Here is a 111,000-nt window from a genome sequence, read left to right as displayed (position 1 = left end):
TCGCCGGCCGGGAAGTTCGGCTGGACGGCATCCGCCCATTTGGCCGCCAGGTCGCGGATGATCCGTACGTAGTCGCGGGTTTCCTTGTACGGAGGGATACCGCCGTACTTGAGCACGGCCCCGCCGCCCGCGTTGTAGGCCGCCAGCATCAGATCCGTGGAGTCCCCCGGTACGTCCTTGACCTGCTTGGCAACGGTGCAGTCGTACTTGGCCTGCGCCGCGACGGCGTCAGCCGGGTTGCGGGCGTCCTTGACGCCGTCCCCGTCGCCGTCCACACCGTGCTCCCTCCAGGTACCAGGCATGAACTGCGCGATCCCGACGGCGCCGGCCGGAGACACGGCGTCGCGGTCGAACCGCGACTCCTGGTAGAGCTGGGCCGCCAAGAGGGAAGCCGTCACCTGCGGGCACAGCCCCGCGTGCTTGTTGACGAGTTCGCGGACCCAGCCGGGAACGGGTGCGTCCGCCGAGATCCCGCCTCCGGGGCCGGCTTCCTCGCTGGAGCCCCCGCCAGCACCGCCGAAGGTCGTCAGCAGGGCGACGCCCGTGATGAGCATGGCCCCGGTGAGACCTAGGCCGAGCTTGGTGCTCTTGTTCATCGCGGCACCGTCACGCCCAGGGCAAGGCGGTGACCCGCCAGCCCCGGGGGGTGTGCTCAAGCCGCAGAGCGAGCTGTTCGCCGCTCCGACGCGGGGTTCCGGAGGCCGGGGTCGTGGTGAGGGTGTAGCCGACCCGGACCAGGGCGACCGCCCGTGTCGGCGGCGGCGCGCCATCGGGGACCACCGCGGAGGTGATCTCTACCGTCTGCCGGGCCTTCGCCATGCGGAGGGCCGTCCACGCCATGTCCTGGCCGGGCCGCTTCTGGCCGAGGACGGCGACCAGGTCGCCGGACGCGAACTGAGACGCGCGGACTCCGGCGTCGGCGAACGAACCGTCCTTGCCGTCTCCGGCGTCGTGCTCGGCGTAGGCCGTGGTGAACGCCCGCGCGATCCGCTCGACGTCTGGCGGCAGGGCGGTGTCCGGCGCTGCCGCCGGCCTTTCTGCGGTGCGGACCGTGGTCGGTGCCGCGCTGCCCACCGAGACGATGTTCGACTGTGCGGCCGAAGGGCCGGAGGTATCCGGCGAGCTGGAGCAGCCGGTCGAGAGCGCGGCCAGTGCGCCGACGACGCCCATGGCCGCAGGTATGCGTATGAAACGGCTGGATCGAGGCATGCGGAATCCACAATCTCGGTGCAAGGGGATTTCGAGAGATCGGGTGTTGCGGCCCCAGGGGGAGGGGCCGCAACACCCCTTCGCAGAGGAGGGGGTCGCCTCTGCGGGCTTGATCGGCTGTTCGCCGTGGAATTCGCGGACTAGGGGCGGCTGTGCGCCGCGTGTATCCGCCGGGTGTTCACCGGGGCTCGTCGGCAGACTTCCATACAGGTCGGACGCCGACTCCGGTTCCCGTTACCGTGACATAGTTTCAAGGGGACGGTGCGCGAAAGGTAATAGCTCATATCAAGGAAATCAGCCCCTCTCGGAAAGGGGAGCCCGGCAGTGGGCTCCATCAGGCCGAAATCGCCATGTGGCGTCGGCCGTGCCTGAATCCTCACAGAGGTCTGCGGACAAATCGAATCAGCAAGAAGCCGGAACCTAATTCCAGGAATTAGGTTCCGGCTTCTTGGCCGAGATGCTGTTTACACGGCCCGGCGCAAGTGCTCGATCGCCACTCCGAGCCAGGGGGCGGCCGGCCCGGCGATCAGCAGCGGAGCGCACACGCTGTACGAGAGCACGAGTTCCCCGGGCCCTGCCGTGAGGCCGGAGAGGAGGCAGTGGTCGAAGGGCATCCACGCAGGAGAGCCGGTCGGCCTGAGCCGCACTCCGGTGGAGGTGAGGACGAGACGGGCCGGGGTGTGGTCACGCCACTGCGGCTCGGCGGCAGCCTCGGCCTCCCGCCGTCGCCGGGCTTCGTGCGGGTTGGGCACCCACTGCCGGCCGAAGGACGGGTGGTCCTCGAAGTACCCGGTCGACCTCGGCTGCACGACGTCAGTCCCGTAGAAGCGCGCGGCCGAGCACCACACGTCCGCAAGGGCGGTCTCGCCCTCGGCCAAGGGCACGTCCGCCGCCTGGATCGGCTCCAGCCGGCCGCCGTTCTGGAGGTGAACCGCGAGCGCCGACGCCGCGTGCACTCCTTCGGCGCGGGCGGCCTCCTCCGGGTGGTTCTGCTGCCGTCGCCACATGGTCTTTCCTTCCTGGTCGACGGGGCCGGTGGCGGTCGCTGCGGTGGGGACCGCAGCGACCGCGCGGCACTGATGGGATGAGATCACCAAAGGGCGGTGGAGGTGCGGGCGGGGGGCGCCGACCGCTCTTCCACCTCGTCCTTCAAACGGGACAGGAGGATGCCCAAGCGGTCGTTGCTGATCGGCTGTCGTGCGCGGACGGCCTCCTTGATCGCGTCGCGGCTGATCCGTCCGCTTTCCTGGTAGGCGGCCCGCGCGACCGGCAACAGGTCCTCAAGCCAGTCGCCGCCGGGTTCCCGGTCCTGCGGAGGCTCGACGTCGTCCGGGACGGACGGTTCGCAGCCGTCCGAGTGGTCGCGTACCGGCTCCGGAACCAGCTCCTCAGCCGCCGCCGGGGGTGGTGTCGGCACTTCCCCGTCCGGGCCGCCGACGGGCATCCCGTCCGCCAAGGCCCGGCTCTCGTTCCCTCGGTCCGCGACCCCGGACGGGCGCGAACCCGGCCCGTTCGGAGCGTGCTCGCCGACGTTGCCCCTCCCGTGCTTGCGCAGGTCAACGACAGCGGGGACCACGTCGCCCGGCGCGGACGGCGCGGCCGTCGCTTCGGCCGTCGGCTCGGACCCGGCCGGGTGGACCTCTGCGTTCTCCGTACTGCCCGCAGGCGGTCGGACGGCTTCGCGGACCGGTCCGGGACCGTCGTCGGCGCGGTCCGGGACGGACAGTTCGGCGGCCCGCGCCATCAGGATGTACAGGTGGACGGAGCCCGCCAGCGCCAACGGGGCCAGCATCGACAGGACCGCGACGACGCTGTCCGTGAGGTACAGCGCGGACTGCGCGGACTGCGGACTGCGGTTCAGCGTGATGGCGTGCAGGGCGTTCGCGCCCAGGCTCGCCGCGGTGGCCGCGAGGAAGAGGAACCAGGTGTACAGGCGGGACAAGAACGGCCTGTTGCGGAGAAGGACGATCGCCCGCACCCCGTACGCAATGAACCCGTCGATGAACAGCGGGAACAAGTAGGACAGGCTCTCCCGTGCGTGCATCGCCACCGCGATCTGCCGCAGCGCGTCGTACGAGAAGGCGAAGCCGGCCGCGCCGAGCAGCACGATCGCCGTCCGGTCCCAGGCCGTCATTCTGTGCAGGGGGACCGCGGACCGAGAGCTGTTGGTCACCGGGGCTATGTGCGCGAGGGACATCAGAGGTCGCCCCCCTCGCGCGGGTTGATGAACGGCCAGACGGGGGTCTGGGAGAGCAGCAGCCCGAACTGTTCGAGGGACGTCACCTCGTGCACGTGCTGGCTGGGGCAGCTCATGCACGACACCCTCAGCGCGATGGACTCCGTGCCGCCCTGGTCGGAGTAGTACAGCTCCAGGTGCTGGCCGCCGACGGTGTCGAGCGAGGCGAACGCCTGGAGGTGCTCCTCGAAGGACAGGAGACCCAGCGTCTCCCACTCCAGGGTGGCCGCCTCAGCGCCGAGGAGACGGTGCGCGTACAGGGCCGCAGCCTTGACGGACCGGGGGCCCCAGGTGTGGAAGGCGTCCTCCCGAGCGGCGGTCCGCCGCTTCTCGGCGGCCGTGAGCTGTTCAGCCGCAGAGACCATGATCGGATGGGGCATCGGAGGGCCTTCCATGAAGTTGCTGGTGGAGATTGTGTTGCTGTCGCCGTGGCCGTTGGCGAGACGGAGCAGGACGTCCGCGTGGCACGGCAGGTCGAGGGGGCAGGTGCACATGAGGTCGAGGCCGCGGAGTTCGCGGGCGAACCCGTCGGCGTAGTAGCGGCCGACCGGGCCCCGGAGCGTGGCGGCGAACAGGTCCACCGCTTCCATCGGGCCCATCGGTGCCCCCGCCGGTGAAGGGCGGCGGTCCCCGGCCGTGAACGGGTTCGCGTACGGGCTGAGGGGTCCCACGTATGCACAGGCTGTGGACAGGGGTGCGGCGTCCGGCGCGGCTCCGCGCAGGCGAATGGGCATCAGGCTGCCCTCCCGCCACGCCGACGGTCCGCGCCGATCATCGGGACGAGGCTGGTCACCATCTCGGCCAGTCGGCTCGCGACCCGGGCCCCGACGAAGTCGCTCAGGTCCGGCCCGTGCTCGTCCCGGGCGGGAAGGTTGGACGTGATGATCGTCGGGAGGCAGCGGTTGTAGCGGGCGTTGACGAGCCGGTACGTCACTTCCTCGGTCCACTCCGACGTCTTGGCCGTGCCGAGGTCGTCCAGCAGCAGATACTGCACCTCGCTCAGCCGCCGCAACTCACGCTCGGCGGCACCCATGATCTGAGAGGGCCGCAGTCGGCCGTACATGTCGGCGGAGTTCACGGTGATCACCTCGAACCGGTCGGGGCCGCCGGCCGCGACCTTCCGGAGTGCGCCGTAAGCCTCGTGGGTCTTTCCCGTGCCGGTCTGACCGGTCAGGAGCAGGGCACCGGCGGCGGCGTTGTCGGCCAGTGCCCGATCTGCCCAGGCCATGACTTCCGGGAGGGTGGCTTCCGCGTCGCGGTACCGGGGCGGCGTCGCGGCGCTCCAGCGGCTCAGCGCGTAGTCGGCGCGGGCCCGGATGTGCCACTGCCGGTCGCCGGGGTTGGTGTCCGACGGGTCGTCGGTGATGTCTTCCGGCACGACCGGTAGTCCTCTCGCTGCGAGTATCCGTTCCATGGCCCGCAGGGATGCGGCGCTGCCCGCGCGCTGGGGGTGGGCCATGATCAGAATCCGTTCTGGTAGGCGCTGGGCTGGGCCGTGTTCTGGTACGGAACCCAGGTCCCGGGCTGTCGCCGCAGCGGCACGACGTTGGTCTGAGCCGCCGGTTCCGGGGCCTGGTCCGGCAGATCCGCCCAGATGCGGAGCAGGTAGCGGGCGGACAGCGGCGGACGGTCTGCGTTCCAGCGCCGGGCGACCATCTCGACCAGCCGGGCGTGCCCCCACCGGGCGGAGAGAGCTGTTACCCGGCCCCATTCCGCTTCGCTCAGCCGCCAGCCGACGACCATCCCGGCCCCGGTCATCGCGGCCACCAGCTCCCGGGCGCCCTCCGGGACCTCGACCGAATCCTGACCGGCTGGAACTTCACAGCGCTTTGAATCAGGAAAGCTAGCTTGCTTTTTGGTGGTGGTAATACTCCCGTAGGGAGTATTACCACCACGCGCACGCGAGGAAGCAACTTCCGGTTCTCCGCGAAGAGACTTCCACTTTGGGGGAGCCGCTGCGGATTCCCTGGAAGCCCCTTCCTGGAAGATTTTTCCGGGTTGAGGCGCAGTGGGGGCGGAAGTAGGAAATTCCTTCCCCGTTGTTCCGGAGTTATCGGCGGCCTGGCCGACGAGGAGAATTGAGTAGCTGCTGGGATTGGAGGCACCGCCTCCGCGTTCACGGCTGATTTCCCCGAGCGATGCCAGGTCGCCGAGGCACGTCGTGATCGAGCGGACCGTGAGACCGGTCAGTGCCGATATTTCGTCCAGGGTTAGGGTCGCCCGGCCCTGGTCGTCTGCCTCCCGGGCCAGAGCGAGCAGAACGAGCCGTGAACCCCGGCACGCTTTGGATTCCGACCAGACCAAGTCCGTCGCTATTTCGCTCATGCGCCGGCCCCGTCGAGTATCGCTATGCGCCGCGCCGGTGCGAGGCCAAAAGACTGGTCGTCTTCCGGGATGTACCCTTTCTGGGTAGGGTCCGGGGTCAGGTAAAGCTCCCCGGTCGGAAGGTAGAAGTCGTGGGCGAGCCGCCAGTCCGCGACGTTACCGAAGGTCCGGCGGACCAGCCGGGCCACACCTGCTTCTACTTTGCGGTCGAGAAACGTGCGATGGAAGTCCGGTTCAAACAGGTGCGTGGTGCCCCGTCGGGCCGGGAAGATCCTGACAAGAATTGCGGAGGGAGAAATCTCGCCGATCGCTCCGCCGAGGGAATTGCACGCCGAGGCTTTGGGGTCGTTCTGAGGCATGGGAAGGCTCCAAAGGCGCAAGGGATTCCTTGCGAGAAGAATCGTTTACTCGCGCCCGTCAGGCAGCGTCAATACTTTGAACCGGCTGTGCGACCAGGTCAGTCCGGCGCTTTTTCCGGTGGAGCCGAGTGAGCTTCAAAAGGTACTCGCGTGTTATCCCGAGCCCCCTCGCCACGGCGTTTGCGTCCATCGTGGAGTCCGCCGCGAACCGGGCGATAGCCTCCGCCCGCTCAGCCTTGCTCAACGCTGCGGTAGAGCCCCGCAGGGTCCGCCCCACGGCACCTCCGTCCATGCGCTCCTGCCAGCTGGCGCGTAGGGCGGAGCGCTCGGAAGCGATCAGACCCCCGCGAATCCCGAATTCCTCGTCGTCCCGCAAAGACTCCATCAGGCAACGGGCCGCCGTCGTGAGCGGGCAATCCGCGCACATATTCAGCGGCCTGACCAGGGAAAGACCCAGCCGTTCCACCGTCTCCATGGGTTCACTTTGCGGGCCGTCGCCGCAAGGGAAGAACATGTCGGTATCCCGTCCGGAGCATCGAGCGTTCTCGGCCCAGTGCTTTCCTTGGGCCTTGTCGGACTCTTCAAGCAGGGGGCCCCAATCGCCCCGCAAAGCCGCCTCGGAGAGGTCGGATATTATGGTTCTCATTACGCCTCATGGTGCTAGCGGCACACGGAGCCTTATGAGGCCCGGTGCGAGAAAGGGAATCGGGAGCTGTTGCAACTCTCGATGAATTGGGAGGCGTGAATTACGCGGCTTCGCTGTCGACCGAGCCTTCGGTAGCAGGCTTCGCGAAGTTGTAGACGCGAGAGTCGCCGGGGATCGAGAATTCGACGTCGAGGATCTTCCCCAGGGTCTCCCACGTCTCGTGGTCCCAGTCCGGCGAGGCATCGAGTTGCGCGCTCACCCAGGCGTCAATGGCAGCGTCGAGGTCGTCATCAGCCACGACCGCCCTCACGCTTCCAGCCCGCGCAGCGTGGCGGTCCGCAGGTCGAACGTATGGCCCGTCGCGGCCCACTTCGCGTGAGGAAAGGAGCGGATGATCCACCGCGCGAGGGTCAGGGCGCGGGCGCGGGGGACGCGGAGAGTTCGGCCGCACTCGTCTACAGCGGTCAGCCGCAGGTGGGGCCACAGGGTCCGGGGGCCCTGGAGGCGGACGTGGATGGCAACGGCGCCAGGCAGCAGGGCGGCCAGTTGGATGGCCAACCGTTCAGCCGGACCCGAAGCTATGTCCTGCTCCGGGTTGCGCTCCGTAGCGGGGGTCATGCGACACTCCTCTATGTGGTACGCCACTCCGTTGATGCCGTGCTAGGAGCACGGAGTGGCTGTGCGTGACCACGCGCCCTCGCGAAAAGGGAGCGGGTCACGGGCTGTCAGGCGTCCGGGAGCTGCGAACTCTTGGGCGCCGATGGCGTTTTGAGGGGAGGAGGCGCATGCCAGCGGCGCGCGGTTCCTCCCCTCCATCTCGCTGGACCCGGGCAGGGTCGGCAGGATGGACGAAAGGAGGGGGTGCGAATCCCCTCGTTTTTCGCTAAACTGAAGCTATCGCATTTCAGGGAAAAAGTCAACGCGCCGAAGTTTCTTCGGTTCAGGCAAAAAGAGGTCGCATGTCAGCCCGCCGCTTCGATCGACACCGGGTTCGCTCGGTGCGTCGAGCTGCCGAGATCTCGCAGTCCGATGTGGCCGAAGGCGTCGGCGTCGCGGATTCGACGGTGGCGGGATGGGAGCTGGGCAGCTCGGTGCCGGATCAGGAGAGGCTTCCTGCCCTCGCGCAGGCGCTCGGGCAACAGCTCGATGAGCTCTTCCCCCGGAGCGGTCCGCCGGATCTCACGGACCTGCGGTGCGACGCCGGCCTCTACCGCAGGGACACGGCGAAGATCATCGGAATGAAGAGCGACGGCCCGGTGGCCGGAGCCGAGGGCGGTGTCCGGCACCTCAAGGATCGGTACCTTCCGCCCCTGGCGGACGCCTACGGCGTGACCGTCGAGGCGCTGCTGCGAGCCCAGAAGAATTCGTTTGCGAAGCAGTCGGGCGGCGAAGAGGCCAACGAAGAGGCCGGCGCCGAGGAGGCGCCGTGCACGCTGGCCGACAAGATCACGCTGATGCTGGAGCGTTCGTACGAGGCGGGGACCGCTCCGGGAGACACCGAGATCGCGGCGGCGGTGAATACCCACGCCGGGGCTGAGGTCACCTCGGCCGCCGAGATCGAGTCCCTCCGGACCGGCCGGAGTGAAGAGGCGGCCCCGGTCGTCCTGGAGGGGCTGGCCAAGTTCTTCGGCGTCACGCGCATGTACTTCGAGCCGGACGAGGCTGTTGCCCGCCAGGTCTACGAAGGACTCCGGCTGATGGGGGCCGCCAAGCAGGGGAAGGTGGGCCGGGTCCGGGCCCGCGGGATCACCGCCGAGGGCCTATCGGCCGGAGTCCTGTCGATCCTCAACGACCTCGCCACCGAGCTGGAGAAGGCCGACCCGGACACCAAGTAGTGCCTGCCCCCCCGGACCTGCCAAGGCCGGGAACAGGCACTACCGCAGTGTTTCCGTCCTACTCGGCCGTGTCGGGCTGGTAGCGCCGGCCGGCAGCGAACACGGCCCTGATGTTGCCCAGCGCGGTGAGATCGGCGAGCGGATCGCCGTCGACCAGCAGGAGATCCGCACGGAACCCGGGGGCGATCCGCCCGGTCACCGAGCCCAGGCCGAGGGCTGTTGCTGCCTCGCTCGTCGCCATGTCGATGATCGAGCTGTTCGCCAGGCCCAAGTGCGAGTAGAACCCGAGGGCCGGAACCAGCCCGTTGAACCCCGCGCGCTGCACCCCGGCGTCGGTCCCCGCGACCAGGCGCACCCCGGCGTCCGCCATCTGCCGTACGAGATCGAACATCGCGGCGGCGCGCTCCTCACCGAAGATCCGGGGGAGCATCCGCCAGTGGGGGCTCACCGCGGGGCAGACAACAATCCGCCGGTCGATGATCTCCTTGAGCACGTCCTGTCGGAGGTCGAGACCGCTGTCCGTCATCCAGGTGCAGTGCTCAATCGTGTCCACGCCCGCCTCGACGGCGGCGGCGATGCCGTCGGTCCCGTGGGCGTGCGCGGCCACCTGCACGCCGGCCTTGTGTGACTCGTCCACCAGGGCGGCGAGTTCCTCCGCCGTGAACTGGCTCTCGTGGCTCGCGGGCCCGCCCTTCGTCAGCCCGCCGCCGGTGACCATGGCCTTGATGACCCCGGCGCCGGCCGCGACGTTGCGGCGGACCAGGTCACGGACCTGGTCCTCACCGGACACCTCGCCGCCGAGGAAGTGGCAGTGCCCGCCCGGCGTGGTCAGCGGGGTGCCCGCCGACACGATCCGCGGACCCGGGGTGCTGCCCTCGCCGATCGCCGCAGCGAGTCGCAGCGCGAGGCCGTGGCGGTCGCCGAGGTCACGGGCGGTGGTGACGCCGCTGCGTAGAAGCTGCTCGGCACGACGGCGCATGTCCTCGAAGAGGGTCTCGTCCGTCGAGTTCGCAAGGGCCGGCACCGGGTCCGGGCTGCCGTCGAAGATCAGGTGCACATGGGCGTCGACCAGCCCCGGCAGCAGCGTGCCGTCGAAGTCGAAGCGGGGGACGCCTTCGCTGGCCTGTCGCTCGATCTCCGCCCGCGGGCCCACGGCGGTGATCGAGTCGCCCTCGGTCAGCACCGCGCCGTCGTCAAGGTACTGCCCCGAAGCGATCAGTACCCGTGTGCTGGTGAACAGCATTTCGCCTCCGTGATCTTTGTGTGTCACGCCGCATCCCGCAGCGCGTCGGACACCGCAATCAGTTGTCGTACATCCGATTGCCGGTCACTGCCCCGCGCCATGGCCAGGGGCACAGCCGGGCGCGGTGCTGGCACACCCTCCCCGACCCGGGCCGCAGCCCGGTGCAGCCGCGCCGCCAGCTCCTTGGCGTCGACGTCGAGAAGCCGCCCGTCCTCTCCCTCATCGAGCAGGTGAGGGCTGATGTCCACGAGGCCGTCGCGGCACTCCACGATGCGGCGGTGGTACCGCCGGTGCACCCCGCGGGCCCGCCACCGATCCAGCGCCGCAGGCGACGCCGGCCGGAGTACGTTCTCCGGGTACGCCTCAGTCAGCAGTTCCCACAGCGGGGCGAGCCGTCGGTGATCCCGACGGTGCCGGAGCCAGAGCCGCAGAGAAGAGATCCGGGCCCGCGCTCCCGGGTACGTGACCCCCGCCGCGAACAGCAGGATCGAGACCACCAGGAGGATGGCCACGGGCGCCATCACCGCCGTGGGAACCTCGACTCCGGCCCAGCGGACCGCGACGAAGACGGCGCGGACCGCGCAGGCCGCCGCCATCGTGCCGAGTCCCACCGCTGCCATCCACAGGCCGGTGGAGTGCGGGCGCTGGGACATCCGCGCAAAGCGGCGCGTCCACCGGGCCGCCATCGCCAGGGCGTACATCAGGTACAGGCCGGCACCGGCGTAGAAGAGGGCGACCTGCGGAATCGTCATGTCCGCCGTGCTGAACGATCCGACGAAGACCTCAAGGGGCGCCGACAGGGCTGCCACCGAGATCCCGACGATGACGCCTGCGGCAACGACGGCTTCCTTCCGGGCCCGGCTGCGGCCCGCCTCAGCGTCGGTGGCGGAGTAGAGGTAGAAGCACATCAGGAAGTAGACGGACAGGACCAGCAGCATGTTCTGGATGAGCTTCGCAGACCCGTGCCCGGCGACCATGTCGATGCCGGAACTTCCGCCGGGCATGGTCACCGGGTACGACAGTGCGGAGCAGGCCAGGCAGAGCGTCACCGAACGCAGTGGCGCATCGTGAGGAGAACGCTTGAGCTGGTAGACCTTCCACACGAGGGCGGCCAGCAGCACCAGGAGCAACAGTTCCACGCCTACAGCCACCCTCGTCGGTCACCGAGCGCCGCTTCCACACGGCGGAGTTCGGGGTCGTCCGACAGCGGGGTGGTGCCGTCCAGCACGGACGACCACTCCAGAATGATCGTGGCCACCAGTTCGACTGCGCACTCCTCGCCGTCGTCGTACGAGCATCGGCGCGCGACGCGCTTGATCGTCTCGGCGGTGAACACCGGCAGCAGGTTCGCCCAGCCCTCAACGAAGACGGCAGCCTCGTCCGTTACTTCGCCGGCCGTCGTTTCGTCAGCTACCTCGTCGGAGGCTCCGGCGGCGGCCCTCGCTGCGGCTTCCTCGTTCTCTGCGACGAGGATGTGGCCGATCTCGTGGAGCCGGATGTGGTCCTGATGCAAGCGTGTCGTCTCTGCCTGGTAGAGGATCACGTCGTAGTCGTCGTACTCGACCCACATCCCCGACGGACCCGGCTTCGGCAGCGCGGCCTCCCGCAGGTACAGAGGCCGTCCCCGTCGGCGGCTGAGCGCCTCGCAGAGCTTGTCCACGTCGAGCGGAGGCGTGACCCCGAGGTCTTGAAGTTCACGCCGGATCAGCCGATGCAGATCCCGTTCCACCGTCCGTCTTGCCGCCGGCCGCCAGCGGCCTAGCAACCGGCCACGGCCCGCTCTGCCCTTCGCGGGCGCCTTACTGAGGCCTGCGGCTCCCAGGCGACCCTTCCCTGACCACATGTGATGTACCTTCCGACACGCGAGTGATGGCTCCCCCGAGCCGGGCGACCCGCGAAGACGCTGCTCATCCCCGCGCGGTCGTCGGCGGCACTGCCGCCCACCCGTTACGTCCCCTCGACTTCCGGCCAGGCGCAGAGCCCGACCCTCCAGAGCGCATCGCCGCAGGTGGCGAGCCTCAATGGAACTGCTGGGGAACTGCCAGCGACATTACGTGACGTCTTTGCCAAGTCATGACCAAGTCTGGGACGAAAGGTCATGATCAACTTGAATGACCCATAGAAATCGCTGATGTGGCAAAACGCACCAAACCGCCCATGTGGGATTTGATCAAGGCTGTGAGCTGCGGCTTTGGTGGGGAGCGTGGACGCGTCAATTTGCGCGATCATGAGGCCGCCTTGTTACCGATCCGTAACTTCCTGGGTGAGGGTGACCTTGCCTGCGACTCCAGGTCGTGGAACCGCAGTTCAGGCGGGCTGTGGTCATGCTCACTTCCGGAGGTGTCGGGCAAAACTCGCTATACGCTCAAGTCATGCTGAATGTGATATCTGGCCAACCTGACGGCTACGTCGAGTTCTGGTCCGAGTACCACCTGTGCACCTTGACCACGCTTCGCCCGGACGGTCGACCCCATGTTGTACCCGTCGGCGTGACCCTCGATGTAGCCGCCGGAGTCGCCAGGGTCATCACCCGCAGGTCCAGCAGGAAGGTGGCGAACATCCTCGCGGCCGACGAGCCGGCCCGGGTCGCGGTGTGCCAGGTCGACGGGGGCCGGTGGGCCACTCTCGAAGGCGTGGCGGAGGTCTGCACGGACGCCTCGGCTGTCGAGGATGCCGTCACGCGCTACGGCCAGCGGTACGGCCGAACGCCAGCTCCCGACCCGGAGCGGGTAGTCATCCGGATTTCGATTGAGCGGGCGATGGGCCACGCGACGCCAGCCGCACCGCGGCCTGCCGCTGCCTGAGCGGCTGAACCCACGGCTCGAAGCCTGGATCGGCGTGGCCCGCCGGGGGCTGGGCGGAGTGATCGAGAGCCGCGGCGGCGGGCTGAGTGGGGTGCCTGCGGACAGGCAGCACCCGTTGGGGAAGGACTTCGGCGGCCCTTGTGGGAGGGCCGCCGTTTCCGGCCGGGTGCCTGCCGCGCCGGGCCGGGGTGCGGTCAGGCGTGGTAGATCGCGTACATGCGGCCGTCGTGGACGGTCAGGCCGGGAGCGGCCAGCACCGTCGGGGTCCATACGCTGTGCTGGGAGCCGCCGCTGACAATGTGCGGAGGGTTGCTCCACCCCCAGGCGCCCTGGTGGCTCTCCCTCGTCCAGGCAAGGACGGCGGGGCCGTCGGTGCCGGCGTGGGCCAACCATCCGTAGCCGCCGTGGCTGTGCGCGGTGGGCCCGTGGGCGGAGCGCCACCCGCGGTTGGGCTCGGCGATCCACGAGTCCTGCGAGTTCCTCACCAGGGAGATGAGGGAGCTGTCGTCGGTGCGGTGGTCGACCATCAGGGTGCCCTTGGTACTGGTGAGCGCGGGTGTGCCGTGCGCCGGGTAGAAGTTCCTGATCGTCTCGGGGGTGTTCCAGTCGGTGCCGCCCCTGTAGTCGGCGACGTGAACGCGGCCGTCGCTGCCGGCGTGGGCGCAGTACAGGCGCCCGTTGTGCACGGCCATGGACGGCGCGTAGGGGGTGACCCAGTCGCGGATCCTGTTGGTCCGGCTCCATGAAGTGCCGTCGTACCAGTTGTGGTGGATACCGTGTGTCCCGCTGGTGCTGATGTGGAGGCAGTGGAGCTTGTCGTCGTGGACGGCGAGGGCGACGGACGCGGCGCTGGAGGTCTGGTTGATGCGGACCGGGGTGGTCCACGCGCGGCCGTCGTACCGGCTCCACATCGTCGCGTTGTCGCCCACCCGGGTGAACACCGCGTGCAGCACACCCCGGTAGGAGGCGATCCGCGGGGCGTTCGTCGTCTTCCAGTCCAGCGGGACCGGTGCGCTCCACGGACCCGCCTGGTCGGGGGTGGACCCGTGGGTGCGGGTGACCAGTTCGATCGCGCCGGTGGGGTAGACGGGGTGCTCACCGGTGTAGCGGCAGGTCAGCGCGTGGTCGCCGCCCCCGGTGAACCGCCAGGTGATCTCCCCGCGGACGGCGGCCATGGCCATGTCGTCGCGGGTGAGGACGATCGTGCGATGGCAGTCCAGGTCGTCGTCGTTGCGCAGGACGTCCATGAGCGCGACGAACAGCTTCCCAATCTCCCAGGCCACCGTCGCCGGCAGCGGGATCGGGTCGGGGAGCGCCCCGATCGGATTGTTCAGGGCCCGCTCGATCGTCTCGATCGCGGTGTACAGGGCCTCCTGGAGCGCCTTGTACCAGGCCGCGTTGCTCTGGTCGGCCTCCCACACCTGGATGCTCGTGATCAGGGTCCCGGCGTCGGAGGCCTGCTCGTCGACGAACACCCGGTTGTTCGCGTCGAAGTGGCGGGTCTGGCCCTTCTTGACCGCCCCGAACTCCTCCGAGATGAACGTCCGGCCCCCGCCGCCGGCACTGGCGGAGGAGGTGAAGTAGACCTCGGGCTTCCCGCCCCCCTGGTCGCCCATCGCCTTGTGGACGTAGAACCGGTCCATCTCCATCCGCACCCGCCACCCCGCCGTGCCCGCTGCCTCGGCTGTGGCAGCGGCGGCGGGGTCGCGGTAACGGGCCACCCCCGACACCCCGAACCCCGACTTGCCCATCGCCTCCAGGAACGCCGGCTCCTCCTCCGCGCCGCGCGCGAAGTCCTCCGCACTGGGCAGCGACACATTCGGCGCCGCCGCCGCCTCCGCCGCCAACTGCGGAAACACCGCCGCCAGGTCGGCCATGGCGAACCCCGACGACACCGGCCGCGAGGCGATCAACTGCGGCACCACCAGCGAACCCGGGTCCGTCGACTGCACCGTGCCCCGGTACGCCCCGCCCCACTGCGTCACCTCCGCCATGGGGACCGCCTTGTCCAGCACTCTCATCAGCAGCATCTCCAGATCCGTCGGCGGCTGCTTCACCCGCAGCCGGTCCGCGCCGTGCAGCGCCACCCCGAGGAGGAGGTTCGCCAGCCCCGGCGCCCCCGAGGTGCCCGGCGCTGCCGGTGAGCGCAGCGCCGCCAGCGTGCGCGTGCTCCTCGGCCGCCCCGCGAGCAGCGCCTGCAACCGCTCGATCCGCTCCTGCGGCGTCCTCTCCCCCAGCGGCCCCGCCTCAACGGCCGCACCCTCCCGGACTTCCGCCTCCGTCATACCGGACTCCTCTCACCCGCAACCCGGGGGTACGACACCCCGCCTCACCACACCAACGATCCGGACCATCGGACCAGAGACGGGACAACCCGAACGGGTGACCCCGAGCCGGGCCGAGCGCCCCGGTTCGGCGCGATACCGGCGCAGCGGATCTCGACCGGCCCCTGGCCCGCGTCGCCGGTCCCGGGCCCGCCGTACGGACTGCCCAAGCGCCGCCACGGCGCGGACGGCCGGGCAATGCGCGGCGCCCAGGAAACCGACGTGGTCGTACCGGAGCGGGGAGAGGCGGGCGAGCGGGGCAGAGCGAGGTGAGGTCGACCACGTCACGCAGTGCAGCCGCCAGGGCCTCCCCAGTGGTTCGCCCCGGAGCCCAGCTCGTTCAGACCTGTGGCTGCTACTTCCAGACGGGGATGAGTCTCTTGGGGTTCGGTGTCTTGTTTCCCTTTTGTCCAGGCAGGACCTGGACGGCGGCGAAGATTTCGAACAGCACCTGGCGCTTCTGTGCAAGGTCGTACTCGCCAGCGAGCCACTTCTTGGCCACGTCGTTAGGCGCCTCGTTTTGCGTCGCTGCTGCCAATTCGAACTTGGCTCGCTCGCTGCGCAACTTCTTGATTTGCCTCTCCAGAGGCGGTGCCAGTCGGTAAAACATTGCGTCAGGGACTTCGTCGGCCTGCCACTGCTTCTCCAATCCGGCGAGCTTGTCCGCCTTCTGTTGGAGTTTCTCCTCGTCAGGCCACGCGACTTTGACCGCAATGAAAGTGGCCTGGGCCTTCTTCAGTTTCGCCAGCACCAGACGCTGGAGCTGCTGGTCGACCATGGGGCCGGAGATCGCGTTGCGTGAGCACGTCGAGCAGGTGTAGACGTAAGGGCTTCGTTTGCTCGCGGCCTTCGTCCCGCCCATGGGCTCGTTGCAGACGCGCGTCGTGACCGCCCCGTCCTTCTCCTCCTCGATGCGGTACTGGCAGCGGAGGAGCGTCGACCCCAGGTACTTGACGGTTTTCGGGATTCCAGTGATCCTCGGTGTTCCCGAGCCACGGGCAAGGTAGGTGCTCCCCGCCCCGAAGGTGGCGCACACCGCACGCCACTTTTCCGGTGTCGTCACGGTTTCCCAGATGCCCACGATGGGCTCGTTGTCGTCATCCAGAACGAGTTCGCCGCGGTTTGCGCGATATCCGCACACGCGAGGAGCGGTCATCATCTGCGTGAGCGTCTGCGGAACGAGATCATTTCTGCGGGTGCCCGTCAATTCTCGCCGCTTCGATTCGTCGCAGAGGGTCTGTACCGCTTTCCCCTTGATGCGCTCGTCAATGGCCCATGCCAGAAAGTCTGACTCGGCCCGCCGAAGCGTTGTCCTGTCTTCGTTCCAGCCGAACGGCCTCGGGCCACTGTGGGGCAGTCCGTCGAGTATTCGGTCCTGGTGCCAGTCGCGGATTCGACGCTTCTTCTTCATGGACTCGGCCTTGTTGACCACTGCCATGATGCCGGTCTTGATGATCTCGCTTTCCTCGGTGAGATCCATTGGCCCCGACGGTGTGTAGAAGCGCCGGCTCGGGTCGAGCGTGATCGCCTCTACGAAATCTTCCCAATCCCGGTCAGTGCGCTGCACGCGGTCCTGGTCGACGCAGATGATCCCGTGGACCGGGTAGCCCTCCGGCGTCTGCCCCCTGCGAAGGTCCCGGAGCATCGCCTGGAAGTCCGGACGGACCACGTTGCGCTTCGAGGCCGTCAGGTCGTTGTCGGTGTACCGGTGAACGATCACTGCACCGTGGCGGGCGGCGTTCCTGCCGTTGCGGCGGTGCTGGTTGGCCACGCCCTTACCGGCCGACCACGCGGACGTGGCTGCCTTCTTCTTGTTGTGCTTGCGCCAGTCGTCCGAGATGCGGGAGTACGCGATCAAGAAGGGCGTGTCGGGGTGCAGCCGGACGAGTTCGTCCGGCGGAGCGAGCCCGGCGGGCCTGCCGCGCAGCTCAAGATCGTCCGGCCCGGCTTCCTCCGGAGCGGTGTTGGCTATGGCGTATTGGTCACGGGATGTGCTCAAGGTCTTACTCCTGGCCAGGCCGCGCGAAAGCAGTGCCGGGCGGTCTGGATCATGCGACGATGCCGGTATGAACCGACTGGCTAACGAGCAGTCGCCCTACCTACTCCAGCACGCCTCCAATCCGGTGGATTGGTGGCCATGGGGAGAGGAGGCGATGAATGAAGCTAAGCGGCGGGACGTGCCCATCTTCTTGAGTGTGGGCTATGCGTCCTGTCACTTATGCTTCTACTAATTTACTGGTGCCACGTCATGGCCCACGAGTCCTTCGAGGACGAACCCACGGCCGCGTACATGAACGAGCACTTCGTGAACGTCAAGGTCGACCGGGAGGAGCGGCCGGACGTCGACGCCGTCTACATGGAGGCGGTGCAGGCGGCGACGGGGCAGGGTGGGTGGCCGATGTCGGTCTTTATGACGGCGGAGGGGGAGCCCTTTTACTTCGGGACGTATTTCCCGCCGGAGCCGAGGCATGGGATGGCCTCGTTCAGGCAGGTGCTCGAAGGGGTGCGGGCGGCCTGGGGGGATCGGCGGGAGGAGGTGGCGGAGGTCGCGCGGAGGATTACGGGGGATTTGGCCGGGCGGGAGCTGGGGGCGGGGGATTCGGGGCGGCCGACGGCGGAGTCGCAGGGGAATGCGCTGTTGCGGCTGAGCAGGGATTACGACCCGGTGAGCGGTTGGTTCGGGGCGGGGGACACGAGGTTCCCGCCGAGCATGGTGGTGGAGTTCCTGCTTCGGCACCACGCGAGGACCGGTTCGGACGGTGCGCTGGAGATGGCGGAGGGCGCCTGCGAGGCCATGGTGCGGTCCAGCCTGTACGACCAGGTGGGGGGCGGGTTCCACCGCTATGTGCTGCGTGCTGTGCCGGAGGGGGCGCTGGTGCCGCACTTCGAGAAGATGCTGTACGACAACGCTCTGCTGTGCCGGGCGTACGCGCACCTGTGGCGCACCACGGGATCCGAACTGGCTCGGCGTGTCGCGCTGGAGACCGCGGACTTCATGGTGCGGGAGCTGCGGACGGCCGAGGGCGGTTTCGCGTCGGCGCTCGACGCGGACAGTGTGGACGCGACGGGCGGGAAGAGTGAGGGCGCGTTCTACGTCTGGACGCCGGAGCAGCTGAGCGAGGTGCTGGGGGACGAGGACGGCCGCCGGGCGGCAGGGCTGTACGGGGTGACGGAGGAGGGCACCTTCGAGCACGGGGCTTCCGTGCTCCAGCTCCCGGGCGAGGAGGCGGAGGCGTCGATCCGTGAGCGGCTGCTCGCCGCGCGGGAGCTGCGGCACCGGCCCGAGCGGGACGACAAGGTGGTGGCGGGGTGGAACGGGCTGGTGGTCGCGGCGCTCGCGGAGACGGGGGCGTTCTTCGACCGGCCGGATCTGGTCGAGCGGGCCACCGAGGCGGCGGATCTTCTCGTACGGCTGCATCTGGACGACTCGGCGAGGCTCTCCCGTACCTCGAAGGACGGCCGGGTGGGCCCCAACGCGGGGGTGCTGGAGGACTACGCGGATGTCGCGGAGGGGCTTCTCGCGCTCGCGGCGGTCACCGGGGAGGGCGTCTGGCTGGAGTTCGCCGGGCTGCTGCTGGACATCGTCATCGACCGGTTCACCGGTGAGAACGGGACGCTCTACGACACCGCCGACGACGCCGAGAAGCTGATCCGCCGCCCGCAGGACCCGACCGACAACGCCACTCCGTCCGGCTGGACCGCCGCCGCGGGGGCGCTGCTCTCGTACGCGGCGCACACCGGGTCCGAGGCGCATCTGACGGCGGCCGAGCGGGCGCTCGGGGTGGTGAAGAACCTCGGGCCGAAGGCGCCGAGGTTCATCGGGTGGGGGCTCGCCGTGGCGGAGGCGCTGCTGGACGGTCCCCGGGAGGTCGCGGTGGTCGGGGCCGCCGACGATCCGGCGACGGCCGCGCTGCACCGTACGGCGCTGCTGTCGGCCGCGCCCGGCGCGGTGGTGGCGGTGGGCGTCCCCGGCGGGGACGAGTTCCCGCTGCTGAGGGACCGGGAGCTGGTGGGCGGTGAGGCGGCGGCCTATGTCTGCCGGGCGTTCGTGTGCCGGCGGCCGGTGACGGACAGCGCCGAGCTGGCGGGGGAGCTGACGCCCGGCGGCTGAGCGGGTGCGGGCCCGGGCCCGGGTGTCAGAGCCGTACGCCGTCCCTGAGGGTCCGCAGCGCGCGGTCCACCAGTTCGGCCAGGTCGTCCTGGTGGTCGCGGGCGGCCCAGTACAGCATCACCTCGCGCAGCGCGCCCAGCACGGCGGCGGTGAACACGCGTACGTCGAGATCGCCGTGGGGGCGGCCGGTGCGGTCCGTGAGGGCGCGGACCAGCAGGTCGGAGGTGAGGGCGATGGACTCGGTCATCCGGGCGCGGATCGCCGGGACCTCGACCATCAGCCGGGTGCGCAGGACGGCCTCCGCGCGCTCCTCCTCGGTGAAGGCGGCCAGACCGGTGGTGATCACGAGCCGGAGCGAGTCGAGGGGGTCCTCGGCCGGCGGCCGGGCCCGCAGCTCGGCCTCCAGGAAGGGGTGGAGTCCGCCGCTGAGGACGATGTCCTCCTTGGTGGGGAAGTAGCGGAAGACCGTGGACGGGGAGACCTCGGCGGCCTCCGCGATCTGCTCGACGGTGGTCGCCTCGTACCCCTGCTCCGCGACCAGCCGGTGGGTGGCGCGGCGGATCGCGATCCGGGTCTTGAGCTTCTTGCGCTCCCGCAGCCCCATCGGCGGCGGGCCGGAGGTCTCGGCGGGGGCGGGCGTGATGGCGGCCATGCGCTCATTGTCCCGCACCGGTCTTCGGGCGGGCCGTGTCCACGCGCCTGTCCGTCCCGGATTCCCCGCCCCCGGCCGTACGGGGTGCGGACGCCGCGCGGGGGCGACAGGAAGGCCGTGGCGGGCGGGCCGCCACGGCCGGGGGAGCGGGACGAGCGGGGGAGCGGGGACGAGCGGGGCGGGCCGGGTCAGCTCTGGTAGGCCACCAGGGAGATGCCGACGTAGTGCACGACGAACGCCGCCAGCGTGAAGGAGTGGAAGACCTCGTGGAAGCCGAAGAAACGCGGTGAGGGGTTGGGGCGCTTGATCCCGTAGACCACGCCGCCCACGCTGTAGAGCAGCCCGCCGACGATCACGCAGACGAGCACCGCGATGCCGCCCGTACGGAGGAAGTCCGGCAGGAAGAAGACGGCGGCCCAGCCCATCGCGATGTAGCAGGGCGTGTAGAGCCAGCGCGGCGCGCCCACCCAGAAGACCCGGAAGACTATGCCGGCCGCCGCGGCCGCCCAGACCGCCCAGAGAAGGGGGCGGGCGGTGGAGTCGGGGAGCAGCAGCATCGTCAGCGGGGTGTAGGTGCCCGCGATGATCAGGAAGATATTGGCGTGGTCGAGCCGGCGCAGCACCGCCTCGCCGCGCGGGCCCCAGTCGCCCCGGTGGTAGAGGGCGCTGATCCCGAAGAGCAGGCACGCGGTGAGCACGTAGATCGCGCACGCCACCCGGGCCTTGGTGGAGCCGGCGAACGCGGTGAGCACCAGTCCGGCGACCAGGACGGCGGGGAACATCCCGGCATGCAGCCAGCCGCGCATCTTCGGTTTCACCGGGGGGGATTCTGTCTCGGTCACTTCGGGCGCGGCAGAGGTCATATCTGGATGGTACCTACGCAACCGTAGGTAACAGACCGGTGTGCCGGACCCGTCGCCGGGAGCCGCCGGGAGCCGTCGGGGAGCTCCCGCGCGCCCCCGTTCGCCGCCGAACGGGGGCGTACCGGGACACGAATGGCGGTACCCAGCACCCGGCGCGAGTGGCGATGCTCACGTGAGACACCCCCTGGACATATGGGCGCGAGCCCCGGATGATCAGATGAGTGCAGTCGGCACCGGATGAGCGCCTGCGAAGCATCCGGGTCGCGGCCCCCACGGGGCAGCAAGGAAAAACAGCACAGGGCAACCGCACAGGGCACCCCTCACCACCCTCACTTAGGAGCGATCGTGGCGCGCGACATCGCGGCTTCCACCACCTTCCCCAGCACCGCCCCCACCGATCACAAGGCGCTGATCTCGTGGGTCGACGAGATCGCGGCGATCACCCAGCCCGACCGCGTCGTCTGGTGCGACGGGTCGGAGGCCGAGTACGACCGGCTGTGCGAGGAGCTGGTCGCCAAGGGGACGTTCACGAAGCTGGACCCGGTCACCCGGCCGAACTCCTACTACGCCGCGTCCGACCCCACCGATGTCGCACGCGTCGAGGACCGCACCTTCATCTGCTCCGAGAAGGAGGAGGACGCCGGGCCCACCAACCACTGGAAGGCCCCGGCGGAGATGAAGGCCCTCTTCACCGGCGGTGAGGACGGCACGGCCGGCGAAGGCATCTTCCGCGGCTCGATGCGCGGTCGCACGATGTACGTCGTCCCCTTCTGCATGGGCCCGCTCGGCTCCCCGCTCTCCGCCATCGGCGTCGAGATCACCGACTCCGCCTACGTCGCCGTCTCCATGCGCACCATGACCCGGATGGGACAGCCCGTCCTGGACGAGCTGGGCGAGGACGGCTTCTTCGTCAAGGCCGTCCACACCCTCGGCGCGCCCCTGGCGGAGGGCGAGCAGGACGTCCCGTGGCCGTGCAGCTCCACCAAGTACATCTCGCACTTCCCCGAGACCCGCGAGATCTGGTCGTACGGCTCGGGCTACGGCGGCAACGCCCTGCTCGGCAAGAAGTGCTACGCGCTGCGCATCGCCTCCGTCATGGCCCGTGACGAGGGCTGGCTGGCCGAGCACATGCTGATCCTCAAGCTCACCCCGCCCGCCGGCGAGTCGGAGTCCCCGAAGTACATCGCCGCCGCCTTCCCCTCCGCCTGCGGCAAGACCAACCTCGCCATGCTGGAGCCCACGATCCCCGGCTGGACCGTGGAGACCATCGGCGACGACATCGCCTGGATGCGGTTCGGCGAGGACGGCCGGCTGTACGCGATCAACCCCGAGGCCGGTTTCTTCGGCGTCGCGCCCGGCACCGGCGAGCACACCAACGCCAACGCCATGAAGACCCTCTGGGGCAACGCCGTCTTCACCAATGTCGCGCTCACCGACGACAACGACGTCTGGTGGGAGGGCATGACCGAGGAGACCCCGGCGCACCTCACGGACTGGAAGGGCAACGACTGGACCCCCGAGTCGGGGACCCCGGCCGCCCACCCCAACGCCCGCTTCACCGTGCCCGCCGCCCAGTGCCCGACCGTCGCCCCGGAGTGGGAGGACCCGAAGGGCGTGCCGATCTCGGCGATCCTCTTCGGCGGCCGTCGCGCCAGCGCCGTTCCGCTGGTCACCGAGTCCTTCGACTGGCAGCACGGTGTCTTCCTCGGCGCGAACGTGGCCTCCGAGAAGACCGCCGCCGCCGAGGGCAAGGTCGGCGAGCTGCGCCGCGACCCGTTCGCGATGCTGCCGTTCTGCGGCTACAACATGGGCGACTACATGGCCCACTGGATCAAGGTCGGCCAGCGGGCGGACGCGGCCAGGCTGCCGAAGATCTACTACGTCAACTGGTTCCGCAAGAACGACGCGGGCAAGTTCGTCTGGCCGGGCTTCGGTGAGAACAGCCGGGTGCTCAAGTGGATCGTGGAGCGGCTGGAGGGCCGGGCCGAGGGCGTCGAGACCCCGATCGGCATCCTGCCGGCGGCGGGCTCGCTCGACACGGACGGCCTTGAGCTTGCCGCCGACGACCTCGACTTCCTGCTCAAGGTCGACCGGGAGGTCTGGCGCGAGGAGGCGGCGCTGATCCCCGAGCACCTCAACACCTTCGGCGACCACACCCCCAAGGAGCTGTGGGACGAGTACCGCTCGCTGGTCGCCCGTCTCGGCTGACCGGCTCCCCGCCCGTCCCGGCAGCCGCCGGGCGGGCGGGCTCGTGTGAACCTCGCGGCGGACCGGCCCGACCAGTCCCGCCCTGACCTGTGGGGGTCACCCTCAGGTCCGCCGCGTTCCGGCCCCCGGAGTCCCCTCAGACTCCGGGGGCCGACTTCTTTCTCCCGGCCGGTGCGCACGGCCGGTGCGCACGGCCTCCCGGCCGGCGTGTGCGGCGGGAGCGTCCCCGGACGGGACCCGGGGGGATGTGAATCCCGTCCGGAGACGCGTGGGTGGCACCCGGTCCACGCGCCTCACCGGCCCGTGAACCGGGGCCGTCAGTGGGCCCCGACCAGACCGGGGGTGTCGAGGGCGGCGGCGTGGGCGTCCATCCGCTCGGCGGCGAGGATCGCGGCGGCCGTGTCCGCGCGGGAGGCCGCGACCACCAGCGCCCGCCCGGCCAGGGCGTGCGCCCGGCGGTGCAGGGCCTCGGGGCGGGCCCCGCTCAGACCAGCGTGGCGGACCGGCGGCGCGCCGCGCAATCTGGCGATCTGGGCCGCGACGCGCTCGGCGGCGTCGTCCAGCGACAGTTCGTCGGTGACGGCCAGCAGCGCGGAGAGATGACCGGCGAGCTGGATGTCCAGCTCCTCCTCACGAGAGCGGTGGGGGTAGTCGGCGCTGTCGGCCATGGTGTGGACGGACCGGGTGCGTATTGGCTCGTACATGGGGGATGGCCTCCTGCTCACTTTCAGGAGACCATCCTAGCTTGGATTCTGTCTAAAGTTGAGTGCAGTCGGATCTGGTGGCTCGATAGCGATGGGTCTGACGGTTCCCGCAGCTCAGGCGGGTCGGGATCCGGTCAGGGCTGTCCGTAGCCATCCAGGAAGGTCCCGATCCGGGTCACCGCGTCCGCGAGCTCCTTGGCGGCGGGCAGGGTCACGATCCGGAAGTGATCGGGTTCCGGCCAGTTGAACCCCGTACCGTGCACGACCATGATTTTCTCGGCCCGCAGCAGATCGAGGACCATCTGCCGGTCGTCCTTGATCTTGTAGACCTTGGGGTCGAGCCGGGGGAAGAGGTACAGCGCGCCCTTGGGCTTGACACAGCTGACCCCGGGGATCTGGGTGAGCAGCTCGTACGCCACGTCCCGCTGCTCCAGGATCCGCCCGCCCGGCAGCACGAGGTCCTCGATCGACTGCCGGCCGCCGAGCGCGGTGGCCACGGCGTGCTGGGAGGGCATGTTCGCGCAGAGCCGCATATTGGCGAGGATGGTCAGACCCTCGATGTAGGAGGAGGCGTGGGCCTTGGGCCCGCAGACCGCCATCCAGCCGGAGCGGTACCCCGCGACCCGGTAGTTCTTGGAGAGCCCGTTGAAGGTGAGGACCATCAGATCGGGGGCGATCGCGGCGGTCGGGGTGTGGGTCGCGCCGTCGTAAAGGATCTTGTCGTAGATCTCGTCGGAGCAGACGATCAGATTGTGGCGGCGGGCGATTTCGGTGAGCCCGCGCAGCATCTCGTCGTCATAGACCGCGCCGGTGGGATTGTTCGGATTGATGATCACGATCGCCTTGGTGCGGTCGGTGATCTTCCGTTCGATGTCGGCGAGGTCCGGCATCCAGTCGGACTGTTCGTCGCACCGGTAATGCACGGCGGTGCCCCCGGCGAGCGATACGGAGGCGGTCCACAGCGGATAGTCGGGAGCGGGTACGAGCACCTCGTCGCCGTCGTCGAGCAGTGCCTGCATCGACATCTGGATCAGTTCGGAGACGCCGTTGCCGAGATAGACGTCCTCGACGTCCAGCTCGATCCCCTTGGTCTGGTAGTGCTGCATCACCGCGCGCCGGGCGGAGAGCAGCCCCTTGGCGTCGCCGTAGCCGTGCGCCGTTCCCAGATTGCGGAGGATGTCCTCCAGAATCTCCGGCGGGCACTCGAACCCGAAGGCCGCCGGGTTGCCGGTATTGAGCTTGAGGATGCGATGACCCGCCGCTTCCAGCCGCATCGCCTCCTCAAGGACGGGACCCCGGATCTCGTAACAGACATTTGCGAGCTTCGTCGACTGGATCACCTGCATGCCGGTGAGCTTACGGCCGTGTAACCGGGGTCGCCGGATGTTTTCACCCCTCGCGACCTTGTACGGGAATGGCGGCCCGGCTGCTCGGTGCGGTGGCCGGGGCATCCATCCTTGGAATGCGATAGCGGAGCGGGCCGCACGCCTGCGGTTTATGCGGTGCGGCGACGGGAGCGGCGATTTGGTGTTGCACTCGTCACTCGGCCGGGCCCGGCGGGGCGAAACACCGGGTGGGGTCCGGTCCTGGCGACCGCGGCGGCAGGGCCCCGGGTGTGCCCGCCCCGGGCCGGTCACGGTGTCACGGGGCGGGGCGGGGCGGCCGGGACCGGGCTCCGCGTCCGGGCCGCGTCTCCGGGCTCCGCCGAGGGAAATGAGAATTTCTTCATCTCCGGCGGGATACGGCCGATCGAGTCGAATCGGCCGGGCTTATTCATGCGGCGGGGATCCGCCGGCCGGAAAGGATAATTCCGGGTGGGGTGCGAATTCTGGGCCCTGTTTATTTATGGGTAATTTTGTGGTTCGGTGAAAAAAAGAGAACCCCGGGGCGCATGAATACATGCGTCCCGGGGTTCTCTTCCTGCCGGCTTGGCGTCAGGAGTTGACGCAGGTGTTGCCGAAGGCCGGGTTCAGGAGGCCGATGACATTGATCGAGTTGCCACAGAGGTTGATGGGCACGTGTACGGGGACCTGAACCACGTTGCCGGACAGCACGCCGGGCGAACCGACGGCCGCACCGTTGGCGCCGGCGTCGGCCATGGCCGGAGCGGCGGATCCCAGCGTCATGAGGACGCCCGCGACAACGGCAGCAGCCTTTGTGTGCTTCATTTCATTGATCCTTTCAGCGGTGGTGCTGTACGCAGCCGCGGCCTTCGCGCTGCGTCGACAGTTCCCTGTGCATGGGCACCCCCGCAGAGTTAGTAACGAGGAGGTTCCCGCGAGGAAACCTTTATATGGCCGCCGGTTCGAAAACTCACTCGGATGCAGCACGGTGAATTATTGAACCGGGTGGAAACATAGCCTATGGGGAACGCGGCCACATCTTTTTTGAAATTCAGGAAGAAAAGCGCCGAATGAGTGTGCCCCCGAACGCACGGCGCTCAGGGGCACACTCACGACCTCGGCGTCCGCGCTCAGCTGTTGCCGGCGCCGTTGCCCGACAGGACCGGGATGTTGCTGAGGATGTGCGACAGCGGCTCGTCGCCCTTGGCCTGGGTCGAGTTCTCGGTGCACTGCTGGTTCTGCGGCGACGAGAGGATCGGGATGTCCTGGACGGTGACCGGGATGAGCCCGATGAGCGAGCCGACGTTCGCCTTGGCGGGCAGGCCGATGCAGGGCTTGTTGAGCGAGCCCTGGACCAGAGCGATCTGCGGGCTCATGTCGCCGTGGGTGGCGGAGTTGCCGTAGGCCTGCGTCGAGCCGTTGCCGCTGAAGGACGTGGTGCCGTTGTCGTTGCCGATGGCCATGGCCTGGGGAGCCATCGCGGCGCCTGCGCCCACCATCGAAGCGGTGACCGCGGCGGTTGCCAGAATCTTCTTGATCACTTGTGTTCCTTTTCGCTGTGAACGATCGACCGTGGAGCAGCCTGGTCAACCGTTCCGGGACCCGTTTGGTTCTGCCCGTTCACCCGAATGCCGCAATGGCGGGCGGCGAGCCGCCCGTACCCGTACGGAAGATCGATGGAGGGCCATGCGAGTGACCCGCCGGCCGCCGGTCCGTGGGCCGGACGGAGCACGCGTACCCCGGCACCGAGGGGGTGCCGGGGTACGCGTGGGGGATCGGTGTGCCGGGTCCGCCCGGGGGCGGATTCGGCGGTTCAGCTGTTGCCGGCGCCGTTGCCCGACAGGACCGGGATGTTGCTGAGGATGTGCGACAGCGGCTCGTCGCCCTTGGCCTGGGTCGAGTTCTCGGTGCACTGCTGGTTCTGCGGCGAGGAGAGCACCGAGACGTCCTGGACGGTGACCGGGATGAGCCCGATGAGCGAGCCGACGTTCGCCTTGAGCGGCAGGCCGACGCAGGGCTTGTTGAGCGAGCCCTGGACCAGGCCCAGCTGCGGGCTCTGGTCGCCGTGGGTGGCGGAGTTGCCGTACGCCTGGATCGAGTCGTTGCCGCTGACCGAGGTGGTGCCCTGGTGGTCGCCGATGGCCATAGCCTGCGGTGCCATCGCCGCGCCCGCGCCCGCCACGGAGAGGGTGACCGCGGCGGTCGCCATAACCTTCTTGAGCATGTTCCGTCCTTCTGTCTCGTGGATGCCCGCAAGTGGAGCGCCCTGAGCAACTCCGCCGGGGTTGTTTGGTTCCGCCGGTTCACTCCAATGGACCCCATGCGGCGGACTCATCGGCTCATATGCCGAATCGGGGAGCATCGTGGCCGCCGCCCGTGCTCGTCTCCTGGTCTCTCCGCGCGGCGTCCGTTCCGCTCTGTACCCGGCCCGGCCGCCCGATCCGGAAGCCGGGCGGGGATGCCACCCTTACGGGCGTACGGGAAGGGGACGCGGCCCACCGGCTGCCGCGCCCCCCTCCGTCGTGTCCGCCCCCGGCGGCGGCGGTCAGCCGCCCAGCTCGATGCCGCCGAGGAGGGGCGTCGCCGCACCGGCGGTCTTCAGCGCGTTCTGGGGGGCGTCGCCCTTGACCTGATTCAGCTCCATCGCGGTGTCGGCGACGTCCTTCACCACGTTTCCGCTGCCGCCGTTCAGCAGCGGGCTCTGGGCGACCAGCTGGTTGACGCCGCCGTTGAGGCTCATGGGGGGCATGCCGGACGTGGTCGCCGCCATCGCGGGCGAGGCCGCGCCGAGCGCCGCGACCGAACCGGCGACGATCGCGGCAACCCTGGTGTACTTCATGTCTTCGCATCCCTTTCTCCGGCGACGGTCGTCGCCGACGACGACATGCGTAACGAGCCCTCGCGGCCGGAGAAACCCCTGCGGCGATTCTCGTATCGGCTGATGAACGCCGATGAACGCCGAGGGCCCCGAGGAACACCGAGGAGCCCCGGCGGCGGGCCCGGCGGCCGTCCGCTCGCGCGCCGGGCCGTTCTGTGGCAGCCCTCCCGCGGCGGGCCCGCCGCCGGAGGGTGACGGCGCGTCACCCCGTACGGCCCTCGCGGTCCCGCTCAACGAGCCCTGCCGGAAAGGGATGTGCCCGATCACTCGAAGGGATATTTCCGGCGGGAATCCACAATGCCCGGGAAAGGGCGACCCGGCCGGTCGGGCATCTCGCCCGTGAACATCACCGGCCTTTGGGGTGATGAGCGGCCAATTGGCCCAACAAGCGCGTCCTACCTGTTTTCCGACTAGTTTCTGACAAACTGCACTCCTGTTTTTGTCATGTAGATCGAACAGGGAGAGCCAGTCATGCCGAGACCGACCGGCCTCACCGCCCGAGGTGTTCTGGGAGCGGTTCTCCTGCTCGCGCTGCCGGCCGTGACACTGTCGGCCCAGCCCCATTCCGCAGCCGCTTCGCAGACCTCTCCCGTATCGGCCCCCATGGCCGTCGACGTGTCCGGCCAGCCGGAATCGGAACGCATTCCCTTCGCCCAGCGCTATCAGGCCGTGCACCACGGCGGCATCGTCCGTGCCGCGAATTCCTCGATCACCTGCACCTCGCCGACGAGCACGTCAGGGCCCTCCTGCACCTCGGCGAGATCCGGCGACGGGGTCAACAGCGACTTCGAGATGTACTACATCGACCAGGACGACGACCCCAACACCTACAACTCCAGCCGCGCCCGGCTCGCGATCCCGGGCAACTCCACGGTGACCTATGCCCGGCTGTACTGGGGCGGAAATCTGCTGGCCGGCGAACAGAAGCCGCCCGAGGACAACGGGCGCGTTCTCATCGCGGAACAGGGCGGCCAATACCAGCAGGTACTCGCCGACACCCGAATCGCCCACCGGGACGCCGACGGGGCCGACGCCTTTCAGGCCTCGGCCGACATCACCCCACTGGTGCGCCGCGCCGGATCGGGCCTCTACACCGTGGCCCAGATCAATGTGGCGATGGGAAATTCGACGGTCGGCACCTGGGGCGGCTGGACCCTGGTCGTCGCCTATGAGAACAGCACCGAACCCCTGCGCCATCTCTCCCTCTGGGACGGATTCGAGGCGCTCGGCACGGACCGGGAGAGCCAGGAGATCAGCCTCTCCGGACTCCGTGTCCCCGCCGGGGCGAAGGGCCGCGCCGGATTCGTCTCCTACGACGGGGACCGGGGCGAGAAGGGCGACGCGGTGAGCGTACGGGCGGACGGCGCGACGGCGTTCGGACTCACCGACACGGCCAATCCGGCCACCGATGTCATGAATTCCACCATCACCGGACCCGAGGGCGCGATCAGCCGGCAGCCCGCCCACGCGAACACCCTCGGCTACGACTCCGACGTGTTCGACATCGGGCCCGCGCTGACCGCCGGCGGCACCCGTCTCACCTTCCGCTTCGACGCCGGGACGGGCGGATACGGCCTCGGCGTCCTCTTCGCGCAGACGGACACCCGCCGCTGAACCCCGCCCCGCCGCAGCCCCGCCGCCGCACCGCTCGTCCGAGCCGAGCCGAGCCCGAGCCACCCAAGAGAGCCGCACGTGCCGCAAGAAAGCCGGACCGAGCCGAGCCGACCGACGATTCTCCATCTGGTGCAGCCGGTGGAGGGCGGAGTCGCACGCGTCGTCACCGATCTGGTCCGGGCGCAGACCGCCGAAGGAGTACGGGCGATCGTGGCCTGCCCGCCCGGCGGCGAACTCGCCGACCGGGCCGAGGCCGCGGGCGCCCGGGTGCACCTGTGGAACGCGGTGCGCGAACCCGGCCCAGGGCTCCCCCTCGAAGTCCTCGCCGCCGGCCGGCTGATCCGCCGGGGCCGGCCCCATCTGGTGCACGCCCACAGCGCCAAGGCGGGCCTCGCCGCCCGGCTCGCCGTCAGGGGGCGCGTCCCCACCGTCTTCCAGCCGCACGCCTGGTCCTTCGAGGCCGTCGCGGGCCGCGCCGCCCGGGCCGCGCTGACCTGGGAGCGGTACGCCACCCGCTGGAGCACCCGCACCCTGTGCGTCAGCGAGAGCGAGCGCCGGGCGGGCGAACGCGCCGGCATCGCCGCCCGCTGGGCCGTCATCCGCAACGGCGTCGACCTCGGCCACTTCGCCCCCGCCGACGGACTCGCCCCCGAGGACGACCGCCGCCAGGCACGGGCCTCCCTCGCCGCCCTCCGCGACGTACCCGCCGACGCGCCCCTCGTGGTCTGCGTCGGCCGACTCTGCCGGCAGAAAGGACAGGACACCCTCCTCACCGCCTGGCCCCGGGTGCTCGCCCGTGTCCCCGCCGCCCGGCTGCTGCTCGTCGGCGACGGACCCGACCGCGAACACCTCGTGCGCGACGCGCCCCCCGGCGTCCTGTTCGCGGGCGCGGTCCCCGACACCGGCCCCTGGCTGCGCGCCGCCGACCTGCTCGTGCTCCCCTCCCGCTGGGAGGGCATGGCGCTCGCCCCGCTGGAGGCCATGGCCTGCGGACGGCCCGTCGTGGTGACCGACGTCGGCGGGGCCGGCGAGAGCCTCCCGCCCGGCCACCGGCGGCACAGCCTCGTACCGCCGGGCGACCCGGGAGCCCTCGCGGCGGCCGTCGCCGCGCTGCTCACCGACGCCGGGCTGCGCGCCGCGCTCGGCGGCGAGGCCCGGGCCCACGTCCGGGCCACCGGCGATGTGCGCACCACCGCAGCCGCCGTACTCGACCTCTACCGGGACCTACTGCTGCCGCACCACCCCCCGACCAGGAAGAGCGCCAAGCGATGACGACGGAGAGCGTTCCAGCGCCCCACACCGCCCGGCCCCTGGCCGGGGCCGGACCCGTGACCACCGCCCTGCACCCGCCGCGCGGCCCGGCCCGCCCCCGGGCCAGGGCGCTCTCCCCGGCCCGGCCCGCCGCGGGCGGGCGCGGACCGGTGGCCGCGCTGCTCGCCGCCGACGCGCTCGCCCCGGCGCTCACCGCCGCACTGCTGCCGGCCCCCGGCCACCTCCCGCCGGCCGTACTCGCCCTGCTCGTACTCCTCCAGCCCGCCCTGCACGCCTGCCGGGGCCTGTACCGCCCCAGCCTCTCCCCGTCCGCGCTCGCCGAAGCGCCCACCGTCGCCGGGCTCGCCCTGCTCCAGTGGCTCGTCCTCACCGAGGCGCTGACCGCCCACGACAGCCGGTACGCGATCGGCTGGCGGGAACTCGTCCTCGCCGTGCTCACCCAGACCGCGTTCTGCTGCGCCGCCCGGGGCCTCGTCCACCTGGGCCGCCGCAGGGCCGCCGCGCGCCGGCCGCAGTCCGTGCTCGTCGTCGGCCGGGGCACGCTCGCCCAACAGGTCACCCGGGCCCTGACCGCCCGCCCCGAGTACGGCATGCGCCCGGTCGGCCAGATCGCCGCCGCCCCCGACGACGGCGGACCGCTGCCCCTCCTCACCACCCGGCAGGCCGTCGCCCGGACCGTGGGCGGACACGCCGTACGGCACGCGCTCTTCACCGAACCGCCGGGCCCCGACACCGAGACCGCCGCGCTGCTGCGGCTCTTCGCCCGGCACGGCTGCCGGCTCTGGCTGGTCGAGGGGGGAGCGGCCGCGGGCAACGCCTGGAGCCGGGCCGTCGGCCACGACCATCTGTGGGGACTCTCCGTACGCCCGCTCCGCGCGGCCCTGCACCGGCCCGTCGCCCGCGCCGTCAAACGCGTCATCGACACCGTCGTCGCCGCCGCCGCGCTGATCCTCGCCGCGCCCGTGATGGCGGCCTGCGCGCTCGCCGTGCGCGTCGCGGACGGTCCCGGCGGCGTCATCTTCCGCCAGGAGCGCGTCGGCCTCGACGGAAAACCGTTCACTCTGCTGAAGTTCCGCACCCTGAGCCCCGCCGACGAACACGAGTCCGCCACCCTGTGGAACGTCGCCTTCGACCGCCGGATGTCCACCACCGGCAGCCTGCTCCGCCGCACCTCGCTCGATGAGCTGCCCCAGCTGTGGAATGTGCTGCGCGGCGACATGAGCCTGGTGGGGCCCCGGCCCGAACGGCCCTACTTCGTCGCCAAGTTCAGCCATGTCCACCCCGGCTACCAGGCCCGCCACCGGATGCCCGCCGGAATCACCGGCCTCGCCCAGATCCACGGGCTGCGCGGCGACACCTCCATCGAGGAACGGGCCCGCTTCGACAACCACTACATCGAGACCTGGTCGCCCTGGCGGGACGTGTGCATCCTGGCCCGCACGGCGGCCTCGCTCCTGCGGCTCGGAGGCAGCTGAGCGATGGCCCTGCTCCAGTCCGCACCCGCCGCCGTGAGGGCCACCGGCCTCCCGCCCGGGCGGCGGCCCGGCCCGGCCCACTGGCTGCCGCTGCTGCCGCTGCTCGCGACCGTGCTGCTGCTCGCCGCGCCGCTCCCGGCCGGCGACGGGCTCGGCTCGCGCGGCCCGGCCCCCGCAGACCTCGCCTCCGCCGCCCTCGTGCTGTTCGTCGCCTTCCGGCTGCTCCGGACGCGCGCCCGCCCGCTGACCCCGGCCGCCGCGCTCGTCCTCGCGCTGCCGGTCGCCGCCCTCGCCCTCGCCACCGTCACCGCGGCCGACCCGGCCGCCGCGCTGCCCGGACTCGTCCGCCATCTCCAGGTCTTCGTCCTGGTCCCGGCCGCCGTGCTGCTCTCGCTCCGGGACGCCCGGGACGTCCGGCTGCTCGCCGCCGCGCTCGTCGCCCTCGCCGTCGTCCAGGGCGCGCTCGGACTCCACCAGTACGCCACCGCCACCGGCGCGTCCTACATGGGCGAGAACATCCGCGCCGTCGGCACCTTCGGCCCCACCGACGTCATGGGCATGGCCACCGTCGTCGCCTACGGGCTGCTGGCCGCCGCCGCGATCGCCCTGCTCCCGCCCCCGAACGCGCCCCACTGGCTGCGCCCCGCCGCGCTCGCCCTCGCCGCCGCCCTCGCCGTACCGCTCGCGCTGTCCTTCAGCCGGGGCGCGTGGATCGCCACCGCCGCCGCCGGTACGGTCGTGCTCGCGCTCACCGGTCTGCGGCGGGCGGTGAAGACGCTGGCCGTGCTGGCGGCGGCCGTGGTCGTCCTGGTCGGCGGCCTCGGAGCGGGCTCCCAGCTGATCTCCGAGCGGGTCGGCAGCATCACCCGGGTCACGGAGGCCCCCGACCGCTCGGTGACCGACCGCTACGCGATGTGGGCCGCCGCCGGGAGCATGTGGCGGCAGAGCCCGGCCACCGGCGTCGGCCTCAAGGGCTTCCCCGCCCACCGCGACGGCCACGCCTCGATCGGCCTCTCCTCGGCGGCCGACACGGCGGGCGCGGGCTTCGCCTTCCGGCACCAGCCGCTGCTCTCGCCGCACAACATGTATCTGCTGATCCTCAGCGAGCAGGGGCTGATCGGTCTCACCGCCTTCGCCGGCGGCTGGGCGGCGATCCTGACCGCCGGGGTGGTGCGGCTGGCACGGCTGGTACGCGAAAGGCGCGCGCCCGGGCGGCACGGGCGGCGGCCCGCGACGGCGGGCGACTGCGGGCTGATCGCCGTGGCGCTGATGCTCTGGCAGACCGTGGACTTCCTCTACGCCGACATCGGCGGCCCCTCGACCGTGCTGACCGGCGTCGTCCTGGGCCTGGCGGCCTGGTGGGCGCTGGCCCCCGCCGCCGGGGCCACCGGGGTCGCCGGGGCCGCCGTCACCGGCCGGGAAGCGACGACCGCCGCGTGACCGGCCCGACGCCCCCGGCCCCGGAGTCCGTGCCCCCGCGTCCCGTTCTCGAACCCGGACCCGGACCGGCCGCCACCGCCACCGCGAAGGAACCCGGACCCCCGCCGCTCGGGAGGTTCCTCGCGCGGGCGGCGGCGGTCACCGCCGGACTCACCGTCGCCGGGGCGGTGCTGGGGCTCGTACGCGACCAGACCATCGCCCGGATCTACGGCGCGAGCACCGAGAGCGACGCCTTCCTCATCGCCTGGACCGTCCCCGAGATGGCCGCGACCCTCCTCATCGAGGACGCGATGGCCCTCCTCCTCGTCCCCGCCTTCAGCCACGCCATCACCCGCCGCGCCGCCGCCGCCCGCACGAGCGGCCAGGACCCCGTGCGCGAACTGGTCGCCGCCACCCTCCCCCGGCTGTTCGGCGCGCTCGCCGCCCTCACCGGGCTGCTGATCCTCTTCGCCCCCCAGTTCGTCCGGGCCCTCGCCCCCGGCTTCGCCGATCCCGCGCTCGCCGTCGACTGCACCCGTCTCACCGCGCTCACCGTCCTCTCGTACGGCACCGCGGGCTACTTCAGCGCCGTCCTGCGCGCCCACGGGAGCTTCCTGCCGCCCGCCGGGGTCTACATCGCCTCCAACATCGGCATCATCGGCACCACCCTGCTGCTCAACTCCCTCTGGGGCGTACGCGCCGCCGCCGCCGGAGTCGCCGTCGGCGGTGTGCTGATGGTCCTCGTCCAGCTCCCCGCCTTCCTCCGCCGGACCGCCTGGCGCGCCCGCCGCCCCCGGCGCGCGGGACGACCCCGCCCCGCGCCCCCGCTCGTCGGCCTCGCCGTCGTCGCCCCGATCATGCTCTTCGCGGCCGGCCGCCAGTCGCAGGTCCTGGTCGAGCGCTTCCTCGCCTCCTCGCTCCCCGGCGGGGCGATCTCCCATCTCAACTACGCGCAGAAGGTCGCGCAGCTGCCGATGGTGCTGTCGCTGATGTTCTGCACCGTCACCTTCCCCGTGATCGCCAAGGCCGTCGCCGCCGGCGACCGCGAAGGGGCCCGCCGCCGGGTCGAGAACGACCTCGCCCTCGCGGGCCTGGTGGTCCTCCTCGGCACGGCGCTCATCCTGGGGTACGCGCCCCAGCTGGTCGAAGTCCTCTTCCAGCGCGGGGCCTTCACCGCCGAGGACACCGGAACCACCGCCGCCGTCATGCGGGTGTACGCAGCGGGCCTCCTCGGCCACACCCTCGTCGGCGCGCTCGGCCGGCCCTTCTTCTCCGCCGGGCGGCCCACCTGGTACCCGTTCGCCGCGATGGCCGCCGGACTGATCGTCACCGTCGCCGCCGGAACGGCCGCCGCCGGACCGTGGGGGGTGTACGGAATCGCCGCCGCCAACGCCGCCGGAATCTGCGCCACCGCGCTGCTGCTGCTCTTCGGGCTCGGCTCCCGGGTGGTCGCCATCGAGGTCGGGGCGATCGGCCGCACTCTCGCCCGGCTCGGCGCGGCGGCCGGCGCGGCGGCCCTGGCCGGGCGGCTGGCCGCCCCGCTCACCGCCGACCCGCTGCTGAGCCTGGCGCTCGGCGCCCTGCTCGTACCCGCCGTCTTCGCCGCCGCCGGACTCGCCCTGCGCGCCCCGGAGATCGTCCACCTGCTGGCCCTCACCCGACAGAGGATCCGTCATGTCCGCTGACACGGCGACGACCCGACCCGCCCGCCCCCCGGCCACCTCCTGGCCCTGGATCCTGATGTACCACTCGGTGGCCGACCCCGCCGAGGACCCGTACGGCATCACCGTCGCCCCCGCCAGGCTCGACCTCCAGCTCGCCCGGCTGCGCGCGCTCGGGCTGACCGGCGTCGGCGTCGACACCCTGCTCAGGGCGCACGCCCGGGGCCGGTCCCACGGACTGGTCGGGCTCACCTTCGACGACGGCTACGCCGACTTCACCGAGGCCGCCCTGCCGGTGCTGCGCCGGCACGGCTGCACCGCCACCCTGTTCGTCCTGCCGGGACGGCTCGGCGGCGACAACGTCTGGGACCCGCGGGGCCCCCGCAAGCCATTGCTGGACGAGCGGGGCATCCGCGCCGCCGCGACCGCCGGGACCGAGATCGCCTCCCACGGGCTCTACCACGTCGATCTGACGGCCGTGGAGGACGCCGTGCTGAGCGAGGAGACCACCCGCAGCCGGGAGTGGCTGCGCGAACTGACCGGCGAGGAACCCGCCGGCTTCTGCTACCCGTACGGCACGGTCGACGCCCGGGTCGCGGACGCCGTACGCGCCGCCGGATACGCGTACGCCTGCGCGATCCGGCCGCCCGCCGCGCTGACCGGCGCGTACGCCCTGCCCCGCACCCATGTCAGCCACGCCGACCGGGCCGCACGGCTCGGGCTGAAGCGGCTGCGGCACCGGCTGGGGCTGTGAGCCGGCCGGTGCGGGCACTCCATGTGATCACCGGGCTGGGGATCGGCGGCGCGGAACAGCAACTGCGGCTGCTGCTGGGCCGGCTGCCCCTCCACTGCGACGTCGTGACCCTCACCAACCCGGGCCCGGTCGCGGACGGCCTGCGCGCCGACGGGTTCCGGGTGACCCATCTGAGGATGGGCGGCAACCGCGACCTCGGCGCGCTGCCCCGGCTCGTCCGGGTGATCCGCGAGGGCCGCTACGACCTGGTTCACACCCATCTCTACCGGGCCTGTGTGTACGGACGGATCGCGGCCCACCTCGCGGGCGTGCGCACCCTCGTGGCCACCGAGCACTCGCTCGGCGCGGCGGAGATCGAGGGCCGCCCGCTGACCCGCGCCACCCGCGCGCTCTATCTGGCCACCGAACGGCTGGGATCGGCGACCGTCGCGGTCTCCGAGACGGTCGCGGCCCGGCTGCGGGCCTGGGGGGTGCCCGCGCACCGCGTCCACGTTGTCCCCAACGGAGTCGATGCGGACCGGTTCCGCTTCGATCCGGCCGCGCGCTCCGCGCTCCGCGCCGAACTGGGCGTGCAACCAGATGACTTCGTGGTCGGCGGGGTGGGGCGGCTCGTCCCCGGCAAACGCTTCGACCTGCTGATCCGCGCGGTCGCCGACCTCCCCGGCGCGCGTCTCCTCCTCGCGGGCGACGGCCCCGAGCGCCCCGCCCTGAGCGCGCTCGCGGCCGGTCTCCGCGCCGGAGACCGGGTCCACTTCCTCGGCGCGCGCGCGGACGTCCCCGAAGTCCTCTCGGCGCTCGACGTCTTCGTGTCCCCGTCCCGCGAGGAGGCCTTCGGGCTGGCCGTCGTCGAGGCGCTCGCCGCCGGGCTGCCCGTGCTGTACCGCGTCTGCCCGGCGCTGGAGGACCTGCCGCCCGGCCGGGCCCCCGGCAGCCTGCGGATCGGCGACTCGGCCGGGGAGCTGACCGAGGAGCTGCGAAAGCGGCGGAGGGCCGCCCCGGGGCTGCGGGAGCCGCCCGCCGCGGCGGCGCACTACTCCATCGCCGCCGCCGGCGAACGCCTCACGGCGCTCTACGAGCGCCTGCTCGCCGATCCGCCCCACCACCCCACCCATCACCACCACCCGACGGAGAGAGCACGCTCATGACCGACTCGTCCGAGACCCCGGAGCCCGCCCCCCGAGGGCGGATCAGACGCCTCGTCGGCCGGATCTTCTCGCTGCCCCGCTGGTGGCCGCTGCCCGTACTGGCGCTCGCCGGAGCGGCCGGCGGAGCCGCGTACGGGGTGTTCGTCACCCCCCAGTACGCCGCCACCAGCTATGTCGTCGCCGTCCCCGCCAAGGACACCCAGCCCGCCGCCGCCCTCGGCTTCGCCCAGGCGTACGGCCGCATCGCCACCAGCGACTCCACCATCGCCTACGCCCGGGTCGCCGTCGGCATCCCGGCCAAGGCGCTCCGCGCCCAGGTGCGGACCGAGACCTCCCCCGACTCACCGATGATCGCGATCACCGGCACCTCGGAGCGGCGCGCCGAGGCCGCCGACATCGCCAACGCCGTCGCCGACGCGATCTTCGTGAGCAGCAATCAGATCGCCAAGAGCACCGGCGTCCAGCTGGTCAGCTTCTCCCAGGCGATCCCGCCCGCCCACCCCTCGTCCGCCTCGCCCCGGATCGCCACGGCGGTCGGCGGCTCGGCCGGCGCGCTGATCGGCGCGCTCGTCCTGCTGGTGCGCCCCCGGCGGCTGCCCCGCAACGCCGTGGCCGCCGTCCCCGCGCCGGCCGGGGCGGGCGACGCCGTCGAGCGGGAGCGGGTCTGATGGGGCGGGCGGGGGCCGGGCCGACCGTCGCGCTCTGCCGCGACGGGCACGCGTTCGCCCGGCTGCGGCCCGAGTGGGACGCCCTCCAGCGCCGCTGCGCCGACGCCACCCCGTTCCAGAACCACGCCTGGCTGGAATCCTGGTGGCTCTCGTACGCGGCGGGCGGCCGGCTGCGGACCGTGCTCGTACGGCTGGACGGACGGCTGATCGCCGCCGCGCCGCTCATGCTCGTCCACCGCCCGATGCCCCTGCTCGTCCTCCTCGGCGGCGCGATCTCCGACTACGGCGACATCCTCGTCGACGACGAGCACCGGGACGTGGCGATCGGGGCGCTGGCGGACGGTGTGCGGCGCGCCGCCCCGGGCGCGGTGACCGATTTGCGCGAGGTACGGCCCGGAGCCGCCGCCGAGCGGCTCTACGAGAGCTGGCGCGGCGGCCGGCGCAGGCTGGCCGACTCGGTCTGTCTGGAGCTGCCCGCCGCCCCCATGGCGGAGCTGCTCCAGCGGCTCCCGGCCCACCGCGCCCAGCGGGTGCGGGCCAAACTCCGCAGAATCGACTCGCTGAAGATCGAGGACCGCACGGTGACCGAGGACGAGGTGCCCGCCGCCATGGCGCATCTGCTGCGCCTCCACGAACTCCAGTGGCGCGGGCGCGGGGTCACCGTCGAGCATCTGCGGCCCCGGTTCGCCGAGCATCTGGTCCGGGCCACCCGCCGGATGGTGCGCGAGGGGGCGGCCGATCTGACGGAGTACCGCCGGGACGGCGAGGTCGTCGCGGCGAGTGTGGCGCTGCTGTCCGGGCGGCTCACCGGCGGATATCTGTACGGCGCGCACCCGGGGCTGAGGGAGGACAAGGTCGACGTCGCCACGATGCTGCTCCGCCACGACGCCGACGCCGCCGCCGCGTCGGGCCGCCGGGTGGTGAGCCTGCTGCGCGGGGACGAGGCGTACAAGAACCACTGGCGGCCCGAGGCGGTGGCCAACCAGCGGCTGCTGATGGCCCCGCCCGGACTCGAACCGCTGCTCCGGCTGCACACCGCGCGGGCCGCCTGGCGCGATCGCGCGGCGAGCGCCGTGAACGCCCGGCTCCCCGCCGCGCAGCTGTGGCGCGCCCGGCTCAACGACTGGCGGGCGGGGCTGCGATCGCCCTAGCCCGCCAGTCGCTGTCGCCGTCGCCGTCGCCGTCGTCTAGTCGTCCGAGAGGCCGAAGGGCCAGCCCGAGGGCCACGGGACCGTCACGCAGTACTCCCGCCGGGGGACCCACTGGGCCACCCAGTCCCCGAGGTCCAGGGGCACGCACCACTTCTTGGAGTTGAGCTGGGATGCGGGTGCGGGTGCGGGTGCGGGCGGCGGGGTCGGCGCGACGGGCGGTGCGACGGGCGGCAGCGGGTTCGGCACCGGCTTGACGAGCGGCGGCGGGGACGGGACCGGGGACGGGAGAGGCACCGGCGAGGGCGACGGTTCCTCGGGCGTCCGGGTGGGAGCCGGTGTCGTATCGGCCGGCTGCGGCGTTGGTGTCGGTGTCGGTGTCGGCACCACCGCCGGAGGCGTCGGCGTCGCCGCCGGTACGAGCGTCGGTACCGGTACCGGGTTCGTCGTCGCGGTCGGCGCCGGGACCGGGGCCGGGACCGGGGCCGGGACCGGGACCGGCAGGTCCACCGGCGTCGGTGTCGGCGTCGGTGTCGCGGTCGGCGTCGGGATCGAGGGCACCGATGGCACCGAGGGCGCCGAGGGCACCGCCGGGACCGGGGGCGGTGTGGGCGTCGGCACCTGCGGAGTGGGCACCACCGGCGGGGTCGGCGTCACCGGCTCCGGCGGCACCGGTCCCGGCTTCGCGAAGAGCATCGTCCGGAAGACCTTCGACGATTTGGGGTTGTCATCGCACTGCCAGACACCGTGCGGGCAGTAATCCGTAATGGTTTGGTACAGCGGCTTGTGCCGCTCGATCCATTCGAGCATGCCCCGCATGTAATCGGGATTGTCCCCGTTGCGGAACAATCCCCATTCCGGGTACGAGATGAGTTTGTTGTGCGCCGCCGCGAATTCCACCTGGTGCTGAAGTCCGTACGGAGTGTTCACCTGCTCCTCGAACGTCCGTCCCGGGGCCTGGTCGTACGAATCCATCCCGATGATGTCCACGACATCGTCACCGGGGTAGCACTCGGGCCAGGGAATCGCGTCCTTGCCCCGGTTGGGCGCGAAGTCGAACCGGAAGCTCTGCCCCGGCACCGAGCGCATCGTCGTGACGATGCGCTTCCAGTACGTCTTCCACGCGCGGGGGTCGGGGCCGCAGCGATGGGTGTAGGTCGTGCCGTTCATCTCCCAGCCCAGGACGACCACGGTGTCCGGCACCCCCAGCGCCACCAGCCGCTCGGCCAGCGCCCGGAAGTGGTGGTCGTACCGCCCCGCCGCCCCCGCCCGCAGCAGCAGCCGTACGTACCAGTCGGGCAGCCGGTCCTCGTTCCGCTCCAGCATGGGCACATTGAGGACGAACATCCGGTCGTCAGCACCGCGCCGCCAGCGGGCCCACTCGGTCAGGAAGTCGGGAGCGCCCTCGATATTGCTCCAGCGGTCGCCCGGCAGATAGGTGTGACCGGCCTTCAGCTCCGCGCCGCCGAGCCACCGCGAGAGCTGCTCCATGCGCCACACCCCGGCCGGGCCGTAGTCGAGATAGGCGCCCATCGCGACCGATGAGGCTCCCGGTACCGAGGCCGGCACCAGGGGCGGCGCGGACGGCGGCGCGGACGGTGACGCGGATGCCGGCACCGGCGTCGCGGTCGGCGCGGGCACCGCGCTCGGCACCGGATCGGAAGCCGGGGCCGAGGCCCGCGCCGGGGCCGGATTCTCCTCGGCGCGTGCGACGCCCGCCGCCTGTTCTCCGAATACTCCCGTCGAAACAAGCAGACTGGCGGCGACCGTTCCGACGCACGTACCGGTGAACCGGCGTCGACGAGTCATTGCTCCTCCTAGAGAAAGCCGTATACGTGCTGTCCGGTCTGGAATTCCGGCCCCATGGTGGCGTACCCGACCGTAGCCAGAAAGTGTTACTAATTCGCAGATTGACATCCCGTCAGTGCGTAATTCGTGAGAACGGGCCGGGTTTTCCAGGACCATCCAGGTGAAAGTTGTGACGCTGATGCCACCCTTCGACACCGGGGTCGCGGCCGAAGTGCCGTACGACACCCGCGTTCCGCCCGGAGGCCCCTTCGACGCGGGCACGCCCGCCCTGGTGCTGCGCCTCGACCGCAATCCGTTCCACCACGGCACCCTCGGCGCGGTCCGCTCGCTGGGCCGCGCGGGCGTCGAGGTGCACGCCGTGGTCGAGTCGGCCGGCAGCCCCGTCGCGCGCTCCCGCCATCTGCACCGCGCCCATGTCGGCCCCGCCGAACCCGTGGGCCCCGACGCGCTGGTGGAGCTGCTGCTGCGGATCTCCGACCGGATCGGCCGGCGCGCGGTGCTGATCGCCATGGACGATGTCAGCGCCATCCACACCGCCGCCCGGGCGGTCCCGCTCGGCGACCGCTTCCACCTCCCCGAGCAGCCCCCCGAGCTGCCCCGCCGCCTCGCCGACAAGGCCGAACTCGCCTCGCTCTGCGCCGCCGCCGGCATCCCCCACCCGCAGACCTTCGTGCCCGCCGACCCCGGCGAGGCGGCCGACGCGGTACGGCGGCTGGGACTGCCCCTGGTGGCGAAGTGGACCCACCCCTGGCTGCTGCCCGCCGCCGCCGGACTCCGCAGCACCACCCTCGTACGCTCCCCGGGAGCGGCCCGCGAACTCTGCGAACAGGCGGGCGCGGCGGGCAGTCGGCTCCTCCTCCAGCGCTATCTGCCGGACGCCCCCGACACCGACTGGTTCTTCCACGGCTGCTTCTCCGGCGGGCCCTCCGGCACGGTCTGTCTGCTCGGCGGCAGCGGCCGCAAGGAGCTGTCCTGGCCGGTGCGCACCGGACTCACCGCGAAGGGCAGCTGGCAGCCCAACCCCGAGGTGGAGCGGGCCGCGCTGCGGCTGGTCTCGCACGTCGGCTACCGGGGCATCCTCGACCTCGACTTCCGCCGCGACCCCGCCACCGGCGTCCACCAGCTGCTCGACGCCAATCCGCGCCCCGGCGCGCAGTTCCGGCTCTTCACCGAGCCCGGCGGACTCGACGTCGTACGCGCCCTCTACCTCGACCTCACCGGCCAGCGCGTCACCAGCGCGGGCGGCGGCCCCGGCCGGGTCTTCGTCGCCGAGAACTACGCGCTGCTCTCCGCGCTCGTCTCGCTCCGCGACCGCTCCGCCCGGCCCGCTCCCTGTGCCCCGGGCACGGCGACCGCTCCCCGTACGGGCGTCGAGACCGCCTGGTACGCGAGCGACGACCCGCTGCCCTTCCTCGCCATGGCCGCCGCCTGGACCGGCCGGGGCCTGGCCAAGGCCGCGCACCGGCTGCGGACCGCCCTGCGCGCGGTCCTGCGCGCCCCGCGCGCCCGTACGCACCGGCCCCCGCCGCCCCGACAGGGCGGCACGGCGGCGCGCACCCCGTGAGCCCCGCGCCGTCCACCCGTACCGACCTTCCCCCTCCCACCGACCGTCCCCTACCGCGAAGAAACGGACCAACCGTGTACGACATGGCAGTGATCGGCGCAGGACCCTACGGACTCTCCATCGCGGCCCACGCCGCCGCGGCCGGAATGAGCCTGAAAGTCTTCGGCCGCGCGATGGCCTCCTGGCGCGACCACATGCCGGAGGGCATGTACCTCAAGTCGGAGCCCTGGTCGTCGAATCTCTCCGACCCCTCGGCCGCGCACACGCTGCGCCACTTCAGCGAGGAGCACGGCTTTGACGCCGTGCACGGCACCCCGCTGCCCATCGCCGCGTTCACCGAGTACGGCATGTGGTTCGCCGAACACGCGGTGCCCGCCGTCGACGAGCGGACCGTCACCCTCGTCGCCCCCGCCGGGGACGGCTTCCGGGTGGAGACCGCCGACGGCGAGCGGGTGCGCGCCAGGACCGTCGTCCTGGCCGTCGGTGTGATGCCCTTCGTCCAGCTCCCCGAGCAGCTCGCCGCCCTCCCCGCCCACCAGGTCTCGCACAGCAGCGGCCACCGCGACCTCAGCGGCTTCCGGGGCCAGGACGTCACCGTCCTCGGCGCGGGCCAGGCCGCGCTGGAGACCGCGACCCTCCTCGCCGAACAGGGCGCGCGGCCCCGGCTGGTCGCCCGCAGGGCCCGGCTGAACTGGAACACCCCGCCCGAGCCCCTCCAGCGCGGGATGCTGCGCTCGCTGCGCACCCCGCACAGCGGTCTGGGCACCGGCTGGACCAGCTGGGTCTGGTCCGAGACCCCGTGGGCGGTACGCAAACTCCCCGCGTCCACCAGGGAGCACATCGCCCGCACCGCACTCGGCCCGGCGGGCGCGTGGTGGCTGCGCGAGCGCTACGAGCGCCGGGTGCCCGCCCTGCTGGGGCACGGGCTGCGGAGCGCGGCGGCGCACGGCGAAAGGGTCCTGCTGACCCTGGGCGCGCCCGACGGGGAGACGGTGGTCGTCGAGAGCGACCATGTGCTGGCCGCGACCGGCTTCACCCCGGACCTCGACCGGCTGCGGCTGCTCGACAGTTCGCTGCGGCGGGCCGTCGCCACGGTCGGCGGCGGCCGTGCCCCCGAGCTGAGCGCCGGCTTCGAGTCCTCCTGCCCGGGGCTGTTCTTCGCGGGGCTGCTCGCCGCGCCCTCCTTCGGCCCGTCCATGCGCTTCGTGCACGGCGCGACCTTCACCGCCCACCGGCTCGTCGCCGGGGCGCGCCGCAGGCTCCGCGACCGGGCCGACGTCCGGCTGCCCCGGCCCGCCGAGCCGGCCGCCGCGCCCCACTCCGTACGGGAGCGCTGACGCTCCCTCAGCCCGCGTGCACGCCGCCGCCGGGGAACTCGGGGAACCCCGGCAGCTGCGGGAAGCGGGTCAGCAGGCCCCACTCCCCGTCGTCCGCCCCCGGCAGGGTGCGCCCCGCCGTGCTCCACTCCCGTGCCAGCCGGTCGTAGATCGGGTTCTCGTCCGCCCCCGGCGGCCGGACGTACGGATCGGTCCTCGGGGCCGTGAGCGGCCGCACCCGTTCCCAGCGGCCGGCTTCGGGAGTTCTCGCCATACGTCGGCCAACGCCCGCACCCGGGGCGAGGTCACCGCACGCCCCGCACGGGGAAGTAGTGAGGGAACGGTTTTTCGGTCCTCGGGGCCGTGAGCGGCCGTACTCCACCCCCGCGCGGCCCCGGACCCCGGCCACCGGGCGGGTACGCCCCCGGGCTGCCCCCGGGCCGCGCTCCCCGGCATCCCCGGGGCCCCTCCGGGCGACACCGGACGCGACACGTGCCCCGCAGCGGCCCTTCCCGGCGAAAGGCGGTGATGATACGGAAAACGGCCTGCTGAAGGGGACCGATGCGCCACATTGCCCGGGTGCTGCTGCTGTCGGCGCTCGCGATGAGCCTCACCGCCTGCCAGAACCCCGTCGACGCCCTCACCGACCCCCCGCCGCGCGCGCGGGCCGCCCCGGCCGTCCCGGCCGCCGCCTCCGACGAGAAGCCGGCCCGCGCCGCCGCGAAGCCCGCGGCGGCTTGGGTCGGGGACTCCGCCGACCTCGGCGGCCGGGGGTCGGGGACCCATCTGCGGGTCTCGGTCGTCGGCCAGGTCGACCCCGCCGTCGGCGTCCGCGCCGCCGACCGCCCGGCGAGCGGCTCCCGGTGGGTCGGCTTCGCGGTCACCCTGCTCAACTTCGGCGGCAAGCCCCACGAGGTGGCCGGAGCCCGCGCCTGGGTGGTCGACGACACGGGCGAACGCCACCGCCCGGTCACCACCGGAACCCTCACCACCGGGGCCCCGCTGCGCTGGAACACCCTCTCGGTGGGCGAACAGAGAAAGGGCTGGCTGGTCTTCGAAGTGCCGGAGCGGGCACGGATCGTACGTCTTCACACGGTCCTCGGAGACCGGTCCCTCGCCTGGCAGCTCCGCTTTCCCCCATCCAGGTGAACGGAGGGGGCCGCCGGACCTGACCGGGCACTAGGGTGCCGAGCCATGACCCTCGCGAACTCTGCCAAGAACACTGTCCAGCGCGGCCACTTGGGCACAGTGTCGATGCTGGCCTGGACCGGCGACCCCGACGCCGGACACGACATGCCGTATCTGCTCGTCTACTCCCTCGGCGACGGCGACGGCGGGCCCGAGGCGGGTGTCACCGCCCTGGAGGGGCTGATCCGGCAGGGCGGCCTCGCGGTCGACGGCACACTGACCGACGCCACCCCGGCCTCCTACAATTCGCCGATCAGACTGCTGGTCCAGGGCGGTCGCGCGGTCCTCAACATGCCCGGACTGAGCGCCCAGTGCCCGGCCCCCGTCGAGTGGCTCGCCGCCGCCGAGTCGCGCGGCCACGCCCATCTGCTCATCAGCACCCGCCCCTGGCCCGAGGCGACCCCGGGCGAGCCCCTCACCGAGGAACTCCTCCAGTCCTACGTCGGCGACGAGGACACCCTGCTGTCCGCCGCGCACGCCCTCCTCCCGGTGAGCCGGCTGCGCGGCTAACCGGGAACCACGGCCGCCGTCGCGGCCGGAGCGCCGGCCGGGCCGAAGACGACGGGCAGCGAGCGGACCCGGTTGTCGAAACTGGAGTCGATCAGCTCCATCGCCCCCGCCGCGCGCGGACCGTCCGCCCGGGCGAGCAGCTCGCCGAAGAGCGCCTTCATCTCCTGCCGCGCCAGATGCGCCCCCAGGCAGTAGTGCGGGCCGCCGCCCCCGTACCCCAGATGCGGATTGGGATCCCGGGTGATGTCGAACGCGTCGGGGTCGTCGAACACGGCCTCGTCGCGATTGGCCGAGGCGTAGAAGAGCACGGCCTTCTCGCCCGGGACGAACACCCGCCCGCCCAGCTCGCACTCGGCGACGACCGTACGGCGGAACTGGATGATCGGTGTCGAGTGCCGCACGATCTCGTCCACCGCGCCGTCCGCGTACCGCCCGAAGTCCCCCGCCAGCAGGGCCCGCTGCTCCGGGTGGGCCGAGAGCAGCGCCAGTCCGTGCGTGACGGCGTTGCGGGTGGTCTCCACCCCGGCGACCAGCAGCAGCGAGAAGAACGCGCCGAGCTGGCGGGAGGAGAGCGCCGCGCCGTCGACATCGGCGGTGACCAGCGCCGTGATCAGATCGTCGGCGGGCCGGCGGCGGCGCTCCCGCGCCAGCCTCGCCATCGTCAGATTCAGCCGGGCGAGCGCCCGCAGCCCGCGCCCGGGCACCCGGATCCGGCGGCGGCCCACGCCCACGTTCCGGGACGCCTCGTCGATCTGCCGGGCGATCTCGCCCCGGTACCGGCCGTCCACGCCCATCAGGTCGCAGATGACCTCGAACGGCATCCGGGAGGCGACCGAGGTGACGAAGTCCCCGGGCTGGTCGCGCACCATCTCCTCCGTCACCCGCCGGGCGGTCTCCCGTACGTTCTCCTCGGCGGCGGCCAGCAGCCGGGGGGTGAAGGCCCGGGAGACGATCCCGCGCAGCGCCGCGTGCTCGGGGCCGTCCATGTTGACCATCGAGTTGCCGAAGACGGCCTTGGCCCAGGCCGCCGGCTCGGGCGTGGTGACCCCCGGCGCGCTGGCGAAGTGCTGGGGGGCGCGGCTCGCGGCCCGTACGTCGGCGTGCTTCACCAGCGCCCAGAACCCGGGGCCCGCACCGAAGCGGACGGGGGTCTCCAGGGTGCGCAGCAGGGCGAAGGAGGCCAGCCGGCGGGAGCGCGGCAGCCGCCAGAACGACGGGTCGGCGAGATCGGCCTCGCCGGTGCTGAGCGGGGCTTCCACGGTCATGACCTCCTGAGGGCGGGGCGGCCATGCTGGCCCACCGCCCGGCGGCGTCCCCGGCCGACACGGCCCGGCGGCCGGGGATTGCCCCCTTCGCGCGACCTTCCCCCGGACGGCGGGCACGCGTTTCGGTGACCGCCGTCCGGGTGCGTGCCACCCGGAAGAGGAACCCTTTCGCCGTCGTCTCGTTGACAGGGCGGTGCACGGCCGTCCCCGACCGGACGGCGAGGTCGAACAGGACGGACCGACCATGCGTATCCTCAACCGCCCGCTGTCCCGACGCGCCGCCCTGCGGACGGTCTTCACCGTCGGCGTGGTCGCCGGCGCGGCCGGTGCGCTCGCGCCCCTGCTCGTCGCCCGCGACCCGGCGGGCTCCCAGCGGCGCGCCCCGGGCCCGGGGCGCGATCTGGAGCGGTTCGCGGAGCTGTACCGGGGGCGGCACATCCAGGGCACCGCGACCGTGATGGTCCCGGCGGGCGCGGTGGGCGGGACGCCGGGCGGAGCGCCGGGCGTCGAGGTCCGGATCGACGGCCGGCCGCTGCATGTCATGCGGCGGGCCGACGGCAGCTATCTCAGCCATGTCAACCACTACGAGTCGTTCCCGACGCTGCGCGAGGCGGCCCGTGCCGCGGTCGACGAGCTGGGGACCGCCCGGCTGGCCGCCGCCGCGACGGGACTCTGAGGACAGGAGCGGCACCGGTGCACACCCGTAAGAATCAGCGGAATCTGACCCCCGCCGAGAAGCGGCGGCTGATCGACGCGCTGCTGGAGCTGAAGCGTTCGGGGGTCTACGACGAGTTCGTCAGGATGCACGACGACTTCTATGTGCCCGACGGCGACAGCCGGCCCAGGGCGGCCCATATGACGCCGTCGTTCTTCCCCTGGCACCGGCGCTATCTGCTGGAGTTCGAGAGCGCGCTCCAGCGGGTCGACCCCTCGGTGACCATCCCCTACTGGGACTGGACGGTGGACCGTACGCCCGATTCCTCGCTCTGGGCGGACGACTTCCTCGGCGGCACCGGCCGGACGGGCGACCGGCAGGTGATGACCGGCCCCTTCGCGTACTCCGCCGGGAACTGGCGGATCGATTCGCGGATCACCGACGGCAAGTACCTCACCCGCAATCTCGGCCGGCCCTCCGCGCCGCTCGCCCTGCCCACCGCCGAGGAGGTGGCGGGCGCGCTCGCCGAGCCCCACTACGACGCGGCCCCCTGGGACTCCACCGCGACCTCCGGCTTCCGCAACGCCGTCGAGGGCTGGAGCACCGGGGACTCCGCGCGCTGGCGCAACCACAACCGGGTCCATCGCTGGGTGGGCGGTCTCATGCTGGGCGCGACCTCTCCCAACGACCCGGTCTTCTGGCTGCACCACGCCTTCATCGACCTGCTGTGGGACCGCTGGCAGCGGGCCCGCCCCGGGGCCGGCTATCAGCCCCGTGCCCGGGTCGCCGCCCCGGATCCGCAGGCCGGGCGGGTCTTCGCGCTGGACGACCCGATGCCGCCCTGGGACGAACCGCCCTCGCGGCTGCTGGACCACTCCCGCCTCTACCGCTACGTCTGAACCCCGTCAGGACAGGACTGTGGCCTCCTCCTTCGTCCGAAGGAGGAGGCCACAGTGCTCGGGGTAATACGGGGTAATACGGGGTGACGCGGGGTGTTTCCGGGTGGGACTAGTACGCGCCGCCCTCGGAGGCGTTCACGCAGGTGTTGCCGAACGCCGGGTTCAGCAGCGCGATGATGTTCACGGTGTTGCCGCAGAGGTTGACCGGGATGTTGACGGGGACCTGGACGAGGTTGCCCGACAGCACACCCGGGGAGTGGGTGGCGGCGCCGTGCGCTCCGGCGTCGGCGATGGCCATACCGGCGCCGCCGACCAGGAGGGCGCCCGAGCCGGCGACGACAGCAGCGGCCTTGGCGAAACGCGACATCAGTTTCTCCTTGCGATTTTCGGGACATCGGCCACAGGGCTTGCGACCGTCACGCCCCTTCAACGCCGGAGCCGCTGGGCGGTAACGGATCATCGCGAAAGTGGCCGCGCATGCCGTAGTGGCACAGGTGTCGGAAGTGCCATACGGGCCGGAACGTGACTCGTCGCCCCTCCGCGCGTTGCACAGCGCATGATCTGTCACAAGAGAACAGCCACTGTCGCTTTCGCCGCCCTTTTCCTCGCTGTTTCGGCCGCGGGCGCGGCCCAGTCCGCCACCGCCGCCCCGCACCCCGTCAAGAAGTCGGCCGGCGAGGTCGACCGCAATCTCCTCAAGCCCCCGCCGGGCGGGGCGCTCCAGCCCGTCACCGATGTGGTCGGCAAGATCGTGCCGGGGCTCCCCGCCTGAGGCTCGCGGTCCGAACGGGCCCGAACGGCCCGAACGGCCCGAACGGGTCAGTCGCGGGGCGTGCGGCGGACGGAGCGGCCCGCCAGGACATCCGTCCGTACGCCGTCCTCGATGACGAACTTCCCGTCGATCAGCACATGCGGAATGCCGGACGGCAGGGTGCGCGGGGACTCGAAGGTCGAGCCCGCCGCGACCGTCTCGGGGTCGAAGAGGACCAGGTCGGCCCGGTAGCCCTCCTGGACCAGACCCCGGTCCGGCAGCCGCAGCCGGGCCGCCGGACGCGAGGTGAGATGGGCGACCGTCTCCTCCAGGGAGAGGATCCCCAGCTCACGCGCGTACCGGCCGAGATAGTGCGGGAAGGTGCCGTAGGCGCGCGGGTGCGGCTTCGCGCCCTGGAGGATGCCGTCGCTGCCGCCGGTGTGGACCCGGTGGCGCATGATGGCGCGGACGTTCTCCTCGTGGCCGACGTGCTGGAGGATCGTGGAGCCGAGCTTGTCCTCGATCAGCAGCCGCCGGGCGGTCACCCAGGGGGCCTCGCCCCGCTCGCGCGCCGACTGCTCGACGGTCTTGCCGACATAGGCGGCGAGCGCCGGGTCGGAGACCCCGGAGATCTCGATGGTCTCCCACTCCATCGGCACCCCGTGGCAGCCGTCCGAGCCGATCTCCTCCAGATGGTGGCGGATCCGCTCGGCCGTCGCGTCGTCCCCGAGCCGTCCCAGCAGCGCCTCGGGACCGCCCTCGGCGGCCCAGCTCGGGAGCACCGCGACCAGGGTGGTGGAGCCCGGGGTGTAGGGGTAGGTGTCCAGCGAGATGTCCGCGCCGTCCGCCAGCGCGGTGTCGAGCAGCTCCAGCAGATCGCCCGCCCGGCCCTTGTTGACGCCGAAGTTCATGGTGGCGTGGGCGAGGTGGAGCGAGCAGCCCGCCTCGCGGGTGAGGGCGACCATCTCCTCGTACGCCTGGAGCGCTCCCGCGCCGTAGGAGCGGTGGTGCGGGCAGTAGTAGCCGCCGTAGGAGGCGACCACCCGGCACAGCTCGGTCAGCTCGGCGTCCTTGGCGTACATGCCCGGGGTGTAGGTCAGCCCGGAGGACATGCCGACCGCGCCCTGCTCCAGCCCCTCGGCGACCAGCTCGCACATCCGCGCCAGCTCGGCGTCGGTGGCGGGCCGGTCGTCCCAGCCGACGACCTGCATCCGGACCGTGCCCTGGGGGATCAGATACGCCGCGTTGACGGCGATGCCCCGGTCGAGCCGGTCCAGATACTCCCCGACGGTGCGCCAGTCGAAGTCCACGGAGTCGTCGCCGGGCCCGCCGCCGTTCCAGCCGTTGATGGCCCGGCGCACGCCGTCGAGCGTGCGCACGTCCACCGGGGCGTACGAGAGTCCGTCCTGGCCGAGGACTTCGAGGGTCACCCCCTGCGCCGCCTTCGCCTCGTGCGAGGGGTCGCGCAGCAGGGCGAGATCGCTGTGCGCGTGCATGTCGATGAAGCCGGGGGAGAGGGCGAGCCCCGCGGCGTCGAGGGTGCGTGTGCCGGAGAGCGCCGGACGGCCCTCGCGGCGGATGGCGGCGATGCGCCCGTCGCGTATGCCGACGTCGGCGCGGTAGGAGGGGCCGCCGCCGCCGTCGATGACACGGGTGTCACGGATGACGAGATCCATAGCTCCGCTTCCTTCTGCCTGAGGGGCCGTCTAAAAGAACGTGCGGATGTAGTCGCTGACCGTGCCGTCGGCCTCGACCAGCGGAATCAGCTGCCACTTGTCGAAGGAGGTGCAGGGGTGCGAGAGCCCCATGCCGAGCCAGTCGCCGACCTCCAGATCCGCTTCGGGGGTGGTCTGGACCCAGCCGTGCTGGTCGGAGAGACCGCTCACGGTGATGCCGTCGGCGGGGCGGATCTCGCCGGTGCGGGCGTCGCGCACGGCCTGCGCCTCGGGGAGGTCGAGGTCGTACGCGGCGTCCCGCTTGCCCGCGTTGAGGAAGGCCTGCGCGGGGGTGGGGCGCGAGACGACCTGGGCCCACAGCCGGAAGGCGGGCTGGAGCGCTCCCTCGTCCGGTACGCGGTTGAAGGGGGTGAGATGGCGGTAGTGGCCGTCGTCGTGGGAGATGTACGCGCCCGAGCGCAGCATCTTCAGCACCGGCAGCGAGAGCTCCGGGACCTCGGCGAAGACATCGGCGACCGCGTCGAACCAGGCGCTGCCGCCCGCGCTGACGACGATCTCGTCGGTGTCCTTGAAGCGGCCGTCCCGGTCGAAGTCGGCGGCCAGCGCGATCATCCGGCGCAGCCAGGCGCGGACGCTGTCGTCGTCGGCGTTCGGCACCTCGCCCTCGTATCCGGCGACCCCGACGAGCCGCAGCGCCGGGGCGGCGGCGATGGCGTCGGCGACGGCCGCGCACTCGGCCTCGGTACGGGCCCCGGTGCGGGCTCCCTCGCCCGCGCCCAGCTCCACGACCACATCGAGCGGGCGGGGCGCGCCGGCCTCGGTGAGGGCCTCGTTCATCAGCTCGACGCCGCGCAGGGAGTCGGCGTAGCAGATGAGCCGGAAGCCGGGGTCGGCCAGCTCGCCGGCGATCCAGCGCAGGGCGGCGGCGTCGACGACCTCGTTGGCGAGGAAGATCCGGTCGATGCCGTGGGCACGGTAGACGCGGGCGTGGTGCGGGACGGCGGCGGTGATGCCCCAGGCGCCGCGCTCCAGCTGGCGGGCGAAGAGCTGCGGGGACATCGAGGTCTTGCCGTGCGGGGCGAAGACCAGTCCGTGGCGCTCGGAGTAGGTCTGGAGCAGCGCGAGGTTGTGCTCGACCGATTCGGCGGAGAGCGCGAGGACGGGGGTGGTGAAGCCGCCGGTGAAGAGATTGCGCCGCTCGGCCGCCAGCTCGCCGACGGTCAGGCCCTCGGCGTCCGGGGGCAGCGCCTTGAACCGGTGGTCGACACGTTCCCGGCGGAGCGGGCCGAGCTGGTCGGCGGACATGGGTCCTCCCTCGTCGTTGCATCATGTGCAACACTCATTGCGTATATCGCTCAATGGTGTCTAACATCCGGCGCAGCGTCGGGTCAATGGATCCGACCGCCCCAGACCCCGCGAGGAGCCCCAGGGTGAGCAGCCTGACCGGAACCGGAGCCGTGGATGTCGCCGACGTCATCTGCCTCGGCGAGTCCATGGTCACGTTCCTTCCCTCACAGCCCGGACGCCTCGCCGACGTCCCCTCCTTCGCCCGCGCCATAGGCGGGGCCGAGTCCAACGCCGCGTGCGCGCTCGCCGCCGCCGGACACCGGGTGCGCTGGGTCAGCAGGGTCGGCTCGGACGGCTTCGGCGACCATCTGATCCGGGCGATCGGGGCGTACGGAGTGGACACCTCCACGGTCGGCCGCGACCCCCGCCGCCCCACCGGGATCTACTTCCGCACCGCCACCGACCGCTCCACCGACGCCCATGAGGTCGTCTACTACCGGCGCGGCTCGGCCGCCTCGGCGATGTCCCCCGAGACCGTCCCGCCCGAGAGCCTCGACGCCACCCGGGTGCTCCATGTCTCCGGCATCACCGCGGCCCTCTCCGAGGACTGCCTGGCCCTGATGCGCGCCCTCACCGCCCCCCGCGCCGGCCGCCCGCTGATCTCCTTCGACGTCAACCACCGCCCCGGCCTCTGGCGCGCGGACTCCGGTCCCCGGGTCCTGCTGGAGCTGGCCCGGGGGGCCGACCTCGTCTTCGTCGGCGACGACGAGGCCGAGACCGCCTGGGGCCTGGCCGGCCCCGAGGCGGTCCGCGCCGCCCTCCCCGAACCCGCCGTCCTGGTCGTCAAGCAGGGCGCGCGGGGCGCGACCATGTTCGAGCGCCCCGCCGGGGCCGGTCCGGACGCCGGGGACACGGTCACCTTCGCCCCCGCCCCCGCCGTCGACGTCGTCGCCCCCGTCGGGGCGGGCGACGCCTTCGCCGCCGGCTATCTCTCCGCCCGGCTCCGCGGCCTCGCCCCGAAGGCCCTCCTCCGCCACGGACACCTCTGGGCCGCCGCGACCCTCACCGTCCCCGGCGACCTCACCGCACCCCCCGGCGCCGACCACGCCGACCGGCTCGTCGCACTCGACGACGAGACCTGGAAGACACTTCGTCTCGGCCCCGGCTGGACCTCGGCCGAGGATGAGGAGGTACGTACCCCATGAGCCAGACCGTCGACCGCGCCCTGAGCATCCTGCCGCTGCTCGCCCAGGGACCCGCCGATCTCGGACAGGTCGCCGACCGCCTCGGCGTCCACAAGTCCACCGCGCTGAGACTGCTGCGTACGCTCCACGACCACGGTCTCGTCTACCGCCAGCAGGACCAGCGCTACCGCCTGGGGGCCCGGCTCTTCGCCCTCGCCCAGGAGGCCGTCGAGAACCTCGATGTGCGCGACGTCGCCCACCCCCATCTCGTCACCCTCAACGAGCAGATCGGACACACCGTCCACCTCGCCGTGTACGAGGAGAGCGAAGTCCTCTACATCGACAAGGTCGAGAGCCGCTACCCGGTACGGATGTACTCCCGCATCGGCAAGCCCGTCGCGATCACCGTCGCCGCCGTCGCCAAGCTCCTCCTCGGCGATCTGCCCGAGCACGAGCGGCGCGCCATCGCCGACAAGCTCGACTACCCCATGTACACATCCCGTTCGACGCCGAACGCCGCCGCGTTCCTCAAGGAACTCGCCGCCGTCCGCGAGCAGGGATGGGCCACCGACCTCGGCGGCCACGAGGAGTCCATCAACTGCATCGGCGCACCCATCCGGGGCGCGGCCGGCCGGGTCGTCGCGGCGATGTCGGTCTCCGCGCCGAATGTGGTCGTCACCGCCGAGGAACTCCTCACCCTCCTCCCGCTGGTGCGGCGCACCGCCGACGCCATCAGCCGGGAGTACTCGGGCTCCGGCACCCCGCACTGAGCCCGCCCCGACCAGCCTTCACTGAACAGCCCTCACTGAACAGACGCTAAGGACGCACCATGACCGAGAAGACCGCGATCACGCCCTCCACCCACACCGCCCCGCCCGCCAAGTTCTCGCACGGCGTGAAGAAGGGCAACATCCTCCAGGTCGCCGGTCAGGTCGGCTTCCTCCCGGCCGTCGAGGGCCAGCCCCCGACCCCGGCGGGCCCGACCCTGCGCGAGCAGACCCTCCAGACCTTCGCCAACGTCAAGGCGATCCTGGAGGAGGGCGGCGCGAGCTGGGACGACGTGATCATGACGCGCGTCTACCTCACCGACGTCGACCACTTCGCCGAGATGAACGAGATCTACAACGCGTACTTCGAGGAGCAGGGCCTCAAGGCCCCCGCCTCCGCCCGTACGACGGTCTACGTCGGCCTGCCCGCCGGGCTGCTCATCGAGATCGACGCGCTCGCCGTCCTCGGCTAGAGCCGGGCTCCGGCCTCCGGCCGGACCCACTCCGTAACACGCAGCACGCAGCACCCCAGCACCACCTGGCACATCGATGTGCGCGCACGGCACGGCGCCCCCTCCCGGGAGCGCCGTGCCGTGCTCCGCCATACCCAAAAACCCTCCACCGACCAAGGGTTGAACCATGCTTCTTGCCGCCGATGCCCCGCCCGGTGCACCGCCGCACACCGGAGGACTGCTTCTTCTCATCGATGGAACGGCCGGTCTGCTGACCGTCGCCGCCCTCGGGATCGCCCTCCTGCTCGTACTGATCATCAAGATCCGGCTCCAGCCGTTCGTCGCGCTGCTCGCCGTCTCCATAGCCGTCGGCCTCGCGGCCGGCCTCTCCGTCACCGAACTCTTCGGCACCGTGCAGCGCTCGGCGGCCGAGTCGGTCATCGAGACGGGCATGGGCGGCATCCTCGGCCATGTCGCCATCATCATCGGTCTGGGCACCATGCTCGGCGCGATCCTCGAAGTCTCCGGCGGAGCCGAGGTGCTGAGCAACCGTCTGCTCGGGGTCTTCGGCGAGAAGCGCGCCCCGCTCGCCATGGGCGTCACCGGAGTGATCTTCGGTATACCGGTCTTCTTCGACGTCGGAATCTTCGTTCTCGCGCCGCTGGTGTACGCGGCGGCCAAGCGCTCCGGCAAGTCCGTCATCCTCTACGCGATGCCGCTGCTGGCGGGTCTGTCGATGACGCACGCCTTCCTGCCGCCGCACCCCGGCCCGGTCGCCGCCGCGGGGCTGCTCGACGTCTCGCTCGGCTGGGTCATCGTGATGGGCGTCGTGGTCGGACTGCCCGCCGTCGTCGCCGCCTGGGTCTACTCCGACTGGATCGGCAGGCGCGTCTTCGTCGAGGTCCCCCAGGACATGCTGGAGGCGGCCGAGGAGGCCAAGGCCTCGGTCGACGCCGAGCGCGGCCCCGGGGCCGCGGAGTCGCCGGTGGCGCTCTCCACGGTGCTGTTCATCATCGGTACGCCGCTGACGCTGATCCTCGCGGCGACCTTCTCCTCCATCGCGCTCGACCCCTCCACCCTCCGCTCGGTGGTGGAGTTCTTCGGCAACCCGTTCGTGGCGCTGACGATCGCCCTGATCCTGGCGTACTACCTGCTGGGCATCCGGCGCGGCTGGTCGCGGACCTCGCTGGAGCGGGTCTCGACCTCCTCGCTGAAGCCGGTCGGCAACATCCTGCTGGTGGTCGGCGCGGGCGGCGTCTTCGGCGCGGTCCTCAAGGCGAGCGGGGTGGCCCAGGCGCTCTCCGACACCTTCGAGGACGTCGGCCTGCCCATCATCGTGCTGGCCTATCTGATCTCGCTGGTGCTGCGGGTCGCCCAGGGCTCGGCGACGGTCGCGATCGTCACCACGGCCGGCATCGTGCTGCCGCTGGTGGAGAACGCGGACCACTCGCAGCCCTTCCTCGCGCTGGTCATCATGGCCATCTCGGCGGGCTCGATCTTCGCCTCGCACGTCAACGACGGCGGGTTCTGGATCGTCGCCAAGTACTTCGGCATCTCCGAGCGGGACACGCTGAAGACCTGGACGGTGCTGGAGTCGGTGCTGTCCGTCGCGGGCTTCGCGGTGGCGGCCGCGCTGAGCCTGGTGGTCTGACCCGGCGGTCCGGCGCCGACGGCCGAAGGGCCGCCCGGGGGTTGTGCGCCCCGGGCGGCCCATCTGCCTGTGCACGGTCCGCGTCAGGCGCAGTACTGCTGTTCCTTGCCGATGGAGCGGTACATGCAGTCCGAGTTCTCCAGCAGCTGGAGCACCGCGTCCCGGTTGCGGCTGGTCTCCCGCTCGATCACCTCGTCGGGCGGATAGAAGCCCCCGCCGCCGAAGCTGCCCGGATACATCTCGAAGGTGTAGCCGAAGATCCGCTGATTCCCCCACAGCCAGTCGTCGATCGAGCCGTCGGTGATGTAGAGATCGCTCGCCTGCTCCGGGGTGTAGCCATTGCTGGCCGCCATCTTCTGGCCGACCGCCGCGAAGGCGTTCCGGTCGTCCTGGGTCATGCCCGGAGCGGTGTCGGCGGTGGTGTAGCCGAAGGGCCAGAGCACCAGCTCGCTGTAGGTGTGGAAGTCGATGCCGGTCCTGATCTGCTGCTGACCGCCGACGATCCGGCTCCGTACGAAGTCGGCGACGACCTTCACCTCGGGCGCGGACTCGGCCGCCCGGCCCCGGTAGGTGTCCGAGCCGAAGGAGCCCGAGGAGCCGCCGCAGCAGCCCCAGCGGTAGTTCCAGTTGCGGTTGAGGTCGGTGCCGACCGCCGTCGAGCCCGTGTTGGGCTGGCGGTTCTTGCGCCAGCTGCGGTAGCTGCCGGTGGCGATGTCGTACTCGCCGCCGTCCGGGTTGACGTCCGGGATGATCCAGATCTCCCGGCTGTTCACGGCGCTGGTGATCCGGGAGTCCGTGCCGTAGTCCTCGCCCAGCTCACGGATGAGGTAGAGGGCCATCTCCACCGTCAGATGCTCACGGGCGTGCTGATGGTGGGTGAAGAGGACCTCGGGCTCGTTCTCGTCGGCGGCCACATTGTCGCTGATCTTGACCGCGATGATGTCCCGGCCCTGATGGCTCTTGCCGATGACCCGCTTGCTCATGATGTTCGGGTACGCGGCGATCCGCTGGTCGATCACCGTGTTCATCTCGGTGTAGTTGTGGTACCGCGAGTCCGCCGGCGGGAAGTCGAAGGCCTCGACGGGACCGCCGCCGGTACGGGCCGGCGGGCCCGGCAGCTCGATCAGCCGGTGCCCGAGCGCGCGCAGCCGCTTGACCTGGGACGCGCTGGCGCTGATGACGGTGGAGTGCGGATCGGCCTCGTCGACCGTGACGCCGAGGGAGGCGATGGCGGTCCGGGAGGCGACGGTCGCCTCGCCCTTGATCTGGTACTGGCGGGTCCGCTCGTCGGCGGCGACGGCCGGGGCCTTGGGGTCCGGCGGTGCCGCGCTCGCGGTGAAGGGCGCCGCCACCGCGAGCGCCAGCAGGGCGCTCAGGGTCGCGGCCTTCCGGCCGCTGCCGCGGATGCGTAGTCGCATGCTGTCTCCCGGGTGTGGACTGGGGGGTGGAACAGGCGTACGGATCGGACGCGTGGTGCGGTGACACATCGTGCGGCCCTGACATGGCCAGGTCAAGAGGCGGAGTTCGGACGCGTACGCCGGACCGGGCCCGCGCGTACGCCGGATCGGGCCCGCGCGCACACCGGGAACGGACCCGCCACGCACAGCAGCGCCTCCGCGGAAGCGGGGGCGCTGCTGGCTGCGTCGTACGACCTGGCGTGGGGGTAGGTGGTGCGTACGACAGGTTTCACGGCGGCGGGGCCGCCGGTTCGCGGGGCCGGCCGGGTGGCCGGCTTCCGCTACGGCAGGGTCTTGATGTGCGCCCCCACCGAGTTCGACCAGGCGTTGCCGGCGGTGGCGTCCCAGTTGGTGGACCAGGTCATCGCGCCGCGCAGCGTCGGGTAGGTCTTGGCGGGCTTGAAGGTCCCGCAGTTGGTGCCCTTGGTCAGGCAGTCCATCGCGGCGTTCACGATGGCCGGGCTGACGTAGCCGCTGCCCGCGCCCCGCGTGGAGGCGGGGACTCCGAGGCCGACCTGGGACGGGTCGAGACCGTTCTCCAGCTGGATGCAGGCGAGCGCGGTGAGGAAGTCGACCGAGCCGGTCGAGTAGACCTTGCCGTCGCAGCCGAGCATCGCGCCGCTGTTGTAGTTCTGCATGTTGACGACCGTGAGGATGTCCTTCACGTTCAGCGCCAGCTTGAAGTACTCGGTCGAGGTGGACTGCATGTCGATGGTCTGCGGGGCCATCGTCAGGACCATCTTCGGGCCCGCCTTGGCGGAGAGCTGGCGCAGCGCCTTCGTCATGTAGGTGGAGTTGATGCCGTGCTCCAGGTCCACGTCCAGACCGTTGAAGCCGTACTCCTGCATCAGCGCGTAGGCGCTGTTGGCGAAGAGGGTGGCGGACGCGTCGCTGTTGACCGTCACATTGCCGATCTCGCCGCCGACGGAGATGATGACCGACTTGCCGGCGGCCCGCTTGGCGGCGATGTCCGCCTTGAACTCGGCGACGTTGGCGTAGCCGAGCGCCGGGCTCAGGTTGAAGGTCAGCTCACCGGGGGTGGCGGTGGAGTCGGCGAAGGCGACCGCGATGATGTCGTAGGCCGACTGCACGTCGCGGAGCTTCTGGACGGTCGCGCCGTTGTTGAAGTTCTGCCAGTAGCCGGTGATCGCGTGCTTGGGCACGACCGGGTCCGGGATGACCGGGCCCTCGCCGGTGCGGCCGGTGACCGCGGTGGACTTCGCGGACTCGCCGGCGCTGTTGGCGGCGGTGACCTGGAACTGGTACGAGGTGTTCGCGGTCAGCCCGCTCACCGTGGCCGAGGTGCCGGCCGAGGTCTGGACCTTCACACCGTCGCGGTAGACGTGGTAGCTCGTGGCCCCGGACACCGCGCCCCAGTTGAGGGCGACGGTCGAGGAGGTCACGGTGCCGACCGCGAGACCGGTGGGCGTGGTGGGCACGACCGGGTCGGGGTCCTGGCCGCCGCCGCCGTCGGGGCCGAAGACGCTGACGTCGTCGACGTGGTAGGCGGGAGTGCCGTACCAGCCGTGGGTGTAGACGGTGACGGACGTGGTGCTCGGGCCGGTGCGGAAGCTGGTGGAGAGCTTGCCCCAGGCGGAGCTGCCCTGGGTCCAGGTCGAGACGTCCGTGGTGCCGGTGCCGCTCGCGCCGAGGTAGGCGTAGCCGCCCTGGGTCCAGGCGCTCAGCTGGTACGTGGAGTTGGGCTTGACGGCCACGATCTGCGAGCACTTCGCGTTGTCGGCCCCGGCGGGGGTCGCCTTCAGGGCCGATGCGCCGGTGCGTACCGGGGTGGAGACATTGGTGCCGGTGCCGCCGGAACACGTCCAGCTGGAGAGTCCTGACTCGAACCCGGCGTTCTTGGCGACATTGATGTCGGCCGCCTGCGCGGTTCCTGACATACCGGTGACGGTGAGCCCGGCCCCGACCGCGAGGGACAGGGCTCCGCCGATCCATCTCCGCGAACGTGTGGTGCGGTCCACTTGCTGCCTCCAGTGGGGGAGTTGTGGGGGGAGAAAGTAAGAGACGGTGGCCACCGTTATGGCGTAAAGCTGGTCCAGACCAATCGGGTTGTCAAGACCTGTGGCACCGATTGGTCCGGAGTGCTCTTCGATGAGTTTCGGCCATACCGGGACGTACGGCCTCGGGCGCACCCCCGCTGTGGGTGTACTGGATCGTCATCCTTTGGTGAGCTTTGGCCTGTGCGGAGTGTGCACGGGCTGCGGCTCTGGGTTCCGCGAGGTGTTCTCTGCCTCGGGAGTCGCGGATAAAGTGCTCGTGCAGAAGCAGCGAGTAGTACGTATCTGCGGTCGCGGGACCACCGGCGACCGGAGTCGAACGGGGAACCAGCGTGCCGACCGCAATAGCTGTCACCAGCGCAGATCTGGTGCTGCCGCCGATGGACCAGCACACGCCGGCGGCGGCCCTGCTTCCGTCGCCCGACGACCGGCCGCTGGACGCCGCGATATCCGCCGTCGCCCTCCTCCTGGAGCAGCACGGCTCGGTGGTGTCCCTGTATCCGTCCTCCCTGCCGCCCGCCCATGAGCGCCGGCTGTACACGGTCCGGTCCGTGCTGGAGAGCAATCGCGTCGCCCTCCTCAAAATCGATCTGCCGCCGCTGGGCGTCGCCGTGCTCGCGCGCCAGTTACGCCAGTTGTCCATCTGCGACTTCGGCCCCGGAATCATCGCCTCCGCCGCCCGGCTGCTCTCCCACTACATCTACGCGGGCGCGCTGCTGAACTCCGTGACCCGGCTCGACCGGGTGCCGGTGAGCATGCGCTCGCACGCCAAGTCCTGGGTTCCCGGCACCCAGTTCGGAGTGCTCGCCAACCCCGAGCCCGAGGTGATCCGGATCGGTTCCGGACAGCTCGGCGGCCCCGCTTTCGCGACCCGGCTGGTGGTGGCCAGGGGGCAGCTCCAGTCGGAGTGGATCGAGAAGACGCTGGTTCCCGCATGGCAGTCCCAGGGCGTGGAGGAGACCGAGCTTCCCGCGGAATCCGCGCGCTGGTGGGGTACGGGAAAGCTGCTGGAATTCACGGCCTTCCTCCCCGACATCTCCACGCTCTATCAGCTGGTGGCCTCCGTGCGGAGAGAGGTGTGCACCTGGTGCGGAATCGAACTCATCGGTGACCGTTGCGGATTCTGCGCCGCGCCGCTCGTGGCGGCCGAGAGCCAGGACCGTGAATCCGGCGTCCCCAAGCACGGAACCCCCGCCCACCACGGCCCGTGACCGGTGGCGGCGACCGGCCCCCGGCCGTACGGAACCCCTCGTACCGCACCCTTCGGGCCCTCCGTAACCGCAGGTCGAGCGGGTGCCGACGGTATCGGAGCCGGCCCGGGACGGCGGTCGCCCGGACCGCCGCCGCACCGCTCGCCCCGTCCGCTCCCTCCGCCCCCTCCGCCCCCTCCGCTCCGCCAGTCCCTGTCTGCTTCGGTCCGCCGGTCCCGCGAAGTGTGCGAGGCCGGCGAAGTCAGCGAACGAGGTTGCCCAGCCCATGAATTCACGCCAACGACGCGGCGTCATCCTTCTGATCGTCTCGGTGCTGTGCGCTCTCGGCGCGTTCGCCGGCGTGATATCAGTCATCAACGATGTGAATTCGAAGGTCGGACCCGAGGTTCCCGCCTATCGGGTGAAGACCGAGGTCGCCCCTTATACGGAACTGCGGCCCGGCCAGTTCGAGAAGGTCAGCATGCCCAGGCGCTGGCTGTCGGAGAGCGCCGTCACCAATCTCTCCGAGGTCGTCGGGAAGATCGCCGTCACCCGGCTCAAAAAGGGCTCGCTGCTCCAGGACGACATGATCGTCGACCGGCCCGAACTGGAGTCCGGGGAGCAGGAGATCGCCATCATGATCGACTCCGCCACCGGGGTCGCGGGCAAGATCACCCCCGGCGACCGGGTCAATATCTTCGCCACCTTCGCGGGCAGGACCGAGCGCGACGCCGACCAGTCCCGGGTGATCGTCCCCGGGGCCCGGGTCATCGACGTCGGCCGGCTCACCCCCATCGACCGCCGGAGCGACGACCGCCGCGGCAGCACCCTGCGCGAGGCGGTGCCGATCACCTTCGCCCTGAGCACCAAGGACGCTCAGCGGGTGGCCCACGCCGAGTCCTTCGCCGAGAACGTACGGCTCGCCCTTCTCGCCAGGGGCAGCGGCTCCGCGTTGCGCCCCGGCGACAGCACCTACACCCTCGACGAAGACAAGAACAGGTGAGGGCTGTATGACCACACGCATCCTTCCGGCCGTCGGCGAAGCCGACGCGGCCCGGTCCGTCACCACCCTGCTGAGCCAGCTCCCCGACGCCGAACCCGCCGCCCCGGTGGGGGACTCGACCACCCTGCTCGACACGCTGGCCAGGCTGGCCGCCGAGTCGCTCGACGAACTGCCCGAGGTCGTCCTCGTCCACGAGCGGATCGGACCGGTGCCCGCCCTCGAACTGATCCGCGAGGTCGGGCTGCGCTTCCCCGCCGTCGGCGTCGTCCTGGTGACGGCCGACGCGGGCCCCGCGCTCTACTCGGCCGCGATGGACTCCGGCGCCCGGGGCCTGGTCGCCCTCCCCCTCTCGTACGAGGAACTCGCCCAGCGTGTGGCGGCGGCGGCCGGCTGGTCCACCGGGGTGCGCCGGCACCTCGGGCAGAGCGCCGACGTCTTCACCGGCCCCGGCGGCACCGTCGTCACCGTCAGCGGGGCCAAGGGCGGCGTCGGCACCACCGTCACCGCCGTCCAGCTGGCCCTGGCCGCCCAGGCCTCGGGCCGCACGGTGGCCCTCGCCGATCTCGACCTCCAGTCCGGCGACATCGCCTCCTACCTCGACGTCCAGTTCCGCCGCTCGATCGCCGACCTCGCCGGGATCCAGGACATCTCGCCCCGGGTGCTCCAGGACGCCCTCTTCGCCCATCACACCGGGCTCGGGCTGCTGCTCGCGCCGGGGGAGGGCGAGCGCGGCGAGGAGGTCACCGACCGCGCCGTACGGCAGATCGTCAGCGCGCTGCGCAATCGGTACGAGGTCGTCGTCGTGGACTGTGGCACCCAGATGAACAGCGCCAACGCCGCCGCCGTGGAAATGGCCGATACCACCCTGCTGGTGACCACTCCGGACGTGGTCTCGGTCCGCGCCGCCAAGCGCATGGTCCGGCTCTGGGACCGGCTCCAGATCCGCAAGGCGGAGGAGACCGTCGCCGTCGTCAACCGCCACAACCGGGCCACCGAGATCCAGCCCCCGCTGATCGAGAAGATCACCGGCACCCGGGTCGCCAGGACCGCCGTCCCGGCCGGCTACAAGGAACTCCAGCCGGTGGTCGACGCCGGACGGATGCAGGATCTGGAGGCGAAGTCCGCCGTCAAGCAGGCGCTGTGGGCGCTCGCGGGCGAACTGGAGCTGGTGCGCGCGCCCCAGACCGAGCCGAAACACGGCAGATTGCGGGGCGACCGGGGTTCGATCGGCCTCCGCCGGGCACGGTCGAGATGAGCACCGTGAGGGGGTACGGGGAGCGATGAGGTCTCACGTACGAGCGGGGCGGACGGCCCCGGCGCCGGCCGCGGCCCCCGGGTGGGCGCGGCTCGTCCGCGCCCGGCTGCGTGAGGACCGGGGCCAGGCCGCCGTCGAGTTCACCGGCACCCTCCCCGTCATCCTGGCGACGCTGGCCCTGCTCTGGCAGGCCGCGCTCATCGGCTACAGCTTCTCCCTGGCGGGCAACGCGGCGGACGCGGGGGCCAGGGCGGGCGCGGTGGACGGACCGGCCGCCTGCGAGGCGGCGGCGCGGGAGGACCTCCCGGCGGCCTGGCTGGCCGGGGCGCGCTTCGGCTGCCCCGGCAACGGCGGCGATCTGTACGAGGTCAGCATCACCTTCTCCGTGCCCGTGCTCTTCCCCGGTGTGCTCGATCTGCCCTTCACCTTCGCCGCCGACGCCGCCGCCGTGAACGAGGTCCCCTCATGAGCCGTGACCGCGTACCCGTACCCGTACGCATGCGCGACCGCGACCGCGACCGTGAGCCGGAGCGCGGCCAGGCCGCCATCGAGTACGCCGGAGTGATCACCCTGCTGCTGCTGGTCGGCCTCGCGGCCGTCCAGTTCGGCCTGGCCGCCTACACCGCCCAGCAGGCGGGCACCGCCGCCCGCGCCGCCGCCCGCGCCGCGTCCCAGAAGGACGGCGACGGCAAGGGCGCGGCGGCCGGCCGGGCGGCCCTCAGCGACTGGCTGGACGCCTCCATCAGCGCCGAGTGCGCCGGGGCCGACGAGGTCACCGCCACCGCCGTGGTCTCCGTCCCCCGGCTGCTGCCCGTCTTCGACATCGGCCCGGCGACGAGAAGAGTCACCATGCCCTGCGACTGAACCGCCCGCCCCCGAGCCCGCCCCGAGCCCGCGTACCACCCGGCAGATCCAGCGCAGACCTAGCACCACCTGGGAGATGAGGACATGAGCCTGCGGGCGCGCATCAGCAGCCCCGAGCCGGTCAACGGCCACGGCGAGGAGAACCGCCTTGTCATCGTCTACCGCGCCAAGCTCCTGGAGGAGATCGACCTCGCCGAGATGTCGGCGCTCGCCGCCGCCGAGCGCAGGGCCCGGCTGGAGCGGGTGCTCGGCCACATCATCAGCCGCGAGGGCCCGGTCCTCTCCAGCGTCGAACGCTCCCAGCTCATCCGCCGGGTCGTCGACGAGGCCCTCGGCCTCGGCATCCTGGAACCGCTGCTCGAAGACGCCTCCATCAGCGAGATCATGGTCAACGGCCCCGAACAGGTCTATGTGGAGCGCGGCGGCCGGCTGGAGATGCTCCCCCTCCGCTTCTCCTCCGCCGAGCAGCTGATGCAGACCATCGAGCGCATCGTCTCCACCGTCAACCGCCGTGTCGACGAGGCCAACCCGATGGTCGACGCCCGCCTCCCCTCCGGCGAGCGGGTCAATGTCATCATCCCGCCGCTCTCCCTGAGCGGGCCCATCCTCACCATCCGCCGCTTCCCGCGCGCCTTCACCCTCCAGGAAATGATCGCCATCGGCTCCCTGGACGAGCAGATGACCCTGCTGCTCTCGGGGCTGGTCCGGGCCAAGTTCAATGTGATCGTCTCCGGCGCGACCGGCACCGGCAAGACCACCCTGCTCAACTCCCTCTCCGGACTGATCCCGGAGAACGAGCGGATCGTCACCATCGAGGACTCCGCCGAACTCCGGCTCCAGCAGTCCCATGTGATCACCCTGGAGAGCCGGCCGCCGAACGTCGAGGGCAAGGGCCGGGTCACCATCCGCGACCTTGTCCGCAACTCCCTGCGCATGCGCCCCGACCGCATCATCGTCGGAGAGGTGCGCGGCGGCGAGACGCTCGACATGCTCCAGGCCATGTCCACCGGCCACGACGGCTCGCTCGCCACCGTCCACGCCAACAGCGCCGAGGACGCGCTGATGCGGCTCCAGACCCTCGCCTCCATGGCCGAGGTCGAGATCCCCTTCATCGCCATCCGGGACCAGATCAACAGCGCCGTCGACGTCATCGTCCAGCTCACCCGGCACGCCGACGGCTCCCGCCGGGTCACCGAGATCGCCGTCGTCGACTCCCGGGGCCGCGACGAGTACCGCATCGTCTCCGTCTGCCACTTCCAGGCCGAGCCCATGACCGCCGACGGCCGGGTGAACGGCCGGTTTGTCTACCACCCGGTCCCGCGCAAGGTCGCCGAGCGGCTCTACATGAAGAACGAGCCGCTGCCCCCGGTCTTCGGCGTGGCCGAATCCGACGAGCAGCTCGCCGTGCGCCGGACGGTCGTCTGAACCGGCCGCCCGAACCGGCCGTCCGAGCCCCTCCACCGTCATCCGAAGCCCATCGAAAAGGCCCCGCCCGACATGGACAATCTCCCGCTTCTGACAGCCGGAGTCACACTGCTCGCCGGTGTGCTCGGTGTCATCGGCGCGCACACCTACGCCTCGGGCAGGGCCCAGCGACAGGCCCTGGTCGACCGGATGACCCAGAGCGGCGGGCTCACCGGCCCCGCGGGCCGCCGCCGGCGCTTCGACGGGGTCGACCGAAGACTGCGCCCCACCCGCCTCGGCCGCCGCATCGAACGGAAGATAGCCGTCACCGGCCTCGACCTCACCCCCGGCGAGTACGCCGTCTACGTCGTCGGCGGGCTGCTCTCCCTCTACTTCATCGTCGGCGCGGTCTTCGCCCCCTTCTTCGGAGTCCTCGCGGCCGTCGCCGGCCTCTGGGGGGCCAACGCCTTCCTCAACTGGCAGCGGAACAAGCGCACCGAGGCCTTCATCAACCAGCTCCCCGAGTTCACCCGCGTCCTCGCCAACGCCACCCAGGCCGGACTCGCCCTGCGCACCGCGCTCGCCATGGCCGCCGAGGAACTCGACGACCCCGCCGGCCAGGAACTCGGCATCGTCGCCGACCAGCTCGCCGTCGGACAGAGCCTGGACGAGGCGCTCGGCCGGCTCGCCGAGCGGCTGCCCTCCCGCGAGCTGATCGTCCTCGTCACCACCCTCATCCTCGCCAACCGGGCCGGCGGCCAGGTCGTCACCTCGCTGCGCAACCTCACCCAGTCCCTGGAGGAGCGCAAGGAGACCCGCCGGGAGGTCACCACCACGCTCTCCCAGATCAAGGTCACCGCCCTGGCCGTCCCCCTGCTCGGCCTCGGCTTTCTGCTGATGATCAACTCCATGACCCCCGGGGCCCTCGACAAGATGACCGGCTCGGTGGTCGGCCAGATCACCACCCTCGTCGCCTTCGGCCTCTACGGACTGGGCGCGTTCCTGATCCGCCGGGTCTCCCGGATCCAGGTCTGAGAAAGGAGGACACCATGGGACTTCTCCTCGCCGCGCTGCTCGGCCTGTCCGTGTACGGCGTCTTCCACGGCGTACGGATGTACCGCGCCGACGCGAAACTCCCCGAGGACCTCGCCCTGGCGCTGGAGGTCGGCGCCACCCGCACCACGGCGGTCGGCTCCGGAATCGACCGGCTCGGCATGCGCTACGCCCCCGCCGTGCTCCGCTCCATGGGCCCCAAGCGGGTCGACGCCCTGCGCGTCCGGCTCGACATGGCGGGCAACCCCGGCGGCATGACCGTCGACCGCTACGCCGCCCGCCGCGCCGTCTACAGCTTCCTGGGCGTGCTGGCCTTCCTCTCCATGCTGCTGCGCGGACAGTTCGTCCTCGCGATCCTGCTGCTGCTCTTCGGCCTCCTCTGGACCGACGTCATCATCAAGGCCGCCATCCGCCGCCGCCGCGCCGACATCGAGCGCACCCTCCCCGACTTCCTCGACGTCCTCGCCGTCGTCGTCTCGGCCGGCCTCGGCTTCCGCCAGGCCCTCGAACGCGTCTCGGAGAAGTACGAGGGCCCCTGGTCCGACGAGATCCGCATCACCCTGCGCCAGATGGACATGGGGGTGAGCCGCCGCGAAGCCTTCGACCAGCTGCGCAGGCGCAATGACTCCGAGCAGGTGTCGATGCTGGTCACCGCGCTCCAGCAGGGCGAGGAACTGGGCGCGCCGATCGTCGAGACCCTCATCCAGATCGCCACCGACATGCGCCGCACCGACGCCCAGAACGCCCGCAGGGACGCGGCCAGAGCGGTGCCCAAGTCCACGCTCGTGGTCACCCTGATCATGCTCCCGGCGACGATGCTCCTCATCATCGCGAGCTTCTACTACGGCGCGGGAGTCGATCTCTCGGAGGTGCTGGGCGGCTGACCCGCCCGGCATCCGGCACCCGGCACCCGGCAGCGCTCAGGAACGGGAGGTGAACCCCATGGACCACGACGATCACCACGACCACGACGACCACGACGACCACAGCCGTACCGGCCCCTCCGGCACCGGCCCGGTCCACTCCCGCACCCCCTCGCTGCCCCTCCAGGTCAACGCCCTCCAGGCGCTCTGCCGCCAGGTCTTCGGCTTCCGCCTCGCCATGATCGCGCTGGCCGTCCCCTTCGCCCTCGCCGGCACCCGCCCCGGCCCGGCCAGCTGGCTGGTCGGAGCGGCGGTCCTGATCACCTTCATGACCTCGTACGCCCTGCTCCGCGACTGGGAGCGGTTCGGCCCCGTACTGCTGCGCCACCCCTGGCTGCTCGGGGCCGACATGGCCTTCGGCGCGCTGCTGCTGATCACCGCGTCGCCGGACTCGACCCTCGCATACGTCACCATCTGCACCCCGCTGCTCGCCGGGCTGATCTCCGGCTGGCGCGGGGCGGCCGTCCTCGCCGTGCTCCAGTCGCTGATCGTGGCGGGCGCGTACGCCGTCAACGACCAGGCGGTGGCCCGCTTCACCGCTCTCCTGCTCCCCGGGCTCTGTGTGCTGACCGGAGCGCTGGGCAGCACCCTGCGCCGGCTGATGCTGGGCTTCGGCGAGGCCGGACAGGCGCTCTCCGAGGCCCGCGCCCGGCTCGCGGTCGGCGGGGCGGTCGAGCGCGAACGCGCGAGGCTCGCCCGGGAGATGCACGACTCGGTGGCCAAGACCCTGCACGGCCTCGCGCTCGCCGCCGACGGGCTCGCCCACACCGCCGACCGGATGGACCCGCTCACCGTACGGCTCCAGGCCGAGCTGGTGGCCAGGGCCGCGCGCCGGGCCGCCGCCGAATCGCGCGAGCTGCTCTCCGATCTGCGCCGGGAGCCCACCCCCGGCGGCGGCACGGACATCGTCGCCGAACTCCGCGCCCGTACCGAGGACCTCGACCGCCACGACGGCGTCCGCGCCGTCTTCCGCCGCGTCGGCGCGAGCCCGCCCGCACTGTCCCAGGCCGTCGCCCGGCACGCGCTGACCATCGCCTCCGAGGCGATGGAGAACGCCCGCCGGCACGGCGGCTCCGGACGGGTGGAGGTGTCGGCCGGGGTCCTCGACGGTGTGCTGCGGATCAGCGTCTACGACGACGGGAAGGGGCTGCCGCCCGGCACCACCCTCGAAGGGCTGCGCAGATCCGGCCACTTCGGCCTGGTGGGCATGGTCGAGCGGGCCGCCTCCGTCGGCGCGCGGATCCGGATCGGCCGGGGCCCGGCCTCCCGCGGCACCGAGGTCCGCCTCGAACTGCCCCTGCCCGCCGTACCCAGCCCCCCGGTCTCGCTGCTGCTGTGACCCCCGTTCCCGTCCCCCGTCCCCCGTTCAGAGAGGAGGCCGCGGCCATGCCGGACGACCACCACCATCCCCCCGGCCCGGTGGAGCACCCGCCTCCGCCGGCCGCCCCGCTCCGGATCGTCGTCGCCGACGACAACCCGGTCGTACGGGCGGGTCTGACCGCCCTGTTGCAGGGCCGGCCCGATCTGGCCGTCGTCGCGGAGGCCGCCGACGGCCGCCAGGCGTACGAGGCGACGGTCCGGCACCGGCCGGACGTCGTGCTGCTCGACGTCCGGATGCCGGGCGTGGACGGCATATCGGCCCTGCCCCATCTGGTCCCGCTCGCCCCGGTGCTGATGATGACCTACAGCCGGGAGAGCGCGATCGTCCACGAGGCGCTGCGGCGGGGTGCGGGCGGCTATCTGGTCCACGGCGAGTTCACCGCCGAGGAACTGGTCGCCGCGGTACGCGACATCCGGGCCGGCCGTGCGCCGCTCTCCCCCTCCGTGACCGGTGCCCTGCTCGCGGGAGTACGCGGTGATCCGGCCGCGCAAGCGTCTGCGACCGCACACATCCAGTCCGACGAAACCGTAGAGAATCGCTTCATCAGACAAGCAATGCCTGGTACATGGCCTCGTCCCAGGTTCCGGGAATTTGCTCAACAGGCTTCGCTTACGCAAGCGAATGTGGGACATTCATCTTCGGGCCCCCACCCGGCCGAGGAGCCCCGAGGACTGATCACCGAGCTGAGCAGGCGGGAGGTCGAGGTGATGGGGCTGATCGCGTCGGGTCTGACCAATCAGCAGATCGCCGCTTCCTGCTTCATCAGCCCGAAGACGGTCAAGAACCACATCAACCGCATCTTCGCCAAGCTGAACGCGGCCAGCAGGGGCGAGGCCATCGCCGTCTGGCACGGCGTGGCGGCGCGCGGCGCGAGCGGTCCGGCCGGTGCGTCATGACCGGGCGCACCCTCTTCGCCTGGGCCCGCCGTTGGGCCCCGGGGCCCATTCCCGGGCGCGTGCTCCCGGCGTACATTTCTCACGCCGCCACCCGGACCGGCCGCCGGAGAGCGGACATCGCGGGTACGGCGGGCGGAGACATGGACTCGTACCAGCCGGCCGGCGCCAGCGCCCCCGGCGCCGGAGGGGAAGCCGATGCCGGACATGACGCTCAAGGCCGTGGTCAGGACCCGTCTGTATCTCGCGGCCCGAGCGGCGGCGGCCTCGCGGGCGAGGAAGGACCGCCGCGACGCGGGACAGGGCTCGGTCGAGTACGTCGGAGTGATCGTGCTGGTGGCCGCGATCATCGCGGCCCTGGTGGGCTCGGGAGTGGCCGACGACATCGCCAACGGTCTGACGGAGAAGGTCGGCGAGATCCTCGGCGGCGGTGGGGGCGGCGGCGAGTAGCCGCGCCGAGCGCCCGCCGCACCCGTGAGGCAGGGCAGGCGACCCCCATCTATCTCGCGATGGTGGTGGGCCTGCTCTTTCTCGCGCTCGCCTTCTTCGCCGTCGGACAGGCGGGCGCGAGCCGGGGCGGGACCCAGTCCGGCGCGGACGCCGCCGCGCTCGCCGCCGCCCGGGAGTCCCGCGACAGCCTCGGCGAGGACCTGGCGGCGGGCATCCTCGACCCGGACTTCCTCCGCGACTTCCTCGACGGCCGCCCGAAGGACAGCCTCGGCACCGGCTGTGACGCCGCCGGCCGGTTCGCCGAGGCGAACGGGACCCTGGTGGGGGAGTGCTTCTCGCTGGGCGACGGACGCTGGGGATACACCGTCGCCGTGGACGCGCGGGAGTCGATCGGCGACACCGTGCTGCCCGGCACCGAGAACTTCCGCGCGGAGGCCATGGCCACCGCCGTGGTCGAGCCCCGCTGCACCTTCCGGGCCGCAAAGCCCCCGGAGCCGTCCGAGCCCGCCGAGCCGTCCATCCCCTCGGAGCCGTCCGAACCGACCGAGCCCTCGGAGCCGCCGGAGCCCGTCTCCCCCGGCACGCTCGACTGCGACGGCGGCGAGAGCTTCGACCTCGATCCGCAGCAGCCGGACCGCCTCCCCGACATGTCCGACCTCTTCACCGTCCGGCTGGACGGGGACTGACCGCGCCACCGAACGCACCGCCACCGAACGCAAAGGAACAGCACTGATGAGCATTGGGCATCGAGCGAAGGCCCCCGGGACAGTGACGGCGGTCCTTGTGGCGGCGGCGCTGTCGTTCTCCCTCACGGCGTGCGGCGGCGGCGACGGCGAGGACGACGCGGACGAGAAGGGCAACGCCGCGGCCACCGCCCAGGCCGGCATCACCGAGTCCGCGCGGCCCGGCGACGACGGCGGCCCGGCCGCGCCGGAGGCCCCCCGGGTGCTGGCCACCATCAAGGGCGGCAACGGCTTCCAGTTCACCGTGCACAGCGCGGTCCGCGACGACGGCGGCTTTCTGACCCTCGCGGGCGTCGTCCAGAACATCAGCGGCAAACGGCAGGCCCCGCCGGTCCAGTGGAACGGACAGGAGAAGCAGGTCAAGGTGACCGGACGCTCCCTCGCCGGCATCACCCTGGTCGACAAGGCCGACAAGAAGCGCTACTACGTGCTCCGCGACACCGACGGATACCCGCTCACCACCACCGGTCTGAGCGCCTTCGAAGCGGGCAGGAGCGTCGACTTCTTCGCCCAGTTCCCCGCGCCCCCCGAGGACACCGACTCGGTCGACGTGCAGATCCCGCTCATGCCCAGCGCCACGATCGAGATCGGCTGATGGCCGCCGGGACCGGGCGGCGCACCCCGCGCACGGCGGGCCGGCGGCCGGCGGCCGTGTCCGTCGCCCTGACTCTGCTCCTCACCGGATTCCAGCTGACCTCCGCCTCCTCCGCCGGCTCGGCCGAGAACGACCCGAGCGCCCCCCCGGGGGCCGTGCCGCTCTCCGAACCGCCGCGGGTCGACGCCGACAGCGCCGGGCTGAAGATGCGGGACGGAGCCACCCTCGCCCAGCCGCGCGTCCTCGACATCGTCTCCATCGTGGAGACCGAGGGCGGCGAGGAGCGCCGCGAGGAGACCACGATCTCGCTGAAGTTCGCGCTCCAGGCGGAAGTCCTCTTCGGCAAGGACAGCGCGGAGCTGAACCCCCGGGCCGAGAGCCGGATCTCCGCGATCGCGGCGGAGATCGAGAAGCACCAGGGCCGGAAGATCCGGGTCTTCGGATTCACCGACAACCTGGGCACCTACGAGCACGGCCGCAAACTCTCCCGCCAGCGGGCCGACGCCGTCCACGGAGTCCTCAGCGAGCAGCTGAACGACCCCGGCGTCACCTACGAGGTCCGCGGCTACAGCGAGGACTATCCGATCGCCGACAACGCCACCGAGGACGGCCGCCGGAAGAACCGCCGGGTCGAGGTCTCCTTCCCCACCGGATCCGCCGCCGGAAACCCCAACTGACCACCATGCGGGCCGATAAGATGCACCGGCCCGCAGGTGTGGAGTCGGAACGACAGGCCCTAGGAGCACACGGATGAGGCGGGGCAGTACGTCGGCCGCCGGGCGACCGCCGGCGGCGGGACGCGGGGCGGCGGCGGTGGTCGCCCTCGCGGCGGTGTGCTCGCTCGCCCAGGGCCCCGCGCCCGCTCTGGCCGCGTCGGCGAACTGGCCGGGGGCGTACCGTACCGCTCCCGACGCGCTGCGGATCTCCGGTGCCGCTTCGGCGGAGGCGGGCGGTCCCCGGCTCGAAGAGGGCACCTATGTCGACACGATCTCGGCGGGGGAGCGGAAGTACTACCGGGTCGTGCTCGACGACACGTCGAACGCCTATGTCTCCGCCGTGCTCGCCCCGCCGCCCGGCAGCCGGGTGCGTCCCACCGACGGGATACGGGTCTCGCTGGAGTCCCCCGACGGGGCCCGGTGCAGCGTCCGCAACGACATCACCTTCGGCGGGTCCACCCCGCTGCCCGTGGCCGACTACTCCACCCGGCGCATCGGGCAGGGCCGGGAGTGCCAGGCGGCGGGGGAGTACCTCTACACCGTCGAGTGGATCGGCGGCGGCGAGAGCGACTCGACCGCCAAGGGCTGGACGGTCGAGCTGAAGCACATGAGCGAGCCCGGCCTCAAGGAGGGCACGGCCGGGCCCGTCACCCCGACCGCCCCGGAGGACCGGGGCGACCCGGAACGGGCGAGCGGCCCGGCCACACCGGTGACCGGCGGATCCGGCTTCAACGACGCCCACCCGATCGGGCACGGCGTGTGGAGCGAGGCGCTGAACCCGGGCGACAGCCGCTTCTACCGGGTTCCGGTGGAGTGGGGGCAGCGGCTGCTGCTCGACGCGGAGTTCGGCGACGGCGGCACCCCGGGACGGCCGGGCGGCGGGCTGCGGGTCACGGTGTTCAACACCGCCCGGGGCTTTGTGGAGAACACCGCCGAGCCCTACCGGGGCAGGCCGGGCAAGCTCTCCCTCGACACCGAACGGGCCGTCTTCGGCAACCGGACCTCGGACCACAACGACATCAGCGGGATGCGCTTCTCCGGTCCGCACTACCTCCGGGTCTCCCTCGACCGGAAGGCCCCGGGCCCGCTGCCGGTGACCCTGCGGCTGACCCTCGACGGCGAGCGCGCCGAAGCGCCCGCCTATCTGAGCGACCCGGTCGCGGCGGGCTTCGGCATCACCGAGGACGACCGCGAGGAGGCCATGGAGGGGCGGGCCGACGACGACGATCCCCGCGAGGCCCTCCTGACGGCCGTCGGCATCACCGGCATCGGCCTGGGCTCGGCGCTCCTCCTCACCCTCCTCGGCTGGACCGCCGCCGCCCGCCTCGCCCGCCCCCGGGGCCGCCACGCCTCCACCGGCGAACCCCGGCCCTAGAACCTCTCGGCCGTGTCCACCCGCAGCCGCACTCCCCTCCGTACCCCCCACTCCTCCATCGCCCCGCCCGCCGCCTCCAGCACATGACGTGCCCGCGGCCGGGGCCTGCCGAGCCGCCCGGGGCGGAGGGTGTGGACGTCCAGCACGCGCAGACCGCGGTCCAGATAGGCCACGTCGATGGTGAAGCGCATCCGGAAGGTGTGCACCCCGCCGCACGGCGTCAGCAGCATCGCCCCCTCGACACCGTCCCGGCCGAGCAGCCCCCGCCGTCTGCTGCGGTAACCCGCCGCGATCTCCAGGGGCACCGGCGCGTCGCGCCCCTCCACCCACAACGACCCTGCGCCGTCCCGCCACCGCTCTCCCGAACCCATGGCCGTAGACGCTATCCGGGGCGCGCGGATTCCGAGTGGGCCCCCGGGCCCATGACCGCGCGGCCGGACGCCGCCTACCCTCGGGGCCGTGTACGCCACGCTGATCACCGCCGCCGTCCTGTGGGGCGCGGCCACCGGGCTGCTGGTGCCCCGTGCCGCGTACCGGCTCTCCGTCGAGCCCTCCCGGCCGTGGCGGGACGGCTGCCCGGACGGACACCCCTTCACCGGCCCGGCGCGCGGCTGGCTGGGCGGGGCGCGCTGCCCCGCGTGCCGGGTCCGGGTCGGCACGGTCACAAGCACCCGCGCGGGTACGGAGCAACGCCTCCCCGACGCCGGCGCGGGAGCCGTCCCGGCCGTCACCGCGCTGGTCTGCGCGGGGCTCGCCGCCGCCACCGGCGCGCGCCCCGAACTGGCGGTGTGGCTGCTGCTCACGCCCTTCGCCGTGCTGCTCGCCCTCGTCGACCGGCGGGTGCACCGGCTCCCCGACCGGCTCACCCTGCCGCTGGCCGCCGCCGCGGCCGTCCTGCTGGGCCCGGCCGCGCTGCTGCCGGGCGCGGCGGGGAGCTGGCCGGGCGCGCTGCTGGGCGGCGCGGCCCTCGGCGCGGTCTACTGCGCGCTCTTTCTGATCCACCCGGACGGCATGGGCTTCGGCGATGTGAAACTCGCGCTCTCGCTCGGGGTGGTGCTGGGCTGGTACGGCTGGAGCGTGCTGTTCGCCGGGGCTTTCGCCGGGTTCCTGTTCGGTTCGGTGTACGGGCTGGGGCTGATGCTCCTGGGCCGTGCGGGGCGCGGGACCGCGATTCCCTTCGGCCCGTTCATGATCGCGGGCGCGCTGACCGGAGTTCTCGCGGGCGGTCTCGCCGCCGGCTGACGAGCCATCACCGATAGAGTCCGGGTGTATGCGGACATTTACCGACAACTCGGTGGCCCGGCGCGGCGCACCGCGCACCCCCCCGACGCCGCGGCCCGCACCCCCGACCCCCCGACGCCTCCCCGCCGCCCTCCTCCCCTGGAGCTGGGCGGCGGTCCTCTTCGCGCTCTACGCCACCGTCGCCGTACGCCGTCACGCCCTCCTCCGCACCACCGGCTACGACCTCGGCATCTTCGAACAGGCCGTCCGCGCCTACGCCCACCTCAGACCCCCCGTCGTCCCCCTGCGCGGCGAGGACTTCAACCTCCTCGGCGACCACTTCCACCCCGCGCTCGCCCTCCTCGCCCCCCTCTACCGGCTCTGGCCCTCCCCGCTCTGCCTCCTCCTCGCCCAGTCCGCGCTGCTCGCCGTCGCCGCCGTGCCGCTCGTCTCCTGGGCCGGGAGCGCCCTCGGCCGCCGCAGCGCCCACGCCGTCGCCCTCGCCTACGGGCTCAGCTGGGGCATCGCCTCCGCCGCCGCCTTCGACTTCCACGAGGTCGCCCTCGCCGTACCGCTGCTCTCCTTCGCCGCCGTCGCGCTCGGACAGCGCCGCTGGCGCGCGGCGGTGGCCTGGGCCGCCCCCCTCGTCCTCGTCAAGGAGGATCTGGGGCTTACGCTCGCCGCGCTCGGCTGCGTCATCGCCTGGAAGGGCCCCCGCCGCCTCGGCGCGCTCACCGCGGCGGCCGGGCTGCTCGCCTCCGCCGTCCAGATCAGACTGCTGCTGCCCGCGCTCAACCCGGCCGGCGGCTACGCCCACGGCGGCAACCTCGACGACGGGGCCCACGCCTCCCCGCTCGCCGCCATCGCCCTCGCCCCGCTGGACGCGCTGCGGCCCGACATCAAGGCCATGACGCTCATCCTGGTCTTCGCGCCCTCCGCGCTGCTCGCCCTGCGCTCACCGCTGGCGCTGCTCGCCGTCCCCACCCTCGGCTGGCGGATGCTCTCGCAGAACGGCTTCCACTGGGGCACCTCCTTCCACTACAGCGCCGTGCTGATGCCCCTCGTCGTCGCCGGGCTCATCGACGCGCTCCGGCCCTGGCGGCGGGAGGCCCACCCGCTCGGCGTCCGCCAGCTCCGGGCCACCCTGACCACGGCCCTGGCGGTGACGCTCGTCCTGCTGCCGTCGTTCCCCCTCGCCCAGCTGGCCCAGCGCGCCACCTGGCGCACCACCGGGCACATCGAGGCGGCCCGCGCGCTGCTCGCGCGGATCCCCGACGGCGCGAGCGTCGCGGCCTCCAACCGGCTGGTCCCCCAGCTGACCTCGCGCTGCGAGGTGGTCCTCTTCCCGGCCTACCCGGTCGACGCCAGGCTCCCCGGCCCCGGCCCTGCCGACGGCGGCGAGCCGAAGAAGCTGCCGCGCCCGACCGCCGAGTGGATCATCCACGACAGCCACGCGCCCGAGGCCTGGCCGTACCGCACGGGCCACTGGCCCTACCCGGCCGGACAGCAGGCCGCCGAGCTGACCGCCGCCGAGGACTCGTACGGCTACCGCCGCGTCGCCCACCGCGACGGCATCACTCTGCTCCGCCGCGCCCCGGATCCCGGGGAGCCAGGAGGGCGCGGCGAACGAATTCCGTCCGCCATGGCGGGCTTTCCCGGCGGAGATGGTGTACTGGCGAAAAGGTAAGTGCTGATACACCCGGAGGAGTTGCCGTGGCCAAGATCAAGCCGTCCTATCACTGTGGCCTGGACGCGGCGGTGGACGTCGTCGGCGGAAAGTGGAAGCCGCTCATTCTCTGGGCGCTCAACGATGCGGGGACCCTCCGCTTCGGCGAGCTGAGGCGTTCCGTCCCCGGCGTCAGCGAGAAGATGCTGATCCAGCAGCTGCGTGAGCTGGAGGCGGACGGGGTGGTGCACCGCGAGGTCTACCGGGAGGTCCCGCCGAGGGTCGAGTACTCCCTCACGGAACTGGGCCAGGCGCTGAACACCGCGCTGGAGCCGCTCGGGGACTGGGGGGCCGCCTTCATGCAGGAGATCATCGCCAACAAGACCAAGGAAACCGAAGCCGAAGCGGCGGCCTGACCGGCGGGCGGGCCGGCCGCCCCCGCCGGGCCGCCCGCCGGCCCCGTACCGTCAACCGGGCGCATCGGGTCCGGTTCACCCTTCGGGGGGACGGCTCCGGCGACACGCCCGGTCCGGAATCCCTAGGGCCGTCTGCCCCCGCCGTCTGTGTCCGGCCATTCGCGGACTCCGCGACACGCCCCCGCTCCCGGGTGGCGCGCGCCACGACCTGCGAAGCGTTATGGTGGAAACCCCCCCTCGGGCCGGTCCGTATCCCCCCCCCCACGGACCGGCCCGTTTTCTTTCCCGGCCCGGGACACACCCGGCCCGGCGGCCTCTCAGCCCCGGCGGGCCCAGATGTTCGCACCCTCGGTGTCCACCGCGAAGACATCGATCTCCGCCAGCTCGGCCGCGCTCAGCGGAGCCCCCGCCAGCGCCGCCACATTCTCCTCCAGCTGCGCCACGCTCGACGCGCCGATCAGCGCCGAGGTCATCCTCGGATCCCGCAGCACCCAGCTGAGCGCCAGCTGCGCCAGCGACTGCCCGCGCCCCGCCGCGATGTCGTTCAGCCCGTTCAGCCGGCGCACCACGTCCTTTGAGAGCAGCCCCGGGTCCAGCGACTTGCCCTGGCTGGCCCGCGAGCCCTCCGGGATCCCCCGGAGGTACTTCCCGGTGAGGACCCCCTGCGCCAGCGGCACATAGGCGATGCACCCCATGCCCGCCGTCTCCAGGGTGTCCAGCAGCCCGTCCTCCTCGGTCCACCGGTTGATCATCGAGTACGAGGGCTGATGGATCAGGGCCGGCACCCCCATCTCACGCAGCAGCCGCGCCGCCTCGGCGGTCTGCTCCGAGGTGTACGAGGAGACACCGGCGTACAGCGCCTTCCCCTGCCGCACGGCCGAGGCCAGCGCCCCCATCGTCTCCTCCAGCGGAGTGTGGGGGTCGAAGCGGTGGGAGTAGAAGATGTCGACGTACTCCAGGCCCATCCGCTTCAGCGAGGCGTCCAGCGAGGACAGCAGATACTTCCGGGAGCCCCACTCGCCGTAGGGGCCCGGGTGCATCAGATAGCCCGCCTTGGTCGAGATGATCAGCTCATCGCGGTAGGGGGCGAAGTCCTGCGCGAAGAGCTTGCCGAAATTCAGCTCGGCCGATCCGGGCGGCGGCCCGTAATTGTTCGCGAGGTCGAAATGGGTGACCCCGAGGTCGAAGGCGCGGCGCAGGATCGCCCGCTGCGAGGCAAGGGTGCGGTCGTCGCCGAAGTTGTGCCAGAGCCCGAGCGAGATCGCCGGAAGGCGCAGACCGGAGCGGCCGGAGCGGCGGTACTCCATCGAGTCGTAGCGGTCGGAGGAAGCGAGATACACGGAGGAATCAGTCACACATCCCTCCTTATCACGGACTTGTGACATACCGGGTTGGGCCGTCGTGGCCGGTGAGCAGTAGTGTTGCGGCTTCAGGGCAAGCCGCACGGCGCGGGAGACCGCCGCCCGTCCCCGGCCGGGCCGCCCGGCGCCGGGCCCCGGACGCGCCGCCACCGGCGGCACGCCGCCCGGGAGCGGACCCCGGTCAGCCGATCCACGAGCCCCCGCCACGGTCCCCGTCCCGCCGGGGCGCCCCGGCGGGCGAGCCCTTACCGACGAGCGCGAACAGAACCGAGAGGTGGACTCCGTGAACCTGCGTGACCTGGTGTACAGGCTTTACGCACGCCGGGTGGAAGGCCGACTGGACCACACCCAGGTGCCCAAGCACATCGGAGTCATCCTCGACGGCAACCGCCGCTGGGCCAAGGCCTCGGGCAGCTCGCCCGAGGCGGGCCACAAGGCCGGCGCGAGCAAGATCCAGGAGCTGCTCGGCTGGTGCGCCGAGTCCGAGGTCGAGGTCGTCACGCTCTGGATGCTCTCCACGGACAATCTGGACCGCCCCGAGAAGGAGCTGGTCCCCCTCCTCGGCATCATCGAGGACGCCGTGCGCGCGCTCGCCGCCGACGGCCGCTGGCGGGTGCACCACGTCGGCACCATGGATCTGCTGCCCGCCCGCACCCAGGCCGTGCTGAAGGAGGCCGAGCAGGCCACCCACGACCACACCGGCATACTCATCAACGTCGCCGTCGGCTACGGCGGCCGTCAGGAGATCGCCGACGCGGTCCGCTCACTGCTGCTGGAGCACGCCCGGAAGGGGACCAGCTTCGAGGAGCTGGCCGAGATCGTCGACGTCGAGCACATCTCCGAGCACCTCTACACCAGGGGCCAGCCCGACCCCGATCTCGTCATCCGCACCAGCGGCGAGCAGCGGCTGTCCGGTTTCATGCTCTGGCAGAGCGCCCACTCCGAGTACTACTTCTGCGAAGTCTTCTGGCCCGCCTTCCGCAAGGTCGACTTCCTGCGCGCGCTGCGCGACTACGCGGCCCGGCACCGCCGTTACGGCAGCTGAGCAGCGCCGCCGCCGAACCGATCTTTTGCTGTTCATCCAGGTGTCGCCCCATGCCGTGGCATGGCCGCGGGTGTTCGAGGGAATATCCCTTCCAGGTCGACGTCCGATCCACGAACGTCGTTTCTCAGTGAGTGGCGGGTGCCACTCACCCGGGAGGCCCTTTGCACACGAAGGAACGCACCCCCAGTGCGGACCGCGCGGAGGGCCGGTGCTCGGCCCACGCATCGTGGCCTGAAGCCCGGCTCCTCCCCCGCCTCCGGCGGGGAGGTCCCCTGCCGTGTCGCGGCGGGGAGACCATCTGGCCCGCGACGGCGTCGCACCGCCGACCTCATCCGAGGGGGTACGTCCTTCCGTGGTGAACAGCTCAAAGCGCCGACTGCCCGACAGGCGCACTTACGTTCTCGACACCAGCGTCCTGCTGGCCGATCCGAACGCCCCGACCCGATTCGACGAGCACGAAGTCGTGCTGCCGATCGTGGTCATCACGGAGCTGGAGGCCAAGAGGCACCATCCGGAACTGGGTTACTTCGCCCGGCAGGCACTGCGCCTGCTGGACGACTTCCGCATCCGGCACGGTCGCCTGGACGCCCCCATCCCGCTGGGCGATCTCGGCGGCACACTCCGCGTCGAACTCAACCACTCCGATCCGGCCCTCCTCCCGGCCGGCTTCAGACTGGGCGACAACGACTCGCGGATTCTGGCGGTGGCGAGAAACCTCCAGGCCGAGGGGTACGACGTGACCGTCGTCTCCAAAGACCTGCCGCTGCGCATCAAGGCCTCGTCCGTCGGCCTGCTGGCCGAGGAGTACCGGGCGGAGCTGGCCATCACCGACTCCGGCTGGACCGGTATGGCCGAGCTGTCGCTCTCCGCCGAGGAGGTGGACCAGCTCTACAGCGAGGAGAGGGTCTACACCCCCGAGGCGGACGGGCTGCCCGTGCACACCGGGCTCGTCCTCCAGTCCGAGCGCGGCAAGGCGCTCGGCCGGGTCACCGCCGAGGGCGGCGTCCGGCTGGTCCGGGGGGACCGCGAGGCCTTCGGGATCCACGGCCGCAGCGCCGAGCAGCGCATCGCGCTCGATCTGCTGCTCGATCCGGACGTCGGCATCGTCTCCCTCGGCGGCCGGGCCGGCACCGGCAAGTCCGCGCTCGCGCTCTGCGCCGGCCTGGAAGCGGTGCTGGAGCGTCAGCAGCACCAGAAGGTGATGGTCTTCCGGCCGCTGTACGCGGTGGGCGGGCAGGAGCTGGGCTATCTCCCCGGCACCGAGGCCGAGAAGATGAGCCCCTGGGCGCAGGCGGTCTTCGACACCCTCTCGGCCGTGGCGGGCCGCGAGGTCATCGAGGAGGTGCTCGGGCGAGGGATGCTCGAAGTCCTGCCGCTCACCCATATCCGGGGCCGCTCGCTCCACGACGCCTTCGTCATCGTCGACGAGGCCCAGTCCCTGGAGCGGAACGTCCTGCTGACCGTGCTCTCCCGGGTCGGGGCCAACTCCCGGGTCGTCCTCACCCACGATGTGGCACAGCGGGACAATCTACGCGTGGGCCGGTACGACGGAGTCGTCGCCGTGGTCGAGAAGTTGAAGGGACATCCGCTTTTCGCGCATGTCACCCTCACCCGCTCCGAGCGCTCCCAGATCGCCGCACTGGTGACCGAAATGCTGGAGGACGGCCAGATTTAATAGGACAGCTGACCGGCCGACAGCAGGCCGGCACGGCAGGCGCCGCCCCGCGAAGCGCAGAAGCGTAGTGGGGCGGCGCTGTGTTGGGGGGACTTTCCCGGCGAACTCCTCCACCAAGTGGGTGTGAGCTATCCCACGCAACGAAGAATTGCCTTGCGGTGGCCGGTTCCGGCAGAGTCTTGCTTCCGTCAGGCCCCGCATACGACACAACTGCACCACCCCTTGGTGCGCGAGCAATACCGAACAACTCCATACGTGTCGTCGTGTGCCGCCCGCAAGCTGTATCGGCCGCTCCCCAGGGAGTTGACCACGGGCCAGCGCCTCCTGTGACCCAACGCAGTGGGAGGCCAGTGCCAGGGGCACGATTCGTCCGCGGGGTCACCTGTGCGGGCGATGCTGGAAGGAAACCGTGTGAGCCGGATCTCGGTCCGGGGATTCGCCGTGGCATCCGCCACCGCGGTCACCACCGTCGGAGCCGTCGTCGGCGTTGCCTCGGGCAACCCTCAGTCGCCGAACGACAACCTTGAAACGACCGCCGCCGACGCGACCCTCATCGCCGACATACCCATGGGCCAGCAGGCCCAGGTGCAGGTCGCCTCGCTGACGGAGCAGGCGGACGCACAGGCAGCGGTCGCCGACGCCTCCGCCAAGAAGGCCGCCGAGGAGGACGCCCGCGTCCAGGCCGCCAAGACGGCGAAGGCGAAGAAGGCCGCCGCCGACGCCAAGGCCGAGCAGGAACGCGAGGCCAAGGAGAAGGCGGAGAAGGAGAAGGCGGAGAAGGAGCGCGAGGCCAAGGAGAAGGCCGAGCGCGCCAGCCGTGACGCCGAGCGCGACACCGCCTCCGACTCCTCCGTCGGCACCGCCAGCTTCACCGCCAAGGGCTCGTACACGGTCGCCGAGGTCAAGGCGATCGCCCGGCAGATCGTCCCCGCCGGTCAGTTCCAGTGCTTCAGCAACATCGTGCAGCACGAGTCCACCTGGAACTACCAGGCCCAGAACCCGTCCTCGGGCGCGTACGGCCTGGTCCAGGCGTACCCCGGCTCGAAGATGTCCTCGGTGGGCGCGGACTGGCGCACCAACCCCGCGACCCAGATCAAATGGGGTCTCAACTACATGAACGAGCGGTACGACAGCCCCTGCGGCGCCTGGTCGTTCTGGCAGGCCAACCGCTGGTACTAGAGCACCGTTCGGCTGCTTCGGCGGAGCCCCTCACCGTGCACACGGTGAGGGGCTCCGTTGCGTGTACCGTCTTTGCTCCCGGAGGGCGTGGGACTCCGGCGGACGTGTACTGGGGGAAGAGGAAGAACCATGTCAAGACTGCCCGGCTGGCTCGCCGATCTGGGGGCCGGGCTCACCCGGATCTCGCAGCGCATCGAAGAGAGCCGCGACGACAGGGACAGGGATCGGGACGAGGACGAGGGCGGGGAACGGCGACCGCCGGCCGCCGACCCGGTTTCGGGCGACGCCGAGAGCGGCGCACCCCAGAGCGTCCCCGTGCCCCCCGCGTACGCCCCCGCGATCGCACCCCGCCCGGAGCCCTTCGCGGTCATCCCTTGGGGGATGCGGGTCGCGGCCGAGGCCGGCTGGCGGCTGCTGGTACTGGCGGGCACGCTCTGGGTGCTGATGCGGGTCATCGGCGAGATCCAGCTGGTGGTGCTCGCCTTCACCGCCGCACTGCTGATCACCGCACTGCTCCAGCCCACCGTGGCCCGGCTGAGGCGGCTGGGTCTGCCGCGCGGGCTCGCCACCGCCGTCACGGCGATCGCCGGCTTCGTCATCATGGGCCTGGTCGGCTGGTTCGTCGTCTGGCAGGTGATGGACAACCTCGACGATCTCTCCGCCCGGGTCAGGGACGGCATCGAGGAACTGAAGCGCTGGGTGCTGAACAGCCCCTTCCATGTCACCGAGAGCCAGATCAGCGGCATCGCCGAGAACCTCAGCGAGACCATCGGCACCAACACCGAGGAGATCACCTCCGCCGGACTCCAGGGCGTCTCCGTGATGGTGGAGGTCCTCACCGGGATACTGCTGGCGATGTTCTCGGTGCTCTTTCTGCTCTACGACGGAAAGCGCATCTGGGAGTGGACGCTCAAGCTGGTCCCGGCCCAGGCCCGGGGCGGTGTCGCCGGAGCCGGTCCGCGCGCCTGGCGCACCCTGACCGCCTATGTGCGGGGCACGGTGATCGTCGCCCTGATCGACGCCATCTTCATCGGCCTCGGCATCTACTTCCTCGATGTCCCGATGGCCGTGCCGCTCGCCGTCTTCATCTTCCTGTTCGCCTTCATCCCGCTGGTCGGCGCGGTCATGTCGGGCGCGCTCGCGGTGGTCGTCGCCCTGGTCACCCAGGGGGTGTTCACCGCGCTGATGGTCCTGGTCGTGGTGCTCGCCGTACAGCAGATCGAGGGCCATGTGCTCCAGCCGTTCATCCTCGGCCGGGCGGTCCGGGTCCACCCCCTCGCGGTCGTCCTCTCGGTCGCGGTGGGCGGTGTGACCGCCGGGATCGGCGGCGCGGTGGTGGCGGTGCCGCTGGTCGCGGTCACCAACACGGTCGTCGGCTATCTCCGCGCGTACGTCAAGGAGGAAGCGGTGCGCCGCACCCCGCCGCCGCACGGCGCGACCTCCCTGGACGCCTCGCCCCTTGCCCCCGTCGGCGACGAGCCCGCGCCCCGGCCCGTCGAGCGGCCCGCCCGGCCCGAGGAGGACGCGTGATATCCGAGCCCGAACTGACCGGCGAGGACGGCGAACCGCTGAAGTGGTCCGGCCCTTCCGTACCGGGCCGCCACGGCGACGACCCTTATGACGACCGTTACGACGACCGGGACATGGAGTGGGACGAGAGCCCGGGCGAGGAGCCCGAGCCCTCCGCCGACCGCCGCCCACGGCCGCGGAAATGGCTGTGGGCGCTCGGCGGCGCGGTCACCGCCTCGGCGCTCTGGGCGGCCGGACTGTACGCGTACGGGGAGCGCGAGCCGGACGTCGGGAAGTACCGGGCGAGCGAGGACCTCTGCAAGGACGCCGAACTGACGGCGGTCAATGTCGCCTTCGGGCGGACGCAGACGGGCAACCCCAGGAGTCACGAGGACCCCGCGATGGACCACGCCATCTGCTGGCTCGAATTCGAGACGCCGCAGACCGGCTCCTCGGTCGAGACCGTGTCGGGCGATGTCTCGCTGAGCTACACCCTGCACCGCAGGACCGACCCGGGACCGCAGTTCGACGCGGCCCTCGCGCTGGAGTACGTCTTCATGGACGAGGACGTCGAGAAGATCCCGGTCGAGGGGCTGGGCGAGCGCGCCTTCTTCGTCGAGCCCGAGGGGGTGAGCCTGCCCGAGCTCCAGGTGCTGGACGGCCAGGCCGTCCTCTCCATGCACATCAACCTCCCGGCGAACGAGAACGGTGAACCCGTCGACCCGGACCCGAAGCAGATCGCCACGGTCAAGGAGGTCCTCGTCGACGACATGCGGGCCCTGATGGCCAAGCTCCAGAGCTGACCGGTCACCGCGGCCGACCGGTCACCGCCGGGCGGGCAGACCCCAGAGGCGTTCGAGAGCCTCGTCGATCAGCACACCGGCGGGCGGCCCCGAGTCCAGCAGCCGCCCTTCGTGCAGCAGCAGACAGTGGTCCGCCCGCCGCGCCGCCCGCAGATCGTGAGTGGCCTGTACGACGGTGACGCCCTGGGCCGTCACCTCGGCGAGCACCTCGGCGATGATCCGCCGGGCCGCCTCGTCCAGCCCCGTGACCGGCTCGTCCAGCAGCAGCAGATCCGCCTCCTGGGCGAGCCCCTGCGCCACCAGGGCCCGTTGGCGCTGCCCGCCGGACAGCTCGGCCAGCCGGCGGTCCGCGAGCGGGCCGATCCGCAGCCGTTCCAGACAGCCCTCCACCACCGACCGGTCCCGCGCCGAGGCCCGCCGCCACAGCCCGCGCCGGCCCCACCGTCCCATCGCGACCGTGTCGCGGACGGTGATCGGCAGAGCGTCGGAGACGGCACTGCGCTGGACGACATAGGCGGGCCGCGCCCCGGTGCGATGGGTGACCGTCCCCGCCGTAACCGAGATCACACCCGCCACCGCGCCGAGCAGTGTCGACTTGCCCGAGCCGTTCGGTCCCACGACCGCCGTCGTCGCGAACGCCGGTATCACCGCGTCGAGTTGGGACAGCACCGGCCGGCCGGGATACCCCGCCGCCACGCCGTCGAGTGTCACCTGTCGCACCCCGGAAGCACCTCCACGCCTGATTGCACTGATAATCATTTTCATCATAGGGTCCCGGTTCATGGAATGGTTGACGGGGCCCTTCGAGGTGACCTTTGTGCAGCGGGCGTTGTGGGGAGGCGTCCTCGTATCGCTGATCTGCGCGCTCGCCGGCACCTGGGTCGTACTGAGAGGCATGGCCTTCCTCGGCGACGCCATGTCGCACGGGATGCTGCCGGGTGTCGCCCTCGCCTCGCTGCTCGGCGGAAATCTGCTGGCCGGGGCCGCCGCCAGCGCCGCCGCCATGGCGCTGGGCGTCGGCGCGCTCGGCCGCTCGCCCCGGCTCTCCCAGGACACCGGCATCGGGCTGCTCTTCGTGGGGATGCTCTCCCTCGGCGTGATCGTCGTGTCCCGCTCGCAGTCCTTCGCCGTCGACCTGACCGGCTTCCTCTTCGGTGACGTACTCGCCGTGCGGGAGAGCGACCTCGTCCAGCTGCTGATCGCGCTGGGCATCGCGCTCGCCGTCTCGGTCCTGGGCCACCGGCCCTTCGTCGCCCTCGCCTTCGACGAGCGAAAGGCCCACACGCTGGGGCTGCGGCCCCGCCTCGCGCACCTCGCGCTGCTCGGCCTCCTCACCCTGGCGATCGTCGCCTCCTTCCACATCGTGGGCACCCTGCTCGTCTTCGGACTGCTCATCGCACCCCCGGCGACCGCACTGCCCTGGGCCCGCCGAATCCCGATGATCATGGCCGGGGCGGCCTGCGCCGGAGTGAGCGCGACCTTCCTCGGACTGCTCCTCTCCTGGCACCTCGGCACCGCCGCCGGAGCCACGATCGCCGCCGTCGCGGTCCTCCAATTCCTCCTCTCCACGCTGGCCGCGGGCATCCGCGACCGCCGGACGAGGCTCCCCGAACCCACCGCCCCCCGCCCGTGAACGGCCCGCCCAAGGGAGTACGGCCCACCGCCATGACCTCTGCGAAGACCGCCCCGTCGATCACCCTCTCCGCCGTACTCGCCACCGCCCTCCTCCTCTCCGGCTGCCAGAGCCCCGCTTCCGGGAAACCGGAAGCCGAAGCCCCGCACGGATACGTCGAAGGGGCCGAGGAGACGGCCGAGCGACAGCCCCGGCTGGTGCTCGCCGACAGCGCCACCGGCACCGTCGGCGTACTCGACCTGATCACCGGCGACCTCACCGGCGACCTCGTCCCGGCGGGCCGGACCGCACCCGTACGGGCACTCCTCACCGACGGCCGGTTCGCCTACGCCGCCACCGGCACGGGCACCCATGTCGTCGACGGCGGCGGCTGGACCGTCGACCACGGCGACCACGTCCACCACTACCGCGCGCCCGTCCGCCACCTCGGCGAGATCCGGGGAGAGCCCCCGGCCCGCGTCCACGGCTCCACCGCCGTCACCTCGCTCTCCCCCGCCGACGGCACCACCCGGCTCCTCGACCGCGCCGCGCTGGAGAAGGGCGAGGTCGGCGAGGGCACCGCCCTCAAGAACCCGGCGGGCCCCGCCGTACCCCACAAGGACCATCTCGTCCTCGCGGGCACCGGCCCCGGCCGCGACGCCGTCGAGGTGCGCGGCAGGGACGGCGCACGAAAGACCGTCCTGGCCGAGAAGTGCGCGGAGCCGCGCGGCGAGGCCGTCACCCGCCGGGGGGTCGTCCTCGGCTGCGCGGACGGAGCCCTCCTCGTCACCGGCGAGGACGGCCGCCACACCGGAGTGCGCATCCCCTACGGCGCATCCGTCGAAGCGCCCCGCCGCGCCGACCGCTTCACCCACCGCCCCGGCAGCACCACCCTCACCGCCCGCGCCGGCCGCGACGCGGTCTGGGTCCTCGACGTCACCGCCCGCACCTGGACCCTGATCAAGACCGGCCCGGTCGCCGCCGTCAACACGGCGGGCGAGGGCACACCCGTGCTCGCACTCGGCGAGGACGGAGTGCTCAGGGCCCACGACCCCGTCACCGGGAAGCGCACCGCCGAGCGGCGGATCCTCACAGCGACGCGTACGGGGGACGCCGCCGTCCCGCCGCCCGCCGTCGAGATCGACGCCGACCGCGCCTATGTCAACGACACGGCCGCGAAGAAGGTCCACGAGATCGACCACGGCGACGGCCTGCGGATCTCCCGCACCTTCACCCTCCCCTTCCCGCCCGCCCACATGGTGGAGACCGGCCGATGACCCCCCGTACCCCCTTCGCCCTCCTCGCCGCGACCGCGCTGCTCCTCGCCCTCGCCGGGTGCGCCCCCGGCGGCGAGGACCGGCCCAGCGTGGTCGTCACCACCAACATTCTCGGCGACATCACCCGCGAGATAGCGGGCGACGAGGCCGAGGTGACCGTACTGATGAGACCCGGGGCCGACCCGCACTCCTTCGGGGTCTCCGCCCAGGACGCCGCCCGCATCGAGCGGGCCGACCTCGTCGTCCACAACGGCCTCGGCCTGGAGGAGAACGTGCTGCGCCATGTCGACGCCGCCCGCGAGGCGGGCGTACCGGTCCTCGCGGTCGGCGAGGCCGTCGACCCCATCGACTACCGCTCCGACGCCACGGCCGGACAGCCCGACCCGCACTTCTGGACCGACCCGCACCGGGTCCGGAAGGCGGCCGGTCTCATCGCCGACCGGATCGCCGAGCACGCCGACGGAGTCGACACCGCCGCGATACGCGCCAACGCGGACGGCTACGACCGGGAACTCGCCGACCTCGCCCACTGGATGGGCGAGACCTTCGACGCGATCCCCGCCGACAGGCGCGCCCTGGTCACCAACCACCATGTCTTCGGCTACCTCGCCCAGCGCTACGGCTTCCGCGTCGTCGGAGCCGTCATCCCCAGCGGCACCACGCTCGCCTCGCCGAGCGCCTCCGACCTGAAATCCCTGGCCACCGCCGTCGAGAAGGCGGGCGTACGGGCGGTCTTCGCCGACTCCTCCCAGCCCGACCGGCTGGCCCGGGTGCTGAAGAGCGAGAGCGGGGTGGACGTCGAGATCGTCCCGCTCTTCTCCGAGTCCCTCACCGACGCACGCGGGGGAGCGCCCACCTACCTCGCCATGATGCGCGCCAACACCACGGCGATAGCCGACGGACTGACCTGATTCCCCGGAAAGGAACACCCCGCCATGAGAATTCCCCCGAGAACCCGGCGACTCGCCGGAGCCGCCGTCGTCCTCGCCACCGCCGTCTCGCTCACCGCGTGCGGCGCGGAGGGCAAACCGTCCGCGAAGGCCGAGGAGCCCGAGGCGTCCAAGGCCGCCAAGAAGATCAATAACCCGCTGGTCACCACGTACGACGGCGGTCTCCACCTCCTCGACGGCGACACCCTCCAACTCGCGAAGGACATCCCCCTCAAGGGGTTCAACCGGGTCAACCCCGCGGGCGACGACCGCCATGTCCTCATATCCACCGCGAGCGGCTTCCGGGCCCTGGACGCGGCGGGCGGCGCCCTCACCGACATCGAGTTCCCCGGCGCCAAGCCCGGCCATGTGGTCCGCCACGCCGGCCGGACCGTGCTCTTCACCGACGGCACCGGCGACATCACCGCCTTCGACCCGAAGAAGCTGGCCGACGGAGCGCCCAGCACCGAGATCCACCGCACCGGCTCCCCGCACCACGGAGTCGCCGTGGAACTGGCCGACGGCCGGCTCCTCACCACCCTCGGCACCGAGGAGGAGCGCGTCGGCATCTCCGTACTCGGCAAGGACCGCGAGGAGATCGCCCGCAGCGAGAAGTGCCCCGGCGTCCACGGCGAGGCCACCGCCAAGGACGAGGCCGTCGTCATCGGCTGCGAGGACGGCGTCCTGATCTACCGCGACGGCAGGATCACCAAGGTCGACAGCCCCACCTCGTACGGCAGGATCGGCAACGTCGCCGGCTCCGACGAGTCCCCGATCGTCCTCGGCGACTACAAGAAGGACGCCGACGCCGAACTCGAACGCCCCGAGCAGATCTCCCTCATCGACACCCGCACCGGAAAGCTGCGCCTGGTCGACCTGGACAACACCAGCTACACCTTCCGCTCCCTCGCCCGTGGCCCGCACGGCGAGGCGCTCGTCCTCGGCACCGACGGCGCGATCCATGTCATCGACCCCGAGAAGGGCAAGGTCACCAAGACGCTCCCCGTGATCGGAGCCTGGAAGGAGCCGCTGGACTGGCAGCGCCCCCGCCCCGCGATCTTCGTCCGTGACCACACGGCCTACGTCTCCGACCCGGCCACCCGGAAGATCCACGCCATCGACATCGAGTCCGGCAAGAAGCTCGCCTCGGCGACCCTGCCGAAGCCGCCCAACGAGCTGAGCGGCGTCAAGCGCTGACCCCTGAAACGACATCGGTCTCCGTACCCCCTCGTCAGGGGTACGGAGACCGATGTCATGTACGTATGTTGCGAGCCTCAGCCCGCGAGCACGGCCTCGGCGTCGAGGGTCGCGCCCACGGCCTGCACCACGGCCGCGATCTTGAACGACTCCTGGATGACGTCCCGCTCGACCCCGGCCTTGCGGAGCACCTGCTCGTGCGAGTCCAGGCACTGGCCACAGCCGTTGACGGCCGAGACCGCCAGCGACCACAGCTCGAAGTCGACCTTCTCCACACCCGGGTTGCCGATGACGTTCATCCGCAGCCCGGCACGCAGGGTGCCGTACTCCGGGTCCGACAGCAGGTGCCGCGTCCGGTAGAAGACGTTGTTCATCGCCATCACGGCCGCCGCCGCCTTCGCGGCGGTGTACGCCTCCGGCGTCAGGTTCGCCTTCGCCTCCGGCTCCAGCTCCCGCAGCACAATGGCGCTGCGCGAAGCGATCGCGGTGGCGAGAACCGTGCCCCACAGCTGCTGCTGCGAAAGCTTGTCATTGTTGCCGATGACCGAGCCCAGGTTCAGCTTCAGGTCCTTGGCGTAGTCCGGCAGCGCGGACTTCAGAGCGTCGAGAGCCATGTGTCACTCACCGGCCAGCAGCGCGACCGGGTCCAGCGTCGTCTCGCCCTTGGTCCAGTTGCACGGGCACAGCTCGTCCGTCTGCAGCGCGTCCAGCACCCGCAGGACCTCCTTCGGGTTCCGGCCCACGGACCCGGCGGTCACCATCGTGAACTGGATCTCGTTGTTCGGGTCCACAATGAAGACGGCACGCTGCGCGAACCCGTCCTCACCCTCGATGCCCAGGTCGCGCATCAGCTCGTGCTTCGAGTCCGCCAGCATCGGGAAGGGCAGGTCACGCAGGTCCGCGTGGTCCTTGCGCCAGGCGTGGTGCACAAACTCGGAGTCACCGGAGAAGCCCAGCACCTGCGCGTCACGGTCGGCGAACTCGTCGTTCAGCTTGCCGAACGCGGCGATCTCGGTCGGGCACACGAAGGTGAAGTCCTTCGGCCACGCGAAGACGACCTTCCACTTGCCCTCGTAGGACTTGTGGCTGATGACCTCGAACTCGTTACCGGCCTCCAGGGAGACGCAGGCGGTGAGCTCGTAGGTGGGGAACTGGTCGCCGACAGTCAGCACAGTGTTACTCCTGGATGCGTGAGGGTTTGGACAAAAGGAACCCTGTCATATCCGCGATCGTTGGTGAAATCGATCAATCGGGTCAGTGTGATCAGGGGGCCCGATCAATCATGACCGTCGGCCGAGTCCGGCCGCCAGGGTTGGGGAGGTGGCCCCCCGGCATGGCGGCTCAGGCGAGGCGGTGATGCCACCGTAGCGACGGGTCACTCTCGATCCAGTAGGTGTGGGACCTGTCGGTGATGTGGAGCCGCACGGTGTCGATCTCCGGGCTGCCCGTGTTCTGCCATGTGACGAGGGCCTGCTCGATGTCGTCCCACAGGGCCACGGGGCCACCCTGCCGGACTGTCCAGCCATCGCCGTCGACGGTGAACTCGGCGAAGGATTCGCGCTCCGGATGGAAGACGTACAGGAGCCGGGTGCCGTCGCTCGTCGACGCGCGGACGAATTGTGCTCCGGGGGCGGCGAGCTGGGCGAGGAAGGCGGGCATCCACTCCTCCAGCAGGAGGGGGGACACCTTTGTCTCGCGGGTGCTGTCGGCGTAGGCGGTGCGGGCGGACAGGTCGCCGGCCACCGGTGCCGCTGCCTGGGACCGTGCCTGCATGAACGAGGAGCGGCCGATGATTCTGCCCTCGGCCGTACCGTCCTCGCCCACTACGACCTTGGCGAGGCCGGTGCCGTAACCCCAGGAGCCGACGGTGCTCAGGATGATCCCGCCGGGCTTGGTCTGCCGAATCCAGGTGTGGGGGATGCGGCGGACCGCGCAGGTGGCGATGACCCGGTCGTACGGGGCACGGCGAGGGTGTCCGAGAAGGCCGTCCCCGGTGACGGTCCAGGTGGAGAAACCCGCCGTTTCCAGCGCGGCGTCCGCGCGGGCGGCGACCTCGGGGTCGACTTCGACCGTGGTCACATTGTCCTCACCGAGACGGTGACACATGAGGGCGGAGGAGTAGCCCGTTCCGGTTCCGATTTCCAGCACCTGGTGCCCGTCCTCCACCTCCAGGTCCTCGATCATGCCGACGACCGTGGCCGGGGTGGTGGATGAGGAGGTGGGCACACCCGTGACGAGCCCACTGGTCTGGTCGGCGGTGAGGTGTCCGTCGAGCTGGGTGGTCAGGGAGTTGTCGCTGTAGGCGATCTCCGCCCACTCGTCCGGGTCGGCTCCGGCCGCTGTTACCGGAAGCCATCGGCCCCCGTCCGCCTGGAGGAACACGCCCGGGTTCAGGAACAGCTCACGCGGTACAGCCTCTACGGCGGCCCGCCACTTCGGGGCGGTGAGGACGCCGCCCTTCTCCAGCCGGTCGGCAAGGGCCCGTCGCCGGGGTGCGGTGTCGGTCATTGTGTCTCTCCTCGTGTCAGCAGGTCGGCGAACGCGGCGGACATCGGGAGACCGGTTTCCGTCTCCAGCCACCCCCATTGCCCATTGGGATTCAGCTCCAGCCACCAGTGGTTTCCCGCCCGGTCCACGGCTAGGTCGAAACTTCCCGATACCAGCTCCAGGCGGTCCAAGCAGGCTTGCAGGGCTTGGTTCATCCGTTCGGGGAGGCGCTCGACGGTGTAAGTCAGGGCGCTGTAGTTCTTGCGCCAGTCCAGCAAGCCGGAGTCGATCCGTACGGTGAACACCTGCCGGCCGACGACCAATACTCGGAGGTCCGCCACTTTGTCCACGCGGGACTGGAACAGGTGGGGCGTCACCCGCACGCGGTCGTCGATCTCGTCGGCGGTCACTGGCTCCGCCCAACCGGTCACCGGTACTCCGTCCCGCTCGTACGGGGTCCACCGAAGGGTCTTGTAGATCACCCGCCCGTGGGCGGTGATGAACTCTCGTGCCTCCGCGGGATCGTTGGTCACCAGCGTCGGCGGCACGCTGAGACCGAGCCGCTGAGCGAGAGCGAGCTGAGCCGGCTTGTAATCCGCAGCGGCGATACGGAGGGGGTGATTGACCCACAGCGGGCCGTCAAGGGCGTACAGGGTGCCCCCTAACCCGTGGCGGGCCTGGGCAGCCGCGAATCGCGCATCGTCATCGCCCAGGTGGCGGAAGTCGGGCCAAGCGGGCCGACGCCAGTACACCGACCGCACGTGTGCCAGGTCGGCAGTTCTGGACGGGGTACGCACCTGCCCGGCCACGAGGCCCGGGCAGGTGCCGAATCGAGCCGAGACCGTCAGGCCGGCGCCAATGTCCGCAGGGTTGAACCGGACCACGGGCACGTTTCGCCGGTTGAGTTCGGTGATTACCATGTCGGCGGTCAGATCATCAGCCTCGGTGACCACCAGGACCGGCCTCTCCTCGGTCATGGCATCAGTCCTGCTGCGAGTCCTGGTCATGCCCCTGGTCGGGGGTCGAGTCCAAGTTCGTGCTCGTCTTGGTCTCGGTTCCCTTGCTGGTGCCGTGCTTGCCCATCTCGACAACCTGTCCGGCGTGGTCGCGGAACACGCCGAGCTGCGTGGTGGGGTCGACGGTGACCGTGGTGTGCGGGCAGTGGACGGTGGTCGGGTACGGCGCGAGGCGGCTGACGCCCCACGGGCGGGCGAGGGCGGGCTGTTCAACGGAGGTGGTCATGAAGGCTCCTCATGTGAGGCCTGAAGGTGGTGGTGCGGTAAGCGCTGCACGATGTGCGGGGGCCGCGTTCAAAGCGTGGAACTGAACACCGTTGCGCTTGACCACAACGGCATGGCGGCACCGGCCGTGGTGCCACTGCCCGAGCGGAGGTCCGGCCAGCGTCTCAGCCCACCCCGGCTTGGTGTCGCCGGACCGCGACGATTCCCCCGGCCATGAGTTCTTCGACGACCTTGGCCACCTGGCCTCGCGTCAGACCGGTGCTGCGGGCGAGGTATTTGATCCGGTGTTCGGCGCGGTCGGTGAGGAGTTCGAGCAGGGGGAGTACTGCGGGGGCGAAGGTCCAGGTCCGGCCGGCGGCGGTCAGTCGGGCCTTGCCGTCGGGGGTGAGGCCGAGGGTGTGGCGGGTGGTGAGCAGTCGTGCGTGGAGGTCGGGGTCGGTGGCCGGGATTCTGGTTGTGTACGGGTGGCTGGGGCGGGGGCGTACGGGTGCGTGGGCGTCCTGGTGCTGGAGGTAGCGGTCGATCAGCGTCCCGTCCGTCAGCGCGTTGGTGAGGAGTTCGCGGAGTCCGTCGACGGTTCGCTGTTTTTCCTGGGGCGTTCCGAAGCTGGGGAGGTCTTTGCGGAGCAGTTCTTCGGGGAGTTCTGTGATCCAGGTGATGAGGTCGGCTCCGGTGGTGGGGGTGATGGCGCAGGTGAGGTGGAGGGATTGGCCGTCTTCGGGGGGTGTGGGGTGGGCGTGCCACCAGCCGCGTGGGAGGTAGAGGAGGTCTCCGGGGGTGAGGAGGTGGGTGGCGGTGGGTTCCCACGGCGGGGGGACCTCGGTGTCTCGGGCGGTGGGGTGGTTGAGGGTCGGGCGGTAGATTTTCCAGCGCTTCATCCCGCCGGCCTGGATGACTACGGTGTCGTGGGCGTCCCAGCGGGGGTGGGTGGCGGTGGCGGTGCAGGAGGCGTGCAGGTCCACCCGGATCCGGGTGCGGAGGGTGGCTTCCAGGCTGTCGGCGAGGTCTTGTGTTCCGGGGTGGAGTTCGTCGAACGACTCGATGGTCAGTGTGGTGCCGTAGGTGAGGCGTTGGTGGTGGGCGAGGGTGTCGTTCAGGTCGTCCCAGGTGGGGAGCCCGGGGAGGGACTTCGCGTCACCGGGGAGGTATCGGTAGGTGCGTCCGTATGTCTGCGTGAGGAAGTCCTCGCCGAGGCGCGTGACGACCGGGTGGGGTGCGGCGGTCATGTGTCCCGTCCTGTCGCGGCGTCCTTGACCATGTGCTCCAGTTCGGCCACGCACATCTCGCACCCGTACATCCCTGCCTCCAGTCCTGCGGCGGTGATGGGTCCGAGCCGCAGCACGGGTATCTCGGACATGCGGCAGTAGAGCCAGCACATACCTGTGCTCCACTCCTGGTCGTCCCGGCCATTCCACGTCCCGGTCGCGACCCCGCTCACAGCACCTGCCGTCCGGGCTGCTCGCGGCTCTTCGGCGGGATGTCCAGCTCGGCCCAGACCCGCTTCCCGGTGACGACCCGTTCGGCGCCCCACCGGGAGGCGAGCGCGTCGACCAGGATCAGTCCCCGGCCGTGGACCTCGCACTCGCCCGCCGCCGTCGGGCATGGGGGAGGGAGTTCGCGTGAGGTGTCGGTGACCACGAGCCGTACGGTGGAGGGGCCGGTGCGGGTGAGGGAGACGCCGACCTGCTCCGTTGCGGTGTGGGTGACCGAGTTGGTGACGAGTTCCGTGACGAGGACGGCCAGGTCGTCCGCTCCGTGGGCGAGTCCCCAGGTGTCGAGGTACCGGGCGGTATCGGCGCGAGCGAGTCCCGGGGCGTGGACGGTTGAGAGGTAGACCCGGCGGTGACGCTCGGGGTGCATGGGGGAGGCGGGCATTCTCACCAGTGGTACTTCCGGCTCGGCGGGCACGGGGTCGGGCGGTACGGGTTCACCGCTGGGGATGGGCAGCCGGTTCCGTATGTCGGCCAGCCCGGCGAGCATCCTGGTCAGCAGGTTCCGCGAGGGGGGTGCCCACCCGCCGGCCGGGGGGACGGTGGCCCGCATCTCGGCGGTCGCCGGGTGCCTAACGTTCGTCATGTCTGCGCTCCTGAGCGCGTGGGTCGACCGGGGCTGTGGCTGCCGCCGGGGATTCATGACGATCGGCTGGAAGGCACACCGCGAAGACATCGGTGTGGTCCAAAGCGGCGGACACGCCCGGGTCGTCAGTGACGACGCCGTCGATCAGAAGCGCGGAGATCAGCCCGGTGACCGCTGGCCACATAGGGCGGTCGGCAACTGGGCTTTCGGAATCCGCCGGATCAACATGAGCGGCCACGACCACCCAGTCGCGCGCCTCGGCGTAGGTGTGAAACCTTGCGATCATGAGGGGCGAGCTGGTGTAGAGCGCAACCCGGATCCGGGTGACACCGCTGCTCAGAGTCTCCGAACCGGGCTGGAGCGGTATGCCGCTCGCCGCGTCAGCGAGGCGGCGGCGGCGAGCACGCTGCTGTCCTGTGGGGGTCATAGGAACACGATCCCGTCGCCCTGCCCGCGCGTGAAGAAACGCCCCGTACGGCTGGACGAACCGTCAGGTTCGCCACTCGTACGAGGCGTGCGACTCTTCAAGCCTCAACGGCGTTCGTCTGTAAGCAGCGTACGAGTCAGAGGGCGGTACGCCGGTTGGCCGGGGGGAAACCGCCCGGGGCGGGCACCACCCCGATCAGCTCGGAGACACGGCGCAGCCTTGCCGTGCTGCCTTGGCTGACCCGCTGGACGATCACTGATGGCAGTGCCTGATGACGTGCCCACTGCGGCGCTGCGAGCAGAGCCTTTTCCAGCGTCTCCAGGGACTTGTCCCACATCTTCGCGTCGGCCTGCGCCAGAGCCTTGTCCATGGCGTACCGGTTCCGTGCCGCGCCCGACAAAGCGCTCTCCTGCGCCGGAGTGATGTCCGAGATCAGGTCCAGCGCCTTTCCGGTCTGGCCCAGAGCGAGCGTGATACCTACAGCCTGCGTAGTAGCGGTCACCGGTCCGAAGACGGTTCCATGGGACCGGTGCTCCGATCCCATGCGCGCCCCTGTGGCGTGCGACTGGGAGAGATAGTCAGCCGCTCGGTCCTTGTTTTCCAACCGGGACGCGACAACAGCAGCGAAGTTCACATGCGACCCGTAGGCCACGAGCTGTTCCGTGGTCGCGGTCGAGAACCGTGGCTCGATGTCGACCGCAGCCCGCTCCGCCAGGACCATCGCGTCATGCAGGCGGGCGTCCCGCAAATACACCCAGGAGCGCCCTGACAGGACCAGTGCCGGCCGAAGACCGTCTCCAGCCCTGTCGGCGGCCTGCTGCGCGTGGCCGATGGCGGCGTACGCCAGATCTCGGCTGCCGATCAGGTTGGCCACATAAGCAGCGAGCCGATACGCGTCCGCGAGCAGCCCCCACGCTTCCGCCTGTTCGCCGGTGGGCTGATCGTGGAGACGCGCCGCAGCTTGCTCTATCAAGGGCTGCGCCAACGCCCCTGCTTCCAGGTACTCCCCACGCCAGTAGGTGTCCCAGCACCTCGCCGTGGTCTCCCGCAGCTCCTCGATGGCCGGGCTTGCGACATTGGGCGGCAGCACTCCGGCTGCGATGTCGTGGACAGTCCGGGAGAGGTCCCGGAGCATCGCTCTGTCGGCGATCCGCATGCTGCGGCGCGGTGCTTGCTGGCCCAGGATGACGGACGTATCGACGCCGAGGGCGTCCGCGATCCGCATCAGGGTGCGCAGAGTCAGACGTTTGTCCTGCTCGGCCTGTTGGATGGTCGGCAACGAAAGGTCGGTCATTTCGGCGAGGTCGGATTGCAGGATCCCCTCGCCCCTCAAGGCTTTGATCCTCTGCCCGGTGGTGTAGTCACTCCACTGCGGCATGCTGGTCTCCATTCCTGGCATCCACTGGGAACGATACTCCGGAAGGGCCTTACATCATCCGGTTGTTGATCCCTTCCACTGTCGAGCTGAGGAGTGGATATGACGACCCTGGCCGTGACCGGACACATGGACCTGGCCGCCGAAAGCGTGCCTGCGGTGAGGGCCGCGCTCCGCGACCTCCTCGTCGGACACGACGACCTCACGGGCGTGTCGTGCATCGCAGCCGGCTCCGACTCCCTCTTCGCGGAGGAGCTGGTGGCCGCAGGCGGCCGGCTGGTCGTTGTGATCCCGTCGCAGGACTACCGGGCCAGGAAGGTGAAGCCCGCGCATGCCCCGGTCTTCGACCGTTTGGTCGACGCGGCCGTGGAGGTGGTGACGCTGCCGCACGAGTCGGCGAACCGGGACGCGTACGAGTCGGCCAACGCAGAGCTGCTCAGGCGGGCGGATCGGCTCGTCGCGGTGTGGGACGGCGGTCCGCCGTCCGGGAAGGGCGGGACGGCGGACACGGTGGAGCTGGCCAGGGCGGCGGGGGTGCCGGTGGATGTGGTGTGGCCGGAGGGGGCCGCGCGCCGGGGGTGATCCGGGTGGGGCGGGTGGTCACGGGTCCGGGCGGCGGCCCCGGGGGTGGGTCACTTTCGCCAGAACAGGTGGTGTGTCACTCCGCTGGGGCTGGGGACGACATCCAGGTGGAAGCGGTCGAGCAGCTCGTCGGGGGACTCCCAGAGCCGGACCCCGGAGCCGAGCTTGATGGGGGAGACGGCCACGTGGAGAGTGTCGACGAGGTCGGCGTCGAGGAACTCCCGGATGGTGGTGGCTCCGCCGCCGAGGCGGATGTCCTTGCCCTGTGCGGCCTCGCGGGCCTGTTCGAGGACGGTGGCAGGGTCGGCGTCGACGAAGTGGAAGGTGGTGTCGGAGAGCGTGATCGAGGGACGCTGGTGGTGGGTCAGGACGAACACCGGGGTGTGGAACGGGGGCTCGTCACCCCACCAGCCCTGCCACTCGTGGTTGAGCCAGGGCCCGCGCTGGGGGCCGAATTTGTTGCGGCCCATGATCTCGGCACCGATGTTGCGGCCGTAGTCCCGCGTGAAGTGGTCGTCCAGGCCCCGGCTGCCCCCGGGGTCGGTGCGCATGGGCCAGCTGGCGGTGGCACCGGCCCAGGCGAACAGCCTCTCGGGCTCGACATGGCCGAACGGTCTCTCCAGGGTCTGGTCCTCACCGGCACCGATCCCGTCGCTCGATACGTTGAAGTTCTGGACTCGCAGCAGCTGAGCCATCTGTTCCTCCTGTGTTGTCGGACCGGATTCAAGGCGCGAACTCGGCATGCTGCACTACGTTCTACGCGAGAACCGCATGTGACGACCGGAAGGCATCAGGAATGTCGGACGGCACCGAGCAGTCTCGCCGGGCTGAAGACGCCTTCGGCTCGGGCCCTCGCGGATGCGGCTCTCGGGATGACCTCGGTCGAGTGGCAGAAGGTGTACCTCACATGACCCGGGTCTCCGCCGCCGCCCACTCCAGGTAGGCCGCCGACCCTCCTGTCACCGGGACGGCGATGACCTCGGGGGTGTCGTAGTCGTGGTGGTCGAGGATGAAGGCGGTCAAGGACGGCACCAGTGAGCCGCGCGTCTTGAAGTCGATGCGCCATTCCTGGTCGTGCTGGATCTTCCCCTCCCAGCGGTAGACCGAGGAGACGGGGTGGAGCTGGGCGCAGGCGGCGAGGTGTTCGGTGATGGCGGCGTCGGCGAGGGCGCGGGCCTGGGGCTCGGTGGCGGTGGTGGTGGTCACGAGGGCGAGGTCGGCGGGTGTCATGGGGGGCAGGGTAGAGGGCGCTGGGACGTGTATCGAAAGTGGATCCTGAGCGGGAGGCGATCTCGTTTCGTGGCACGTGGAGATCTGGCGGATGCGCAATGGGCGCTGCTGGGAACGCTGTTGCCGAAGGGCGAGAAGTCCGGACTGCCTCCGATGCGGGCCAGGCGGCAGCTGATCGACGGTATGCGGTTCCGGGTCCGCACCGGCGTCCCGTGGCGGGACCTGCCCGTCGAGTACGGGGCGTGGGGCCGGGCGGGTGACCTGTTCCGCCGGTGGTGGAGGCAGGGTCATACCGATGTGAGCAGACCGTTGAGGATGGCCTTCTCGGCGAGGTAGAAGGCGAGACCGCCCACGGGAGCGAGCGCGGCGCACAGCCAGTACCGGCGTGCCCCGGTGCGTGCCAGATAGACGGTCAGGAGAGCGGTGAGCAGCACGCCGGCGGTCAGGAAGGCGACCGCTTCTCCCCAGTAGCGAAGCCCCAGCCCCAGCCAGCCCCCCTCGCCCAGCACCACCATCGCGACAACCGCCCCGGCCACCGGCCGCAGGTCGCCCCGCCCTCGTCGTACGGTCCACCCCGCCCATCCCAGCAGGGGCCCTCCGATCAGCCCCGCCACCGACCACACGGCGGCGGTTCCGAGCGCTCCGCTCCCGAAAGTGCCTCCGAGGGCGGACGCCGCGTAGTAACCGCCGCAGGTGGCGAGCATCATCAACGCCCCGCCCCAGACGGCGAGCCGCCGGCCGCGGATCAGCGCACCGGCCGCGGCGGTCCAGATGATCCAGGTGGACGTCGAGTTGGTCAGCCGATCCAACACGGGTGTCGTCCCGTGCAGGCCGTACGTCGCCCAGCCGAGCAGCAGTCCGAAGGTGCCGGTCGCGGCCAGGACGATGACGGGGGAGTCGCGACGGGATGCGGTCACAGAAGCCATGCCCCAGGACTATACACATGATGTATACGCTCGATGTATAGCTGTGGGAAGGGTTCCGGGCGTGCGTCGGTCACTCGCCCCTGTGCGACGCATGCCCTCGCCCCTCCCGCCCGGGGCGGCGGATGCGGACGAGGTTCGCGTCGAGGTCGACGTGGAAGGGGGGTTCCTCGGCGGGGCGGACGTTTTTGCGGACGCGTTCCTGTTCGAGGGCGTGTTTCTGGGCCTGGGCGCCAGGGGTGATCTCCTGGAAGAGCTCCGTGCCGGCGGAGGTCATGCTTTTTGCGTTTGCGCCAGTAGATCCAGCCGCGCGCTTCCGCCCGCAACAGAAGGCGGTCGAGGAGGAACAGGGCCGCGCCCAAGGCGCACAAGCCGGCGATGACCTGCCACGCCGTGCTCGTCATGTCGGATGAACTCGGCGGGTTCGGCCGGAGGTTCCCGTACCGCCGTCGGGATCGCGGCCGAAGGCGGCGGAGAGGACGTCGGGGAGGTCGGGGAGGTCGGCCTCGGGGACCGTGGCGCGGATCTCCTTCTCGGCCCGGCCCGTGAACCGGCGCACGACCTCGCACGGGAAGGGCATGACGGGGATGCTGTCACGCCCTTCCCGTGCGATGTCTAGCGAATTCGGGTCATCACGGACTCGTAGCCGCCGCCGCCCGGGTAGACCCAGGAGCCGGCCAGGGTGTCGCCGTCGGGGCTGAAGGCGCCCTGGTAGTAGGCGGGGGAGCCCTTTTCGCCGCCCCAGATGGTGAGGGTGTCGCCGTCGGGTTCGTAGACGTAGTCGAAGGTGTGGCCGAGGCTGTCGTAGAAGCGGGACTTGATGTCCTCGCCGGGCTCGTCCGAGCCGAAGGGCTTCTCGCGGCCGATGACTTCGAGGCCGGTGACGCGTTGGCCGTACTGCGTCATGTCGATGTCCTGGAGGAGGAAGAAGCCCCCTTCGAGCCAGCGGTAGGTGACGGTGCCTTCCACTCCGCCGGTCACGCGCCAGGTGCCGGTCAGGCGGTCGAGGCGCTGGAGGGAGGCGTCGGGGCGGGGATGGGACATGGGGGCGGGCCTTTCGCCGGGGCCGGAATGCCGGCGCGGGGTGCGGCGGCGTTCATGTGACGGGTGGGGCCGGGAGAAGGAATCGGTACGGGAGTGTGGTGCGCGTCACAGGACCTGCGTCACGGGACCCGCGTCACCCGGGGAGTCCCTGGCCGAAACGGGGGAGCAGCTCCGGGCCGAAGGTGGTGATCTCGGCGATCAGGCCGTCCTCGACGCGGAGGACGTCGATGTTGACGGGGGAGAAGGAGTGCTCGCCGGGGCGGCGGACATGGTTGGCCACGGCGGGCATCCGGTTCAGGGTCAGCGGGACCGAGCGCCAGTCGCCCCAGGCGTTCTCGCCCGCCAGGACCGGACGCCACAGGTCCAGGATCGCGGCGCGGCCCTCGAAGACGAGATGGGCCGGGGGCATGGTCTGCCGGGCGTCCTCGCGGAGCAGCTCGGAGAGGGCGGAGAGGTCGGCCCGCCGGGAGGCGGCGACATAGCGCCGCAGCAGGGCCCGTTCGGAATCGCTGGGGGTGGTCGCCGCGCCCCATTCGGCGCGGCGCGGGGGCAGCTGTTCGCGGAGGGTCGCGCGGGCGCGCTGGAGGGCGCTCTTCACGGACGCGACGCTCATACGGAGGGTCTCGGCGGTCTCCGGGGCGGGTGCGCCGACCACGTCGCGGAGGATCAGCACCGCGCGCTGCCGGGGCGGGAGGTGCTGGATCGCGGCGAGGAACGCCAGCTCGATCGTCTCCCGGGCGATGGCGGCGGCCTCCGGTCCGCCGTCGGCGGGGGCCGCGAGGTCCAGCAGCTCGTCCGGGTAGGGCTCCAGCCAGGTCACCTCGGCCACGGCCGAGCGGGCGGGGCTGCCGGAGGCGTCGAGGGCGGACGTCACCTCGCGGCGGCGGGCGGGGGCCGCCAGTACGTCCAGGGCGGCGTGGGTGGCGATGCCGTACAGCCAGGCGCGGAACGTCGACCGGCCCGCGAAGTCCGCGCGCTTGCGCCAGGCCCTCAGCAGGGTCTCCTGCACCAGGTCCTCGGCCTCGGTGAAGGAGCCCAGCATCCGGTACAGATGGACCCGCAGCTCATGGCGGTACCGCTCGGCCAGCTCGGCGAAGGCGCTCTCGTCCCCCGCGCGGATCACCTCCGCCGACGGCTCCCCGGCCCCGGACCCACCCATATGCGCCCCCGCGATCCCGCTCGTCCGTCGACGGGAGCCGACGAGAGCCTACGATGAGAAGAAGGATTCTTGATCGGAGGAGGCTATCAATGAGCGGGGTCGCCCGGGGCAAACAGCCCAGCGTCGCCCAGCTGCGCGCCTTCGCGGCCGTCGCCGAGCATCTGCACTTCCGGGACGCCGCCGCCGCGATCGGCATGAGCCAGCCCGCGCTCTCCGGGGCCGTCTCCGCACTGGAGGAGGTCCTCGGCGTACAGCTGCTGGAGCGCACCACCCGCAAGGTGCTGCTCTCCCCGGCCGGGGAGCGGCTCGCGGTCCGCGCCAAGGCCGTCCTCGAAGCCGTCGGCGCGCTGATGGAGGAGGCGGAGGCGGTCCGCGCCCCCTTCACCGGCGTGCTGAGGCTCGGGGTGATCCCCACCGTCGCGCCCTATCTGCTGCCGAATGTGCTGCGGCTGGTGCACAGCGCCTACCCGGACCTCGATCTCCAGGTGCACGAGGAGCAGACCTCCTCCCTGCTGGAGGGGCTGACCGGCGGGCGGCTGGATCTGCTGCTGCTCGCGGTCCCGCTCGGGGTCCCCGGGGTCACCGAGCTGCCGCTGTTCGACGAGGACTTCGTCCTGGTCACCCCGCAGGACCACTGGCTCGGCGGGCGGGAGGATCTGCCCCGCGAGGCCCTGCGGGAGCTGCCGCTGCTGCTGCTCGACGAGGGGCACTGCCTCCGTGACCAGGCGCTCGACGTCTGCCGGGAGGCCGGGCGCGGGGAGGACACCCCCGTCACCACCACCGCCGCCGGGCTCTCCACCCTGGTCCAGCTGGTGGCCGGCGGGCTCGGGGTGACCCTGCTGCCGCGTATCGCCGTCGAGGTGGAGACGGGCCGGGGAGGGCTTCAGACGGCGTACTTCGCCGACCCCGCCCCCGCCCGCCGGATCGCGCTGGCGATGCGCACCGGGGCCGCCCGCCAGGACGAGTTCGAGGAGTTCGCCGCCGCGCTGCGGACCTCCCTGCGCCCGCTGCCGGTCCGCGTCCCGGACTGAGCGGCGAGGCAGGGCGTACCGCTCACTCCGTACGCAGCCCGTCCGGCCGCATCATCCGCCACAGCGCCGGCAGGCTCAACACCGTCACCAGCAGAATCACCCCCACCGCCGTCGCCGACACCGGCAGGAACATCCACCAGTCCACCATCGGCTTGCCCGTCAGCCTCAGCATCACCACACCGAGCACCAGCCCGCCCGCCACCGCGACCACGGTCCCCAGCGCCACCGGCAGCGCGGTCTGCCACAGCAGCGACCGGGCCAGCGTGGAGCGCCGGGTGCCGAACGCCACCAGCACCGGCAGCAGCCGGCGGCGCTCCCGCAACTGCTCGATCTGGGAGACCAGCATCGAGACCGCGATCAGCGCCATCGTGCCGGTCGCGCCCGCCAGGAGCCCGTTGTGGATGCTGGCGTACTTCTGGTCCCGCTCGGGCATCCGGACCGTCCACACCTGGAGCAGGGGATCGAGCCGGGAGGCCGTGTCGCGGATGTGGTCGTGCGCGTGGGGGACGTTCTCGTCCGAGGTGACCAGCGCGGTGGTCGCGCCCTCGGTGAGCCGGGCGGGGTCGAGCGCGCCGGGGGTCGCGTAGATCCCCTCGTACTCCCAGCTCACACCGTCCCCCGGGGGAGCCTTCACGGTCCGGGTGCCGGAAGGGAGCCGCCAGACGTCCGGCTCGGCCCCGGCTCCGGCCCCGGTCTCGGGTCTGCCGCCCGACAGCGTCAGCCGCTCGCCGTCGCGGGCGGCCCGTTCGAGCCAATCCGTCTCGGACTGGCTCCAGCTGTTGTTGACGATGAAGGTGTCGCCGTCGGCGCAGGAGCCGATCCCGGCCAGCTTCCGCAGCACCGGGCAGTCGGCGACCACCAGCGAGGCCGCGGGCCAGTGCTCCGGGGGCGAGTCCGGGGCCTGGTCGGCGGGGCGGGTCGAGGGCCGGACCCAGGAGCGGATGAAGCCGATCGCCTTGCTGACCCCCGGCGTCCTGCTCAGCTCGTGGTTCATCCGGGCGGCGAGTTCGCTGCTCGGATACCCGGCGGATATGTCCACCCTGCTCCACATCGGACCGCCCGCGCTCCGCCGGGAGGCGTCGTGCATGCCCGCGAAGACCATCTGAAGGGCTATGGCCCCGGCCACCGCGACCAGGATCCCGCTCACCGCGCGCCCGGCCGAACCGCCCCGGAGCTGGAGCCCGCGCACCGCCAGCTGCCAGGAGACGGGGCCGCCCCGCAGCCGGGACACCACCGCGTCGACCACCCAGGGGAAGAGCGCGGTGACCCCGAGGAGCACCAGGATCGCGCCGCCCGCCAGCGGCAGCGGATGGACGATCCCCGTCGTGTACCCCGGGGTGACGGTGCGTTCCGCCGTCAGCAGCACCAGCACCCCCGCCGACGGCAGCACCAGCCGCCACCACAGCCGCCGCCGGCGCGGAGCCGATCTGCGGACGACGCCGAGCGGCTCGATCAGCACCGAGCGCAGCGTGATCAGGGTGACGACGACGGACACCACCGGAACGGCGAGCAGGATCAGCCCGCCCAGCGCGGGCACCGGGACCACGTCCGAGGGGAAGGCGCTCAGCCCCCAGATCCGTACCGAACCGGCGAAGAGCCGGGCCGTCGCGAAGGTCGCGACGCCGACGGCCAGCCCCAGCGCGGAGCCGAACAGCGACTCGCCGACGGCGATCCGGCGGATGGTCCTGGAGTCGGCCCCGATCAGCCGGAGGGCGGCGAGTCTGGAGTCCCGGCGGTCGCCGCAGAACCGGACGCTGGTGCCGATGAAGACGGCGACCGGGGCCAGCAGCACCACGGAGATGAGGGTCGCCAGGGCGGTGAGCATGGGGTCGACCGGCCCCATCGCCATTCTGCTGCGGCCGTAGCCGTCGCTCCGCTGGCCGCCGCTCTCCGCGGTCAGGGTCGAGCTGCCCGCGTAGAAGAAGCGCTCCCCGGGGTCGATCAGACCGGCCTCCCCGATGACGCCGATCACCCGGTAATCGAGCCGGCCGCCGGCCAGCGAGCTGCCGTCGGGCGAGGCGAGGAGGTCGGCCAGCGCGGGGGAGACGAGCATCTCGCCGGGGCCCGGCATCCGGTCCACCCCCGGCGGCAGCGCGGGCCGGTCGCCGTCCGCCCGCAGCAGCCGTCCGCCGATGACGCTGTCGCGGTACTCGGTGGAGACGTTCAGCCACACCACCGTCGAGTCGGAGCGCTCTATCCGCTCGGTCGGCGTCTCCCAGTTCTGGGTCCGGGCGTGCATCCGGTCCTCGCGGGCGCTCATGATCTGCGGCAGCGAGGCGGCCATGAGCAGCAGCGCGACCCCGAGCCCGACCCCGGTGGCGGTCAGCGCGTTGCGGATCCAGCCCTCACGGCCGCCGAACGCGCCGAAGCGGATCCCGAGCCCGATGTCCCGCAGCCGTGACCGGATCGGGCCGAGTTCCTCCCGTACCGGAGGAGTGATCGCGTCGGCCTCGTTCAGCAGGGTCATACGGTGTGGTCCACATCCCGGGTCCGTCCGTCGCGCACCACGATCTCGCGGTCCGAGTAGGCGGCCACCCGGGGCTCGTGGGTGACCAGCACCACGGCGGCGTTGGAGGTGCGGGCGGCGTCCGTCAGCAGCTGCATCACCCGCTCGCCGCTGTAGGTGTCCAGGGCCCCGGTGGGCTCGTCGGCGAAGACCACCCGGGGCGAGGTGACCAGCGCGCGGGCGACCGCGACCCGCTGGCCCTGTCCGCCGGAGACCTCGCTGGGGCGCTGATGGCCGATGTCCTCGACCTCCAGCCGCTCCAGCCACTGGAGCGCGGTCAGCTCGGCGGCCCTGCGCCGCACCCCCGCCAGCCGCAGCGGCAGCGCCACATTCTCCGTGCAGGTCAGCTCGGGCACGAGCTGGCCGAACTGGAAGACGAAGCCGAACTCGGTCCGCCGCAGCGCGCTGCGCCGGGCGTCCGTCATGGCGACGAGGTCGTGCCCGTCGTAGCGGAGCGTCCCGGAGTCGGGCGGGACGATTCCGGCGAGGCAGTGCAGCAGGGTCGACTTGCCGGAGCCCGAGGAGCCCATCACGGCGACGACCTCGCCGGGGTGGATGGAGAAGCAGGCCCCGTCGAGCGCGGTGGTGCGGCCGTAGGCCTTGTGCAGGTCCTCGGCGACGAGGAGCGAGCCCGCGGGGATCATGCGCCTGCCTTCTTCGGGTCGTCCGGCCCCGGTCGGCCGGCCGCGCCGATCTCCGAGGCCAGCCGGGAGAGCCTGGCCGAGGTCAGCTCCAGCCAGCGCAGATCCGCCTCCAGATGGAAGAGCGCGTGATCGCAGATGAGCTGGTCGGCGAGGTCGCCCTGGCGCTTGCGGTCGGTGAGGATCCGCATCAGCCGCAGATGCTCGGTGCGCTGGAGATCCAGCAGCTCGGCGGCGCTGCGGCCGGTGAGCAGCGCGAGGACGACCTTGGTGTACAGGGTCGACTGGAGATAGGGCTCGGGCTTCTCCGGCTGGGCGAGCCACTGCGAGACATCGGTGACACCGGCCTCGGTGATGGCGTAGCGCTTGCGCTCGGGACCGCCGCCTGCCTCGACGCCGTCCACGGCGACCAGGCCGTTCTTCAGGAGCCGGGACATGGTCGAGTAGACCTGGCCGTAGTGGAGCGGCCGGTCGTGACCGAACTTCTCGTCGAAGGCGCGCTTGAGGTCGTAACCGTGGCGCGGACCGGACTCCAGAAGCGCGAGGAGGGTGTGGCCGATGGACATGCCCAGCACTGTACGGGGTGTGTATAGCGCGCACACAGACGACCGAGGGGACCCGTGCGACACCGTGACACAGGTCCCCGCCGCTCACTTCTCGGGCGGTTTGGGCGGTCGCCCGCGCCGGCGGATGGGGGCGGCGGCGCCGGGCAGCCGTCCGGCGTCGGCCAGCGCCTTCCGCAGCAGGAACTCGATCTGCGCGTTGGCGCTGCGCAGTTCGTCCGACGCCCACCGGGCCAGCGCCTCGTACACCGCCGGGTCCAGCCTCAGCAGTACCTGTTTGCGCTCGGGGGGCGGGGTCACTGGTAGAGCGTGCCCGTGTTGAGGACCGGCTGCGCGGAGCGGTCGCCGCAGAGCACCACCATCAGATTGGAGACCATCGCGGCCTTGCGCTCGGTGTCCAGCTCCACGATGTCCCGTTCGGTGATGCGGTCGATGGCCTCCTCGACCATGCCCACCGCGCCGTCGACGATCAGCCGCCGGGCCGCGACGACCGCCCCGGCCTGCTGGCGCTGGAGCATCGCGGAGGCGATCTCCGGGGCGTACGCGAGGTGGGTGAAGCGGGACTCGATGATGTGCACGCCCGCCGCCTCGACCCGGGCGCGCAGCTCGGTCGCGAGCGTCTCGGTGACCTCTTCGGCGTTGTCCCGCAGCGAGAGGGCGTCCTCCTCGTGCGCGTCGTACGGGTACTCGATCGCGATGTGCCGGACGGCGGCCTCGGTCTGGCTGGAGACGAACTCCATGAAGTCGTCGACCTCGAAGAGCGCCTGCGCGGTGTCCTCGACCCGCCACACCACGACGGCGGCCAGCTCGATCGGATTGCCGTAGGCGTCGTTGACCTTGAGCACGGCGGTCTCGTGGTTGCGCACCCGGGTGGAGATCTTCTCGCGGGAGGTCAGCGGGTTGACCCAGCGCAGACCGTCGGTCCGTATGGTGCCCCGGTAGCGGCCGAAGAGCTGGACGACCCGGGCCTCGCCGGGGGCGACCATGTTGAGCCCGCCCATCGCGAAGACCGCGGCGAGGCCGACGGCCACACCGGCGACGATCAGGCCGACCTTCAGCCCGGCCGCGGACGCCGCCGCGCCGGCGACGACGAGCACGATGCCCGCGGCGAGGCCGACCAGCCCGAGCAGCAGGGCGAGCCCGCCGCCGATGCTGTGGGCCGCGAACTCCCTGACGCGGGGCGTCGCCGTCCGCGCCGTGCCGCTGTCCGCCGTGGTGCCGGTGTCAATGCCTGTGCCTGTGCCTGCGCCTGTGTCGGCCATGCCGTTCCCCCGTCTTCCGTGTGGTGCCAAGTGCTAGCAATGTGATTACACATTAATCCTTCTCGCAACCTTGTGCACCTCTCGTGAGTCGGTTCCAGGGAACGAGGTGCTGATTGTCACGTCGGGAAAGTCCGGATCGGTCGACCTTTGTCGTAGCGGCCGGTGCTAGTTTTCTGAGCTGCTCATGCGCGCGGGGTATTCGGTGGAGCGGGGTGCCGACGGCGGGCAGAGAAGATCACGGCGGCGGTACGGCACCTGTGGACGAGACCGAAGAAGCGAAGAGCGGAGCGGAACGAGCGATGGGCCGAGCTGAGGCGCGGAAGGCGCGGGAGCGCGGGGCGCGGGAGACCAGACGGGCCGGCAAGCCCAAGGGCATACGGCGCTTCTTCACCTGGAAGAAGGTCCTGGGCACATTCCTCGGGATCTGCCTGCTCGCCATGGGCGCGTTCTACGCCGTCTATGTGATGGTCCCGGTGCCGAAGGCCAACGCCGAGGCCGAGCTGCAGAGCAATGTCTACAAGTACCGGGACGGCTCGATCCTCGCCCGCACCGGTGAGCGCAACCGCGAGATCATCGGCCTGGAGAAGATACCCAAGGACGTCCAGGACGCCTTCGTCGCCGCCGAGAACAAGTCCTTCTTCAAGGACCACGGGGTCGACCTCAAGGGCACCGCGCGCGGTCTGCTGAACACCGTCACCGGCAAGGGCAAGCAGGGTGGCTCGACCATCACCCAGCAGTACGTCAAGAACTACTACCTGAACCAGGACCAGACGGTGAGCCGCAAGCTCAAGGAACTGGTCATCTCGCTCAAGGTCGACGACGAGAAGAGCAAGGAAGAGATCCTCGCCGGGTACATCAACACCAGCTACTACGGCCGCGGGGCCTACGGCATCCAGGCCGCGGCCCAGGCGTACTACCGCGTCGACGCCGAGAAGCTGACCCTCTCCCAGGGCGCGTATCTCGCGGCCCTGCTCCAGGCTCCCAACCAGTACGACTGGGCCATCGCCACGGAGAACGGCAAGGCCCTGGCCAAGGAGCGCTGGGCCTACGCCCTGAACAACATGGTCGAGGAGGGCTGGCTGGAGGACTCCGTGCGCGACGCGCAGAAGTTCGCGGTGCCCAAGGCCCCGCAGGCCGCCCCCGGCATGGAGGGCCAGGTCGGCTATCTGGTGGAGGCGGCCAACGCCGAGCTGGCGCGCCAGGGCATCGGCGAGAAGGACATCAAGGCCGGCGGCTGGACGATCACCCTCAACGTCGACAAGAAGCGCCAGCAGACGCTGGAGCGGGCGGTCAAGGGCGAGCTGGAGAGCAAGCTCGACCGCAAGGGCAACAAGAAGCACGCCACCGTCCAGGCGGGCGCGACCTCGGTGCACCCCGAGACCGGCGAGGTCCTCGCCCTCTACGGCGGCGTCGGCGCGACCGAGCACTGGCTCTCCAACGCCACCCGCCGCGACTACCAGCCCGCCTCGACCTTCAAGCCCGTGGTGCTCGCCACCGCGCTGGAGAACGAGTCGCTGACCCAGGACGAGCTGCCGATCGGTCTGGAGACCCTCTACAACGGCGACAGCAAGCGCCCGGTCGAGGGCAGCGACATCGCCTTCGCGCCCGAGAACATCAACGACAAGGACCACGGCGAGATCACCGTCCAGGAGGCGACCAACAACTCGGTCAACTCCGTCTACGCGCAGATGATCGTGGACGCGGGCCCGGCGGAGACCAAGAAGACCGCGCTCGCGATGGGCATGCGCGACGGCGCGGGCTGGCCCGCCCAGCCCGCCATGTCGCTCGGCACGATGAACGCCTCCACCTGGGACATGGCCGGGGTGTACGCGACCTTCGCCAACCACGGGAAGCTGATCACGCCGACCATCGTGAAGTCCGCGGAGCACGAGGTCCGTGAGGCGGAGCTGAAGGATCCCGCCTCCGACGAGGCCATCAGCCGGGGCACCGCGGACACCGTGACCCGCTCCCTGGAGGGCGTCGTCCAGGAGGGCTCGGGCATGGCCGCCGCGGGCGCCTACCAGGCCGCGGGCAAGACCGGCACCTCGGAGAACAACAAGTCGGCGTGGTACGTCGGCTACACGCCCAAGCTGGTCACGGCCGTGGCCCTGTTCGGCGAGCGGCCCGACGGCACCAGCCAGGTCACCCTCACCGACACCATCAGCGAGGGCCGGGTCAACGGCGGCGCGATCCCGGCCGAGATCTGGAAGGCGTACACCACCGGAGCCCTCGGGGCCGACGCGAGCGCCAGGTTCGACCTGGACGTCAACGCGCCCGTGAAGACCAAGCCCTCGCCCACCGCCTCGTCCTCGGCCCCCACCTCGCCGCCCCCCTCGCCGACGACGTCCGCGACCCGGGAGGAGGAAGAGGAGGAGCCCGAGGAGGAGACGAGCGCGGTGACCTCCCCGCCGGCGACCTCGTCCGCCCCTCCGACGGAGCCCTCGCTGCCGCTGCCGACCCTGTCCACCTCCGGCCGGCCGAGCGAGACCTCGTCCTCCTCGCCGCCCGCGACGGGCGGGCCGGGAGCGACGGGCCAGCCAGGCGGAGCCGCGGCCGGCGGCCCCGGCCGCTGACCCGGACACCCGAACAGAGCGACGACCGCGCCCGTGCCCCCGGAATCCACCGGGGGCACGGGCGCGGTCGTGGTTTCCGGGGCCGCTCCCGTGGATCAGCCGCCGTTCACCTGCTTGGCGATCCGGTCGCCGGTCTCCTTGTCGACCTTGCGCCAGTACTGGAAGGCCCGCTCCAGGACCGGCCGGGAGACTCCCTGGCTCAGATGCCCGGCGACATTGGAGACCAGCCGGTCCCGGGCCGCCCCGTCCATCACCTCACGGACCAGCGTGCCCGCCTGCCCCCAGTCGTCGTCCTCGGAGCGCAGCGTGTACGCCGCGCGGACCATCTCGCCCGCGCTGGCCCACCCCGCCGGTGTGCCGAAGTGCTCCACGTCGGCCGCCGGCCCGCCGAAGGAGTTCGGCGCGTACGGCATCGACGCGTTGGACGGGAAGTACCGCATCGAGCCGTCCTTGGCGTAGGAGTTCACGCCCGAGTGCGGCCGGTTCGGCGGCAGCTGGCTGTAGTTCGTGCCGATCCGGTACCGATGGGCGTCCGGGTACGAGAAGAGCCGGCCCAGCAGCATCTTGTCCGGGGAGGGGCCGATGCCCGGCACCAGATTCGAGGGCTCGAAGGCGGCCTGCTCGATATGGACGAAGTAGTCCTCCGGGTTCCGGTTCAGCGTGAAGCGGCCCACGTCGATCAGCGGGTAGTCGCCGTGCGGCCACACCTTGGTCAGATCGAAGGGGTTGAAGCGGTAGTCCGGGGCGTCCTCGAAGGGCATGATCTGCACCTTGAGGCTCCAGCTCGGCGCGTCGCCCGACTC

110 protein-coding genes and 3 pseudogenes (2 of these 113 only partly in view) are annotated in these 111,000 nt (G+C 71.3%); 55 read left to right on the top strand and 58 right to left on the bottom strand.

Going from position 1 to position 111,000, the window contains the following annotated elements:
- The 11 genes from ABD371_RS15595 to ABD371_RS15545 all read right to left on the bottom strand — a co-directional run.
- Window positions 1-596, bottom strand: partial view of a bifunctional lytic transglycosylase/C40 family peptidase gene (locus ABD371_RS15595; protein WP_344477131.1) — the 5' portion only. The gene continues 382 nt to the left of window position 1, outside the view; the window shows 596 of its 978 coding nt (coding positions 1-596); its start codon is at window positions 594-596; the stop codon falls past the left edge of the window.
- 10 nt (window positions 597-606) lie between these two features.
- Complete coding sequence (locus ABD371_RS15590; protein WP_344477129.1) at window positions 607-1,209, bottom strand: hypothetical protein; 603 nt, start codon at window positions 1,207-1,209, stop codon at window positions 607-609.
- 464 nt (window positions 1,210-1,673) lie between these two features.
- A complete protein-coding gene (locus tag ABD371_RS15585; RefSeq protein WP_344477127.1) occupies window positions 1,674-2,303 on the bottom strand; it encodes a hypothetical protein in 630 nt (209 codons plus the stop codon).
- On the bottom strand, window positions 2,300-3,382 hold the full coding sequence (locus ABD371_RS15580) for a DUF2637 domain-containing protein (protein WP_344477125.1): 1,083 nt from the start codon (window positions 3,380-3,382) through the stop codon (window positions 2,300-2,302). Before ABD371_RS15580 ends, ABD371_RS15585 begins: the two co-directional genes overlap by 4 nt.
- A 23-nt stretch (window positions 3,383-3,405) precedes the next feature.
- Window positions 3,406-4,179: a DUF6195 family protein gene (locus tag ABD371_RS15575; RefSeq protein ID WP_344477123.1), complete on the bottom strand. Its 774-nt coding sequence runs from the start codon at window positions 4,177-4,179 to the stop codon at window positions 3,406-3,408.
- Entirely contained in the window at window positions 4,179-4,904 is a 726-nt protein-coding gene (locus ABD371_RS15570) for an ATP-binding protein (RefSeq protein ID WP_344477121.1), read from the bottom strand. Before ABD371_RS15570 ends, ABD371_RS15575 begins: the two co-directional genes overlap by 1 nt.
- Before the next feature lie 2 nt (window positions 4,905-4,906).
- Complete coding sequence (locus tag ABD371_RS15565) at window positions 4,907-5,212, bottom strand: hypothetical protein (protein WP_344477119.1); 306 nt, start codon at window positions 5,210-5,212, stop codon at window positions 4,907-4,909.
- A gap of 554 nt (window positions 5,213-5,766) precedes the next feature.
- Window positions 5,767-6,129 carry a hypothetical protein gene (locus ABD371_RS15560; protein WP_344477117.1) on the bottom strand — a complete coding sequence of 121 codons (363 nt, stop codon included), beginning with the start codon at window positions 6,127-6,129 and terminating at the stop codon, window positions 5,767-5,769.
- Window positions 6,130-6,187: 58 nt separating this feature from the next.
- Window positions 6,188-6,775, bottom strand: a complete 588-nt coding sequence (locus ABD371_RS15555; protein ID WP_344477115.1) for a WhiB family transcriptional regulator — start codon at window positions 6,773-6,775, stop codon at window positions 6,188-6,190.
- A gap of 100 nt (window positions 6,776-6,875) precedes the next feature.
- Complete coding sequence (locus ABD371_RS15550) at window positions 6,876-7,073, bottom strand: hypothetical protein (RefSeq protein WP_344477113.1); 198 nt, start codon at window positions 7,071-7,073, stop codon at window positions 6,876-6,878.
- Between the two features lie 8 nt (window positions 7,074-7,081).
- Window positions 7,082-7,393, bottom strand: coding sequence for a transcriptional regulator (locus ABD371_RS15545; protein ID WP_344477111.1), 312 nt, complete (start codon window positions 7,391-7,393; stop codon window positions 7,082-7,084).
- Between the two features lie 341 nt (window positions 7,394-7,734).
- Here ABD371_RS15545 and ABD371_RS15540 point away from each other — a divergent pair, with 341 nt between their 5' ends.
- On the top strand, window positions 7,735-8,610 hold the full coding sequence (locus tag ABD371_RS15540) for a helix-turn-helix domain-containing protein (RefSeq protein ID WP_344477109.1): 876 nt from the start codon (window positions 7,735-7,737) through the stop codon (window positions 8,608-8,610).
- A gap of 58 nt (window positions 8,611-8,668) precedes the next feature.
- On the opposite strand, the gene ABD371_RS15535 is transcribed toward ABD371_RS15540, so the two are convergent.
- Genes ABD371_RS15535 through ABD371_RS15525 form a run of 3 tightly spaced genes read right to left on the bottom strand, consistent with a single transcriptional unit; the run spans window position 8,669 to window position 11,582 of the window.
- Window positions 8,669-9,853, bottom strand: a complete 1,185-nt coding sequence (locus tag ABD371_RS15535) for an amidohydrolase family protein (RefSeq protein ID WP_344477107.1) — start codon at window positions 9,851-9,853, stop codon at window positions 8,669-8,671.
- 23 nt (window positions 9,854-9,876) lie between these two features.
- The gene (locus ABD371_RS15530) at window positions 9,877-10,974 is read right to left on the bottom strand and encodes an MAB_1171c family putative transporter (protein WP_344477105.1); all 1,098 of its coding nucleotides are present in this window, start codon (window positions 10,972-10,974) and stop codon (window positions 9,877-9,879) included.
- Between the two features lie 20 nt (window positions 10,975-10,994).
- Window positions 10,995-11,582, bottom strand: a complete 588-nt coding sequence (locus ABD371_RS15525) for a hypothetical protein (RefSeq protein WP_344477103.1) — start codon at window positions 11,580-11,582, stop codon at window positions 10,995-10,997.
- 643 nt (window positions 11,583-12,225) lie between these two features.
- On the opposite strand from ABD371_RS15525, the gene ABD371_RS15520 reads away from it, so the two are divergent.
- Window positions 12,226-12,657, top strand: coding sequence for a pyridoxamine 5'-phosphate oxidase family protein (locus ABD371_RS15520; protein WP_344477101.1), 432 nt, complete (start codon window positions 12,226-12,228; stop codon window positions 12,655-12,657).
- 194 nt (window positions 12,658-12,851) lie between these two features.
- Here ABD371_RS15520 and ABD371_RS15515 read toward each other — a convergent pair whose 3' ends face one another.
- Complete coding sequence (locus ABD371_RS15515) at window positions 12,852-14,942, bottom strand: hypothetical protein (RefSeq protein WP_344477099.1); 2,091 nt, start codon at window positions 14,940-14,942, stop codon at window positions 12,852-12,854.
- Between the two features lie 394 nt (window positions 14,943-15,336).
- The gene (locus ABD371_RS15510) at window positions 15,337-16,980 is read right to left on the bottom strand and encodes a recombinase family protein (RefSeq protein ID WP_344477097.1); all 1,644 of its coding nucleotides are present in this window, start codon (window positions 16,978-16,980) and stop codon (window positions 15,337-15,339) included.
- Window positions 16,981-17,047: 67 nt separating this feature from the next.
- Between ABD371_RS15510 and ABD371_RS15505 the strand changes: the two are divergent.
- Window positions 17,048-19,092: pseudogene (locus ABD371_RS15505) on the top strand (thioredoxin domain-containing protein).
- Between the two features lie 25 nt (window positions 19,093-19,117).
- Here ABD371_RS15505 and ABD371_RS15500 read toward each other — a convergent pair.
- On the bottom strand, window positions 19,118-19,744 hold the full coding sequence (locus tag ABD371_RS15500; protein ID WP_344477095.1) for a TetR/AcrR family transcriptional regulator: 627 nt from the start codon (window positions 19,742-19,744) through the stop codon (window positions 19,118-19,120).
- A gap of 188 nt (window positions 19,745-19,932) precedes the next feature.
- Window positions 19,933-20,607 carry a PAQR family membrane homeostasis protein TrhA gene (gene trhA, locus ABD371_RS15495; RefSeq protein WP_344477093.1) on the bottom strand — a complete coding sequence of 225 codons (675 nt, stop codon included), beginning with the start codon at window positions 20,605-20,607 and terminating at the stop codon, window positions 19,933-19,935.
- Window positions 20,608-20,952: 345 nt separating this feature from the next.
- Between trhA and ABD371_RS15490 the strand changes: the two genes are divergently transcribed.
- On the top strand, window positions 20,953-22,815 hold the full coding sequence (locus tag ABD371_RS15490) for a phosphoenolpyruvate carboxykinase (GTP) (protein WP_344477091.1): 1,863 nt from the start codon (window positions 20,953-20,955) through the stop codon (window positions 22,813-22,815).
- Between the two features lie 317 nt (window positions 22,816-23,132).
- Here ABD371_RS15490 and ABD371_RS15485 read toward each other — a convergent pair whose 3' ends face one another.
- The 6 genes from ABD371_RS15485 to ABD371_RS15460 form a co-directional block, all read right to left on the bottom strand.
- Window positions 23,133-23,519: an SCO4983 family protein gene (locus ABD371_RS15485; protein WP_344477089.1), complete on the bottom strand. Its 387-nt coding sequence runs from the start codon at window positions 23,517-23,519 to the stop codon at window positions 23,133-23,135.
- A 134-nt stretch (window positions 23,520-23,653) separates the two neighbouring features.
- Window positions 23,654-24,865, bottom strand: a complete 1,212-nt coding sequence (locus ABD371_RS15480; protein WP_344477087.1) for a pyridoxal phosphate-dependent aminotransferase — start codon at window positions 24,863-24,865, stop codon at window positions 23,654-23,656.
- A 588-nt stretch (window positions 24,866-25,453) separates the two neighbouring features.
- The gene (locus ABD371_RS15475; RefSeq protein WP_190121497.1) at window positions 25,454-25,687 is read right to left on the bottom strand and encodes a chaplin; all 234 of its coding nucleotides are present in this window, start codon (window positions 25,685-25,687) and stop codon (window positions 25,454-25,456) included.
- Window positions 25,688-25,992: 305 nt separating this feature from the next.
- Window positions 25,993-26,403, bottom strand: coding sequence for a rodlin (locus ABD371_RS15470; RefSeq protein WP_344477085.1), 411 nt, complete (start codon window positions 26,401-26,403; stop codon window positions 25,993-25,995).
- 272 nt (window positions 26,404-26,675) lie between these two features.
- On the bottom strand, window positions 26,676-27,086 hold the full coding sequence (locus ABD371_RS15465) for a rodlin (RefSeq protein WP_344477083.1): 411 nt from the start codon (window positions 27,084-27,086) through the stop codon (window positions 26,676-26,678).
- A 321-nt stretch (window positions 27,087-27,407) separates the two neighbouring features.
- Complete coding sequence (locus ABD371_RS15460) at window positions 27,408-27,701, bottom strand: hypothetical protein (RefSeq protein ID WP_344477081.1); 294 nt, start codon at window positions 27,699-27,701, stop codon at window positions 27,408-27,410.
- 510 nt (window positions 27,702-28,211) lie between these two features.
- On the opposite strand from ABD371_RS15460, the gene ABD371_RS15455 reads away from it, so the two are divergent.
- The 9 genes from ABD371_RS15455 to ABD371_RS15415 all read left to right on the top strand — a co-directional run bounded on the left by ABD371_RS15455 (window position 28,212) and on the right by ABD371_RS15415 (window position 38,899).
- Window positions 28,212-29,354: a DUF3344 domain-containing protein gene (locus ABD371_RS15455; protein WP_344477079.1), complete on the top strand. Its 1,143-nt coding sequence runs from the start codon at window positions 28,212-28,214 to the stop codon at window positions 29,352-29,354.
- 78 nt (window positions 29,355-29,432) lie between these two features.
- A complete protein-coding gene (locus tag ABD371_RS15450) occupies window positions 29,433-30,626 on the top strand; it encodes a glycosyltransferase (RefSeq protein WP_344477077.1) in 1,194 nt (397 codons plus the stop codon).
- Window positions 30,623-32,101, top strand: coding sequence for a sugar transferase (locus ABD371_RS15445; protein ID WP_344477075.1), 1,479 nt, complete (start codon window positions 30,623-30,625; stop codon window positions 32,099-32,101). Before ABD371_RS15450 ends, ABD371_RS15445 begins: the two co-directional genes overlap by 4 nt.
- 3 nt (window positions 32,102-32,104) lie before the next feature.
- Window positions 32,105-33,541: an O-antigen ligase family protein gene (locus tag ABD371_RS15440; protein WP_344477073.1), complete on the top strand. Its 1,437-nt coding sequence runs from the start codon at window positions 32,105-32,107 to the stop codon at window positions 33,539-33,541.
- On the top strand, window positions 33,538-35,205 hold the full coding sequence (gene murJ / locus ABD371_RS15435) for a murein biosynthesis integral membrane protein MurJ (protein WP_344477071.1): 1,668 nt from the start codon (window positions 33,538-33,540) through the stop codon (window positions 35,203-35,205). The genes ABD371_RS15440 and murJ overlap by 4 nt, the downstream gene beginning before the upstream one ends.
- Window positions 35,195-35,935, top strand: coding sequence for a polysaccharide deacetylase family protein (locus ABD371_RS15430; RefSeq protein WP_344477069.1), 741 nt, complete (start codon window positions 35,195-35,197; stop codon window positions 35,933-35,935). The genes murJ and ABD371_RS15430 overlap by 11 nt, the downstream gene beginning before the upstream one ends.
- A gap of 8 nt (window positions 35,936-35,943) precedes the next feature.
- Window positions 35,944-37,080, top strand: coding sequence for a glycosyltransferase (locus ABD371_RS15425; RefSeq protein ID WP_344477237.1), 1,137 nt, complete (start codon window positions 35,944-35,946; stop codon window positions 37,078-37,080).
- Window positions 37,077-37,748: a YveK family protein gene (locus ABD371_RS15420; protein ID WP_344477067.1), complete on the top strand. Its 672-nt coding sequence runs from the start codon at window positions 37,077-37,079 to the stop codon at window positions 37,746-37,748. The genes ABD371_RS15425 and ABD371_RS15420 overlap by 4 nt, the downstream gene beginning before the upstream one ends.
- Window positions 37,748-38,899 (top strand): GNAT family N-acetyltransferase, encoded by a 1,152-nt coding sequence (locus ABD371_RS15415; protein WP_344477065.1) that lies wholly within the window; start codon window positions 37,748-37,750, stop codon window positions 38,897-38,899. The genes ABD371_RS15420 and ABD371_RS15415 overlap by 1 nt, the downstream gene beginning before the upstream one ends.
- Before the next feature lie 36 nt (window positions 38,900-38,935).
- Here ABD371_RS15415 and ABD371_RS35860 read toward each other — a convergent pair whose 3' ends face one another.
- Window positions 38,936-40,429, bottom strand: a complete 1,494-nt coding sequence (locus ABD371_RS35860) for a glycoside hydrolase family 26 protein (RefSeq protein WP_381733096.1) — start codon at window positions 40,427-40,429, stop codon at window positions 38,936-38,938.
- A gap of 454 nt (window positions 40,430-40,883) precedes the next feature.
- Between ABD371_RS35860 and ABD371_RS15405 the strand changes: the two genes are divergently transcribed.
- Together ABD371_RS15405 and ABD371_RS15400 are read left to right on the top strand one after the other, a co-directional pair.
- Entirely contained in the window at window positions 40,884-42,269 is a 1,386-nt protein-coding gene (locus ABD371_RS15405) for a carboxylate--amine ligase (RefSeq protein ID WP_344477236.1), read from the top strand.
- A 74-nt stretch (window positions 42,270-42,343) separates the two neighbouring features.
- Window positions 42,344-43,606: an NAD(P)-binding domain-containing protein gene (locus ABD371_RS15400; protein ID WP_344477063.1), complete on the top strand. Its 1,263-nt coding sequence runs from the start codon at window positions 42,344-42,346 to the stop codon at window positions 43,604-43,606.
- Between the two features lie 7 nt (window positions 43,607-43,613).
- Here the strand turns inward: ABD371_RS15400 and ABD371_RS15395 are convergent, their stop codons facing one another.
- Complete coding sequence (locus tag ABD371_RS15395; protein ID WP_344477061.1) at window positions 43,614-43,859, bottom strand: hypothetical protein; 246 nt, start codon at window positions 43,857-43,859, stop codon at window positions 43,614-43,616.
- A gap of 287 nt (window positions 43,860-44,146) precedes the next feature.
- On the opposite strand from ABD371_RS15395, the gene ABD371_RS15390 reads away from it, so the two are divergent.
- Window positions 44,147-44,734: a DUF4352 domain-containing protein gene (locus ABD371_RS15390; protein ID WP_344477059.1), complete on the top strand. Its 588-nt coding sequence runs from the start codon at window positions 44,147-44,149 to the stop codon at window positions 44,732-44,734.
- A gap of 45 nt (window positions 44,735-44,779) precedes the next feature.
- Window positions 44,780-45,283: a DUF5949 family protein gene (locus ABD371_RS15385; RefSeq protein ID WP_344477057.1), complete on the top strand. Its 504-nt coding sequence runs from the start codon at window positions 44,780-44,782 to the stop codon at window positions 45,281-45,283.
- Here ABD371_RS15385 and ABD371_RS15380 read toward each other — a convergent pair.
- Window positions 45,280-46,548: a cytochrome P450 gene (locus ABD371_RS15380; RefSeq protein ID WP_344477055.1), complete on the bottom strand. Its 1,269-nt coding sequence runs from the start codon at window positions 46,546-46,548 to the stop codon at window positions 45,280-45,282. The genes ABD371_RS15385 and ABD371_RS15380 overlap by 4 nt on opposite strands.
- A 244-nt stretch (window positions 46,549-46,792) precedes the next feature.
- Between ABD371_RS15380 and ABD371_RS15375 the strand changes: the two genes are divergently transcribed.
- Both ABD371_RS15375 and ABD371_RS15370 read left to right on the top strand, forming a co-directional pair.
- Complete coding sequence (locus tag ABD371_RS15375; protein WP_344477053.1) at window positions 46,793-47,224, top strand: tyrosinase family oxidase copper chaperone; 432 nt, start codon at window positions 46,793-46,795, stop codon at window positions 47,222-47,224.
- Window positions 47,225-47,241: 17 nt separating this feature from the next.
- The gene (locus ABD371_RS15370; protein WP_344477051.1) at window positions 47,242-48,102 is read left to right on the top strand and encodes a tyrosinase family protein; all 861 of its coding nucleotides are present in this window, start codon (window positions 47,242-47,244) and stop codon (window positions 48,100-48,102) included.
- Between the two features lie 109 nt (window positions 48,103-48,211).
- Here the strand turns inward: ABD371_RS15370 and ABD371_RS15365 are convergent, their stop codons facing one another.
- Window positions 48,212-48,469 (bottom strand): chaplin, encoded by a 258-nt coding sequence (locus tag ABD371_RS15365; protein WP_190121479.1) that lies wholly within the window; start codon window positions 48,467-48,469, stop codon window positions 48,212-48,214.
- A gap of 189 nt (window positions 48,470-48,658) precedes the next feature.
- Between ABD371_RS15365 and ABD371_RS15360 the strand changes: the two genes are divergently transcribed.
- The gene (locus tag ABD371_RS15360; RefSeq protein ID WP_344477048.1) at window positions 48,659-48,874 is read left to right on the top strand and encodes a hypothetical protein; all 216 of its coding nucleotides are present in this window, start codon (window positions 48,659-48,661) and stop codon (window positions 48,872-48,874) included.
- Window positions 48,875-48,921: 47 nt separating this feature from the next.
- On the opposite strand, the pseudogene ABD371_RS15355 reads toward ABD371_RS15360, so the two are convergent.
- Together ABD371_RS15355 and ABD371_RS15350 are read right to left on the bottom strand one after the other, a co-directional pair.
- Window positions 48,922-50,532: pseudogene (locus ABD371_RS15355) on the bottom strand (N-acyl-D-amino-acid deacylase family protein); the annotation flags it as partial.
- Between the two features lie 27 nt (window positions 50,533-50,559).
- Window positions 50,560-51,834 carry an alanine racemase gene (locus ABD371_RS15350; protein ID WP_344477046.1) on the bottom strand — a complete coding sequence of 425 codons (1,275 nt, stop codon included), beginning with the start codon at window positions 51,832-51,834 and terminating at the stop codon, window positions 50,560-50,562.
- Window positions 51,835-51,920: 86 nt separating this feature from the next.
- Between ABD371_RS15350 and ABD371_RS15345 the strand changes: the two genes are divergently transcribed.
- From ABD371_RS15345 to ABD371_RS15330, 4 genes are all read left to right on the top strand, one after another.
- Complete coding sequence (locus tag ABD371_RS15345) at window positions 51,921-53,021, top strand: sugar kinase (RefSeq protein WP_381733089.1); 1,101 nt, start codon at window positions 51,921-51,923, stop codon at window positions 53,019-53,021.
- Window positions 53,018-53,770: an IclR family transcriptional regulator gene (locus ABD371_RS15340; RefSeq protein ID WP_190121474.1), complete on the top strand. Its 753-nt coding sequence runs from the start codon at window positions 53,018-53,020 to the stop codon at window positions 53,768-53,770. The genes ABD371_RS15345 and ABD371_RS15340 overlap by 4 nt, the downstream gene beginning before the upstream one ends.
- A 59-nt stretch (window positions 53,771-53,829) precedes the next feature.
- A complete protein-coding gene (locus ABD371_RS15335; RefSeq protein ID WP_344477040.1) occupies window positions 53,830-54,240 on the top strand; it encodes a RidA family protein in 411 nt (136 codons plus the stop codon).
- 166 nt (window positions 54,241-54,406) lie between these two features.
- Window positions 54,407-55,870 (top strand): GntP family permease, encoded by a 1,464-nt coding sequence (locus ABD371_RS15330; protein ID WP_344477038.1) that lies wholly within the window; start codon window positions 54,407-54,409, stop codon window positions 55,868-55,870.
- Window positions 55,871-55,953: 83 nt separating this feature from the next.
- Here the strand turns inward: ABD371_RS15330 and ABD371_RS15325 are convergent, their stop codons facing one another.
- Both ABD371_RS15325 and ABD371_RS15320 read right to left on the bottom strand, forming a co-directional pair.
- Complete coding sequence (locus ABD371_RS15325; protein ID WP_344477036.1) at window positions 55,954-57,288, bottom strand: M14 family metallopeptidase; 1,335 nt, start codon at window positions 57,286-57,288, stop codon at window positions 55,954-55,956.
- Between the two features lie 320 nt (window positions 57,289-57,608).
- Window positions 57,609-59,306: a chitinase gene (locus tag ABD371_RS15320; protein ID WP_344477034.1), complete on the bottom strand. Its 1,698-nt coding sequence runs from the start codon at window positions 59,304-59,306 to the stop codon at window positions 57,609-57,611.
- Window positions 59,307-59,674: 368 nt separating this feature from the next.
- On the opposite strand from ABD371_RS15320, the gene ABD371_RS15315 reads away from it, so the two are divergent.
- The 15 genes and pseudogenes from ABD371_RS15315 to ABD371_RS15245 all read left to right on the top strand — a co-directional run bounded on the left by ABD371_RS15315 (window position 59,675) and on the right by ABD371_RS15245 (window position 73,187).
- Window positions 59,675-60,553 (top strand): hypothetical protein, encoded by an 879-nt coding sequence (locus tag ABD371_RS15315; protein ID WP_344477032.1) that lies wholly within the window; start codon window positions 59,675-59,677, stop codon window positions 60,551-60,553.
- Between the two features lie 265 nt (window positions 60,554-60,818).
- The gene (gene cpaB / locus ABD371_RS15310; RefSeq protein ID WP_344477030.1) at window positions 60,819-61,535 is read left to right on the top strand and encodes a Flp pilus assembly protein CpaB; all 717 of its coding nucleotides are present in this window, start codon (window positions 60,819-60,821) and stop codon (window positions 61,533-61,535) included.
- A gap of 7 nt (window positions 61,536-61,542) precedes the next feature.
- The gene (locus ABD371_RS15305; protein ID WP_344477028.1) at window positions 61,543-62,790 is read left to right on the top strand and encodes a CpaE/TadZ family protein; all 1,248 of its coding nucleotides are present in this window, start codon (window positions 61,543-61,545) and stop codon (window positions 62,788-62,790) included.
- A 25-nt stretch (window positions 62,791-62,815) separates the two neighbouring features.
- Entirely contained in the window at window positions 62,816-63,259 is a 444-nt protein-coding gene (locus ABD371_RS15300; RefSeq protein ID WP_344477026.1) for a TadE/TadG family type IV pilus assembly protein, read from the top strand.
- The gene (locus tag ABD371_RS15295) at window positions 63,256-63,654 is read left to right on the top strand and encodes a TadE/TadG family type IV pilus assembly protein (protein WP_344477024.1); all 399 of its coding nucleotides are present in this window, start codon (window positions 63,256-63,258) and stop codon (window positions 63,652-63,654) included. The genes ABD371_RS15300 and ABD371_RS15295 overlap by 4 nt, the downstream gene beginning before the upstream one ends.
- Before the next feature lie 84 nt (window positions 63,655-63,738).
- A complete protein-coding gene (locus ABD371_RS15290; RefSeq protein ID WP_344477022.1) occupies window positions 63,739-65,079 on the top strand; it encodes a TadA family conjugal transfer-associated ATPase in 1,341 nt (446 codons plus the stop codon).
- 72 nt (window positions 65,080-65,151) lie between these two features.
- Complete coding sequence (locus ABD371_RS15285; protein WP_344477020.1) at window positions 65,152-66,093, top strand: type II secretion system F family protein; 942 nt, start codon at window positions 65,152-65,154, stop codon at window positions 66,091-66,093.
- 14 nt (window positions 66,094-66,107) lie between these two features.
- A complete protein-coding gene (locus ABD371_RS15280; RefSeq protein WP_344477018.1) occupies window positions 66,108-66,995 on the top strand; it encodes a DUF5936 domain-containing protein in 888 nt (295 codons plus the stop codon).
- A gap of 58 nt (window positions 66,996-67,053) precedes the next feature.
- Window positions 67,054-68,373: a sensor histidine kinase gene (locus tag ABD371_RS15275; protein WP_381733081.1), complete on the top strand. Its 1,320-nt coding sequence runs from the start codon at window positions 67,054-67,056 to the stop codon at window positions 68,371-68,373.
- A gap of 47 nt (window positions 68,374-68,420) precedes the next feature.
- Window positions 68,421-69,311: a response regulator gene (locus ABD371_RS15270; protein ID WP_344477016.1), complete on the top strand. Its 891-nt coding sequence runs from the start codon at window positions 68,421-68,423 to the stop codon at window positions 69,309-69,311.
- A gap of 195 nt (window positions 69,312-69,506) precedes the next feature.
- Complete coding sequence (locus ABD371_RS15265; protein WP_344477014.1) at window positions 69,507-69,758, top strand: hypothetical protein; 252 nt, start codon at window positions 69,507-69,509, stop codon at window positions 69,756-69,758.
- Window positions 69,759-69,802: 44 nt separating this feature from the next.
- A pseudogene (locus tag ABD371_RS15260) lies at window positions 69,803-70,444 on the top strand (pilus assembly protein TadG-related protein); the annotation flags it as partial.
- Window positions 70,445-70,490: 46 nt separating this feature from the next.
- The gene (locus ABD371_RS15255) at window positions 70,491-71,096 is read left to right on the top strand and encodes a hypothetical protein (protein WP_344477012.1); all 606 of its coding nucleotides are present in this window, start codon (window positions 70,491-70,493) and stop codon (window positions 71,094-71,096) included.
- Entirely contained in the window at window positions 71,096-71,773 is a 678-nt protein-coding gene (locus tag ABD371_RS15250; protein ID WP_344477011.1) for an OmpA family protein, read from the top strand. Before ABD371_RS15255 ends, ABD371_RS15250 begins: the two co-directional genes overlap by 1 nt.
- 73 nt (window positions 71,774-71,846) lie before the next feature.
- On the top strand, window positions 71,847-73,187 hold the full coding sequence (locus ABD371_RS15245; protein WP_344477009.1) for a hypothetical protein: 1,341 nt from the start codon (window positions 71,847-71,849) through the stop codon (window positions 73,185-73,187).
- Here the strand turns inward: ABD371_RS15245 and ABD371_RS15240 are convergent.
- Entirely contained in the window at window positions 73,184-73,558 is a 375-nt protein-coding gene (locus tag ABD371_RS15240) for a DUF192 domain-containing protein (protein WP_344477007.1), read from the bottom strand. The two genes, ABD371_RS15245 and ABD371_RS15240, sit on opposite strands and share 4 nt — an antisense overlap.
- An 88-nt stretch (window positions 73,559-73,646) precedes the next feature.
- On the opposite strand from ABD371_RS15240, the gene ABD371_RS15235 reads away from it, so the two are divergent.
- The 3 genes from ABD371_RS15235 to ABD371_RS15225 are packed head-to-tail and all read left to right on the top strand — an operon-like array spanning window position 73,647 to window position 76,490.
- The gene (locus ABD371_RS15235; protein WP_344477005.1) at window positions 73,647-74,429 is read left to right on the top strand and encodes a prepilin peptidase; all 783 of its coding nucleotides are present in this window, start codon (window positions 73,647-73,649) and stop codon (window positions 74,427-74,429) included.
- A gap of 28 nt (window positions 74,430-74,457) precedes the next feature.
- Window positions 74,458-76,095 carry a DUF2079 domain-containing protein gene (locus tag ABD371_RS15230; RefSeq protein ID WP_344477003.1) on the top strand — a complete coding sequence of 546 codons (1,638 nt, stop codon included), beginning with the start codon at window positions 74,458-74,460 and terminating at the stop codon, window positions 76,093-76,095.
- A gap of 26 nt (window positions 76,096-76,121) precedes the next feature.
- Complete coding sequence (locus tag ABD371_RS15225; RefSeq protein WP_344477001.1) at window positions 76,122-76,490, top strand: winged helix-turn-helix transcriptional regulator; 369 nt, start codon at window positions 76,122-76,124, stop codon at window positions 76,488-76,490.
- Between the two features lie 317 nt (window positions 76,491-76,807).
- Here ABD371_RS15225 and mgrA read toward each other — a convergent pair whose 3' ends face one another.
- Window positions 76,808-77,875: an L-glyceraldehyde 3-phosphate reductase gene (gene mgrA, locus ABD371_RS15220; RefSeq protein WP_381733074.1), complete on the bottom strand. Its 1,068-nt coding sequence runs from the start codon at window positions 77,873-77,875 to the stop codon at window positions 76,808-76,810.
- Window positions 77,876-78,134: 259 nt separating this feature from the next.
- Here mgrA and ABD371_RS15215 point away from each other — a divergent pair, with 259 nt between their 5' ends.
- The 5 genes from ABD371_RS15215 (at window position 78,135) to ABD371_RS15195 (ending at window position 84,062) form a co-directional block, all read left to right on the top strand.
- The gene (locus ABD371_RS15215) at window positions 78,135-78,896 is read left to right on the top strand and encodes an isoprenyl transferase (protein ID WP_344476997.1); all 762 of its coding nucleotides are present in this window, start codon (window positions 78,135-78,137) and stop codon (window positions 78,894-78,896) included.
- A 352-nt stretch (window positions 78,897-79,248) separates the two neighbouring features.
- Window positions 79,249-80,571, top strand: a complete 1,323-nt coding sequence (gene phoH2, locus ABD371_RS15210) for an RNA 5'-3' helicase PhoH2 (RefSeq protein WP_190121449.1) — start codon at window positions 79,249-79,251, stop codon at window positions 80,569-80,571.
- 411 nt (window positions 80,572-80,982) lie between these two features.
- Window positions 80,983-81,750, top strand: coding sequence for an aggregation-promoting factor C-terminal-like domain-containing protein (locus tag ABD371_RS15205; protein WP_465270022.1), 768 nt, complete (start codon window positions 80,983-80,985; stop codon window positions 81,748-81,750).
- A gap of 129 nt (window positions 81,751-81,879) precedes the next feature.
- On the top strand, window positions 81,880-83,280 hold the full coding sequence (locus ABD371_RS15200) for an AI-2E family transporter (RefSeq protein WP_344476993.1): 1,401 nt from the start codon (window positions 81,880-81,882) through the stop codon (window positions 83,278-83,280).
- The gene (locus tag ABD371_RS15195) at window positions 83,277-84,062 is read left to right on the top strand and encodes a hypothetical protein (protein ID WP_344476991.1); all 786 of its coding nucleotides are present in this window, start codon (window positions 83,277-83,279) and stop codon (window positions 84,060-84,062) included. Before ABD371_RS15200 ends, ABD371_RS15195 begins: the two co-directional genes overlap by 4 nt.
- A gap of 21 nt (window positions 84,063-84,083) precedes the next feature.
- Here ABD371_RS15195 and aztA read toward each other — a convergent pair whose 3' ends face one another.
- Window positions 84,084-84,827, bottom strand: coding sequence for a zinc ABC transporter ATP-binding protein AztA (aztA, locus tag ABD371_RS15190; protein WP_381733069.1), 744 nt, complete (start codon window positions 84,825-84,827; stop codon window positions 84,084-84,086).
- A 16-nt stretch (window positions 84,828-84,843) separates the two neighbouring features.
- Between aztA and aztB the strand changes: the two genes are divergently transcribed.
- From aztB to aztD, 4 genes are read left to right on the top strand one after another with little or no spacing between them, the layout of a single operon-like run.
- Window positions 84,844-85,695, top strand: a complete 852-nt coding sequence (gene aztB / locus ABD371_RS15185) for a zinc ABC transporter permease AztB (RefSeq protein WP_344476987.1) — start codon at window positions 84,844-84,846, stop codon at window positions 85,693-85,695.
- 32 nt (window positions 85,696-85,727) lie between these two features.
- Window positions 85,728-86,951 (top strand): hypothetical protein, encoded by a 1,224-nt coding sequence (locus ABD371_RS15180; RefSeq protein WP_344476985.1) that lies wholly within the window; start codon window positions 85,728-85,730, stop codon window positions 86,949-86,951.
- Complete coding sequence (gene aztC / locus ABD371_RS15175) at window positions 86,948-87,862, top strand: zinc ABC transporter substrate-binding protein AztC (RefSeq protein WP_344476983.1); 915 nt, start codon at window positions 86,948-86,950, stop codon at window positions 87,860-87,862. Before ABD371_RS15180 ends, aztC begins: the two co-directional genes overlap by 4 nt.
- A 24-nt stretch (window positions 87,863-87,886) precedes the next feature.
- On the top strand, window positions 87,887-89,077 hold the full coding sequence (aztD, locus tag ABD371_RS15170) for a zinc metallochaperone AztD (protein WP_344476981.1): 1,191 nt from the start codon (window positions 87,887-87,889) through the stop codon (window positions 89,075-89,077).
- Window positions 89,078-89,154: 77 nt separating this feature from the next.
- On the opposite strand, the gene ABD371_RS15165 is transcribed toward aztD, so the two are convergent.
- The 10 genes from ABD371_RS15165 to ABD371_RS15120 all read right to left on the bottom strand — a co-directional run bounded on the left by ABD371_RS15165 (window position 89,155) and on the right by ABD371_RS15120 (window position 96,698).
- Window positions 89,155-89,691 carry an alkyl hydroperoxide reductase gene (locus tag ABD371_RS15165; protein ID WP_190121440.1) on the bottom strand — a complete coding sequence of 179 codons (537 nt, stop codon included), beginning with the start codon at window positions 89,689-89,691 and terminating at the stop codon, window positions 89,155-89,157.
- A 3-nt stretch (window positions 89,692-89,694) separates the two neighbouring features.
- A complete protein-coding gene (locus ABD371_RS15160) occupies window positions 89,695-90,249 on the bottom strand; it encodes a peroxiredoxin (protein WP_344476978.1) in 555 nt (184 codons plus the stop codon).
- 169 nt (window positions 90,250-90,418) lie between these two features.
- Complete coding sequence (gene tgmC, locus ABD371_RS15155) at window positions 90,419-91,585, bottom strand: ATP-grasp peptide maturase system methyltransferase (RefSeq protein WP_344476976.1); 1,167 nt, start codon at window positions 91,583-91,585, stop codon at window positions 90,419-90,421.
- Window positions 91,582-92,541: an ATP-grasp ribosomal peptide maturase gene (gene tgmB / locus ABD371_RS15150; protein ID WP_344476974.1), complete on the bottom strand. Its 960-nt coding sequence runs from the start codon at window positions 92,539-92,541 to the stop codon at window positions 91,582-91,584. The genes tgmC and tgmB overlap by 4 nt, the downstream gene beginning before the upstream one ends.
- 4 nt (window positions 92,542-92,545) lie before the next feature.
- Complete coding sequence (gene tgmA, locus ABD371_RS15145; protein WP_344476973.1) at window positions 92,546-92,806, bottom strand: putative ATP-grasp-modified RiPP; 261 nt, start codon at window positions 92,804-92,806, stop codon at window positions 92,546-92,548.
- Between the two features lie 163 nt (window positions 92,807-92,969).
- Window positions 92,970-94,031 carry a JmjC domain-containing protein gene (locus ABD371_RS15140; RefSeq protein ID WP_344476970.1) on the bottom strand — a complete coding sequence of 354 codons (1,062 nt, stop codon included), beginning with the start codon at window positions 94,029-94,031 and terminating at the stop codon, window positions 92,970-92,972.
- Window positions 94,028-94,162 carry a hypothetical protein gene (locus ABD371_RS15135; RefSeq protein ID WP_344476968.1) on the bottom strand — a complete coding sequence of 45 codons (135 nt, stop codon included), beginning with the start codon at window positions 94,160-94,162 and terminating at the stop codon, window positions 94,028-94,030. Before ABD371_RS15135 ends, ABD371_RS15140 begins: the two co-directional genes overlap by 4 nt.
- 77 nt (window positions 94,163-94,239) lie before the next feature.
- On the bottom strand, window positions 94,240-94,881 hold the full coding sequence (locus ABD371_RS15130) for an ATP-binding protein (protein ID WP_344476966.1): 642 nt from the start codon (window positions 94,879-94,881) through the stop codon (window positions 94,240-94,242).
- Window positions 94,868-95,308: a hypothetical protein gene (locus tag ABD371_RS15125; protein WP_344476964.1), complete on the bottom strand. Its 441-nt coding sequence runs from the start codon at window positions 95,306-95,308 to the stop codon at window positions 94,868-94,870. Before ABD371_RS15125 ends, ABD371_RS15130 begins: the two co-directional genes overlap by 14 nt.
- Window positions 95,309-95,444: 136 nt before the next feature.
- Window positions 95,445-96,698, bottom strand: a complete 1,254-nt coding sequence (locus ABD371_RS15120; RefSeq protein ID WP_344476962.1) for a helix-turn-helix domain-containing protein — start codon at window positions 96,696-96,698, stop codon at window positions 95,445-95,447.
- 87 nt (window positions 96,699-96,785) lie between these two features.
- On the opposite strand from ABD371_RS15120, the gene ABD371_RS15115 reads away from it, so the two are divergent.
- Window positions 96,786-97,265, top strand: a complete 480-nt coding sequence (locus tag ABD371_RS15115) for a hypothetical protein (RefSeq protein WP_344476960.1) — start codon at window positions 96,786-96,788, stop codon at window positions 97,263-97,265.
- A 50-nt stretch (window positions 97,266-97,315) separates the two neighbouring features.
- On the opposite strand, the gene ABD371_RS15110 is transcribed toward ABD371_RS15115, so the two are convergent.
- Window positions 97,316-97,960 (bottom strand): dihydrofolate reductase family protein, encoded by a 645-nt coding sequence (locus tag ABD371_RS15110; RefSeq protein WP_344476958.1) that lies wholly within the window; start codon window positions 97,958-97,960, stop codon window positions 97,316-97,318.
- A 208-nt stretch (window positions 97,961-98,168) separates the two neighbouring features.
- Window positions 98,169-98,495, bottom strand: a complete 327-nt coding sequence (cutA, locus tag ABD371_RS15105) for a divalent-cation tolerance protein CutA (protein ID WP_344476956.1) — start codon at window positions 98,493-98,495, stop codon at window positions 98,169-98,171.
- On the opposite strand from cutA, the gene ABD371_RS15100 reads away from it, so the two are divergent.
- Window positions 98,382-98,831 carry a transposase gene (locus ABD371_RS15100; RefSeq protein ID WP_344476954.1) on the top strand — a complete coding sequence of 150 codons (450 nt, stop codon included), beginning with the start codon at window positions 98,382-98,384 and terminating at the stop codon, window positions 98,829-98,831. The genes cutA and ABD371_RS15100 overlap by 114 nt on opposite strands.
- Here ABD371_RS15100 and ABD371_RS15095 read toward each other — a convergent pair.
- The 5 genes from ABD371_RS15095 to ABD371_RS15075 all read right to left on the bottom strand — a co-directional run bounded on the left by ABD371_RS15095 (window position 98,783) and on the right by ABD371_RS15075 (window position 101,621).
- Window positions 98,783-99,421, bottom strand: a complete 639-nt coding sequence (locus ABD371_RS15095; RefSeq protein WP_344476952.1) for a DUF6518 family protein — start codon at window positions 99,419-99,421, stop codon at window positions 98,783-98,785. The two genes, ABD371_RS15100 and ABD371_RS15095, sit on opposite strands and share 49 nt — an antisense overlap.
- 70 nt (window positions 99,422-99,491) lie before the next feature.
- Window positions 99,492-99,695 (bottom strand): hypothetical protein, encoded by a 204-nt coding sequence (locus ABD371_RS15090; protein WP_344476950.1) that lies wholly within the window; start codon window positions 99,693-99,695, stop codon window positions 99,492-99,494.
- Window positions 99,696-99,818: 123 nt separating this feature from the next.
- Window positions 99,819-99,998, bottom strand: coding sequence for a hypothetical protein (locus tag ABD371_RS15085; protein WP_344476948.1), 180 nt, complete (start codon window positions 99,996-99,998; stop codon window positions 99,819-99,821).
- Between the two features lie 35 nt (window positions 99,999-100,033).
- Entirely contained in the window at window positions 100,034-100,462 is a 429-nt protein-coding gene (locus tag ABD371_RS15080; protein WP_344476947.1) for a hypothetical protein, read from the bottom strand.
- A gap of 133 nt (window positions 100,463-100,595) precedes the next feature.
- Window positions 100,596-101,621, bottom strand: coding sequence for an RNA polymerase subunit sigma-70 (locus tag ABD371_RS15075; protein ID WP_344476945.1), 1,026 nt, complete (start codon window positions 101,619-101,621; stop codon window positions 100,596-100,598).
- 89 nt (window positions 101,622-101,710) lie between these two features.
- Between ABD371_RS15075 and ABD371_RS15070 the strand changes: the two genes are divergently transcribed.
- Window positions 101,711-102,652, top strand: a complete 942-nt coding sequence (locus tag ABD371_RS15070) for a LysR substrate-binding domain-containing protein (protein WP_344476944.1) — start codon at window positions 101,711-101,713, stop codon at window positions 102,650-102,652.
- 22 nt (window positions 102,653-102,674) lie between these two features.
- On the opposite strand, the gene ABD371_RS15065 is transcribed toward ABD371_RS15070, so the two are convergent.
- The 5 genes from ABD371_RS15065 to ABD371_RS15045 all read right to left on the bottom strand — a co-directional run bounded on the left by ABD371_RS15065 (window position 102,675) and on the right by ABD371_RS15045 (window position 107,624).
- Window positions 102,675-105,119, bottom strand: a complete 2,445-nt coding sequence (locus tag ABD371_RS15065; protein ID WP_344476942.1) for an ABC transporter permease — start codon at window positions 105,117-105,119, stop codon at window positions 102,675-102,677.
- Window positions 105,116-105,802 (bottom strand): ABC transporter ATP-binding protein, encoded by a 687-nt coding sequence (locus ABD371_RS15060; protein ID WP_344476940.1) that lies wholly within the window; start codon window positions 105,800-105,802, stop codon window positions 105,116-105,118. Before ABD371_RS15060 ends, ABD371_RS15065 begins: the two co-directional genes overlap by 4 nt.
- A complete protein-coding gene (locus ABD371_RS15055; protein ID WP_344476938.1) occupies window positions 105,799-106,365 on the bottom strand; it encodes a PadR family transcriptional regulator in 567 nt (188 codons plus the stop codon). Before ABD371_RS15055 ends, ABD371_RS15060 begins: the two co-directional genes overlap by 4 nt.
- Before the next feature lie 84 nt (window positions 106,366-106,449).
- Entirely contained in the window at window positions 106,450-106,713 is a 264-nt protein-coding gene (locus ABD371_RS15050; RefSeq protein ID WP_381733146.1) for a type II toxin-antitoxin system antitoxin, read from the bottom strand.
- Window positions 106,659-107,624, bottom strand: a complete 966-nt coding sequence (locus tag ABD371_RS15045; protein WP_344476934.1) for an SPFH domain-containing protein — start codon at window positions 107,622-107,624, stop codon at window positions 106,659-106,661. The genes ABD371_RS15050 and ABD371_RS15045 overlap by 55 nt, the downstream gene beginning before the upstream one ends.
- A 299-nt stretch (window positions 107,625-107,923) precedes the next feature.
- On the opposite strand from ABD371_RS15045, the gene ABD371_RS15040 reads away from it, so the two are divergent.
- The gene (locus tag ABD371_RS15040; protein WP_344476933.1) at window positions 107,924-110,197 is read left to right on the top strand and encodes a transglycosylase domain-containing protein; all 2,274 of its coding nucleotides are present in this window, start codon (window positions 107,924-107,926) and stop codon (window positions 110,195-110,197) included.
- Window positions 110,198-110,292: 95 nt separating this feature from the next.
- Here the strand turns inward: ABD371_RS15040 and ABD371_RS15035 are convergent, their stop codons facing one another.
- Window positions 110,293-111,000, bottom strand: the final stretch of a protein-coding gene (locus ABD371_RS15035; protein ID WP_344476932.1) for a catalase. Its footprint extends 756 nt past the window's final position; 708 of the gene's 1,464 nt are visible here — the last part of the coding sequence; its start codon lies beyond the right edge, outside the window — the gene reads right to left on this strand; the stop codon is at window positions 110,293-110,295.

Source organism: Streptomyces amakusaensis (assembly GCF_039532665.1).
Lineage (GTDB): Bacteria > Actinomycetota > Actinomycetes > Streptomycetales > Streptomycetaceae > Streptomyces > Streptomyces amakusaensis.
This window is presented reverse-complemented; position numbering and strand designations above follow the sequence as displayed.

What these genes read in the sequence shown, in the direction of transcription:
- ABD371_RS15590 (WP_344477129.1), bottom strand. Translation starts at nt 1,209, where the DNA reads ATGCCTCGATCCAGCCGTTTCATACGCATACCTGCGGCCATGGGCGTC.
- ABD371_RS15575 (WP_344477123.1), bottom strand. Translation starts at nt 4,179, where the DNA reads ATGCCCATTCGCCTGCGCGGAGCCGCGCCGGACGCCGCACCCCTGTCC.
- ABD371_RS15570 (WP_344477121.1), bottom strand. Translation starts at nt 4,904, where the DNA reads ATGGCCCACCCCCAGCGCGCGGGCAGCGCCGCATCCCTGCGGGCCATG.
- ABD371_RS15560 (WP_344477117.1), bottom strand. Translation starts at nt 6,129, where the DNA reads ATGCCTCAGAACGACCCCAAAGCCTCGGCGTGCAATTCCCTCGGCGGA.
- ABD371_RS15555 (WP_344477115.1), bottom strand. Translation starts at nt 6,775, where the DNA reads ATGAGAACCATAATATCCGACCTCTCCGAGGCGGCTTTGCGGGGCGAT.
- ABD371_RS15545 (WP_344477111.1), bottom strand. Translation starts at nt 7,393, where the DNA reads ATGACCCCCGCTACGGAGCGCAACCCGGAGCAGGACATAGCTTCGGGT.
- ABD371_RS15540 (WP_344477109.1), top strand. Translation starts at nt 7,735, where the DNA reads ATGTCAGCCCGCCGCTTCGATCGACACCGGGTTCGCTCGGTGCGTCGA.
- ABD371_RS15535 (WP_344477107.1), bottom strand. Translation starts at nt 9,853, where the DNA reads ATGCTGTTCACCAGCACACGGGTACTGATCGCTTCGGGGCAGTACCTT.
- ABD371_RS15520 (WP_344477101.1), top strand. Translation starts at nt 12,226, where the DNA reads ATGCTGAATGTGATATCTGGCCAACCTGACGGCTACGTCGAGTTCTGG.
- ABD371_RS15515 (WP_344477099.1), bottom strand. Translation starts at nt 14,942, where the DNA reads ATGACGGAGGCGGAAGTCCGGGAGGGTGCGGCCGTTGAGGCGGGGCCG.
- ABD371_RS15500 (WP_344477095.1), bottom strand. Translation starts at nt 19,744, where the DNA reads ATGGCCGCCATCACGCCCGCCCCCGCCGAGACCTCCGGCCCGCCGCCG.
- trhA (WP_344477093.1), bottom strand. Translation starts at nt 20,607, where the DNA reads ATGACCTCTGCCGCGCCCGAAGTGACCGAGACAGAATCCCCCCCGGTG.
- ABD371_RS15485 (WP_344477089.1), bottom strand. Translation starts at nt 23,519, where the DNA reads ATGTACGAGCCAATACGCACCCGGTCCGTCCACACCATGGCCGACAGC.
- ABD371_RS15480 (WP_344477087.1), bottom strand. Translation starts at nt 24,865, where the DNA reads ATGCAGGTGATCCAGTCGACGAAGCTCGCAAATGTCTGTTACGAGATC.
- ABD371_RS15475 (WP_190121497.1), bottom strand. Translation starts at nt 25,687, where the DNA reads ATGAAGCACACAAAGGCTGCTGCCGTTGTCGCGGGCGTCCTCATGACG.
- ABD371_RS15465 (WP_344477083.1), bottom strand. Translation starts at nt 27,086, where the DNA reads ATGCTCAAGAAGGTTATGGCGACCGCCGCGGTCACCCTCTCCGTGGCG.
- ABD371_RS15460 (WP_344477081.1), bottom strand. Translation starts at nt 27,701, where the DNA reads ATGAAGTACACCAGGGTTGCCGCGATCGTCGCCGGTTCGGTCGCGGCG.
- ABD371_RS15455 (WP_344477079.1), top strand. Translation starts at nt 28,212, where the DNA reads ATGCCGAGACCGACCGGCCTCACCGCCCGAGGTGTTCTGGGAGCGGTT.
- ABD371_RS15445 (WP_344477075.1), top strand. Translation starts at nt 30,623, where the DNA reads ATGACGACGGAGAGCGTTCCAGCGCCCCACACCGCCCGGCCCCTGGCC.
- ABD371_RS15440 (WP_344477073.1), top strand. Translation starts at nt 32,105, where the DNA reads ATGGCCCTGCTCCAGTCCGCACCCGCCGCCGTGAGGGCCACCGGCCTC.
- ABD371_RS15430 (WP_344477069.1), top strand. Translation starts at nt 35,195, where the DNA reads ATGTCCGCTGACACGGCGACGACCCGACCCGCCCGCCCCCCGGCCACC.
- ABD371_RS15420 (WP_344477067.1), top strand. Translation starts at nt 37,077, where the DNA reads ATGACCGACTCGTCCGAGACCCCGGAGCCCGCCCCCCGAGGGCGGATC.
- ABD371_RS15415 (WP_344477065.1), top strand. Translation starts at nt 37,748, where the DNA reads ATGGGGCGGGCGGGGGCCGGGCCGACCGTCGCGCTCTGCCGCGACGGG.
- ABD371_RS35860 (WP_381733096.1), bottom strand. Translation starts at nt 40,429, where the DNA reads ATGGGCGCCTATCTCGACTACGGCCCGGCCGGGGTGTGGCGCATGGAG.
- ABD371_RS15405 (WP_344477236.1), top strand. Translation starts at nt 40,884, where the DNA reads ATGCCACCCTTCGACACCGGGGTCGCGGCCGAAGTGCCGTACGACACC.
- ABD371_RS15395 (WP_344477061.1), bottom strand. Translation starts at nt 43,859, where the DNA reads ATGGCGAGAACTCCCGAAGCCGGCCGCTGGGAACGGGTGCGGCCGCTC.
- ABD371_RS15390 (WP_344477059.1), top strand. Translation starts at nt 44,147, where the DNA reads ATGCGCCACATTGCCCGGGTGCTGCTGCTGTCGGCGCTCGCGATGAGC.
- ABD371_RS15385 (WP_344477057.1), top strand. Translation starts at nt 44,780, where the DNA reads ATGACCCTCGCGAACTCTGCCAAGAACACTGTCCAGCGCGGCCACTTG.
- ABD371_RS15380 (WP_344477055.1), bottom strand. Translation starts at nt 46,548, where the DNA reads ATGACCGTGGAAGCCCCGCTCAGCACCGGCGAGGCCGATCTCGCCGAC.
- ABD371_RS15375 (WP_344477053.1), top strand. Translation starts at nt 46,793, where the DNA reads ATGCGTATCCTCAACCGCCCGCTGTCCCGACGCGCCGCCCTGCGGACG.
- ABD371_RS15365 (WP_190121479.1), bottom strand. Translation starts at nt 48,469, where the DNA reads ATGTCGCGTTTCGCCAAGGCCGCTGCTGTCGTCGCCGGCTCGGGCGCC.
- ABD371_RS15360 (WP_344477048.1), top strand. Translation starts at nt 48,659, where the DNA reads ATGATCTGTCACAAGAGAACAGCCACTGTCGCTTTCGCCGCCCTTTTC.
- ABD371_RS15350 (WP_344477046.1), bottom strand. Translation starts at nt 51,834, where the DNA reads ATGTCCGCCGACCAGCTCGGCCCGCTCCGCCGGGAACGTGTCGACCAC.
- ABD371_RS15345 (WP_381733089.1), top strand. Translation starts at nt 51,921, where the DNA reads ATGGATCCGACCGCCCCAGACCCCGCGAGGAGCCCCAGGGTGAGCAGC.
- ABD371_RS15340 (WP_190121474.1), top strand. Translation starts at nt 53,018, where the DNA reads ATGAGCCAGACCGTCGACCGCGCCCTGAGCATCCTGCCGCTGCTCGCC.
- ABD371_RS15335 (WP_344477040.1), top strand. Translation starts at nt 53,830, where the DNA reads ATGACCGAGAAGACCGCGATCACGCCCTCCACCCACACCGCCCCGCCC.
- ABD371_RS15330 (WP_344477038.1), top strand. Translation starts at nt 54,407, where the DNA reads ATGCTTCTTGCCGCCGATGCCCCGCCCGGTGCACCGCCGCACACCGGA.
- ABD371_RS15325 (WP_344477036.1), bottom strand. Translation starts at nt 57,288, where the DNA reads ATGCGACTACGCATCCGCGGCAGCGGCCGGAAGGCCGCGACCCTGAGC.
- cpaB (WP_344477030.1), top strand. Translation starts at nt 60,819, where the DNA reads ATGAATTCACGCCAACGACGCGGCGTCATCCTTCTGATCGTCTCGGTG.
- ABD371_RS15305 (WP_344477028.1), top strand. Translation starts at nt 61,543, where the DNA reads ATGACCACACGCATCCTTCCGGCCGTCGGCGAAGCCGACGCGGCCCGG.
- ABD371_RS15300 (WP_344477026.1), top strand. Translation starts at nt 62,816, where the DNA reads ATGAGGTCTCACGTACGAGCGGGGCGGACGGCCCCGGCGCCGGCCGCG.
- ABD371_RS15295 (WP_344477024.1), top strand. Translation starts at nt 63,256, where the DNA reads ATGAGCCGTGACCGCGTACCCGTACCCGTACGCATGCGCGACCGCGAC.
- ABD371_RS15290 (WP_344477022.1), top strand. Translation starts at nt 63,739, where the DNA reads ATGAGCCTGCGGGCGCGCATCAGCAGCCCCGAGCCGGTCAACGGCCAC.
- ABD371_RS15285 (WP_344477020.1), top strand. Translation starts at nt 65,152, where the DNA reads ATGGACAATCTCCCGCTTCTGACAGCCGGAGTCACACTGCTCGCCGGT.
- ABD371_RS15280 (WP_344477018.1), top strand. Translation starts at nt 66,108, where the DNA reads ATGGGACTTCTCCTCGCCGCGCTGCTCGGCCTGTCCGTGTACGGCGTC.
- ABD371_RS15275 (WP_381733081.1), top strand. Translation starts at nt 67,054, where the DNA reads ATGGACCACGACGATCACCACGACCACGACGACCACGACGACCACAGC.
- ABD371_RS15270 (WP_344477016.1), top strand. Translation starts at nt 68,421, where the DNA reads ATGCCGGACGACCACCACCATCCCCCCGGCCCGGTGGAGCACCCGCCT.
- ABD371_RS15265 (WP_344477014.1), top strand. Translation starts at nt 69,507, where the DNA reads ATGCCGGACATGACGCTCAAGGCCGTGGTCAGGACCCGTCTGTATCTC.
- ABD371_RS15255 (WP_344477012.1), top strand. Translation starts at nt 70,491, where the DNA reads ATGAGCATTGGGCATCGAGCGAAGGCCCCCGGGACAGTGACGGCGGTC.
- ABD371_RS15250 (WP_344477011.1), top strand. Translation starts at nt 71,096, where the DNA reads ATGGCCGCCGGGACCGGGCGGCGCACCCCGCGCACGGCGGGCCGGCGG.
- ABD371_RS15245 (WP_344477009.1), top strand. Translation starts at nt 71,847, where the DNA reads ATGAGGCGGGGCAGTACGTCGGCCGCCGGGCGACCGCCGGCGGCGGGA.
- ABD371_RS15240 (WP_344477007.1), bottom strand. Translation starts at nt 73,558, where the DNA reads ATGGGTTCGGGAGAGCGGTGGCGGGACGGCGCAGGGTCGTTGTGGGTG.
- ABD371_RS15230 (WP_344477003.1), top strand. Translation starts at nt 74,458, where the DNA reads ATGCGGACATTTACCGACAACTCGGTGGCCCGGCGCGGCGCACCGCGC.
- mgrA (WP_381733074.1), bottom strand. Translation starts at nt 77,875, where the DNA reads ATGTCACAAGTCCGTGATAAGGAGGGATGTGTGACTGATTCCTCCGTG.
- ABD371_RS15200 (WP_344476993.1), top strand. Translation starts at nt 81,880, where the DNA reads ATGTCAAGACTGCCCGGCTGGCTCGCCGATCTGGGGGCCGGGCTCACC.
- aztA (WP_381733069.1), bottom strand. Translation starts at nt 84,827, where the DNA reads ATGAAAATGATTATCAGTGCAATCAGGCGTGGAGGTGCTTCCGGGGTG.
- aztB (WP_344476987.1), top strand. Translation starts at nt 84,844, where the DNA reads ATGGAATGGTTGACGGGGCCCTTCGAGGTGACCTTTGTGCAGCGGGCG.
- ABD371_RS15180 (WP_344476985.1), top strand. Translation starts at nt 85,728, where the DNA reads ATGACCTCTGCGAAGACCGCCCCGTCGATCACCCTCTCCGCCGTACTC.
- aztC (WP_344476983.1), top strand. Translation starts at nt 86,948, where the DNA reads ATGACCCCCCGTACCCCCTTCGCCCTCCTCGCCGCGACCGCGCTGCTC.
- aztD (WP_344476981.1), top strand. Translation starts at nt 87,887, where the DNA reads ATGAGAATTCCCCCGAGAACCCGGCGACTCGCCGGAGCCGCCGTCGTC.
- ABD371_RS15165 (WP_190121440.1), bottom strand. Translation starts at nt 89,691, where the DNA reads ATGGCTCTCGACGCTCTGAAGTCCGCGCTGCCGGACTACGCCAAGGAC.
- tgmC (WP_344476976.1), bottom strand. Translation starts at nt 91,585, where the DNA reads ATGACCGACACCGCACCCCGGCGACGGGCCCTTGCCGACCGGCTGGAG.
- tgmB (WP_344476974.1), bottom strand. Translation starts at nt 92,541, where the DNA reads ATGACCGAGGAGAGGCCGGTCCTGGTGGTCACCGAGGCTGATGATCTG.
- tgmA (WP_344476973.1), bottom strand. Translation starts at nt 92,806, where the DNA reads ATGACCACCTCCGTTGAACAGCCCGCCCTCGCCCGCCCGTGGGGCGTC.
- ABD371_RS15140 (WP_344476970.1), bottom strand. Translation starts at nt 94,031, where the DNA reads ATGACCGCCGCACCCCACCCGGTCGTCACGCGCCTCGGCGAGGACTTC.
- ABD371_RS15135 (WP_344476968.1), bottom strand. Translation starts at nt 94,162, where the DNA reads ATGTCCGAGATACCCGTGCTGCGGCTCGGACCCATCACCGCCGCAGGA.
- ABD371_RS15130 (WP_344476966.1), bottom strand. Translation starts at nt 94,881, where the DNA reads ATGACGAACGTTAGGCACCCGGCGACCGCCGAGATGCGGGCCACCGTC.
- ABD371_RS15125 (WP_344476964.1), bottom strand. Translation starts at nt 95,308, where the DNA reads ATGACCCCCACAGGACAGCAGCGTGCTCGCCGCCGCCGCCTCGCTGAC.
- ABD371_RS15120 (WP_344476962.1), bottom strand. Translation starts at nt 96,698, where the DNA reads ATGGAGACCAGCATGCCGCAGTGGAGTGACTACACCACCGGGCAGAGG.
- ABD371_RS15115 (WP_344476960.1), top strand. Translation starts at nt 96,786, where the DNA reads ATGACGACCCTGGCCGTGACCGGACACATGGACCTGGCCGCCGAAAGC.
- ABD371_RS15110 (WP_344476958.1), bottom strand. Translation starts at nt 97,960, where the DNA reads ATGGCTCAGCTGCTGCGAGTCCAGAACTTCAACGTATCGAGCGACGGG.
- cutA (WP_344476956.1), bottom strand. Translation starts at nt 98,495, where the DNA reads ATGACACCCGCCGACCTCGCCCTCGTGACCACCACCACCGCCACCGAG.
- ABD371_RS15095 (WP_344476952.1), bottom strand. Translation starts at nt 99,421, where the DNA reads ATGGCTTCTGTGACCGCATCCCGTCGCGACTCCCCCGTCATCGTCCTG.
- ABD371_RS15090 (WP_344476950.1), bottom strand. Translation starts at nt 99,695, where the DNA reads ATGACCTCCGCCGGCACGGAGCTCTTCCAGGAGATCACCCCTGGCGCC.
- ABD371_RS15085 (WP_344476948.1), bottom strand. Translation starts at nt 99,998, where the DNA reads ATGCCCTTCCCGTGCGAGGTCGTGCGCCGGTTCACGGGCCGGGCCGAG.
- ABD371_RS15080 (WP_344476947.1), bottom strand. Translation starts at nt 100,462, where the DNA reads ATGTCCCATCCCCGCCCCGACGCCTCCCTCCAGCGCCTCGACCGCCTG.
- ABD371_RS15075 (WP_344476945.1), bottom strand. Translation starts at nt 101,621, where the DNA reads ATGGGTGGGTCCGGGGCCGGGGAGCCGTCGGCGGAGGTGATCCGCGCG.
- ABD371_RS15070 (WP_344476944.1), top strand. Translation starts at nt 101,711, where the DNA reads ATGAGCGGGGTCGCCCGGGGCAAACAGCCCAGCGTCGCCCAGCTGCGC.
- ABD371_RS15065 (WP_344476942.1), bottom strand. Translation starts at nt 105,119, where the DNA reads ATGACCCTGCTGAACGAGGCCGACGCGATCACTCCTCCGGTACGGGAG.
- ABD371_RS15060 (WP_344476940.1), bottom strand. Translation starts at nt 105,802, where the DNA reads ATGATCCCCGCGGGCTCGCTCCTCGTCGCCGAGGACCTGCACAAGGCC.
- ABD371_RS15055 (WP_344476938.1), bottom strand. Translation starts at nt 106,365, where the DNA reads ATGTCCATCGGCCACACCCTCCTCGCGCTTCTGGAGTCCGGTCCGCGC.
- ABD371_RS15045 (WP_344476934.1), bottom strand. Translation starts at nt 107,624, where the DNA reads ATGGCCGACACAGGCGCAGGCACAGGCACAGGCATTGACACCGGCACC.
- ABD371_RS15040 (WP_344476933.1), top strand. Translation starts at nt 107,924, where the DNA reads ATGGGCCGAGCTGAGGCGCGGAAGGCGCGGGAGCGCGGGGCGCGGGAG.